Source organism: Aeromonas sp. Y318-3 (assembly GCF_027706185.1).
In the GTDB taxonomy this organism is placed as follows: Bacteria; Pseudomonadota; Gammaproteobacteria; order Enterobacterales; family Aeromonadaceae; genus Aeromonas; species Aeromonas veronii.
The window spans coordinates 1-109,722 of sequence record NZ_JAPDCN010000015.1 but is presented as its reverse complement, the minus strand read 5'-3'; the positions used below and the strand labels follow the sequence as shown (position 1 = coordinate 109,722).

Annotated in this window: 133 protein-coding genes; 112 read left to right on the top strand and 21 right to left on the bottom strand. The window is 54.9% G+C overall.

The window, feature by feature from the left end; all coding sequences use genetic code 11:
* Positions 1–321 precede the first annotated feature (321 nt).
* Positions 322–1,014, bottom strand: a complete 693-nt coding sequence (locus tag OKB77_RS18795) for an RES family NAD+ phosphorylase (protein ID WP_270818135.1) — start codon at positions 1,012–1,014, stop codon at positions 322–324.
* Positions 1,011–1,418, bottom strand: coding sequence for an antitoxin Xre-like helix-turn-helix domain-containing protein (locus OKB77_RS18790; protein ID WP_213390133.1), 408 nt, complete (start codon positions 1,416–1,418; stop codon positions 1,011–1,013). Before OKB77_RS18790 ends, OKB77_RS18795 begins: the two co-directional genes overlap by 4 nt.
* Positions 1,419–1,650: 232 nt before the next feature.
* On the opposite strand from OKB77_RS18790, the gene OKB77_RS18785 reads away from it, so the two are divergent.
* Positions 1,651–1,881: a hypothetical protein gene (locus tag OKB77_RS18785; protein WP_202211959.1), complete on the top strand. Its 231-nt coding sequence runs from the start codon at positions 1,651–1,653 to the stop codon at positions 1,879–1,881.
* Positions 1,882–2,356: 475 nt separating this feature from the next.
* Here the strand turns inward: OKB77_RS18785 and OKB77_RS18780 are convergent, their stop codons facing one another.
* Positions 2,357–3,145: a RepB family plasmid replication initiator protein gene (locus OKB77_RS18780; RefSeq protein ID WP_213390132.1), complete on the bottom strand. Its 789-nt coding sequence runs from the start codon at positions 3,143–3,145 to the stop codon at positions 2,357–2,359.
* Between the two features lie 842 nt (positions 3,146–3,987).
* On the opposite strand from OKB77_RS18780, the gene OKB77_RS18775 reads away from it, so the two are divergent.
* The 8 genes from OKB77_RS18775 (at position 3,988) to OKB77_RS18740 (ending at position 9,823) form a co-directional block, all read left to right on the top strand.
* The gene (locus tag OKB77_RS18775) at positions 3,988–4,770 is read left to right on the top strand and encodes a helix-turn-helix transcriptional regulator (RefSeq protein WP_107961230.1); all 783 of its coding nucleotides are present in this window, start codon (positions 3,988–3,990) and stop codon (positions 4,768–4,770) included.
* A complete protein-coding gene (locus tag OKB77_RS18770) occupies positions 4,770–5,147 on the top strand; it encodes a hypothetical protein (protein ID WP_270818134.1) in 378 nt (125 codons plus the stop codon). Before OKB77_RS18775 ends, OKB77_RS18770 begins: the two co-directional genes overlap by 1 nt.
* Positions 5,147–5,392: a hypothetical protein gene (locus OKB77_RS18765; protein ID WP_139495356.1), complete on the top strand. Its 246-nt coding sequence runs from the start codon at positions 5,147–5,149 to the stop codon at positions 5,390–5,392. Before OKB77_RS18770 ends, OKB77_RS18765 begins: the two co-directional genes overlap by 1 nt.
* Before the next feature lie 821 nt (positions 5,393–6,213).
* Entirely contained in the window at positions 6,214–6,651 is a 438-nt protein-coding gene (locus OKB77_RS18760; protein ID WP_139495355.1) for a hypothetical protein, read from the top strand.
* A gap of 379 nt (positions 6,652–7,030) precedes the next feature.
* Complete coding sequence (locus OKB77_RS18755) at positions 7,031–7,354, top strand: hypothetical protein (protein WP_139495354.1); 324 nt, start codon at positions 7,031–7,033, stop codon at positions 7,352–7,354.
* A gap of 21 nt (positions 7,355–7,375) precedes the next feature.
* Positions 7,376–7,687, top strand: coding sequence for a DUF5983 family protein (locus tag OKB77_RS18750; RefSeq protein ID WP_213390128.1), 312 nt, complete (start codon positions 7,376–7,378; stop codon positions 7,685–7,687).
* A gap of 1,159 nt (positions 7,688–8,846) precedes the next feature.
* Complete coding sequence (locus OKB77_RS18745; protein WP_107961238.1) at positions 8,847–9,545, top strand: hypothetical protein; 699 nt, start codon at positions 8,847–8,849, stop codon at positions 9,543–9,545.
* 56 nt (positions 9,546–9,601) lie between these two features.
* Positions 9,602–9,823: a hypothetical protein gene (locus OKB77_RS18740; RefSeq protein ID WP_139495352.1), complete on the top strand. Its 222-nt coding sequence runs from the start codon at positions 9,602–9,604 to the stop codon at positions 9,821–9,823.
* A gap of 226 nt (positions 9,824–10,049) precedes the next feature.
* Here the strand turns inward: OKB77_RS18740 and OKB77_RS18735 are convergent, their stop codons facing one another.
* Positions 10,050–10,346 carry a hypothetical protein gene (locus OKB77_RS18735; RefSeq protein WP_216949418.1) on the bottom strand — a complete coding sequence of 99 codons (297 nt, stop codon included), beginning with the start codon at positions 10,344–10,346 and terminating at the stop codon, positions 10,050–10,052.
* A gap of 96 nt (positions 10,347–10,442) precedes the next feature.
* Positions 10,443–11,249, bottom strand: a complete 807-nt coding sequence (locus OKB77_RS18730; RefSeq protein WP_270818133.1) for a hypothetical protein — start codon at positions 11,247–11,249, stop codon at positions 10,443–10,445.
* A gap of 178 nt (positions 11,250–11,427) precedes the next feature.
* Here OKB77_RS18730 and OKB77_RS18725 point away from each other — a divergent pair, with 178 nt between their 5' ends.
* The 3 genes from OKB77_RS18725 (at position 11,428) to OKB77_RS18715 (ending at position 12,997) form a co-directional block, all read left to right on the top strand.
* Positions 11,428–11,847: a hypothetical protein gene (locus OKB77_RS18725; RefSeq protein ID WP_270818132.1), complete on the top strand. Its 420-nt coding sequence runs from the start codon at positions 11,428–11,430 to the stop codon at positions 11,845–11,847.
* A gap of 23 nt (positions 11,848–11,870) precedes the next feature.
* Complete coding sequence (locus OKB77_RS18720; RefSeq protein WP_270818131.1) at positions 11,871–12,032, top strand: hypothetical protein; 162 nt, start codon at positions 11,871–11,873, stop codon at positions 12,030–12,032.
* Positions 12,033–12,184: 152 nt separating this feature from the next.
* Positions 12,185–12,997 (top strand): hypothetical protein, encoded by an 813-nt coding sequence (locus tag OKB77_RS18715; protein ID WP_270818130.1) that lies wholly within the window; start codon positions 12,185–12,187, stop codon positions 12,995–12,997.
* A 476-nt stretch (positions 12,998–13,473) separates the two neighbouring features.
* On the opposite strand, the gene OKB77_RS18710 is transcribed toward OKB77_RS18715, so the two are convergent.
* The 11 genes from OKB77_RS18710 to OKB77_RS18660 form a co-directional block, all read right to left on the bottom strand.
* The gene (locus OKB77_RS18710) at positions 13,474–14,100 is read right to left on the bottom strand and encodes a tyrosine-type recombinase/integrase (RefSeq protein WP_270818129.1); all 627 of its coding nucleotides are present in this window, start codon (positions 14,098–14,100) and stop codon (positions 13,474–13,476) included.
* Between the two features lie 272 nt (positions 14,101–14,372).
* The gene (locus OKB77_RS18705; protein WP_270818128.1) at positions 14,373–14,654 is read right to left on the bottom strand and encodes a hypothetical protein; all 282 of its coding nucleotides are present in this window, start codon (positions 14,652–14,654) and stop codon (positions 14,373–14,375) included.
* Positions 14,655–14,685: 31 nt separating this feature from the next.
* Positions 14,686–15,135 (bottom strand): hypothetical protein, encoded by a 450-nt coding sequence (locus tag OKB77_RS18700; RefSeq protein WP_270818127.1) that lies wholly within the window; start codon positions 15,133–15,135, stop codon positions 14,686–14,688.
* Positions 15,136–15,585: 450 nt separating this feature from the next.
* Complete coding sequence (locus tag OKB77_RS18695; protein WP_270818126.1) at positions 15,586–16,749, bottom strand: type VI secretion system PAAR protein; 1,164 nt, start codon at positions 16,747–16,749, stop codon at positions 15,586–15,588.
* 269 nt (positions 16,750–17,018) lie between these two features.
* A complete protein-coding gene (locus OKB77_RS18690) occupies positions 17,019–17,306 on the bottom strand; it encodes a hypothetical protein (RefSeq protein ID WP_216949412.1) in 288 nt (95 codons plus the stop codon).
* A 26-nt stretch (positions 17,307–17,332) separates the two neighbouring features.
* Positions 17,333–18,679 carry a hypothetical protein gene (locus tag OKB77_RS18685; RefSeq protein WP_270818125.1) on the bottom strand — a complete coding sequence of 449 codons (1,347 nt, stop codon included), beginning with the start codon at positions 18,677–18,679 and terminating at the stop codon, positions 17,333–17,335.
* Positions 18,680–19,157: 478 nt separating this feature from the next.
* Complete coding sequence (locus tag OKB77_RS18680) at positions 19,158–19,631, bottom strand: hypothetical protein (RefSeq protein ID WP_270818124.1); 474 nt, start codon at positions 19,629–19,631, stop codon at positions 19,158–19,160.
* 88 nt (positions 19,632–19,719) lie between these two features.
* Positions 19,720–20,169 carry a CHAP domain-containing protein gene (locus tag OKB77_RS18675; protein ID WP_270818123.1) on the bottom strand — a complete coding sequence of 150 codons (450 nt, stop codon included), beginning with the start codon at positions 20,167–20,169 and terminating at the stop codon, positions 19,720–19,722.
* A 30-nt stretch (positions 20,170–20,199) separates the two neighbouring features.
* A complete protein-coding gene (locus tag OKB77_RS18670; protein ID WP_270818121.1) occupies positions 20,200–20,682 on the bottom strand; it encodes a hypothetical protein in 483 nt (160 codons plus the stop codon).
* Positions 20,679–20,978 carry a hypothetical protein gene (locus OKB77_RS18665; RefSeq protein ID WP_107961251.1) on the bottom strand — a complete coding sequence of 100 codons (300 nt, stop codon included), beginning with the start codon at positions 20,976–20,978 and terminating at the stop codon, positions 20,679–20,681. The genes OKB77_RS18670 and OKB77_RS18665 overlap by 4 nt, the downstream gene beginning before the upstream one ends.
* Complete coding sequence (locus tag OKB77_RS18660; RefSeq protein ID WP_216949407.1) at positions 20,979–22,664, bottom strand: DEAD/DEAH box helicase; 1,686 nt, start codon at positions 22,662–22,664, stop codon at positions 20,979–20,981.
* A 101-nt stretch (positions 22,665–22,765) separates the two neighbouring features.
* Between OKB77_RS18660 and OKB77_RS18655 the strand changes: the two genes are divergently transcribed.
* From OKB77_RS18655 to OKB77_RS18260, 80 genes are all read left to right on the top strand, one after another.
* Positions 22,766–23,530, top strand: coding sequence for a ParB/RepB/Spo0J family partition protein (locus OKB77_RS18655; RefSeq protein WP_270818120.1), 765 nt, complete (start codon positions 22,766–22,768; stop codon positions 23,528–23,530).
* Positions 23,523–24,188, top strand: a complete 666-nt coding sequence (locus OKB77_RS18650) for a ParB/Srx family N-terminal domain-containing protein (protein ID WP_231721098.1) — start codon at positions 23,523–23,525, stop codon at positions 24,186–24,188. The genes OKB77_RS18655 and OKB77_RS18650 overlap by 8 nt, the downstream gene beginning before the upstream one ends.
* A gap of 88 nt (positions 24,189–24,276) precedes the next feature.
* Positions 24,277–24,678 carry a hypothetical protein gene (locus OKB77_RS18645; protein ID WP_231721097.1) on the top strand — a complete coding sequence of 134 codons (402 nt, stop codon included), beginning with the start codon at positions 24,277–24,279 and terminating at the stop codon, positions 24,676–24,678.
* Positions 24,647–25,321, top strand: coding sequence for an ATP-binding cassette domain-containing protein (locus OKB77_RS18640; RefSeq protein WP_204524150.1), 675 nt, complete (start codon positions 24,647–24,649; stop codon positions 25,319–25,321). The genes OKB77_RS18645 and OKB77_RS18640 overlap by 32 nt, the downstream gene beginning before the upstream one ends.
* Before the next feature lie 2 nt (positions 25,322–25,323).
* On the top strand, positions 25,324–25,773 hold the full coding sequence (locus tag OKB77_RS18635; protein WP_216949405.1) for a hypothetical protein: 450 nt from the start codon (positions 25,324–25,326) through the stop codon (positions 25,771–25,773).
* On the top strand, positions 25,773–26,231 hold the full coding sequence (locus OKB77_RS18630; protein ID WP_107961257.1) for a 3TM-type holin: 459 nt from the start codon (positions 25,773–25,775) through the stop codon (positions 26,229–26,231). Before OKB77_RS18635 ends, OKB77_RS18630 begins: the two co-directional genes overlap by 1 nt.
* Positions 26,228–27,097, top strand: coding sequence for a hypothetical protein (locus OKB77_RS18625; RefSeq protein ID WP_270818118.1), 870 nt, complete (start codon positions 26,228–26,230; stop codon positions 27,095–27,097). The genes OKB77_RS18630 and OKB77_RS18625 overlap by 4 nt, the downstream gene beginning before the upstream one ends.
* Positions 27,094–27,393, top strand: a complete 300-nt coding sequence (locus tag OKB77_RS18620) for a hypothetical protein (protein ID WP_231721095.1) — start codon at positions 27,094–27,096, stop codon at positions 27,391–27,393. The genes OKB77_RS18625 and OKB77_RS18620 overlap by 4 nt, the downstream gene beginning before the upstream one ends.
* Before the next feature lie 666 nt (positions 27,394–28,059).
* Complete coding sequence (locus OKB77_RS18615) at positions 28,060–28,656, top strand: hypothetical protein (RefSeq protein WP_231721094.1); 597 nt, start codon at positions 28,060–28,062, stop codon at positions 28,654–28,656.
* Between the two features lie 11 nt (positions 28,657–28,667).
* A complete protein-coding gene (locus tag OKB77_RS18610; RefSeq protein WP_107961356.1) occupies positions 28,668–29,894 on the top strand; it encodes a terminase large subunit domain-containing protein in 1,227 nt (408 codons plus the stop codon).
* A gap of 56 nt (positions 29,895–29,950) precedes the next feature.
* Positions 29,951–31,498 (top strand): hypothetical protein, encoded by a 1,548-nt coding sequence (locus tag OKB77_RS18605; RefSeq protein ID WP_270818117.1) that lies wholly within the window; start codon positions 29,951–29,953, stop codon positions 31,496–31,498.
* A 47-nt stretch (positions 31,499–31,545) separates the two neighbouring features.
* Entirely contained in the window at positions 31,546–32,400 is an 855-nt protein-coding gene (locus OKB77_RS18600) for a DUF6651 domain-containing protein (protein WP_231721092.1), read from the top strand.
* 67 nt (positions 32,401–32,467) lie between these two features.
* Positions 32,468–33,367, top strand: a complete 900-nt coding sequence (locus OKB77_RS18595) for a major capsid protein (RefSeq protein WP_139495338.1) — start codon at positions 32,468–32,470, stop codon at positions 33,365–33,367.
* Between the two features lie 50 nt (positions 33,368–33,417).
* Positions 33,418–33,891 carry a hypothetical protein gene (locus tag OKB77_RS18590; RefSeq protein ID WP_139495337.1) on the top strand — a complete coding sequence of 158 codons (474 nt, stop codon included), beginning with the start codon at positions 33,418–33,420 and terminating at the stop codon, positions 33,889–33,891.
* A gap of 4 nt (positions 33,892–33,895) precedes the next feature.
* Complete coding sequence (locus OKB77_RS18585) at positions 33,896–34,669, top strand: hypothetical protein (RefSeq protein WP_270818116.1); 774 nt, start codon at positions 33,896–33,898, stop codon at positions 34,667–34,669.
* Entirely contained in the window at positions 34,662–35,363 is a 702-nt protein-coding gene (locus OKB77_RS18580) for a hypothetical protein (RefSeq protein ID WP_139495335.1), read from the top strand. Before OKB77_RS18585 ends, OKB77_RS18580 begins: the two co-directional genes overlap by 8 nt.
* A 2-nt stretch (positions 35,364–35,365) precedes the next feature.
* On the top strand, positions 35,366–35,713 hold the full coding sequence (locus tag OKB77_RS18575; protein WP_139495334.1) for a hypothetical protein: 348 nt from the start codon (positions 35,366–35,368) through the stop codon (positions 35,711–35,713).
* Positions 35,703–36,230 (top strand): hypothetical protein, encoded by a 528-nt coding sequence (locus OKB77_RS18570; protein WP_107961268.1) that lies wholly within the window; start codon positions 35,703–35,705, stop codon positions 36,228–36,230. The genes OKB77_RS18575 and OKB77_RS18570 overlap by 11 nt, the downstream gene beginning before the upstream one ends.
* Positions 36,230–36,610, top strand: a complete 381-nt coding sequence (locus OKB77_RS18565; protein ID WP_139495333.1) for a minor capsid protein — start codon at positions 36,230–36,232, stop codon at positions 36,608–36,610. The genes OKB77_RS18570 and OKB77_RS18565 overlap by 1 nt, the downstream gene beginning before the upstream one ends.
* Before the next feature lie 10 nt (positions 36,611–36,620).
* Entirely contained in the window at positions 36,621–37,148 is a 528-nt protein-coding gene (locus OKB77_RS18560) for a hypothetical protein (RefSeq protein WP_107961270.1), read from the top strand.
* Positions 37,149–37,232: 84 nt separating this feature from the next.
* Positions 37,233–37,556, top strand: coding sequence for a hypothetical protein (locus OKB77_RS18555; RefSeq protein WP_139495332.1), 324 nt, complete (start codon positions 37,233–37,235; stop codon positions 37,554–37,556).
* Between the two features lie 324 nt (positions 37,557–37,880).
* Positions 37,881–41,513 (top strand): tape measure protein, encoded by a 3,633-nt coding sequence (locus OKB77_RS18550; protein ID WP_270818115.1) that lies wholly within the window; start codon positions 37,881–37,883, stop codon positions 41,511–41,513.
* Positions 41,513–41,881 carry a hypothetical protein gene (locus tag OKB77_RS18545; RefSeq protein WP_139495330.1) on the top strand — a complete coding sequence of 123 codons (369 nt, stop codon included), beginning with the start codon at positions 41,513–41,515 and terminating at the stop codon, positions 41,879–41,881. The genes OKB77_RS18550 and OKB77_RS18545 overlap by 1 nt, the downstream gene beginning before the upstream one ends.
* Before the next feature lie 30 nt (positions 41,882–41,911).
* Entirely contained in the window at positions 41,912–42,541 is a 630-nt protein-coding gene (locus OKB77_RS18540; protein WP_139495329.1) for a hypothetical protein, read from the top strand.
* Complete coding sequence (locus OKB77_RS18535) at positions 42,472–42,966, top strand: C40 family peptidase (protein WP_139495328.1); 495 nt, start codon at positions 42,472–42,474, stop codon at positions 42,964–42,966. Before OKB77_RS18540 ends, OKB77_RS18535 begins: the two co-directional genes overlap by 70 nt.
* Complete coding sequence (locus OKB77_RS18530; RefSeq protein WP_231721090.1) at positions 42,905–50,332, top strand: phage tail protein; 7,428 nt, start codon at positions 42,905–42,907, stop codon at positions 50,330–50,332. Before OKB77_RS18535 ends, OKB77_RS18530 begins: the two co-directional genes overlap by 62 nt.
* 9 nt (positions 50,333–50,341) lie before the next feature.
* Positions 50,342–50,812, top strand: a complete 471-nt coding sequence (locus tag OKB77_RS18525; protein WP_231721089.1) for a hypothetical protein — start codon at positions 50,342–50,344, stop codon at positions 50,810–50,812.
* Complete coding sequence (locus OKB77_RS18520) at positions 50,809–51,654, top strand: glycosyltransferase (RefSeq protein WP_139495325.1); 846 nt, start codon at positions 50,809–50,811, stop codon at positions 51,652–51,654. The genes OKB77_RS18525 and OKB77_RS18520 overlap by 4 nt, the downstream gene beginning before the upstream one ends.
* 78 nt (positions 51,655–51,732) lie before the next feature.
* Complete coding sequence (locus tag OKB77_RS18515; RefSeq protein WP_270818114.1) at positions 51,733–57,165, top strand: phage tail fiber protein; 5,433 nt, start codon at positions 51,733–51,735, stop codon at positions 57,163–57,165.
* Positions 57,166–57,648: 483 nt separating this feature from the next.
* Positions 57,649–57,894, top strand: a complete 246-nt coding sequence (locus OKB77_RS18510) for a hypothetical protein (RefSeq protein WP_139495323.1) — start codon at positions 57,649–57,651, stop codon at positions 57,892–57,894.
* 88 nt (positions 57,895–57,982) lie between these two features.
* On the top strand, positions 57,983–58,261 hold the full coding sequence (locus OKB77_RS18505) for a hypothetical protein (RefSeq protein WP_107961283.1): 279 nt from the start codon (positions 57,983–57,985) through the stop codon (positions 58,259–58,261).
* Positions 58,262–58,419: 158 nt separating this feature from the next.
* Entirely contained in the window at positions 58,420–59,175 is a 756-nt protein-coding gene (locus OKB77_RS18500; protein WP_270818113.1) for a hypothetical protein, read from the top strand.
* Positions 59,176–59,228: 53 nt separating this feature from the next.
* The gene (locus tag OKB77_RS18495; RefSeq protein WP_139495321.1) at positions 59,229–59,588 is read left to right on the top strand and encodes a hypothetical protein; all 360 of its coding nucleotides are present in this window, start codon (positions 59,229–59,231) and stop codon (positions 59,586–59,588) included.
* 123 nt (positions 59,589–59,711) lie between these two features.
* Complete coding sequence (locus OKB77_RS18490; RefSeq protein WP_139495320.1) at positions 59,712–60,029, top strand: RNA chaperone Hfq; 318 nt, start codon at positions 59,712–59,714, stop codon at positions 60,027–60,029.
* Positions 60,030–60,037: 8 nt separating this feature from the next.
* The gene (locus tag OKB77_RS18485) at positions 60,038–61,402 is read left to right on the top strand and encodes a DnaB-like helicase C-terminal domain-containing protein (protein ID WP_107961287.1); all 1,365 of its coding nucleotides are present in this window, start codon (positions 60,038–60,040) and stop codon (positions 61,400–61,402) included.
* Positions 61,403–61,412: 10 nt separating this feature from the next.
* Entirely contained in the window at positions 61,413–61,652 is a 240-nt protein-coding gene (locus OKB77_RS18480) for a hypothetical protein (RefSeq protein ID WP_139495318.1), read from the top strand.
* Positions 61,645–61,998, top strand: coding sequence for an Acb2/Tad1 domain-containing protein (locus OKB77_RS18475; protein ID WP_139495317.1), 354 nt, complete (start codon positions 61,645–61,647; stop codon positions 61,996–61,998). Before OKB77_RS18480 ends, OKB77_RS18475 begins: the two co-directional genes overlap by 8 nt.
* A gap of 158 nt (positions 61,999–62,156) precedes the next feature.
* Entirely contained in the window at positions 62,157–63,275 is a 1,119-nt protein-coding gene (locus OKB77_RS18470) for a toprim domain-containing protein (protein ID WP_231721081.1), read from the top strand.
* Between the two features lie 48 nt (positions 63,276–63,323).
* On the top strand, positions 63,324–63,944 hold the full coding sequence (locus OKB77_RS18465; protein ID WP_231721080.1) for a hypothetical protein: 621 nt from the start codon (positions 63,324–63,326) through the stop codon (positions 63,942–63,944).
* 11 nt (positions 63,945–63,955) lie between these two features.
* Positions 63,956–64,531: a hypothetical protein gene (locus OKB77_RS18460; RefSeq protein WP_231721079.1), complete on the top strand. Its 576-nt coding sequence runs from the start codon at positions 63,956–63,958 to the stop codon at positions 64,529–64,531.
* Between the two features lie 36 nt (positions 64,532–64,567).
* Complete coding sequence (locus tag OKB77_RS18455) at positions 64,568–65,293, top strand: hypothetical protein (protein ID WP_231721078.1); 726 nt, start codon at positions 64,568–64,570, stop codon at positions 65,291–65,293.
* Positions 65,290–66,690, top strand: coding sequence for an ATP-dependent DNA ligase (locus OKB77_RS18450; RefSeq protein ID WP_139495312.1), 1,401 nt, complete (start codon positions 65,290–65,292; stop codon positions 66,688–66,690). The genes OKB77_RS18455 and OKB77_RS18450 overlap by 4 nt, the downstream gene beginning before the upstream one ends.
* Positions 66,691–66,819: 129 nt before the next feature.
* Positions 66,820–67,458, top strand: coding sequence for a hypothetical protein (locus OKB77_RS18445; RefSeq protein ID WP_139495311.1), 639 nt, complete (start codon positions 66,820–66,822; stop codon positions 67,456–67,458).
* Entirely contained in the window at positions 67,455–68,216 is a 762-nt protein-coding gene (locus OKB77_RS18440; RefSeq protein WP_139495310.1) for a ParA family protein, read from the top strand. Before OKB77_RS18445 ends, OKB77_RS18440 begins: the two co-directional genes overlap by 4 nt.
* A complete protein-coding gene (locus OKB77_RS18435; protein ID WP_107961297.1) occupies positions 68,213–68,464 on the top strand; it encodes a hypothetical protein in 252 nt (83 codons plus the stop codon). Before OKB77_RS18440 ends, OKB77_RS18435 begins: the two co-directional genes overlap by 4 nt.
* A 152-nt stretch (positions 68,465–68,616) precedes the next feature.
* Positions 68,617–69,072, top strand: a complete 456-nt coding sequence (locus tag OKB77_RS18430) for a helix-turn-helix domain-containing protein (RefSeq protein WP_107961298.1) — start codon at positions 68,617–68,619, stop codon at positions 69,070–69,072.
* A gap of 80 nt (positions 69,073–69,152) precedes the next feature.
* Entirely contained in the window at positions 69,153–71,417 is a 2,265-nt protein-coding gene (locus OKB77_RS18425) for a cobaltochelatase CobT-related protein (RefSeq protein ID WP_270818112.1), read from the top strand.
* A gap of 124 nt (positions 71,418–71,541) precedes the next feature.
* Positions 71,542–72,738: an AAA family ATPase gene (locus OKB77_RS18420; RefSeq protein ID WP_139495308.1), complete on the top strand. Its 1,197-nt coding sequence runs from the start codon at positions 71,542–71,544 to the stop codon at positions 72,736–72,738.
* Between the two features lie 101 nt (positions 72,739–72,839).
* On the top strand, positions 72,840–73,337 hold the full coding sequence (locus tag OKB77_RS18415) for a hypothetical protein (protein ID WP_139495307.1): 498 nt from the start codon (positions 72,840–72,842) through the stop codon (positions 73,335–73,337).
* Positions 73,315–75,639: a DNA polymerase III subunit alpha gene (gene dnaE, locus OKB77_RS18410; protein WP_333563170.1), complete on the top strand. Its 2,325-nt coding sequence runs from the start codon at positions 73,315–73,317 to the stop codon at positions 75,637–75,639. Before OKB77_RS18415 ends, dnaE begins: the two co-directional genes overlap by 23 nt.
* Complete coding sequence (locus tag OKB77_RS18405) at positions 75,636–76,490, top strand: NUMOD3 domain-containing DNA-binding protein (RefSeq protein ID WP_107961303.1); 855 nt, start codon at positions 75,636–75,638, stop codon at positions 76,488–76,490. The genes dnaE and OKB77_RS18405 overlap by 4 nt, the downstream gene beginning before the upstream one ends.
* Positions 76,487–77,668 carry a helix-hairpin-helix domain-containing protein gene (locus tag OKB77_RS18400; RefSeq protein WP_270818110.1) on the top strand — a complete coding sequence of 394 codons (1,182 nt, stop codon included), beginning with the start codon at positions 76,487–76,489 and terminating at the stop codon, positions 77,666–77,668. Before OKB77_RS18405 ends, OKB77_RS18400 begins: the two co-directional genes overlap by 4 nt.
* Before the next feature lie 74 nt (positions 77,669–77,742).
* Positions 77,743–78,054 carry a hypothetical protein gene (locus OKB77_RS18395; protein ID WP_270818109.1) on the top strand — a complete coding sequence of 104 codons (312 nt, stop codon included), beginning with the start codon at positions 77,743–77,745 and terminating at the stop codon, positions 78,052–78,054.
* A 1-nt stretch (position 78,055) separates the two neighbouring features.
* Positions 78,056–78,466: a zinc-finger-containing protein gene (locus OKB77_RS18390; protein WP_107961306.1), complete on the top strand. Its 411-nt coding sequence runs from the start codon at positions 78,056–78,058 to the stop codon at positions 78,464–78,466.
* 8 nt (positions 78,467–78,474) lie between these two features.
* Positions 78,475–78,759, top strand: coding sequence for a hypothetical protein (locus OKB77_RS18385; RefSeq protein ID WP_107961307.1), 285 nt, complete (start codon positions 78,475–78,477; stop codon positions 78,757–78,759).
* A gap of 10 nt (positions 78,760–78,769) precedes the next feature.
* Entirely contained in the window at positions 78,770–79,330 is a 561-nt protein-coding gene (locus OKB77_RS18380; protein WP_107961308.1) for a hypothetical protein, read from the top strand.
* A 158-nt stretch (positions 79,331–79,488) separates the two neighbouring features.
* Positions 79,489–80,490 carry a hypothetical protein gene (locus OKB77_RS18375; RefSeq protein WP_270818108.1) on the top strand — a complete coding sequence of 334 codons (1,002 nt, stop codon included), beginning with the start codon at positions 79,489–79,491 and terminating at the stop codon, positions 80,488–80,490.
* Positions 80,491–80,545: 55 nt separating this feature from the next.
* Positions 80,546–81,478: a hypothetical protein gene (locus tag OKB77_RS18370; RefSeq protein ID WP_107961310.1), complete on the top strand. Its 933-nt coding sequence runs from the start codon at positions 80,546–80,548 to the stop codon at positions 81,476–81,478.
* Positions 81,479–81,480: 2 nt separating this feature from the next.
* The gene (locus OKB77_RS18365; RefSeq protein WP_213390104.1) at positions 81,481–82,080 is read left to right on the top strand and encodes a DNA methyltransferase; all 600 of its coding nucleotides are present in this window, start codon (positions 81,481–81,483) and stop codon (positions 82,078–82,080) included.
* Positions 82,081–82,096: 16 nt separating this feature from the next.
* Complete coding sequence (locus OKB77_RS18360) at positions 82,097–83,116, top strand: recombinase (RefSeq protein WP_107961311.1); 1,020 nt, start codon at positions 82,097–82,099, stop codon at positions 83,114–83,116.
* Positions 83,117–83,217: 101 nt separating this feature from the next.
* Complete coding sequence (locus tag OKB77_RS18355; protein WP_107961312.1) at positions 83,218–83,664, top strand: tellurite resistance TerB family protein; 447 nt, start codon at positions 83,218–83,220, stop codon at positions 83,662–83,664.
* Positions 83,661–83,822, top strand: a complete 162-nt coding sequence (locus tag OKB77_RS18350) for a DUF3927 family protein (protein WP_213390102.1) — start codon at positions 83,661–83,663, stop codon at positions 83,820–83,822. Before OKB77_RS18355 ends, OKB77_RS18350 begins: the two co-directional genes overlap by 4 nt.
* Before the next feature lie 113 nt (positions 83,823–83,935).
* Positions 83,936–84,388, top strand: a complete 453-nt coding sequence (locus tag OKB77_RS18345) for a hypothetical protein (RefSeq protein WP_270818107.1) — start codon at positions 83,936–83,938, stop codon at positions 84,386–84,388.
* A gap of 77 nt (positions 84,389–84,465) precedes the next feature.
* Positions 84,466–84,741, top strand: a complete 276-nt coding sequence (locus OKB77_RS18340) for an HU family DNA-binding protein (RefSeq protein ID WP_107961314.1) — start codon at positions 84,466–84,468, stop codon at positions 84,739–84,741.
* Positions 84,734–85,132 (top strand): hypothetical protein, encoded by a 399-nt coding sequence (locus OKB77_RS18335; protein ID WP_270818106.1) that lies wholly within the window; start codon positions 84,734–84,736, stop codon positions 85,130–85,132. Before OKB77_RS18340 ends, OKB77_RS18335 begins: the two co-directional genes overlap by 8 nt.
* A 51-nt stretch (positions 85,133–85,183) precedes the next feature.
* The gene (locus OKB77_RS18330; protein ID WP_107961316.1) at positions 85,184–85,432 is read left to right on the top strand and encodes a hypothetical protein; all 249 of its coding nucleotides are present in this window, start codon (positions 85,184–85,186) and stop codon (positions 85,430–85,432) included.
* 29 nt (positions 85,433–85,461) lie between these two features.
* Positions 85,462–85,692, top strand: coding sequence for a hypothetical protein (locus OKB77_RS18325; protein ID WP_270818105.1), 231 nt, complete (start codon positions 85,462–85,464; stop codon positions 85,690–85,692).
* Entirely contained in the window at positions 85,692–85,913 is a 222-nt protein-coding gene (locus OKB77_RS18320) for a hypothetical protein (RefSeq protein WP_107961318.1), read from the top strand. Before OKB77_RS18325 ends, OKB77_RS18320 begins: the two co-directional genes overlap by 1 nt.
* Positions 85,903–86,319, top strand: coding sequence for a hypothetical protein (locus OKB77_RS18315; protein ID WP_216949434.1), 417 nt, complete (start codon positions 85,903–85,905; stop codon positions 86,317–86,319). Before OKB77_RS18320 ends, OKB77_RS18315 begins: the two co-directional genes overlap by 11 nt.
* A gap of 262 nt (positions 86,320–86,581) precedes the next feature.
* Positions 86,582–86,842 carry a hypothetical protein gene (locus OKB77_RS18310; protein ID WP_216949433.1) on the top strand — a complete coding sequence of 87 codons (261 nt, stop codon included), beginning with the start codon at positions 86,582–86,584 and terminating at the stop codon, positions 86,840–86,842.
* Positions 86,835–87,077, top strand: a complete 243-nt coding sequence (locus tag OKB77_RS18305) for a hypothetical protein (RefSeq protein ID WP_139495290.1) — start codon at positions 86,835–86,837, stop codon at positions 87,075–87,077. Before OKB77_RS18310 ends, OKB77_RS18305 begins: the two co-directional genes overlap by 8 nt.
* Before the next feature lie 9 nt (positions 87,078–87,086).
* Entirely contained in the window at positions 87,087–87,437 is a 351-nt protein-coding gene (locus OKB77_RS18300) for a hypothetical protein (protein ID WP_270818103.1), read from the top strand.
* 109 nt (positions 87,438–87,546) lie between these two features.
* Positions 87,547–87,891, top strand: coding sequence for a hypothetical protein (locus tag OKB77_RS18295; RefSeq protein ID WP_139495288.1), 345 nt, complete (start codon positions 87,547–87,549; stop codon positions 87,889–87,891).
* On the top strand, positions 87,888–88,067 hold the full coding sequence (locus OKB77_RS18290) for a hypothetical protein (protein ID WP_139495287.1): 180 nt from the start codon (positions 87,888–87,890) through the stop codon (positions 88,065–88,067). The genes OKB77_RS18295 and OKB77_RS18290 overlap by 4 nt, the downstream gene beginning before the upstream one ends.
* 50 nt (positions 88,068–88,117) lie before the next feature.
* Positions 88,118–88,417 carry a hypothetical protein gene (locus OKB77_RS18285; RefSeq protein ID WP_139495286.1) on the top strand — a complete coding sequence of 100 codons (300 nt, stop codon included), beginning with the start codon at positions 88,118–88,120 and terminating at the stop codon, positions 88,415–88,417.
* An 8-nt stretch (positions 88,418–88,425) separates the two neighbouring features.
* Positions 88,426–88,647, top strand: a complete 222-nt coding sequence (locus OKB77_RS18280) for a hypothetical protein (RefSeq protein WP_139495285.1) — start codon at positions 88,426–88,428, stop codon at positions 88,645–88,647.
* Positions 88,644–88,856, top strand: coding sequence for a hypothetical protein (locus OKB77_RS18275; protein ID WP_139495284.1), 213 nt, complete (start codon positions 88,644–88,646; stop codon positions 88,854–88,856). Before OKB77_RS18280 ends, OKB77_RS18275 begins: the two co-directional genes overlap by 4 nt.
* A gap of 2 nt (positions 88,857–88,858) precedes the next feature.
* Positions 88,859–89,128, top strand: a complete 270-nt coding sequence (locus tag OKB77_RS18270) for a hypothetical protein (protein ID WP_216949431.1) — start codon at positions 88,859–88,861, stop codon at positions 89,126–89,128.
* Entirely contained in the window at positions 89,112–89,315 is a 204-nt protein-coding gene (locus OKB77_RS18265) for a hypothetical protein (protein ID WP_216949430.1), read from the top strand. Before OKB77_RS18270 ends, OKB77_RS18265 begins: the two co-directional genes overlap by 17 nt.
* An 84-nt stretch (positions 89,316–89,399) precedes the next feature.
* Entirely contained in the window at positions 89,400–89,894 is a 495-nt protein-coding gene (locus OKB77_RS18260; RefSeq protein WP_139495281.1) for a hypothetical protein, read from the top strand.
* A 28-nt stretch (positions 89,895–89,922) separates the two neighbouring features.
* On the opposite strand, the gene OKB77_RS18255 is transcribed toward OKB77_RS18260, so the two are convergent.
* Positions 89,923–90,090, bottom strand: coding sequence for a hypothetical protein (locus OKB77_RS18255; protein ID WP_270818102.1), 168 nt, complete (start codon positions 90,088–90,090; stop codon positions 89,923–89,925).
* A gap of 22 nt (positions 90,091–90,112) precedes the next feature.
* Positions 90,113–91,510, bottom strand: coding sequence for a type II toxin-antitoxin system HipA family toxin YjjJ (yjjJ, locus tag OKB77_RS18250; RefSeq protein WP_270818101.1), 1,398 nt, complete (start codon positions 91,508–91,510; stop codon positions 90,113–90,115).
* Between the two features lie 181 nt (positions 91,511–91,691).
* On the opposite strand from yjjJ, the gene OKB77_RS18245 reads away from it, so the two are divergent.
* The 11 genes from OKB77_RS18245 to OKB77_RS18195 all read left to right on the top strand — a co-directional run bounded on the left by OKB77_RS18245 (position 91,692) and on the right by OKB77_RS18195 (position 100,857).
* The gene (locus OKB77_RS18245) at positions 91,692–91,940 is read left to right on the top strand and encodes a hypothetical protein (protein ID WP_107961331.1); all 249 of its coding nucleotides are present in this window, start codon (positions 91,692–91,694) and stop codon (positions 91,938–91,940) included.
* Entirely contained in the window at positions 91,937–93,004 is a 1,068-nt protein-coding gene (locus tag OKB77_RS18240; protein ID WP_162504484.1) for a metallophosphoesterase, read from the top strand. Before OKB77_RS18245 ends, OKB77_RS18240 begins: the two co-directional genes overlap by 4 nt.
* Entirely contained in the window at positions 93,001–93,279 is a 279-nt protein-coding gene (locus OKB77_RS18235) for a hypothetical protein (RefSeq protein ID WP_216949428.1), read from the top strand. The genes OKB77_RS18240 and OKB77_RS18235 overlap by 4 nt, the downstream gene beginning before the upstream one ends.
* Entirely contained in the window at positions 93,276–93,527 is a 252-nt protein-coding gene (locus OKB77_RS18230) for a hypothetical protein (RefSeq protein ID WP_270818100.1), read from the top strand. The genes OKB77_RS18235 and OKB77_RS18230 overlap by 4 nt, the downstream gene beginning before the upstream one ends.
* Positions 93,524–95,485: an AAA family ATPase gene (locus OKB77_RS18225; RefSeq protein ID WP_270818099.1), complete on the top strand. Its 1,962-nt coding sequence runs from the start codon at positions 93,524–93,526 to the stop codon at positions 95,483–95,485. Before OKB77_RS18230 ends, OKB77_RS18225 begins: the two co-directional genes overlap by 4 nt.
* Before the next feature lie 38 nt (positions 95,486–95,523).
* The gene (locus OKB77_RS18220) at positions 95,524–96,024 is read left to right on the top strand and encodes a hypothetical protein (RefSeq protein ID WP_139495275.1); all 501 of its coding nucleotides are present in this window, start codon (positions 95,524–95,526) and stop codon (positions 96,022–96,024) included.
* Between the two features lie 18 nt (positions 96,025–96,042).
* Positions 96,043–96,627 (top strand): hypothetical protein, encoded by a 585-nt coding sequence (locus OKB77_RS18215; RefSeq protein ID WP_139495274.1) that lies wholly within the window; start codon positions 96,043–96,045, stop codon positions 96,625–96,627.
* 8 nt (positions 96,628–96,635) lie between these two features.
* Complete coding sequence (locus tag OKB77_RS18210) at positions 96,636–96,776, top strand: hypothetical protein (protein WP_162504483.1); 141 nt, start codon at positions 96,636–96,638, stop codon at positions 96,774–96,776.
* Positions 96,777–96,779: 3 nt separating this feature from the next.
* Positions 96,780–97,064, top strand: coding sequence for a hypothetical protein (locus OKB77_RS18205; RefSeq protein ID WP_231721751.1), 285 nt, complete (start codon positions 96,780–96,782; stop codon positions 97,062–97,064).
* A gap of 1,085 nt (positions 97,065–98,149) precedes the next feature.
* On the top strand, positions 98,150–99,877 hold the full coding sequence (locus OKB77_RS18200; protein ID WP_216949425.1) for a ribonucleoside-diphosphate reductase subunit alpha: 1,728 nt from the start codon (positions 98,150–98,152) through the stop codon (positions 99,875–99,877).
* Positions 99,878–99,888: 11 nt separating this feature from the next.
* A complete protein-coding gene (locus OKB77_RS18195) occupies positions 99,889–100,857 on the top strand; it encodes a ribonucleotide-diphosphate reductase subunit beta (RefSeq protein ID WP_270818098.1) in 969 nt (322 codons plus the stop codon).
* A 25-nt stretch (positions 100,858–100,882) separates the two neighbouring features.
* On the opposite strand, the gene OKB77_RS18190 is transcribed toward OKB77_RS18195, so the two are convergent.
* Both OKB77_RS18190 and OKB77_RS18185 read right to left on the bottom strand, forming a co-directional pair.
* A complete protein-coding gene (locus OKB77_RS18190) occupies positions 100,883–101,398 on the bottom strand; it encodes a GNAT family N-acetyltransferase (RefSeq protein ID WP_270818097.1) in 516 nt (171 codons plus the stop codon).
* The gene (locus OKB77_RS18185; RefSeq protein WP_270818096.1) at positions 101,346–101,708 is read right to left on the bottom strand and encodes a type II toxin-antitoxin system TacA family antitoxin; all 363 of its coding nucleotides are present in this window, start codon (positions 101,706–101,708) and stop codon (positions 101,346–101,348) included. The genes OKB77_RS18190 and OKB77_RS18185 overlap by 53 nt, the downstream gene beginning before the upstream one ends.
* A 374-nt stretch (positions 101,709–102,082) precedes the next feature.
* Here OKB77_RS18185 and OKB77_RS18180 point away from each other — a divergent pair, with 374 nt between their 5' ends.
* The 8 genes from OKB77_RS18180 to OKB77_RS18145 all read left to right on the top strand — a co-directional run bounded on the left by OKB77_RS18180 (position 102,083) and on the right by OKB77_RS18145 (position 107,028).
* Complete coding sequence (locus OKB77_RS18180; protein ID WP_236269302.1) at positions 102,083–102,919, top strand: thymidylate synthase; 837 nt, start codon at positions 102,083–102,085, stop codon at positions 102,917–102,919.
* The gene (locus OKB77_RS18175; RefSeq protein ID WP_236269301.1) at positions 102,916–103,404 is read left to right on the top strand and encodes a dihydrofolate reductase; all 489 of its coding nucleotides are present in this window, start codon (positions 102,916–102,918) and stop codon (positions 103,402–103,404) included. The genes OKB77_RS18180 and OKB77_RS18175 overlap by 4 nt, the downstream gene beginning before the upstream one ends.
* Positions 103,405–103,406: 2 nt before the next feature.
* Positions 103,407–104,090, top strand: coding sequence for a nucleoside triphosphate pyrophosphohydrolase family protein (locus tag OKB77_RS18170; protein ID WP_213390084.1), 684 nt, complete (start codon positions 103,407–103,409; stop codon positions 104,088–104,090).
* On the top strand, positions 104,087–104,659 hold the full coding sequence (locus tag OKB77_RS18165) for an AAA family ATPase (protein WP_107961346.1): 573 nt from the start codon (positions 104,087–104,089) through the stop codon (positions 104,657–104,659). Before OKB77_RS18170 ends, OKB77_RS18165 begins: the two co-directional genes overlap by 4 nt.
* A 91-nt stretch (positions 104,660–104,750) precedes the next feature.
* The gene (locus tag OKB77_RS18160) at positions 104,751–105,341 is read left to right on the top strand and encodes a hypothetical protein (RefSeq protein ID WP_202211963.1); all 591 of its coding nucleotides are present in this window, start codon (positions 104,751–104,753) and stop codon (positions 105,339–105,341) included.
* The gene (locus OKB77_RS18155) at positions 105,341–105,772 is read left to right on the top strand and encodes a hypothetical protein (protein ID WP_107961348.1); all 432 of its coding nucleotides are present in this window, start codon (positions 105,341–105,343) and stop codon (positions 105,770–105,772) included. Before OKB77_RS18160 ends, OKB77_RS18155 begins: the two co-directional genes overlap by 1 nt.
* A complete protein-coding gene (locus OKB77_RS18150) occupies positions 105,769–106,371 on the top strand; it encodes a 3'-5' exonuclease (protein ID WP_236269300.1) in 603 nt (200 codons plus the stop codon). Before OKB77_RS18155 ends, OKB77_RS18150 begins: the two co-directional genes overlap by 4 nt.
* Before the next feature lie 66 nt (positions 106,372–106,437).
* The gene (locus OKB77_RS18145) at positions 106,438–107,028 is read left to right on the top strand and encodes a hypothetical protein (protein ID WP_107961350.1); all 591 of its coding nucleotides are present in this window, start codon (positions 106,438–106,440) and stop codon (positions 107,026–107,028) included.
* A gap of 71 nt (positions 107,029–107,099) precedes the next feature.
* On the opposite strand, the gene OKB77_RS18140 is transcribed toward OKB77_RS18145, so the two are convergent.
* Positions 107,100–108,164: a ParA family protein gene (locus OKB77_RS18140; RefSeq protein ID WP_236269299.1), complete on the bottom strand. Its 1,065-nt coding sequence runs from the start codon at positions 108,162–108,164 to the stop codon at positions 107,100–107,102.
* Between the two features lie 249 nt (positions 108,165–108,413).
* Between OKB77_RS18140 and OKB77_RS18135 the strand changes: the two genes are divergently transcribed.
* On the top strand, positions 108,414–109,319 hold the full coding sequence (locus OKB77_RS18135; RefSeq protein ID WP_202211960.1) for a hypothetical protein: 906 nt from the start codon (positions 108,414–108,416) through the stop codon (positions 109,317–109,319).
* Positions 109,320–109,722 lie beyond the last annotated feature (403 nt).

The following is a 109,722-nucleotide window of genomic DNA, read 5'->3' as shown; positions in this document are numbered from 1 at the left end:
TTTGTCGTTTTTGGACGGAAAATCCCTAGAACCCCATATTGATTGTGCCGTCTATGCGTTGGCCGAAAGATACAGAGCGCCATGTGTCAGTGCTCGGGTGTCGGATGTCATTCTGGCGGAAGAGCAGGACATTTCACGTCATCCCTTCCCAGAGGGGATAGTAGATCCGGATTGCGCAGTGCTGCTTATCGAGTAAAGGCAGCCTGTATTGATGGCAGAAGTATGCCATCTTGCTTAAGTACAACGAGCGTCGTTGTTACCTCCAACCTCGAGATCGAGGTGTTCAGTACGGCCCATCAGTGATGGGCCTTTTTTCGTTTATCAGGATGCGGGGGTGACCTGGCTGACGGAGATTATGCCGCGGTCCCAGATGATTTGATGGAGAGAGGAAGGGATGATGCTGGTGATCAGTCGTGGCGTGAACAGGCCCCAACAGATCCCGCCCGGGTTCCGCACAGATCGATATGTCACACCAATCTCGTTACTCGCCCTAAGCTGAGCGCCGAACTCCTGCGCCGGCTGGTAATCTGTTGGGTGATAATACGGATGGCTATCTGGCAGGCCCGTAATATCAGCAAAGACTGCGCCGGCCATTTCGGTGGCCAAGCAGCGGTACTCGAAACGCTCGAACTTGAGTTCCGGCACGTTCCTCCAATAGCGCTCGCAGTGGTATTTGATTTCCGAGATGGCAGTGTCTTTGCTGTCGCCTATGTAGTAGACGCCATATTCCCCGTTTGAGAACCGACTCCCTTCGGGGTTTACATGAGTGAAGGCTGCCATCGCGTAGTTGGCCCCGGGGATCCCCAGCACCCATTCGCTACGCGGCAAAAGCCCAAGGTTGCCCACCTCATTTGCCAAACGTGGATTCGTTATCTCTTGAATTTCAAAGAGAATATCGAATTCATCCGGGCTGGCCACATCATCAAAGATGTCGATCGTGGGGTACTTGGTATGAATGAGGCGGTAGCCCTTGATTGGAACTACCGCCGTTCTCGGGATCCCGTCTTGAATCATCCAGCCATGCCCCCGCGCAAGACATCAACGCGCTTGGCCACTTCATGCAGACTCCCAAAGTCTCCGCTCTCGATGATGGAGAGGGGCGTTGCTCCATTGAAGAAGGCGTTGTTGTTCTTCATGGACATGAAGCCGTAAGTGTTCTCCGGGTTGCTGAACACGATGCGCAATGCGGAGTGCATGTTGAGCAGGTAGCTTATCCTGGTCAGCTGGTCTCGGCTCAGAGAGGCGCTTTTTGTTCCTTCGTCCCGATACCGGTAAAAGGTGGCCTTGGAGAGCTGCAGAATGTTCTGTTGCTGTTCGGGGGTGCATCCCCATTTGTCCAGGATCTTCATGGCAGCTCTGACTGCGACGAGGGCACGGTTCCCGCCGGTGCTTGCTGCAGGGCTCAGATGCTTGTTCATATGATTTCCTTGGTATTGCTGGCTTTTCACAGTCTCAGCGTAAACCAATTACTCATTTTTGTCTAACGTGAGACAAAAATAATAGAGCGGAAATTCGCTTCAATCGCTCTACAAACGCTCCTCCATCATTCTTTGCGTTCAGCTATTGCTTACTGAACAGGATCGTTTATATTCACGCTCGAAGCGATGCCCATCGCGACTAAAACTAACGTTACAGTTCAGAGTTGAACACATGGATATGTCATTCCCACGGCGCCAGAAGCAAGTAGCGCCCCAACCCAAAACCCGGGCTGATTGGCTCATTCACTTCCGTCGCGCCAAATGCGATGAAACCCTTCGACACATGGCCGAACGGCTTTGGGAATCTCTTTCGACCTCGCCGAACCGGCTGGACATGTGGCTTGCGTATGGCGATCGCCAGGATGAGATAGAGCAGAACCGCTTCGTCCGTCGCTACAGCTAAACACGACAATCTGATCTTTCCCAGGCTCTACAGGGGTATGCACAGACTTGTCCACGCTTTCTGTGGATAAAATCTGACCACACATACCCCTATGGCTTCGTGCATCCTGCGAAAGGTGGACAAACTGATCTCTACCTTGCCCAAAGGTGGACAAACTGATCTCTGTTTGAGAGATCGGGATCAAGGTTTGGCCCCTTTCAGGCGGGAGAGCCGCGCTTTTGTCTCGTCTTGGAGATCAGTTTGTCCACCTTTGATGTCGTCAGAAGCGGAAAATAAAACGGGCGCCTAAGCGCCCGCTGGATTTCTCCAATATTCTGGTACCAGCCAAGCCAGCACCCTATCCGGCCACCACTTTCGACCCGCCTTGCGCGAGTACAGCTTACGCCGCTGGGGAACGCTATCTCATCCGGTCATTCGTTCCGATGCCTCATTGTAAGGCCTAAAGCCTCATTATCCCAGAGATCAATTTGTCCACCTAAAGCTTAGGCTGTGCCGGCTCTTCTCCGGTCTCCGAGCTCTTCCCGATCGCCTTTTTCCTTTCGGTATCAGTGAACTTGAACTCTAGGTGAGTGATGCTTCGGCCGGTCTTCTTCTCAGTGACCGACACCCGAAGCGGGCTCTTGGTGTTGATCTCTTGGATGGCCACATCCAGGAAGCGCTTGCGGAAGTCAGGCATCCGGTTGTAGCTGGCCGGCAGCTGATACCGCTCTCTGATCCACTCCACAGCCAGGGTGATTGTGCCTTCGCTTCTGTTACCCCTGAACTGACAAAGCGTCTCGTACAGGCGCATAACCAGAGGGTTGGTGATCGAGTTGACCTCGATGATGTCGTAAACCGTAAAGTTCCGGCGCAAGCCGGCCATCAGAGGCATCAGCTCTTGGTTGATGCTGATCTCGTAAACCCCGATGCTCGGGCGAACGCTGCGCTTAACCAGCCACGGGTATGCGTCATAGCCCTTGTCGTCGCCGTCATCGAACTCCGGCCTGTAGATCGTCACCTCTTTGCCTCTGAACCGGCTCAGTGCAGCACGAATGTCCTGGCTGGCCGCGCTCGATGGGAGATCGTAAATCTCCGCATACTCGGCAACAGTGATAGAGAACTTGCCGTCATGAGTGATAGGCTCACCTTCCGGCACGTTCGGCATCTTTGACATGCAGAGGTAGAGGATCCGCTTCTGATCTCGGGTAAGAGAGTAGGCGGCCTCTGTCAGCTGGTTTGATTGTACGACCTTCCGGCCGCGTCTCTTGGTGATGGCTGTTTGCATGATGGTAGACAGATTTTACGGTTGACCACCATTATGCCCATATATCCGCGCCAAGCAACTGCTTAGCCTGTTAATAACCCTGTTTGAATGCTGTGGATAATTTGTTTATATCCTGTGTTTTCAAATTCTTGCCAGAGATCGGTTTGTCCACTATATGAGATCAGTTTGTCTACCGTGCGAGATCGATTTGTCCACTTCGCTCCTCTGGAGGCCGCGCCACGACTGGGCTGGCGGAGCCTAAAAAGATCTTTAAAAAGATCTCTAAAAAGATCTAAAGATAATTAAGAGCCACGATCATCACAGTAAGGATCCGCTCTCGGGTATTGATTTCAGGTTCCGAGGGTTGGCCCTATAATCACTTTTTGTCGCTTCTTCTATTAAATAGAACCAGTAAATAAAATATATATATTTAAAAAGAAGAGCAGCATCCTAAAGTGATGATGCGAACACCTCGGAACCTGTATACCTCCCCACCCCGGACATCATCATGGACAATCTGGCCTGACTGCGCAATGCGGCTTTTTATGTTAAATACCTCAAAGGGCAGTATGTTAATCAACCGCTTACGCAATGCTATGCTCTCAGCACAGTTTCACTGTCGAGCGTTTTAGCGTTTGTATGCGCCCCAGACTTCGCTAGAGCCCGCCGAACAGTGATCCCCTTTCAACGATATGCGTCTCTCGCAGGAGCACAAATTAACGCTCCAGCATTAGCTGTAAATACTTTGCACCGAATGAGGTCGAGGTGTAACTCGGTAATATCGTTGAACAAGTTGCCGAGTGTCATCAAGCTCGCTATCCTGACTGAAATTAATAAGCAGTTACTAAACGCTGGGAATAAACGTGGCTAAACAAGCAGCAAAAGACATCGATCCTGATGTGGCTATGGTTTTGAAGACCATGGGGAACTATCTCGCCGCCAAGCGCAAGAGCCTGGGCTTTCGCCAAGTTGACGTTGCGGAGTGCATGAACATGACCGAAACAACCGTCGTTCGCGTTGAGAAGGGCGGCGGACAAATCCGGCTCGTTACCTTCCTGACCTACCTGAAGGAGCTCGGCGAGCTTTCGGTCTTTGCTGACGTGTTTACCAAGATGGATGCCGGCACCCGCCAGCGCGTTCGTCCTGTCTCCAGCGAACCAACAGATCCAAGCATCCCGCTCAGCGCATCAGAGTTCTTGGCTCGCGTTCAGAGAGATCCGAATCTCGAGGCGATGGTTACGCCCCGGGCAGCGGTCAGTCTCGCTCGTGCAGGCTATGCGGTGCGCTATGGGCAGCATGAGTCGGTCGATGTGATCTATGCGACATCGATGGATGTGGCTCGTAACAGCGAGCATGTTTACCAGGGTAGCGACGGGGAACGGATAGGCGGTGTGGCCAAGCTTCGCCTTGTCCTGGCAGAGAGCAAATTGTCTGCCAAACAGCTGACCGTCGTTCGACTGGAGCATGCCAGCCTGCAGGGCAGACTCAACGCTCGGTTCCAGGCTGCTAAGACCCCCGTATTTATCGAGGAGATCTTGACCATTCCGGATGGCCAGCACGTACTGACCTTCCTCAAGGACGGTCGCGAGGTCTCTTCCCAGTTCCTATACGACGCCGTCCTCAATGAGTTGAGCGAGGGCGCGTAATGCTTAACGTGCTGCCCATGCCTTCTCGTCCACTCTGTTACCGGCTGGACGAGAAGAAGTTTCCCCGACCCATATCTCTTACCAGCGCTCTGGCGCTCTCAGTCGATGCAGGCGAGTCTTTGGCGACTTTGGTCAAGGCCACCTACGTCCTCGACCACCGAGCTCGCAGAATGCTGGTCAGCACGGTATTCCTTGGGGTCGATCATGCCGAAGAGGGCGAACCGGTGCTCTTTGAGACGATGATCCTGGGCGGCTCTCTGGATATGAGCACATGGCGGTATCACACCTATGAGCAATCAGTGGTCGGGCACGAAGAGGTGGTCAATTTGATCTCTCAACACTGCCTGCAGCTGCTTCTTCCCCATAAGGAGATGTAATGAAGATCTTGGTCAAAGGCAAAAGCGTGACCCAGCAGATTGAGAAGATGACGTCCGAGGATGAGGTCCAGAGCTTCTTCGAACAGCATCGAGACAAGCACCCGCTGGGCGAGGAGTCTCTCGAACAGTTTGAGGAGAGGAACCGCCGATTCCTTTCCGCTCTCTTGAGTGTGTACTTCGGCGAAGACGATGACCCGGTTGAAGATGAATCCGTGGTTGTTCCAAAGATTTTTCAATATAGCTAGGAGGCCTTGTCGCTGCGGCGACCAAAGTGATGACTTCTCAAATACGCAGTAAAAAATACGACACGGACGGGGGTGCGGTGAAGAGCTGCACCGAGGGTTGAACGTGAGAGTTAAGGGAACGGCCAGTCCTCAAAACAGAGCCGTCCCCAGAACTCTCACTAACTCGTTCGAGACCTTATCGGACGGGTTCTAATGATTCAACTCCCCATAGCGAGGATGTTGCGCAAGTCGATAGGTAATTAGCGCTGAGTCAACTTTTCTTGCTAAAGACCGAACACGAAACGCTCATCCTTTACTATGGAGACGATAGAACAGTGTTAAGCAAAACGGGAGCAAACAGTCACCCTTCTCACTGGAAGGGCTCCTTGAATCGAACTGCCAGAACGCACGAAAAGAAATGCGCGGCATTGAAAAGCAGTACGCGGTAGACGCAGATTCAGCAATGAACGGCAGGAGAACAACGCCCTCCGGTAACGAGCAAATTGCTCCTCTTTCGGAATGAGCTCAATAACAAAACCCCCTGCCGCCTATAGGGTTCAGGCAACCATCAAGGTAATGAGTCTCCGGTCAGGCTGGCCTACGCAAACCTCCCATTGTGTAGGTAACAGAGATAGGAAGGTGCTACGTGTTAACAGAGAGCGTGAGTGAAGACCTCTCTTTGCCCGAGCGGGGATAATCGGGTGTTAGTGTGCAAATGTAAGGTGTGTTCTAAACGCGAGACAATGTAATCGCCCGCTCCGTTTGTTCTTATATCGAATGTCGGGCGCGGTTGACCGGATGAAGGGTCTTCCTAACCCCGGCTGTGTAAGCAGGCGGAATTGATGATTAGCGTGTGTTTTACCCCGGAGACAGGGGCTTTGAATGTGTTAGTCCACTCCAAGACTGGTGTCCCAGTTTACATCATGACAGGGTGGGCAGATGACAAAGAGCCTGTGGTATCTCAAGTGAGCTCTCGTAGTGAATCTGACCAGATTTGGATGCCGACTGACATCCGGTTTGGTTGGTACCACATACTGGCTATGACGAGATCGGCTTTGTTCCAGGATGAGCAGTTTGGCCTTGAATGTGGCGTTCTGAAAATGGACACCATCAAGCTGCTTTCAGCCATGAACGAGCCAGTCTATATCACCTTCTCGCTGAGTGAGGTGAAGGCTCTTGAGAGCATTACGATGCTGGCTTATGGCCTGCATTCCGGGGTCGCAAGTAGTTCGATGCACAACGTTCCTCAGTTCGAGGCGTTGCCAGCTGACTATCACTGATTGAGCCGTTGGCTTGTGTAGCAAAGGGGCTTTGCGGCCCCTTACTTCACGCCACGGCTCTTTTGCTGTCCGATCACACGTACCATGGTCACCCGCGGCACATCTGCATGGGCTTACTGGGCGGGCCTATAAGGCTAGGATGCTTGCTACCCTGCACAAGGGGTTAGGCTCTCTGGGCGAGAGTTTGGCAAGGAGACGCCGGCCATCTCCATATCCTCCCAGTCTCTTCCATGGCGCCCCGTGGTGCGCCGCGCATCCATTTAGCAGGATTCACCCTTTGGGTACATAGGGTGTTAGCGAGTTTCACCTCTGTTTTGTGCTTAATCTAGCGTTGTCTGCTACGACAGACGCGGATTTAAGCAATAACGAGGTTATAATAATGGAAAAACGCATCGCTATCGTCGGTAATCAGGAAGTAGAAGTAACCGTGTACCCCTCAGCACTCTCACCCCGGGAGCGCAAGATGATGGGTCTCGGCCGCGCCGCCAAGCCCTATCGCACACAGAAAGAAAGAAGCGAGCGCCTGGCCAGAAAGGGGCTCACTCAATCCATGAAGCTGGACGCCTACGAGCTTGCCGTTCGCTTCGGTGTAGAGCAGCAGTCCATCACAGAGAGCGAGTTCCTGCATCAGAACGCTCGCACCCCAGAAAAGCGCGTTGCCTCCTTCAAACATGACACCGACCCGATGTGGTTCATCAAGTAAAACCTCTGACAGGAGACCAGCATGGAACTGGAGATTTACAAGACCCTGGTGTTGAGCACCGGCCACCTCACCCCTGAAACACTCCATCACCTGGAGTTCCTGACCGAAGGGGACGAGCGGAACAACTTTATCGCCCGAGATTATGGATACCTGGTCATCTGCCGGAGCTGCTGGTTTGAGGAGGGGGATGAGGGCTCTCGGGAGGACTTTCTCCAGCTGCCGGCAGATCTCCAGCATGTGCTGGCCGAAGCTAACGCCCTTGGCATCAAGGCCGTCGAATTTGACCAAGACGGGGAGCTGTACGACCGCTTCCCTATCTACGAACACGAGTGAGTGTGCCATGAGACTATAGGCAGGCTGTTCGCGCTTCGGGTTGATCACCTGGAGTCTCTGCCGGCGGAATAACCAACAACAGTTCCTATCACCATCTGGCCAGCGTAGGCAGTTTTATCGCTGGCCCTTTTTGACATGCCAGCGCCCCATGGTTCCCCGCGGGCGAGTGCCAGGCCGGAGGGTCTTCCTGCGTCAGGCTAGGGGTCTTTTCATTACCGGCTGTGGTGTGTGTGTGAGCTGCATACAGTTTTCAGGATCTCCAAGGAAGTCCCTGCAGAATTTTGACGCTCTTAAACGCGATTTAAGCGTTTGACCTGTCGAGTCGCTACGATGACTCATCTCATATGCTGGAAAGCGCAATTTAAGCGACTGAGAGCGCTTCCCTCGCGATTCCCATGACGAGCTCTGCTTGAAGTTAGACTTTTCGCTCGGGAAGCATGGTTTTGCTCTTGCTATACCGTGCCTCAGTTGTACGTCCAGCAAGACATCGATAAAGTAGCGTCATCAGCGTCACTGATAGGGACACTGACATTAGCGATTTGATAGCGGGCTCGTGTGTTGAGCCCGTTTTTTTTGCCCGTTGTCCGGCCCTCGGTTCCCCGCGGTACCAAACTACCGGCCGTCACTCTCCCCTCTTCTTTCTGTTCGCTCGCTCTTCAGCCCCAGCTGGCCAGCCTCCATGCCGCCCCATGGCTCCCCATGGTGTGACAAATTGATCTCTCCGTGTTCAGCCGTGGCAAACCGCGGGGCTCTCGCATATGGGGCTTACCGGTGTCGCCATGGGCTTACTGGTCGGCGCCTTTAGGACTAGGCGGCTTTCTCGATGGTACGGATGGTGGGTGGGAGCAGTTGGGGAGCTGTCGGGGCGCTGAGGGCGACGACGGGGAGCGGTGCGGACTCGCACGACACGCGATTATCACGAAAAGAACGGGCCTACAAGATGCGCAAAGCGCGGGAACGCACTCATAAGCGAAAAAATCATGAATTTGTGCTTAAGCTCGCAAATTTTCACGTTTTTCGTTTTTAAGCTATAAAAAAGAGAAGTTTTCTATTGTCATGTGATCAGTAAACACTTATTATCTACTCATCGAAACGCAATACAGCGTGACGATGAAAACTAAAAACTAACTCTAAATTATCGCTAATAAGGAATCCTATCATGACCAAAGAAATCACCACCGCCGCCGCCACTGTAGCCGCCGCCACCGAACAAAAAGCACCGACCACCAACGCCGAGATCCGTCAGTATATGACTGGCTCCGCAATGGATTTCCTCGCCATCAAAGAGGAATCCTTGAAAAACGCCCTTGTGAACAATCCAGATCTGGATCTGGAAAAGGCAAGCCGCCGCGCCAAGCTGGGCGCCGTAGGAATGGCCGCCGAAACCCATGCCCGTTGCAACGGCTTGATCTCCGGTATGACTGACAAAGAAATGAAAATCCTTAAGCAACTGGGCGTTGATGCGTCCCGACTGGCACGGGATCCCAAAGCTGGCGGGTTTAGCCGTGAGCACAAATTGCAGATTGCAACCTTGGTGGCTTGCATCGCACAGAACAAGCGTCCCGACTCGATCGATCTCACAAAAGCAAATGACGCACTGAAAACACTGGATCCGACAGCCGCCACCAAGCGGACAGGGCATAACACCATCGCCCACCTGATCGACACCATGAAAGTGAAAGAGCGTTTCACCGCCGGTTACTGGGCTGCCGAGTGCAACGGCCCGACACAAGCAAGCTATATCATCGGCCTGCTGGTTAAGCTGGGAATGGCCACCGAGCGCGGGAGTAAAGAAGCGCGGGAATGTCTGATTAAAGCAGATCACCCCGTCGTCATGGCCTTGAAAGCCATCGCCTAACTACTCACAAGGGGCGCCCAGTGCGCCCCCATATAAACGCTTTGGGAGCCTTTACCATGTTTGAATCAATCACCATTTCATTGATGAAAAATGATGGCGCTTTTGCCCTGTCTATCCGCTGCCACCTGACAGGCCGCCAGTTGAACCTCGCCACCTATAACGAAAGCGCCATGCGCCCAGTAGTAGAGCAAGCGCACACCATGCAAAAACAAGGTGCCCTGTTTGATGCAATACAGGGGGCGATCATCGCAGCAATCACACAACAAGCCGCCGCGTAAATCACGATCACAAAGGGGGCGATCATCGCCCCCTGCTTATGACTCAAAGACGACCGACACCAAGATCGAAAGTCCTAGAAAAAATCGAGTTGCCCCAATCCCCACCCTACAAAATCAGCCCTACCGTCCGGCACCCTTATACTAGCCCGCGCCGCGCACCTGATAACGACCCTTATATTAAGACGCCAGAAGGGTGAACGGGTCGAGGGGTCTGAGGGTGACTGGGTTAGTAGTCTGGGTCGCCGTAGGGATTAACGTCCGGTGCCCGCCCAGACTCGTCGAAGTCGCCTTCGCCGTATTCGTCAAAGACGAAGCTGTCCAGCTCCTCCTCTTCCGCCAGACGGTTCAGCTCGAACTCGTCATCCTCGTCGTCGTAGTCGTCATCATCGTCATCAAAGCCGCCGCCAACGCCGCCCGCGCCACTGCCCTCATCGAAGAGGCGAGGGTTGTTGGTCTCGAACATGAACCGATCGAACTCCTCCGCCTCTTGAGAACTCTGGTTATGGTTGTCGTGCTCACTCATGATGCCCTCTCCTGTTCAGGCCAGTGCCGATTGCACAGAAGGGTATTGAACACGACTAGGGAAGGAATTGTAAATCTAACACGATAACCTCCGCCTTCAGGCTTCGACAGAAGCCTTTTTTCGCTCCTTCTGCCGAAAGCTCTTGATGTATTCGGCCGTCACCAGAGAGCCCACATCGAGCTCAGTGATGCAGTTCAGTATGGTCGCCATGGCACTATCAGATAGCTTGAGTCTCCTGGGAAGTGAGCCGCCGAGAGCATAGTCGTCAAGCTTTGCCTGGAAGGCGCGTAGGGCATCGTACTGCGATGGTTTCCTAGATGAGGTGCCTGCCTCTGTTTCTGCGTCGTGAGCGTACACATCTGACTGTTCCGCGTCGATCGCAAGCTCCTCAAGAAGGTCCTCAATGCTTGGCCAGTATTTCGACTCATTCCTCTGTTTGAGCCTTACAAACTCGTCCTGCACGTACATGGAGTAAAGAGAGTGCTTTTCTCCTGCACGGTCAAGCAGTGAAGCCAAGCAAGTTTCCCTTTCACACCCGAACGCGCCGCGGTTGCAGATCTTCTCTCTCTCCCTCAGCAAACCTGCCATGCGAGATGCAAGATCGGAGATGTCTTCGTTTATCTTGATAAGTCTGTCTCTATCCTCTCTGGCCTTGCGCATATCGTCTTTATCCCAGAGGGTGAATGAGCTAATCAGCGCATCCAGAAAACTAGCCACAGTGCGCTCGGCAGGCAGCTTTTTGCAGAGCTCTTCGTATACGGGGGACATTGTTTGACTCTGTCTAAGCAGAACCCTTATTGTCTCGTTGATGGAACCCCAGATACCCCTTTTCTCGTTGTACTCGAGCTCACCCCTCAGAATGCGTTCGCACAGCTCTAGGGCCTCTTGTCTGCTCTTGTTCATTAGGCAAGTCTCCTTCATTCAGTTCACACCAATGGTACTTATTGCCGCGGCTGTGTCGGTATCTATAAGAAGAATATTCAGACGCCAATAGATACCAAGTGAAGACGAGGCGATGCTGCTCATTCTTGCCCTTCGGTGTATAGTGACGTATCTGTGAAAAGTGTCTGGAATCAATGATATGAAAATTAAACAACTGGCGGTTTTGGCTCTAGCGACCGGATTGGTGACAGCATGCGCTGTTGCTCCAAAGGGGAACTTTGTTACTGCATCTTCTGCGCCGGCTCCGGAAGGCAAGGCGGGAGTTTGGCTGTCATCTCAGGAGAGTGCGATAGGGGATGCTGTTTACAACTTATACCTAACGCCAGAAGGGCAGTACGCCGTATGTGGGGATTACCTAGGAGAGACCATCCAGGGAAGTTCGGGAAAGCTAACCATGAACAATGGAAAGCTCTCTACAATCCAGTCCAGCGGCTATATGTCTGAGGTCAATTTCATCGGCGACAAGATGGCCATCAAGGACTTTATGACCTTTTCAAAAGCCGACCATCCGACCGCAAATTGCCACAAGTTCTTCAAAGACCGTGGCATGATTGATTGAGCTGGCAGTTTTTTGGGGTTGGTATGAAGAAGAAAACTTTACTCTTGATGCTGACGATTGCCGTTTCTTCATTGGGGCCTTTCGTTGGAAAGTATGTCGATAACGCCAATTCTATATTGCTATACGCATACATGGCGCTGGCCCTTGCGGCGATCTTCGTCATTCTCACTCTCGAGGAGCGATAGGGCTGAAAATCGCCCTTACTCCAGATTTAAAAGTAAATACTAACTGAATGTCGTTGATATGCCACATCAGCGAAAATAGAATCTGCTCAACGAATAGATGCACATGCAAAGGCCCTTGTGGCTTTGAGTTTTAGTAGTTGAGCAGGAACCCTATGAACGAGCCAAAACACCCACTGAATACCCTTCGTGAAGCACTCGATCTGGTCATCGAGGCCCACAACCAGGACACGGCTGATTTCAACCGCCTTGTTGCGGATAACGAGGCGTTAGAGGCAGAGCTGGCAAGGCTTAGAGCTGAGTTGGCCGAGAAAGAGAGCCTTCTTATGCACGTTCACAACGACCGAAAAGCGCTTCTGGAAAAGCACAACGAGTCGGTCAAAATCGCGAATGCGGAAATCGTTCGGCTGACTGAAATTTCTGATCGCGTTGCCCGGGGGTACGACGAGCTGGCATCCCGCCATCGCAAGCTGGAGACCGAGCACGGCTCCATTCTTGTCGAGGTGAAGCAGTTGCGAGAGCTCGACCCCAAAGGCATGAAGAAGCGACTGGACGGCGTCAGAGAGCGAAACGAAGAGCTCAAGAAGGAGAACACAAGGCTGACCGAGAACAACAGGCTCCTGAACCACCGGAATGAGGAGCTGCGCAAGAAGATGGCCAGCGCCAACAATCCGATCTGGTCGCTTGGTTCCGAGAAGATCGTCCCCTATCACGATCAGGTGGTGGTTGCGTCAGAGGGCGGCAACCGGATGGCTCTGGTCAGCCCGATGTGGTGGGAACACGAGCGCGGCATGAGACTTCTGTGCGCCTACGATCCGGAGCGTGACACCATCCTGCTGTGCGACCCGCGGGACGAGAACTCCAACATGTTCACCCCGAGCAAGGCGGCCGAGAACGCTCTGCTAAACCTGATGCGCAAGTCAAAAGAGGAGCAGCTCAAGGCGCTCGAAAAGCGCAAAGCAGCCTGATATTGAGATAAAGGTCGGCTCTCGCCGGCCTTTTGTTTCAATTTTCCCCAAATTTGAGACTAAAACAGTCTCTCACCCCATCCAAGAGCACCTCCCTCACAGCCTCCTTGAAAAGGCAAAAAAAGAGCGCCCCAGGATGAGCGCTCGCCATGTCGTAGATAGTGCCAGTCGTCGTTGCCGTAAAACGAACCAGGGTGCCTCTGTGACCCTAAAAATGACCCGGATAACCGGGTCTCAGCTTTACGGGTAGTCACAGAAGCGACTGAGGCTAGGGTATTTCAGTGAATGCTGATAGTCAATGCTGGTAGGCGGTAAATTTATTGTGCTTAGGCGGTTGTCAGGCAAAAAAAAGCCCGCCGTGGGGATGACAGAGGCGGGCATCGCTGGAATCCCTATCGGTGGAAAATGATAGGATGCTTTTTTTAAGCTGAGGCGATGATATGTAAGTAATTACTGAAAATCAACAGTTGGCAGCATTAAAGGATGCCCTTTGTCGCATCGGCCATCATGACCGGATCGCTCTCGATGTAAATCTGTGTGGTGGCCAGGGAGGAATGCCCCATCAAGCGTTGTATCGTCCGCAGATCGACCCTGTTACGCACCAAGGTGGTCGCAAAGAAGCGCCTTCCCGAGTAGGTACAGGCCTTGCTGATGTTCGCTCTCACCTGCAGCAGCTCGTTGGCCAGATTGCCGAGGCTATTTGAGCTGAACGGCCCTCCCCTTTGGGACAAGATCAGCGGCGCCTCCGGCCGGAAGTGGCGGGGGGTCTGCTTCCTGAAATGGATGTAGTTCATCATGTGCTCGGTGACGAGGTCGTTGTTGAGCGGCAGCATCCGAACCTTCCCCCGCTTCGTGTAGGCCTTCAGCAGGGTAATCTCCGGCAGCAGACAGTCAGCCTTGAAGTCGTAGACGTCCCCCAGGGTGAGGCTTGATGCCTCTTTCGGGCGCAGGCCAAGACCGAACAGGATGGAGAGAAGCGCTTTGTTCCTCAGCGTGTGCGGATAACCCTCGCACCGCTGCAGCGCGACATTGAACTGCTTGCGAGTGGGCACCGGCGCCCTGCCCTGTTTACCAGGGGTGCCCGGCTTGCGGCCTACCGACATAATGACTCCAGCAATAAAGAAAGCTTCCTTGGAAGCAAGTTTAGTATTTTCACAGAAAGCGATTAGAGCGATTCCCTGAGCTGAGACATATCTTCACAGCAGTCAAAGCTTTCGGCGAGCTCTGTAGTCGATTCAGAGCGCTGATTTTCGCATCCCCATAGCGAGTATCAGCTTCGCTTTGTTGAGATGAAAATACGACATATGGAGAGCCAAGGTCGAGAAGTTTCCGCCTCATCGGTGAGGCAATAAAAAAGGGGCCATGGCCCCCTCACTCATTCCTTCAGCGGTTTCCTGTCCCAATCCAGGCCCTTTTCGAAGCTGTCGATTGCATCTTTGCTAAGAGTCGCCTCGCCTTTCCTGATCCGGGCTGCAGCTGTGCCACAGATCTCTCGTTGAGTCTGGTCGAGCCGGTCATGCGCTTTGGCTTCGTTGATACAGGTGGTGAATAGCCAGTCCCCTCGCGCTATAAGCTCTTCCTTGCTTGGCCTCATTGCGTTGCCGATGATAAGCAGCGCGATGATCCCAATTGCGATGTAACCCAGTATTTTCATCATTCCCCCGAAACGGTCACAGACAAAGCAATTCTCACAGTTTTGGCGCCTTTACGCATAGCTCTGGCTCTCGGACATAGGTCACATATTTGCCACTCGGCGTCGTCTTCGATAGCACCCTGCAGTACGTGTACCCCTGATCAGCGAGCTGGCTTTTGAGTTTTTGGTACCCAATAAAGCCTGACACCGCCCCGACAGCCAGGAAGCTGAGCATCAGTATGTTGGCTGCTTTCAATCTTCGGCCGGTCAGTACATCGCTCATCAGCAGGCCTTTCAGCAGACAGACAGGTGAGGTGACGAGCAGCACCAGTAAAACGCCAACAAGGCCTAATGGTGCCCATAGCGTGTGAAGTCCAATCTTCACCACCCCCTCGCCTGCTTGCAGAGCGAAGTACGGATTGAGTGCGGCTGAGGAGATGAATAGCCATGCGCCAATGGCGATCAAATTCAGAGCCACAAATGCCATGTATTGCTTAAGCTTCATTTTGTGTGCTTCTTGACGCACAAATCAGGCTTAATCGTATACACCTCATGCCTCCCCAAGGCGCTAATTCGCGACAGAGGTTTGCAATATGAATACCCTGAATGATCCAATCGACCAGTAAGCCACTGGTACGAAAAGACTGCCGCGACAATTCCCATAGCCGCGAACCCGCCGATCAAATATTCACTAAACTTAGCCCCTCTGCGACCCCAAACAAAGTGAGCTTTGACACCCGTAGAAACAGAGACGAAAAAGCCTGCCAATGTGAACGCGCAGAAACCCAAAACACCAATTGGCGCCCATAACGCAACAACATTTACCTCAACTAGATCCGTCATGTTGCTAACGTCTAAATAGGACTGATATGCCTCTTTAGAAAATAGGATTAATGCTCCAAATGAGAATGCGTTCAAAAGCCCTCCCAGTAGGAAGGCTTTACCTCTATGTATGTTAGTTGATTGCATTTTTCAGCCCAGAAACAACCTTGTCAGAGACCTTCCATTCATCAAAAACATAGTCAACAAGCAAACTCGCAATAATAATGGCCACTGCGCCAGCTATGATGCCTGTCGCGCCGAATGTTGCGGCCAATGCCAGAAGCACGACCTCGCCAGCGGCCATTGATGCCATAGCTTGAAACATGTCAGCGCCCACGTTCCCGAACCAGTCAACCAAGTGGTAATCATCATTGAATACCAGTTCGTTCGTGTTGATAGTCGCGGAGATAATGAACGTAACAACTCCAGCTCCTTTGTACCCGCTCATCCGACTCTGTGGCGTGAGACCAAGCTGCATGACCTTGTAATTGTTGGTGCGGTATTTATGGCCGTTCAATTTAACCCGGACACCGTTAACCAACACATGTCGCAATACCTTGTCACTGTTATTTTTGGTGGTAATGGCAATATACTCTTTACCCTTAGAGGTAAATACTTCCGCCTTGACGCCATAATCGCCAAACTGTTTTGCCAAGTCGTAGGCCTTATAAACAGCAGCTCCATAACCTCCCCAATCATTCGCCGTATTGGCGGCTTCAAGCGTGTTGGTGCCATCCTTTTCCCAAGAAAAGTTTTCCGCCTTATCCTTGAGCCCGGCGGCCAGCTCCTCGGCAATGTCTTTTAAGGTTGCCGCGGCATCCTCCAGCGTCAAAATGATCGCCTTCTTGTGGTTCGCCTCCAAAGCAGCGCGCAGCTTATCTGTTAGATCTTCGCCAGTGATCGGGTTGTACGGTGGCCAGAATGCGCCCCTGGTGCCCTCAGCAATGGTCTGGGCCTGCTCGGGTGTGAGTGATGCCGGTGCCGCACGGGAGGCAGCCGCAGGCGCTTGGTCGCCGATGATCACAGAGCCTCCGCCGATGATGACCCCGCCGCAGTCTATGCCACTGCCGGTCAACGCTGCAGGCTTTCCATTGAAGAAAACAGTGCTTGAACCGGTTGAGATGGTTCTCGGGTGCGGCGAACTGCCGGGCTTGGAGTGTGGCGCCAGAGAGTCGCCTACGCGGGCAGCTGGCTTGTTGTCGATGATGATGTCCGGCGAACCGGTGATGATAGGGGTTGGCGGGAAACCGTCGTGGTCTGTGCCGATGTCGCCAATGGTGGCTGCTTTCTTACTCATTGAGGCTCTTCCGTTCAGCTTTAAGATGCGCCAACAGAAGCAAAGAGGCTCCCGTCGGCACGACATAATGGGAGCCTCTAGTGTCTCACACCGAGGATTCGTTCGCTAACTGAGCAGTTTGAGGAGTTTTCCCACGTTTTGCCTTCTCCAGGCAGATCCAGTCACCTGCACATGAAGACAAGACCTCCGGTTTGCGACAGGTTTTGCCTTCATCAAAGAAGTCCATTTCCTGGCCGGTCTTGCCGCAAGTGGGACAAACTGATCTCTGCTTAGTCATCAACTTGAACCTTGGTCACGAGTTTATGCTTGATCGGCCAAGCCTCCCCTTTCTCTGCTGCCTCGAGAACCTCTTTTTGAGTCAGCGTCCGGATCATGCCGCTCGCCTCGTAAATGCGGTCCTCATCCGAGAGTTCGCTGTCAGGAGCATCTTTATACATCTCCTCTGCCAGCACCTCTTTGGCCTCATCAAAAGAGGTGGCGTGGACAATCTGATCCCAATCGGGGTTGTAGAAGACGACGTTCGGGCAATTATCAACGGCATAAACAGTTTTCGACATGGCTTCTCCAAAGGGCCTGAGCCCCGCTATTTGACGGTGTAGGGTTTGATCTGCGGGGAATCGACCCCAACAGCGTCCGCATTCACGAAGATCGGGTGGATGAACACCGGCTTGACCTGTGCTCGCCCCTCCCCGTATCGCTGCATTCGGATATGGCCTCGCCTGAAATGAGGACGAGTAGTGCGATGATACCCTTCTTGTGATGGGCTTGAGAACGAAGTCGGACGGATTGCGTCAATTACGATGCGGTCGTATACCTCAAGCATCTTCCTGGCCTGCTTTGCGGCCTTCTTTGGGCCCAGAGACGCGAGCTTCGACGCCATATCGGTTCGATCGTTCTTCACTTCACGCCTGAAGTCCGCGATGTTGAGGTAGAGCAGCACTTTGGACAACCACCGTAGATAACCGGCGTATCTCTCGAGATCGTCCGCGCTTGGGGCGCTCCTGAACCCCGGGGCCACAATGGCGTTGTACTCCAGGAGCTCCTTGTTCGAGTAGAACCTGGCATGGCGCTCAATTAGCTCCTGCACCGACATCGCGTCATCCTGCATGTAGATCGACATGTGGAAGACCCCGTCGTCCAGCAGAGAGGTTTTCGCCCTGCCAACGAACATCAGATCCATGATCCTGGCCGGCTGATTCATCTCCATGCCAAGCACTCTGGCCGCCTCTCTGTAACCCGACATCTGAGTTACTTCCCTCTCCACGATGTAGACACCCTGCAACTGGTGATCACCCGTCTCGTTATTGCGAACACTGAGCGGCATATCGACGTTCCGGTCTCCAAACTCGATATAGCATGAGGGCATTGGCGAGCGCATGAACTGGCACGGAACGTCCCCGCTCACGTCCGTGCTAAGCAGTGACTCCACGACGTTGTTGGAGATCTCAAACATGCCGCCACCGCTGAAGGAGTGAAATATGGGGTGAATGATCGCGCTGAGTGCCCCGTCATTCACGGTCGAGCGATCTACGCTTTGAGCATCCAGAAAGCGCTGGACGTCTGGGCTGTCGTGGGTCTCTATGAAGTAGAGAACCTCGTTCATGTTGCACCCCACCTGAGCCATGCCAAAGATGTCGGCAACCAAGTCTGGGCCCAAGAGTAGAGCTGCATTCACCTCCACCCTGCCCAGCTGCATCGTCCGAACCGGATGCGGCAGCGCCATCAGCTTCGGGTCTGTCGAGTCGCAAATGCTCACGTAATCCGGCAGTCGAGCATTCGGATCCTTAAGGGTTCGGTACAGCGCTTGTGCGTCCTTCGTCAGCTGGATCAGCTTTTGCCCGTACCCGGGTGTCTTCCTCCCCGCCTCCACCTTGATAGCTGTCAGCGCCATCGCTGTCATGGTCAATTGTTCTTTTTCTGACCCGTTCATCAAATCACCTCCATGGCCGAAGCTCGGCCGGAACAGTTTTTAAATTTCGAGCACGAACACCAAGCTCGGCTCAAAAATTTCGCGAGGTGTAACTTCGTTGAAAGTTACATGTTTTTGTATCATGACGAGCGAGGAGGCTCTGTTTTTAGCCTTGAAAAACAGATAGTTACCTCAATTCATGTAACAATATAAAATTGTTACATGAATTAGTTTCAGGGTGTTGATGAAGGGAGGGGGTGGTGTGATATGATATCCGTCAGTAAGTGCTTACTGTCTGCAATGACTGCGGGGGAGGTTTGCAATATTGCGAGTCAGCCTCACACATATCACCTTGGTAGAGAGAGCGCACATTGAGCTTTCTTCCCCCGCAGTGTCCAGAATGCTGGCATTTTACGACGGCTGCCACTGCTGATTTTCTTGCCATTACTACCGTGATTTTACGGAACAAAAAAGGCCGCATTTTGCGGCCTTTTCTTTATCACTTTTCCATGTCTTTTTTCATTTTTTCTAGGCTGTTTTGTATCGCTTTATGTGCGTCATTTTGCCGTTTTTCTTCAATCTTTATCTGCTTTCCAAATGCGTTTTCAAGTCCAACAAAGTGAGTTGCAATTACTGTTGTTTTTCCTGAATTTTCTGTGACTGTGAAGTCGATAATGTCCCGCTTGGAAGCTGAGGAATTAACGCCTTGAAGCGTTAGGCTCATGATTCGTTCCAGATCGGTGATCGGCTTGGAAAAGGAGAGTTTGAACTGCCCCTCATCCTCGAGATTGAAGCCTGCTTTGGTCAGTCGCCCTACCAGCTCTGACTTGACTCGGTCGGACGGGGCATTGATGTGGATCTCCGGCCTGGACACAACCTGAGCCTGCTCTTGACCGCCCTGTTGGTTGTTAGCTGCACATCCTGTCACGCCGAGCGCTACCGCCACGGCCAAGAACAATACTCGGACTTTCATTTTCGTTTGGGACTCCACTTATGAGATGGAGCAGAATCTACAACAAGAAAAGAGGGCGATCTATATCGCCCTCCTCTCTTACCTCAAATTACCAAAATCTCAAGAACCCCAAGCACTTCGCCTTGCTTCGCACCCTTCTGGCCACCTCGTAGCCTTCCCTTGATCCCTCGCTGTTCGTGTTGCCTTCGATGGTGTAGAGCTTGTCGCCCTCAACCTTCTCAATGATGCCGGTGTGCCCCAGGCCCTTCCCGTAATCCATGATGAAGACGTCCCCGGGTTGAGGGTCGGCAACTCGGCACGATACCGGCGCATCTCGCCACATCTTCAACACGCCGCCGGTCTTTGGGATCTTCCCGATCAGTCCGGCCTGCTTGAATACCCAGTAGACAAACGCCGCGCACCAGGCCGCTGGGAACCCGATGCCTACGGCTGCTAGATACCCCTGAACGTGAGGACCCCAGTTTGAACCTTTGGGGATTTCTTGCTTTCCAACTTCCTTGGATGCTACCTGCAAAACAACGTTCTTAACTTCGTTCATTTGAACCTCCATTGGTTTTAATGAAGGCAGCTACCTACGAATCAATGAAACCAACTCTGAAAGTTGTTTTCTGTCTGCGATGTTATACAATTTCAAACCAAGCTTTAAAGCAATGAAGCAAGGAAACTTTTTATCAAGCTCCGTTGCTTCCATTGTTATCCCGAAGGATGCTTTGAACGAACCTGATCCATCCAGGCCGATCACCGATGCGGCCACAGACTGGGCCAGGCTCTTCTCATGGCCAGAGGCTTTGGCAAACCCTGGGACGCTCCTGATTAGCGTTTTGGTGAGGTCCGTATTGCGCGGATCGACATGCACGATGGCTCCAGTCTGTTCAAAGCCGGGCCAGAACGAGAATTTGCCGCCCTGGAAGTGCTCCATGGCCAAGTTACCAATGTCACCTTTATGGGTTCGCATCGACATCCCTTTGGCGCTAAGAGCACCCAGAACCTTCACCAGAACCGGCTCCAGCCCGGGAGGCACAGATTCCCCTACAACAGCGAACCAACTCATAGCTTCGACAGATCCGCCTCACCAGACAGCAGTTTTGCCAGCACCTCCGGCGGGAGAGAAGAAACCAGCTGCTTCGCCTTGTCTTCGTTCTGACGCTGACGCTCCTCCTCAATTTTCCGCTTGCGGACCATCGACTCAACGGCTGTCTTGACCACATCGGTATTGGAGAGGGTGATGTCTATGAGGTATCCCAAAAGCTCCGCCTGTGTGGTGTCGAACTTACGGCAGGCGTCGCGCAACTTCCGGTGCTGAGCCGGGCTGACCTCAAGCGTGACTCGTTTGATCTCTGTACTCACTTACCCTCCTACTCGTTGAAAGCCGTAATCGGCGATATTCCAGTCCTGATCCATCGGGAGCAGGTTCTCTTTAAAGCCCTCGGTGCCGGTGATGATGGCCCTTCTCTGCAGGGCATGTTCTTGAAGGTGCTGGTTATGCTCGTCCATAAAATCGAGCACGAAACAGATGTTGGGGCCGGTCTTTTTGGCTCGGAGTCCTCGCCCTATGCGCTGCCGGTTTGCCACCTCTGCCTTCCCTCCGCCGGCCAGCACAATGCACCCAACAGATGGCACATCGACGCCAACATCGAGAATGTTCGTCCCAATGAGGACCTGAATCTCGCCAGTTCCGAGCTTGGACAGAGCTCTCTTGCGGCCCTCCGCATCGTCGTCGCCGTTGATGAACTCCGCTCTCATACCGACCTTACCCAGCAGCTCATTGATCCGGTCGCCGTGGTTTCTTCTCTGAACAAGAACCATCGAGGTCAGGCCGTATCTGCTCATCCGGATGCACTCCGCGACGATGCGCTTGTTTCGCCAGTCGTGATTGACGATCCCGACGTCATAGGCTCTTTGATAGGCAGTGCTGCGGAATAGCTTCGGAGGCTTCTGTGTGCGGCTGATCTGGAAGATTGGAGTGGCCAGGATCCCCAGATCGATAAGCTGCTTCTCGCTCACTCGGATACCGACACCGCCTGATACCGCCATCAGTCTCATGTTTGACTCAGCATCGTCCCTCATAAACGGGGTGGCGGTCAGGGCGAGCCGGTAGTTGGCGTTCGTGCAGGACTGCATCAGATCGAAGTAGCTGTTGCCGCCGGCCTCGTGAGCCTCCTCTGCAATCACGAACTCAAAGCTCTTCAAGAGCTCCAGAGTCTCAGCCCTGTTCTTGGCCTGCGTTTCGAGCTTGCGCTCGATATGAACGGCCAGATCAGCGTCAGACATGCGCTTCTTGGCCAGATCTCGCTTGAGCTGTGCTATGGCCTTGGTTCGCTCGTCATTGGGCGCTTTCTTGCGAGCAAGTCTGGCCGTGAGATTCTGGATCTCCTTCTTCTCTCGCTCGGCCTGCGCGACCAGGTGCCTCTCTATGAGCTCGTCAGCGGTGTAGTTGGCCAGCCTGCTTGCGAGCGTCTGCACCATGCCGCAGACGAGCGGGCGATCTGCTTGCCAGATCGAATCCCCAACTATCCCGACCTCTTGATCTCCAAATGACTCGCGGCAGGCGTCGGCGAACTGGTACATCAGAGCTGATCGAGTGGTCAGGAACAGGGTCTTTCTCTTGATGCGAGCATAAGCGAGCCTCGCAACACGCGACTTTCCGGCGCCGGTCGCCAGCTGGGCGGTCATCATCCCGAACTTTTCCAGTTTCCGGACTGTCTCCATCTGGTATGCGTACCGTGGATCAAAGCCAAATGCGTCAACGACCGGAGTCTCCGGCCCCAGCGGCTCAGGCAAAGGACGAGTCACATGCTGAACGAGGTAGCCGGCCTCTCTCAGCTTCCGTCTGACGACATAGCAAAAGCCCGCTGGGAAGCTGTTTGTCTTGAATGAGAAGAACGTAGAGCGGCCATCCCACCCTGGGCGCTTCGTCATGTGCTCAAACCCCTCCACCGAGTAACTCAGGATGTCCGAGACGAGCAGCCTCAGCTCCTTCGGAGGGTCGATCAGTTTCGCGTTAACCGCATTGGACACCATTTTTACGATCATCGGATTGCCTAGCTCTTATACTTTGCTTAACCTATCAGTAAGTGTTTGCTGACCGATAAGGTCGGATAAATGTTCATTAAACACGCACTGAGATTATCACAATGAGCAAGGAAAAACTGAAGTTTACCTTCGAAGACCCACGGCATCTCGTTAAGAACAAATGGAACCCGAACAAGATGTCCCCCGAGGAGGAGGCCAAGCTCCGCAACAGTCTGCAGAAACATGGCCATGTCCGTCCGATTCTGGTTCGGACCCTGGAGGACGGGACTCTGGAAATTGTTGGCGGCGAGCACCGCGTCGAGGTTTCCATCGATCTTGGCATGACCGAGGTGCCGGTTATCAACCTTGGCCAGATCAGCGACGAAGACGCCAAGCGGGCGCTGATGATCGACAACTCCCGCTACGGGCACGACGATGCCGGCCTGCTGAGCGAACTGCTGACCGGGCTTGGTTCGGCAGACGAACTGGCCGAGTGGATGAACATGGGCGTTGACGAGCTTGGCGCACTGCTTGGCGCATCGGAGTCGCCCGAAGAGGCAGATCTGTTGGGCGCCCTGGATGATCTGGACGCCATGGACGAAGAGCCGCTGGCCGCGCCGGTTCGTGAGATCCAGACCCATCAGGCGATGAAGTACAAGGTGCCTGTGGAGGACTCAGAGTTCGTGAAGGACACGATCGAGCGGATCATCAAGGAGCAAGGCATCACTGACTCGGACTCCGCTATTCGAGCGGGAGAGGCGTTGCTTTGGCTATGCCGCAACTACGAAGAGAGCTTTGGCGGTAAAGAGCCGGCCCGCACCGAGATGCTGACCGACGCTGAGCTGGATCTGCTGGCCGATTTTGGCATGGAGGATCTAAATGGCTGATAAGAAGACCAAGGAGCTTGAGGAGTGGGACATCTCCAGGCTCATCCCCTATGAGAAGAACGCCAAAAAGCACCCGAAAGAGCAGATTGCCAAAATCGCCCGCTCTATCGAGAAGCACGGCCTGATCAACCCGCCTAACGTCGAGCCGGACGGCACTTTGATCACCGGCCACGGCCGAACGCTTGCCTTGATCGAGCTGGGCTGGAAAAAACTGCCTGTTTTCGTGCGTTACGACCTGACAAAGGCCGAGGCCGCCGCCGCTCGTCTGGCCGACAACAAGGTTAGCGAGGGCGACTTCGATACCAACATCCTGCAGGAAGAGCTCCGTTGGCTCGCTGAAGAGTCGATCGACCTCTGTGACCTGGGTTTTGACGACCGCGAGCTCAATTTCCTGATGGAAGACCTTGGCGAGATGAGCTCCGATCTGCTTGTCGAATACCCGGGCATTTCCGAAGAGATGCCGGATGTTTCCGGCGAGGACGAGCATGTTGAGGATCTCACAGAGTCTCGTGTTCCGCTGGCCAAGGTATTTGGAGTGAAGGATGTCTCTGCATCACAAGCTCGGGTCTTGACCCGATTCCTGGCTCTGGTCTCTCACGGAGAGCCCGGCGTTAATGGACTCGTCCGTCATGCAGAGGAGACCCTGTTCAATGCCTAGATGCCTCCATCGAGAGAGAGGCCTTGATTTCCAACATGTTGTCGCTCTGGGCGCCTCCCCCGACTATTTCCAACTCGGGGATATGCGGGTGATGAACGTGTCCAGAGTGGACAACAAGACAGGCCGGCAGCCAGCTGTCGGCGATGTCTTTATCGATGGCCAGCTGATAACCCAAGAGGCGTTTGCAGAGCGCTTCGAGGTCATAGACCCCCTCTCCCACATCGAGGAGGTCGAAGACCTGATCGAGAATGTTGAGTTCGCCAAGGCGGGCCCAACCACTATCTGCATCCTGAATCTTAAAGATGGAATCCATATCGTCGGACACATTAACCCACCGGTCGGTGACTTTTTGACGAGCGAGGAAGGGGAGCAGCTGGCCTATGCCGATGCTGTGAAGAACCTCGCCGGTTTGGAAAGCCACCGTATCGCGAGGCGGTTCGCCGCCCAGGAGTTCGACAGTGACCCAGAAGATCTACAACCACACCGTTGATGTCCGCTTCCAGACGAGCGTAAAGCGGTCAAAGCGAGTTCTTGAGGTAGCTGAGGCCTTCGGCCTTGGCGTTTCAGAGCAAGAGTTCGTGGTCTACGACAACCTCAAGTTCCAGACCAGACAAGGCGACTGCATCTACATCACCGGTCAGTCAGGTTCCGGCAAGTCGATCATGCTGCGCGAGCTCGCCCGCCAGTATCGCGATGACTACGGGCTCAAGGTGGCAACCCTGAATGATGTCGAGTTGGAGGATGTCCCTCTGATCGACCAGATCGGCAAGTCTACCGAGGAGGCCTGCAAGATCCTGTCAAAAGCAGGGCTCAACGACGCCTATCTGTTCATTCGCCGCCCGTCAGAGCTCTCTGATGGCCAGCGATACCGTCTGATCATCGCCAAGCTGCTCGATGCCGGCGTTGATGTCATCGCAGCAGATGAGTTCGGGGCGATCCTCGACCGGACTACCGCTCGGGTGGTGGCCTATTCGGTTCGTGCGATGTGCGAGAAGGCCGGTATCACTCTCATCGTTGCGACCACTCACAAGGATCTCATGTGGGATCTCCGGCCGACCATGACCATCGACAAGCGGTTCGCCGACGAAATCTCAATCCGGGTTGCTGACCGAGAAACCATGGCGAGGTACTGACTGTGAAACTCCCCTATTACCCAATCGAGATGTTCCGCTCGGGATTCTATTTCTTCACCGGTCCGTATCAGCGCGTCCTGGACTTTCTGGCCCCAAGGCTGAAAGAGAGGGACTGGGAGATCACAAGAGACGACCTGGAGGACTGCGGTGGCTACTGCATGAGTTTCACGACTGCCAACGGCGTTGCGAACCTGATCTGGGTGCCAGACGTCGAGGATGAGTTCGTTCTGTTCCATGAGGCTCTGCATTGCTCATTCAACATCCTGAGACGAGTAGGCATTCCTGCCGACGCTGACAGTCAGGAGGCGATCGCCTATCTGCAGGAAGAGGTCGTGAAGGGGTGCCGAAAGGTGGCCAAGACCTTCAAGTACAAAGACCCGGTCAAGGCAGAACGAGGCGATGGACAGAGCGTTGTTGCGAGCGCTCACCGTATCAGTAAAGGAGGTTTGTGATGATCCCATTGGTATCCAGTGTTCTTGAGACGGTGAGCAACGTGGTCTCTGGGACTGTCGGCAAGTTCATCGAGGACAAAGACAAGGCGAAGGAGCTGGAGACTGCTCTGACTGCTCAGCTAACCACATCGGTCGTAGAGCTGCTTGGCCGTGAGGTTGATGCTCAGAAGTCTGTGATTGTGGCGGAAGCCCAAGGCGAGTCATGGCTGCAGCGAAACTGGCGCCCGATCATCATGATGGCCCTTTCAACAATGGTCTGCATCTACTGGATGGGATGGACCCATCAGGACATGGATCAGGAGGTCGTGCTCAAGATCCTGGACATCGTCCAAATCGGTTTAGGCGGCTACATCGGTGGCCGAACCGCAGAGAAACTGGCCGACAAAGGGGTCGAGATTTTCCGCGCCCGGGCTGCAGCTATTTCTGCCGGCTCCTATCAAGAGGGCGGCAAGCGATGAGTGAGACCATTATCACCCGCCACCCTGAGTGTGAGAGCAGGCTTTTCAGCCTGCTTGAGCACATGGTTGTCGAGGTTGGCTCGAAGGAGGATTGGGACAAGCTCCATCACCTGCACTACAAGGCCGAGAACTTGCCTCCCGCGCCTCGATTCTGGCGATGCCGTCTGACCACGACCAACGACATTGTCGCCGTTGTGGTCACCTCTTCCGTCGCCCTGTTGCTTGGCCCGCGCCACGACATGCTGCCGAAGCTCAAGCCTGGCGCCGATACAACTTTGATCAATAAACATCGTCCTGCCTGGCTGAATGCAAATATGCGTCGGATCGGGCGCATCGTGACATCGACAATGTACCGCGGGACCGGCGTTTCCTACCGGATGATGAACCTTGTTTGCCGGATGGAGGGTAAGCGCTACATCGAGATCGTGAGCTCGATGGCCAAATACAACCCGTTCGATACAAAGGCCGGGTTTGTCAGAGCGCCTTTGCGTAGGGCTGCGGCCTACGAGGTTGGCCTGAAGTTTATGGCTGAAACATTCGAATGCCATCCGGCCGATCGCGAAGCGGTTTACCAGGAGCTCATTTCACAGCCGAAGCCAGTCTACCAAGCGCTGCGGAAGCAGATGATCGACTTCTACTACCGACACAGCTCTCGCGAAAAGACCGGCCAGAACCTCGGCAAGACAGCTGACGACCTGATGACGATGAGCGATCACGACCTTGTGCGGGAGCTGCAGCAGCTCATCTTCGGGTACACCGTTTACGCCCTCTATGAGAACCCTGATTGGGGTAGGCCTGTGCCCGCCTCGCTCCCTCTCCTGGCGTTTGACCGACAACCTGTAAATCAACCACTGGAGCTCTCATGATCCTCACCATGCGAATGTTCCTCCTGATCGAGGTAATCAAAAAACGAAACCCTGATGGATCGCTTGTCGATCTTGACCAGCTCATCGAGCGAGCCGGCTATGAGGTGACTAAGCAAGCGATCCAGCACACCCTCCGGTTCATGATCGAGAAGGGGGTTATCGAAAAGGCTGGCAGAGAGTGTCGGCGCGGAAGAAGCCGGGTTGTTTATCGGATAACCAAGCTTGGCTATCAGATGACAACAGTCACCGGAGAGGGAGGGGCGAAGCTCGCGGGAAGCTGCGCAGAATCGATTTAGAGCGTTTTAGACGCTCTGGGGCGTCTGACACTAGCAGAAAGACTCTGGATTCGCTGTAAATCGATTCTATTGCGTCTGGTGATGTGTCGATGTGAGACATTCAAGATAGAAATCAGGGCCAGCGAAAGCTGGTCTTGTTTTTTGCTTCCCACTAAAGCCAAATCAGTAAATATTGACTTTCCGAGCGTTTTGATGTATTCGCGCGCGCACGCGCGTCTATGTTTTTATTTTTTTAAGAAAAAAGTTCTTATAAATAGTAGAAGCAACAAAAAGTGATGATAGTTCAGTATAGCTTATCCGGAATTTTGAAAACCAAAAACTGCAAGTTAGTATAGCTTATCTCACAAGTCGCGGAACCTACGCGCTCGCTTCGCTCGCGCAAGGCCTGCGCCTTCGGCTTGGCCCGCGGAAAAGAAATCACTCCGGGTTGATTTTCACCCACCTGCGGAACCTCTTCTGCCTCTCCTGCCGGCTCTGTCCTTCAAAAACTCAAAAGTGATTAGACCTCGGTAATGCTTGCTCGTCCGATCAGCAAGTGTTTACTTATTATGGAGGTTCGATCTAAACTGGCGCCGGAGATCTTAGGACTCCCTGTTCAGCTCGGGGCGAGCCCCTCTTTTGAGGACTCCTCGCTCGCCCCAATTTTTCCTATTCAGGATGGAGCAAATGGCCGATCCCAAGCGCAGGCTCACTCCCGGGGAGTGGGCGAAAGCAGAATCACTCTATGAGTCCGGCGAGTTTAACCTTGAGCAGATCGCCGAGGAGTTTGGCGTTCACCCGATCACCGTTCAGCGTCACATGAAGGCCAACGGCATCGAGAAGGGCTCCAAAGCCGCCGAAATCAAAGAAAAAGTCACCGAGAAGATGAAGGACGCGGCTGAAGAAGACGCTTCTATCATTGCCCAGCGGATCCGCGAGACCAAAGAGGAGCACTACCGGCTTAACCAGGCGATCGATAAGCGGATCGTTCGAGAGATGGTGGGTGTTGAGTCTGAGGGTCGATCTATCGCAACGTCCCTCGGCGTCTTCAAGGCGCTGAAGACCGCTGCGGAAACTCTGAAGCTGACCCGAGAAAACCGATACACGGTGCTTGGCATTATCGACAACGACACCCTGGACGACGAGCTGCCGACCCTCGAGGTTAGAGACATGCTCGAGGAGGAGATCGAGTCGATCCGCGAGCAGCAGCGCCTCCAGGCTGAAGAGATGGGGCTCACCACGGACGAAAGTTTCGATGACGACGCCCTGGAGGGTGCCGAGTAGTGAGCTTCTCGATGGCCTTTCATCCGGCTCAGGGCAAGGTGGCCCGTTCGAGGGCTCGCTTTCGCGTGGTTGTAGCCGGTCGCCGGTTTGGAAAGACACACCTTTGCCGCGGCCTCATGATCAGGGAGGCCGCTCGCAAGCCCAAGCAGCGTATTTGGTATATCGCGCCGTCCTTCCGCATGGCGAAACAGATCATGTGGCGGGATCTTGTTGCGGTCATTCCAAAGTCCTGGCTGGCCAGAAAGCCCAACGAGACGGAGCTTACGCTGTTCCTGCGGAACGGCACCGAGATCAGCTGCAAAGGTGCGGATAACCCCGACTCACTGCGCGGCGTTGGTCTGGATTTCGTCGTTCTGGATGAGTACCAGGATATGCGGCCGGAGGTGTGGGAGGAGTGTATCCGACCAACATTGGCAAGCACCAACGGGCGAGCCGTTTTTATCGGTACGCCAAAATCCTTCAACCTCCTCTATGACGCCTATATCAAGGGGCAGGATGAAACCTTGCCGATGTGGGAGAGCTGGCAGTTCCCAACTATCACCTCCCCCTTCATCCCTGCATACGAGATCGACCAGGCTCGCAAAGACATGGATCCTCGAACCTTCCGGCAGGAGTTCGAGGCTTCCTTCGAGAGTGTATCCGGGCGTGTCTACTATCCATTCGACCGGCGCACTCATGTTCGCAACGACGTCAAGTTCGACCCGAAACTGCCAATTTGGGTCGGCATGGACTTCAACATTGACCCGATGTCCATGGTTGTCATGCAGCCGCAGACCAATGGGCAGATCTGGATCGTGGATGAGATCGTGCAGTTCTCTTCCAACGTTGATGAGGCTGCAAGCGAGCTGGCCCGCCGATATTGGAGACACATGGACCAGATCACTATCTATCCCGACCCTGCTGGCAAGGCCAGACAACACGCTCGGGGCGAGTCCTCTCTGGATATTCTGAGGGATCACGGATTTAAGAGGATCAAGTTCAGACGCAAACACCCGGCTATCGACGACCGGGTTAACGCCGTCAACAGGAAGCTGCTCAGTGCGGAGGGCCATATCGGTATGTTCGTCGCCCCGCATTGCCACCAGACGATTATCTCCTTTGAACAGACCATGTATCAGGAGGGATCGCGTGAGATCAACAAGGCCATGTCCGTTGAACACGTTACCGACGCGCTTGGCTACTGCATCGAGATGGAGTTCCCTGTGCGGAAAATCTTCATTGCTGGGGTTTCATTGTGATTGCATGGTCAGTAAATACTTACTAAAATGGCGCCGTAATGTAGGAGAAGGTACAGTTGGACAAGAAAATTCTCTTCGAAATGCTTCAACGCCGGCACCCTGAATATTCTGGGATGCTTGAGCATTGGGATTTTTTGAAGGCTACCTATGAGGGTGGCAGGGATTGGTTTGCCAAAAACATCTTCCCCTACATGAAAGAAGGCCAGGGCGAGTTTCAGGATCGCGTGAAGCGGGCTTACCGTTTCAACCACTCTCGAGAAGTGGTCGATCTTGTGAACAAGTACACCTTCAAGGGTGAGATCCGCAGGCGAGAACAGGATGCACCGGAGTGCATCCGTAAGTTCTGGGGTGCCTCCACTCGAAAACGCGCCAGTATCGACACCTACATGCGATACATCTCCAAGTTGGCCAGCGTATACGGCCGGATTTGGGTGGTGGTCGATAGTGTGGTCGAGAGACAGGGTGAGTCACTCGCTGAGACCAAGTCTCAGGTTTATTCATACGAAGTGCCTCCCCAGGATGTACTGGATCTCGCAGTGGATGAAGACGGCGATCTTCGCTGGATTCTGATCCGCGAGCGTGTGCGTGACGATTCTGACCCGTTCGCCAGTTCGGGCGAGGTCAGCTATCGCTATCGACTGTGGACAAGAGAGGAATGGTTCCTTTTCTCCGTTCATTTCAAGGACAAGGGGAAAGGGTTCGAGCTCAGTAACGTCGAGTTCACCATCCAGACTGACGTTCACGAGCTTGGCATTGTGCCGGTTATCTGGGTTGACCATATGATCAGCGAGGGCATTTACACAGCCCCTAGCCTGATCGGTGATATTGCCTACCTAGACCGAGCCTGTGCCAACTACTTGAGCAACCTGGATGCGATTATCCAGGATCAGACCTTCTCCCAGCTGGCTATTCCCGCGCAGAGCCTTCTGCCCGGGGACGACGGCCACAGCAAGGTTCTGGAAGCCGGCACCAAGCGCATCTTCACCTTTGATGGAGCGGAAGGCGGCAAGCCTTTCTTCCTGTCGCCCGATCCGAAGCAGGCGGAGCTGATCATCACCAGCATCAAGCAGATCATCAACGAGATCTACCACTCGGTAGGTGTCGCTGGCGAGCGCACGAAGCAGGACAACAGCTCCGGGATCGATAACAGCTCAGGCGTGGCCAAGGCCTATGACTTTGAGCGTGTTAACTCTCTGCTTGTGAACAAAGCCGCATCACTTGAGCTTGCAGAATTGCAGATGCTCAAGCTGGTCTGTAAATGGTCTGGCGAACAGCATGAAGTAGTCATGTCAGGGCCGGATCGGCTTGTTCATTACCCGCGCAATTTCGACACCAGAACCCTCTATGACGAACTGGATATTTCAGGTCGCATCGAGATGTTAACCGCCCCCATTGAATTGAAGCGCTACCAGCTTAAGCAGGTGGTCTCCAAGCTGTATCCATACATCTCTGATGAGGATCGCAAAGAGATTGAGTCCGCTATCGATGAGATGGACGACGCGGTTGCTTCAATGTTGTCTGGATTTGACGCAACCAACAAACCAACCAAGGAAGATAACAACCAAGGCGACGAGGAAGTTATCAACCAAGGTTCCAAGCAATAAAGATCGGCCGAGAGACTGGCCAAAGATAGCCAAGAGAGAGGCTTACCATGAAATTTCGTAACCAATTCCTGAAGTACATGACTCCGGCCGGCGAAGACGGCTCCGCATCCGGTGGCTCTACCGGTGCGGACGGCGCAGATGCCAACGTTGACCCGAACAAGGGCAACGATGGTAACGGCAAGCCCTCTGATCGCGAGGCGCAGTTGCTCAAGGAGTCCATGAGCCGCAAGGAGAAGATTGGTCAGTTGGAGGCTCGACTGGCGGAGTTCGAGGGTATCGACCCGAAGGTTTTCCGCGAGATGCAGGAGCGCCTGCAAAAACTGGATCAGCAGGAGCGTGAGCAAGCCAATGCTCGACTGATCGAGCAGGGTCGTTTCGATGAAGCCCTTAAGGCTATGCGCGATGAGCACGAAGGTGTCCTGGCGCAGGTTCGCACCCAGTCCAGTGCGGAGCTGCAGGCAGTGGCAAAGGAGCGCGATGAGCTCTTCAACCAAGTCGCATCGTTCCAGAAGCAGATCGAAGACCTGACCATCGGTGCGGCCTTTAGCAACTCCTCTTTCATCCGTGAGGAGCTTGTCCAGGCCATGAATCCCGAGCGCAGTCGTCGCCTCTATGGCGATCACTTCGACATCGTGGATGGCAAGGTTGTTGGTTACGACAAGCCGCGTGGCCAAGAGGGTCGAACCCCTCTGGTCGGTAAGGACGGCCAACCCGTCTCGTTCGATGAGGCGTTCAAGCGTGTTTTGTCCGCTCAGAGCGACTATGAAAGCCTGATCCGTTCCAACGTTAAGTCTGGAGCCGGTTCCGGTACTCGCACCGACAAGGCTGCTGATCCCACCAAGGCTATCGGCCAGGGTGTCAGCCGCATTGAGGCTGCTCTGAATAAGCAAAGCGCCAAGTAACGCTTTTTATCGGCGAGGCATGATCAGTAAATGTTTACTGTTGTTCACTCGTAAGGAGAAATGAAACATGCCATTGCTGCGTGAAGAGGCCGCGAAGCTGTCCCAAGAAGACATGCTGCGCGGTGTGATTGAAGAGTTCATCAACAAGGATGACCTGTTCGGCATTCTGCCGTTCGCCCCTACCACCGGTAAGGCGCTTGTCTACCATCGCGAGAAAACTCTGGCGAACGGTGACTGGCTTGATCCGAACGATGAAGTGAAGGAAAGCGCGTCTACCTTCGACGAAGTGACCACCCAGCTCCGCATTCTGATCGGCGACGTCGATGTGGATAAATTCCTGGATGGCACCATGTCGAACGTGAACAGCCAGAAGGCTATTCAGATCGCTTCCAAGCTGAAGGGTATGCGGACTCAGTTCCAGGACGCCCTGATCAACGGCACTCAGGCCAAGAAGCAGTTCGATGGTCTGAACACTCTGGTGAACGCCAAGCAGATCATCGATGCGAAAGGCTACGACATGGGCTTCTCCATGTTCGACGAGCTGACCGATGCCGTGAAGCTGGGCGCCGACTGCCTGATGATGCGCTCCGAGCACGTTCGTGCTTACAAGGCCATGCTGCGCCTGATGGGTGGCAACAACGGCGGCATGATCCAGTTGCCGAACTTTGATCGCCCGATCCTGGCCCACGACGGTGTGCCGATTCTGGTGAACGACTTCATCCAGAAGAAGGACGGCAAAGCCGACATCTTCGCCTTCCATCTGGATGAGAACAGCGGCCTGCACGGCCTGTTCGCGTCCAACCATCCGGCTGGTTTCGCCATCGAAGATCTGGGCACCGTCCAGAACAAAGATGCGACTCGCACCCGTATCAAGATGTACGTGGGCATGGCGCTGAAGGCTACTCACGCACTGGCCAAACTGTCCAACGTCAAGCTGCCTGGCGCTGCTCCGACAGTTGGCGGTTGATAGCGATAAACAGGGGGCTTCGGCCCCCTGAGCCATGCAGGAGATTCACCATGAAGACCCATTTCAAAGTCAAGCTGACCGGACCCTACGCTGGGTTCTCCGGCCTGTTGTTCGGGCGGTTTGCATTCGAAAACGGCGTTTCTGTTGCCAAGCTCCACTTCCTTGAGGCTCAGCTTCTCGCTTCGGAGGCTCGTGGTCTGTCGATGCTCGATGAAAGCGGCAAAGAAGAGGGCCCTGTCTACCCGGGCGCCATGCCTCTTGCGGAGTTGGAACCTGGAGAGATGGTCGTGACGTTGCGCGACGAGACCGAGAACGCGGAGCAGATCGAAGTGACTGTTGTGACAGCCATCGGGGAAGAGCAGCGGGAGGTCATCGATCTTTCCGACATTCCTGATCGTGCTGGTCTCGAGGCCATCGCAGACAAAGAGGGTATGTCCGGCCTTCGCGTGATTGCAGATCGCCTTGGTGTCCGCGCCAAGAGCATTCCTGTGCTGATCGACAAAATCCTTGAGAAGCGAGGCTGAGCACATGTTCAAGACGATTCAGGCAAATACCGAGCTGAAGCTGGCTATTCCGTTCGAGATCGACGGCGAGCCTGTTGCTGACGTTCATTCTGTCGAGTGGAGCGTCTTCAACGAGTTCGGTCAAGTGTCGGAGACCGGCGTGGCTACTCCGGAGGCTGGGGCCAACTCGGTCTCTGTGGTGATCCCTGCAGAGGTGAATACTGCCCACCCCGGGCGGCCTTACACCACGTATGAGCTGGCCTACTTCTTCGTTACCAAGTCAGGTCGTCTCGAATCAAGCCTTGTTTTTCAGGTCGAGAGCGCTGATGCGTTTGCCGAGCCGAACAACACCCTTGTCTCTCCGCTTCGCGCCCTGTCGATTCTGCGCGAGATCCCCAATCTCGCCAGCTTTGCGGCAGCAACAAGAGAGGATCAGAAGGTGGCCCTGCTTTGTGCTCACAACGCCATGACCTCCTTGCCTCTGAATCCGAATGCGTTCCCGTTTGTAAGAGAGAAAGAGCCGTTTACATCGATCTCCCAGCTGACAAAGGAAATGTGGGAACAGCTCGACCGGCGAGTCGTTTCGGACTTCCAGGCTGCACAGGTCATCGAAGCGAACAATCTCTTGGGTACCACCGAGTTCAAGACCTTGCGAGAGGCTGGGGTGCTCTCTTACACGGTTGGGGAGGTTAAGCAGTTCCTCAGCTCCAATCGCCCTCTCGAGCTCGGTTTGTGTCGGGAAGCGATGCGCCGTATCGGGCGGTATTTGGATACTGCGAGGAGACTGGGTCGTGCTTGATCAGAAGGCGGCTGCCCAGCTTGTCATTCAGCCTGTTGTGTCGGCTTGTCACGAGATCGTTGGCATGGTCTCAAGCGAGATGAGCAGCGGTTCTTCTCTCACCAAGGCCGCGGTTTCCAGGCTGCAGGTTCGCATCGTGCCGGTCGCTTCAAGAGCGGCTAGAGAGTTTGCGGGGTTGCTTGATGACCAGCTGCAGAGCGCGATCAAGTCTGAGAGTCAGCGAGCAGAGCAAGAGCTTTCTGTGGCGCAGTCAGAATCGATGCTAGAGCGCTCCCCGTCTGTCTCTGCGATGCAAGAGCGAGTCGAAGCTGAGTTGAGAGCTTATGGCGCCGAGGGTGTCAGGATCCTGAACGCTATGGGCTCTCAGGCGATGGTAAACGCATCAGCTGGGCTCCGCGCTCAGGCTGCAATGTCTCTGGCAAGAGCCAGCGTAAACGGCCGGTTCTCGCGCTGGGCGGGCGGAAAGATGGGGAATGGCCACTCTATCGCGCATCGTCTTTACCTCTGCACCGCAGAGTTGCTGATGATGGCCGGCGTGTCCGCTTATCTGGCCAAGGCCTCCAGTCTTGGCGTGATCCGTTTTCGGATCGATAACCCGGGCAAGCCTGGTGACGGGGTGTCCTTCTCACCCTCTTCCGTCCCATATCGGTATTTGCACCCGCAAAGCGGGGCGAAAGTGATTGCGGCGAGGTGAGTATGTTCATCCCAGTCAGAAAAGACGGCCTTCTGTTCAAGAGAGCCGGGCAGAACGCATATAACGAGCCTGTTTATCGTGCCAAAGGTCTGAAGTTCGGGTGGGGGCCTATCTATATGCGCCAAGCCCTCGAGCGGACGGAAGTCCGAGCTGACAAGTCTGCGTCAAAGAGCAGAGCGGAAACCGACACTATCGATTACCGGATGGTCATCGAAAAGACGGTAACTCCCGAGCGAGGCGACCTGATCACCCTGAGCACTGGCGAGCGAATGAAGGTCATCCTGGTCCACCGGAGAGTGGACATCATGGGCAGACTCCATCACTGGGAGGTGGACTGCGTTGCAGAGTAACAGCCGCTCGCTTCTGCAGGTCCGCAGGGACATAGCCAGGGTAAAGGTAAACCTGAAGAACACGGCGGAGCGGTCGAGCCATGCTGCGCTTCGTGTCCTTCGTTCTGAATCCCGCAAGATCGCGCATTTGGCGGCAATGTATGCGCCGTTCAAGACCGGCCTTTTGGACGGGTCTACAGGGGCAACGCCGTCATTCGAGATCATTGAACGGGCCGGCGCCCGCGGCCGGAAGGAGATAGCTGTCGAACTCAACCTGCGGAAATGGAAGCTGGTAGGCACCCGTCGGGTGTCACTGGCGAGGTATGCGGAGGTTATCCACTCCGGCATCACCAGGAACGGAAGCCAATGGAAGCTCGGAAAGAAGTCGATCGAGAAGGCGGTAAGGCTGGGCCTGTCGCCAAATCCGACAACAAGTGGCAAGTACGTGGGCCGCTTGTTCCTGTCTCGCGCTGCAAACCAGAGGCGAGGGGCTATCGAGTTTCACCTGAAGAGGGCAATTAGAGAGGCGCTTACCTGATGGATGTACTCACCGCACTTGCTGGTTACTTGGAGCAAAAGGGCGTGGGCAAAGTTGGGGATTCCATCTTTGTCAGCGAGATGCCAAGCGGAAAAAAGGGCGTTCTGCTCTTCACCACTGGCGAGGGGTTGATGCGCCACACCGACATCAGCCGCTACTTCCGAGGAACGGTGTTTGTCGCCGCTCGGAGCTCCAGTTATCTCGATGCTGGCGAGTTGGCCAGAAAGGTCTTCGACGTCATGGATTTTGAAGGGCTGGAGCTTGAAGGCATGAGAGTGCTCGTCTGCCAGCCGGAGGCGCTTCCTATGCCGTTCGGCAGGGACGAGAGTGGTTTTACCGAGTGGCTGTCGAGCTACGAATTGGCATTAACCATAGATTGAGGAGGATTCAATGCCAGATACCAAAAACATTCGCCTTGGCACTTGCAAGGTGTTTTACGACAACGTGGATCTCGGCCTGACCATCGGCGGCGTGGAGATGGAGGTAACTACCTCTACCCACGAGACCAAGGTTGACCAGTTCGGCGACTCCGTCGTTGAGGAGATCATCACCGGTCGCAACGTCAAAGTCACCGTCCCTATGGCGGAGACCAACCTGGACAACATGGTTCGCATCATGCCTGGCGCCAAGCTTGTAACTGACAAGACTGTGCCGACCAAGAAGCGAGTCGATGTAACCGTCCCTTCCGGCATGAGCCTGTATTCAGCCGCAAAAGAGCTGCGCCTGCACCCTGTCGCATTGCCTGACACCGATAAGTCAGAGGATGTGATCATCAAGCGAGCCGGCACCTCTGGCGCCTTGAAGTTCGCCTACAAAAACGACCAAGAGCGCATCTACAACGTTGAGTTCAAGGGATATCCGGATCCCGAAACTCGCTTGCTGGTGAGCTTTGGCGACCCGGATGCGAGCGCGAAATAGTTCGCTGATAATGATCAGTAAACATTGACTGATGTGTGGTAGTATGGCCCTGTTTTGTTACAGGGCCTTTTTATAGGAGATGCCATGAAGCTACTGAACCTGGACGACCTGATCCCGACCGAGCGCTTTGTGCGAATCAAAGGGGTTGATTACTCCATTGCCGAACAGTCCCTCGGCAACCTGATCGATGCGATCAAGCGTGAAAAGAGCGTTGACCGCCAAGATCAGGCAGCCTTCTTCGAGCACATGCTGGACTCTGCCGCAGCGCTGATCCCGGACGCTCCTCGAGAGATTGTTCGCACCCTCAGCCCCCGCCAGCTGACGGCTGTTGTTGAGTTCGCGTCCGCGCGTGACGAGATGCTACCGGATGCCGATGAGGCTGCTCAGGCCTCCGAAGAGGGAAAGTAACTACCCGCGAACTGGAGGGGGTCGATTTCCCCTTTTTGTTCTCTCGTTTTTGTCATTTTTACTCGCTAACCCCCGACTACGTGCTGGCCATGCCGGCACGGATGTTCTTCACGATGGAGCGCCAGATCGTTCGAATCATGGCGGAGGGGGACTTGAGAGCCCTGGCAGTCGGCGCCTCGTCAGTGAGCGGGGAGACGGCTCAGAGAGTTCATCAGGTGCTTATCGCTGAACAAGGAGAAGTGTACGTCCTAGCTCGTTCCTCGCTGGTAGCGGCAGAGGAAGGGGCTATCGACAAGCTCAAGGCTTTGTTTTAGCGGAGGACTGATGTCTGTAGCCGGAGATGTAAGGGTCGGCCTCGTTCTTGAAGGGGCCGATGAGTTTAAGGTCCAGGTGGTTCGCGCTGCGGACTCCCTGGACCGCATTGCCAACAAGATGGATGACTATGCTCGCTCGACCGAGAAGGCCAGACGAGCAAACTCGGTTGTCTCGACCAGTATTCGGGAGATGGCTCTCAACATGGAGCTGGCCCGACTCACCATTGCCAACCTGTCTGCAGGGTTGACCGCCCTCCCCCGAGCCCTGCTTGAACAGGCCTCCTTTTTCGATAAGACGACTCTGCTTCTGGCTGGCCTCAATGTAGAGACCGCCACTTTTGCCGAGGCGCAGAAACAAGCTGCGGTCGAGGTTAAGAACCTGATGAGTGCGGCTGCGTCATCTCCATACAAGATGAACGCCTTGGTTGACGCCTATACCAAGCTCAAGGCTGCAGACCTGGCCAGCCCAGACGGCTTCCTTGCGGGCCTGATGAACACCGCAGGTAAGTTCGGTAAGAGTTCAGAAGAGCTGAAGCGGGCGTCTGTCGCTATCCAACAGATGGCCGGTAAGGGCGTCATCTCGATGGAAGAGCTGCGCCAGCAATTCGGCGAGGCGGTGCCGGATGCGATGGGCATGATGGCTCGCGCTGCCAGCGTGTCTATGGGTGATCTGGTAAAGCAGGTATCCACGGGCACCGTAGAGGCCAAGCAGGCGCTTGAGCTGCTTTCCCGAGAGATGTACCTGTCATCTGCTGGCGCTGCAGTAGAGATGACAAAAACATGGGACGGTGCTCTTAACCGAATTTCCACCTCTCTGACAGAGCTGGCCGTGATCACCGGAGATACCGGCTTCTATGACAACGCCGTTGGTTTGGCCAACGCATTCAACTCGTTCCTCAAATCCGACGAGGTGGTTGCTGACGCAAACCGGCTGGGACTGGTGCTTACCGACCTGTCGAACATGATGGCCGCTGTCGCCACGTTCATTTATGACCACGCGAAAGAGCTGACGATGATCATCGGCGCCATGTTTGGCGCGTCCTGGGCAAACAAGATCATCTCCGGGGTCGGGGCTCTTACCGAGGCCTACAAGGCTGAGTCAGCGAAGTGGCCTGAGTCCACAAGAGTGGTGCAAAACCAAATGCTGGAGCTCCAGCGTGACTTCCAGCGCCGCGGCCTTGCCCTGGAAGCCGACTACCTTGCATCACGTTCAGCAGCTCAAGACCGAGCAATCCTGAACGCCATGGACGCGAATAAGCGTCAGTACGATCTCGATCGTGCCGCCCTGCAGGAGCGACTCCAGACATTGCAAGCCGGCCAGTCTCGACTGTCCGCAATGACCAACTCCGTGGCCAATATGTTCGGGGGCTGGACGAACGTAATCGTTGCGGCTATCGGTGTGGCCCTCTACGCCCTTGATGAGTTCTACCTGAAGCAGCGCCGCATCGCTGATCAGGTTATCGAAACCGGCGGCCTCGTCGCCTCATTTGAAGATCTGCAGTACGCCAGCAAGCAAATGGCCGAGGACAAGACTCGGCTCCAGGAGCGCAAAAAAGGGCTCGAGGAGTCGAAACAGGCCGTGTCCGCGCTGACCGAGGCTTACAAGCTGACAAACGAGCAGGTGCGGATCCTGAACAGCGGCACAAGCGCTGAAAAAATGGGGCTGGCTCAAAAGCTGGGGCTGAACTCCGTACAGTCCGGCAAGCTCTTCAGCGCCTTTGACGATGTGAAGCGAGCTGACTCAGAGATCAAGGCGATGGAGAGCCGGATCAAGAGAGCAAACGAGGCCATCTCTTCCGCCAAGGAGCATGTCAGCGAGACCTTCCGCAACCAGGGATCTGGTGTTGTCGCGAACATCATGGCCGCCCCGCTCCGCCAGGTATCCATGGAGTATGAGAAGGCGGCGAAGAAGGCGGAAGCAGCGGCAAAGCAGGAGTCGGCGAAGTACAAGGACGATGCCAAAGCGGCAAATGATGCCTATCAGAAGGTGCTCACTGAGAAGCTTGCCCCGGCTCGTCAGAAGGCAATCGCCTCGATGAACAGCATCTTCGAGGGCGAATCGAAGGCCATCGCCGCTCAGATGGAAAAGCTCAAGTCAGAGAAGCCGGCCGACGGCAAGAACGAGAGTCTTGTCCTTGAGAGAGATAAGCAGCTTGCCATTCTGGAAGGCCGCCTTGAGCGCGTGAACAAGGACTGGGACACCTTCAAAGAGGCCATTTCGGTCTCCCATGAGGGGCTGGATAGGCTTGCAAGCCAGATGGCCAAGACCGGCAAGATCGATCCGTCAGTCTCTTACATGCAGTCATCCAAGATCTTCACTGCTGGCAAGCAGGAAGAGATCAAGATGCAGAAGGTCGCCCTCGGATTGCTGGACGAGCAGGCTGTAAAAGGCAAGGAGTTGGCCAAGCTGGAGGCTGCAATCGCGGCCGGCAAATACAAGTCTCTGAAGAGCGCGACCATCGAGCAGATGAAGATCGACGCCATGGCAAGGGACATGGCCAACGCCGAGTTTCAGGAGATCAAGGAAAGGGCTCGCTTGCGCCGGACGACCGTCGATCGCCTGGATGACCTGTCCATCTCGATCTCGAAGAAGATGGGCTCTGCAAAAGGGCGTAGCGACAACCCCCTCCTGGAATGGCAGCGAGCAGCTGAGCAGACCAACGAGGCGATCAAGGAGATCGAGGCGAACCTCAAAAAGGCCTCCGGCGTTCTGCCGGATGACGCGGCAAAGATCGCCGAGATCATGCAAAAGCAGCGCATGGCTGATCAGTACAACATCGCTGCCAAGATGAACGAGTCAATCCGCGAGACCAACGAGGCAATGATGCCGAACATGGCCAGAACAAGAGCGGAGTTCGATCGGCAGATTGCCCAGCTGGATGAATTGCTCGACCTGGAGGTGGAGAGACTGAACGCCGCCAAGGCCCGGGGCTCCGCCAGCAAGGAGGAGGCCGACCTGATCCAGAAGAATATCGACCTCATCAAGAAGCAGCGTGAGCTGACCGAGCAGCAGAAATCGCAACAGACAACCATCTATGGCGTATGGAAGCGAAGCCTCGAGGACATGAAGGACGGTATCAACGAGAAGCTCGGGGCGACATTCGAGGGCGTGTTTGACGCATTCGCGGCCGGCATTGTGGAGGGCAAAGACAGCTTCAAGGACATGATGGATTCGCTTACCAAAGACTTGGAAAAGTTCTTGGTCAAGATGGCGATGATGCAGATGTTCGAGTCCACCCTGGGCGGCTTTTTCGGCGGCGGTAAGGGTGGAAAAGGCGGTGGTGGCGGCGTGTTTAGCTTTGCCAATGGCGGGATCATGTCCGAGTTCGGCAGCCTCCCATTGCGTAAGTATGCGAAAGGCGGTGTAGCAACAAGCCCACAACTGGCTCTGTTTGGCGAAGGCTCTATGAACGAGGCTTACGTGCCCCTGCCGGACGGCAGAACAATCCCTGTGACGATGACAGGGCCGCAGGCTGGTGCCTCCCCAACCGTCCATTTCAACCTGATCAACCAAAGCGGCATGCCTGTAGAGGCCGAGAGCAGAGGGCAGAAGTTCGACGGCGAGAAGTACATCATCGATGTCGTGCTGAACGCCATGTCCCGCCCGGGCAGGCTCAGAACAGCAATGCAAGGAGTTAAGTGATGCCTGTTTCATCAATCTTCCCGCCAGAGGGGGTCCGAGAGGACTCCCGCTTCTTCAAGAAGAGCCTCAAGGACAATACCGTCGAGAACAAGACGGAGGGCGGGTACGCCTACACTCGCCCGCGAAGCGCCAGACCTCCAAGAAGGGTGTTCAAAACGGGCTTCTCCAACCTCGACCCTGCTCAGGAAAACGCCTTGATGCGCTTCTTCTCCGAAGTCGGCCGGCACACGATTTTTACCTATCGGGTCCCGACCTCGGGCGAAATGGTTTCGGTCAGGCTGACCGGCTCACTCCCCTCATCGAATTACGTCGGCGTTGGCGGGACACATCGTTACGACATTACTGACGTGGAAATGACAGAGGTGTAAAATCAGTCAATATTTACTTATGGGGGCGCAATGAACAACCTGAGTATCGCAAGTGTCCTTGAGAAGAACCGGATCAGCTCTGAAAACGCCATGACGATGGCCCTCGACATCGAGCTGATCGATCCGGTGTCTGGAAACTACGTGATGACGCTTCGAATCGCCAACTACGACACCGATTTGACCATCGACGGGAACCTTTACACCAAGATCGGGTTCGACCTGTCCCTGCAGGACGACACGAATGAGCTCCAGAACGTCACCCTGACCATCCAGGATCAGGTCGGTCTTATCCGTCCCTATCTCCAGACTTACAGAGGGGCCGTGGGCAGTCGAGTCACCATGATGATCGTCACTGTTGACCCCACAGATAAAACAACCCTGATCGACTTCTCTGAGATGTTCGAGATCGTCAGCAGTTCGTCCCCTGACTACGCCGTCAGCATCGAGCTGGGTGCAGAGAACCCCCTGATGAGGATGTTCCCTGGAAGAACGCAGATGCGCGACAGATGCAGCTTCCGGTACAAGTCAGCCTGCTGCGGATATTCAGGAGACCTGCCGTCTTGCGACCTGACTCTCACTGGTGATAACGGGTGTCGAGCTCATCAGAACGAAAGTCGATTTGGCGGCGCCCCGTCTATCACGGTCGCGGTGCTGTCGTGATCTATTGTGGAGACCTGATCGGGGTTCCTTTCAGGTATGGCGGCCGAGACCCCAAAGAGGCTCTCGACTGCTATGGATTGCTGATGGAGCTCTATCGCCGCGCTTACCGGATAGAGCTCCCCGATTACACCTCCCCGACAAGCGCGGCCGAGATCTCCGCGCTTATGCGGGGCCAACTTCATCTTTGGCAACCGGTAGACGATGTCGAGCCGGGGGTCGTTTTGTTTATGCGCCTTGGGCGCTTTACTCACGTCGCCATGTACCTCGGCGACGATGAGTTTATTCATACCAGCGAAATTACGGGTGGGGTCTGCAGAGAGCGCCTTTCGAATTGGATCAATCGCATCGAGGGGCTGTATCGCTATGCCGCACAATACTCCACAGACCATTCGGTTTGTGATCATCAGGAACCCGCTCGTCCCTGATGTAAAACACATTGAAGAGCGAGTGCTGAGCCCCGGCAAGCCGCTTTCCGAATACATCGGAGAGCTGTCCGGGGTTTACGCATTTTCCGTGAACGGGCGAGTCGTTCCCCAGAGCGACCTATGCCTCGAAGTCCCCCAAGCCGGTGATGTCATTGCTATCGCCCCCGTTCCGATGGGTGGTGGCGGTGGCGGCGGAAAGAGCATCGTGCGGCTGGTCGCCGTTGTTGCGCTTACCTATTTCACCATGGGGACTGGCGCGTATACGCTCGGCGGGCTGACGGGTCTTACCGCCGGTTCGGCTGGTATGGTGGCAGCAAGTGCAGCCGTAATGATCGGCGGCACCATGATGATCAATGCCCTGCTGCCTTACTCAAAGATGAATGCGCGTGGTTCACGAGACAGCGGCAGCGACTCTCGGACATACGGCGTTGATGGCGCAAAAAACACATCGGAAGAAGGCTTGCCGATCCCTGTTGTCTACGGCCGCCATCGCCAGGCCGGCAACATCATCGGTAACTACACCACCCTGTCAGGCCAGACCCAGTATCTTCACCTGCTGATCAACGCGGGCGAAGGTGTTACCGCTGGCGTCGCGCCTGGCAGTATCCAGCTGAACGATCAGCCGATCGACTCCCTCACCGATGTGGAGTACCGCTTCTTCCACGGCAACGATGGCCAGGAGACGACCGGTGTGTTTGATCGGCAAATCACCCCCAATCAGGTGACGATCAACCGCGAGATGAAGAAGTCCAATGTTTGGACTGAGTTCACTACGAGCGTCAACAAAGAGGTTGAAGGTGTCCGCCTGGACTTTCTCGCCAGCCTCTACCGGATGGACGACAACGGTAATGAGCAGCCTCATAGCGTTGACGTCATTGCCGAGATCAAGCCTTTCGGGGCGCCGGATACCGAGTTTCGCCCTCTAACTACCGGCGTTTCTCGCGCTCACTCAGCGCGTGGTTGGCAAATCGACATGGCTGGCGCTCGACTCATCAACGGTGAGATCAAGGAGGTCAAGAAGGGCTCCCAGTTCATCGATAAGACCCGGCCCAACATCTTCGACAAGGCCTCCGGTCTCTACCGCAACTACTACGTCAAATCGGGTACCAAATTCGTGCTGGTAGGTGAAGCGGTAACGCCCAACGGCGCAAAGAACACCACCTACTACGGCCGGCCATATGGTCACAGTCGCCCAGAGAACACCGTTGCCCCTAGAGAGCTGCCAAGCGCCTCTGGGCTGACAGAGTACGATTACGGCGAGCTGGTGAGTAACGGCAAGGTCGTCGGCACCTATCACAAGTTCCATGCCGCCAACATCATGGTCAGCGGATACAACGCCGACTCAGTGACTACCTACACCCAAAACGACGCCACGCTGCGCCTTACCGGTCGCGACGCGAGCGCCACTATGCGCTTCTCTTTCGAGTCTCCAAGACTGCCGGAAGGGCGTTATGTTGTGCGAGCGAGAAGAACCACTGATGACTCGACAGACGAGAAGATCGGCGACACCGTCGTGCTCAACGAGGTGTCCGAGATCGTCTATTCGGACATCGCCTATAACCACACCGCGCTGCTGTATGTGAAGGTCAAGATCAGCGATCAGATCAGCTCTATCCCGAAAGTCACCTTCGAGAACCTTGGCCGTGTGATTCGTGTGTGGGATGAGGCCCAGCGTAAGTGGGTGGCCAGTGCCGATTCGGGCTACTTCAAATTCCCGATCAGCAGCAAAGAGGCCGCTGATTTCCCGCCTCTCACCGCAGAGCAGCACAAGGAAACATTGAAGCGACTGGGCACCATCACCCCCAACGTCCGCGCTCTCTCAATGCCCGCTCACATGCTGCCAAAGGCCTCTGCCGGCAAGTACGTTGGCGGCGTCTACGACCATGACAACCCGGCTTGGATCGCCTGGGACATGTTCACTGACACCCGATTCGGCGGCGGCATCGACCCCAGTCGCCTCGACTTCTGGGCGTTTAAGAAGTGGGCCGACTACTGCCGAGCCAAGGGGCTTCACTTCCGAGCGGTCATCGATGGTAAGGAAACCCTATGGGATGCGTTGGCGTCGGTATTCCGAGTTGGCCGCGCTGTGCCTGTTCGTACCGGCACCAGGTACACCGTATCTATCGAGATGCCAAAGGAAAAGGTTATGTCCTTTGGCGTGGACAATATCGTTGAGGGATCCTTCTCCATCAACTGGATGGGGGTGAATGACCGGGCCAACGAGATTGAGCTCACCTATTACGATGAGGAGTACGACTACAAGCAGCGCGTCATCAAGGTATACGACAAGCAGGCTGCCGCGAGAGGCGCCAAGCCGGTCTCGACATCGACCAAGCTGGTTGGCGTAGTCACCAACGAGCAGGCGGTTCGTGAGGCCAACTTCATGCTGAACACGAACAAGCTGGTCGAGACAGTGACTTTTACCGCACCGGTAGAGGCGCTCGCATGCACGATCGGCAGCGTCATCGAGGTCCAGCACAACATGATGACCTGGGGCGAAGCCGGCAAGCTGGCTGGCGTCAGCAAGGTCGCGGCTGGCGTATACGACCTCGTGCTTGACCATGAGATCAGTTTCGAGAAGGGCAAGGCGTGGAAGATCAACCTTCAGACCAGCGTTGTCGATCGAGGAACGTTCAAGGTCGAATCCGTTCTCGGCGGCTATGTGATCCTGACCGGCTTTGACCCTGACAAGGTGGGGCGCGTCTCAAGGGCTAAGGTTGCCAACGTCGAGACTCCCGTTTTCGATACCTTTGTCGATTCGAACGGCAAGAAAGGTATCGTGGTTCGCGACTTCGACGCATTTGCCACTGGCGCATCGGTAAGACTTTTCGATACCGATGTCATCGTCTCCGCCGCTGTCACGCCGCCTGTTTACGGATCTCCTGTAGACCGAGTTCGTGTCTCCGGCCTGACCGTTGAGCCTCAGAAGTTCGATCACTTCATGGTTGGCTTCCCTGAGTTCCAGGCTCGGCTTTTCACCGTTCGCAGCATTGGCCTGACCGGTGATGACATGACTCGCCAAATCACCGCGCTGGAATATGACGAGCGTGTGTTTGATGACAGCGACACGGACTTCATCGTCACCGATAACGCCTACGAGCGGGCGCTGACGGCTGTTGAGAACGTGGAGATCACCGAGAGCGCGGTGTTCGATGGTGCCGGCATGAGTGTCCGGGCAACCATCACCTGGACTCATCCATCGACTAACTACAAAAACGCAGAGGTGTCTGTCACCGTCAACAACGGCCAGATCCAGCGACTTGGCCGTCAGACCACTCACGCATCCGTCTTGGTCAAGCCGGGCGACCGCATCGATGTAACCATCATCCCTTATGCGATCAGCGGTAAGGCTGGCGCGGTGCTCAAGACGGGTGTCGTCCTCACCGGTATCCCGCAAAACTCCAACGATATGCCTGTCACCGGAGGCGCGGTCGCCGCAACAAACGGCGGGCTGGTCTTGTCTGGCCTCCAGTTTGACCCCTACAGGGTCAAGCAGGTTGAGATCTGGGCAATTCGTCAGGGCACGGTAATCGGCGCAGGCTATGGCCAGGGCATTGTCGGCGACAAGACAAAGATCGAGGACTTGAAGGACCCTACTGTCGTGACGGCGGAGGGTATCGAGCTATTCGGCAAGCAGATCGGGTATGCCGATCAGTTCGGCCGGTTCAGTCACATCATCACTGACCGCAACGATGAGAAGATTCGGTTCTTCTATTGGGCCAGAACGATCGACATGGTTGATGCCAAAGGCCCAATGGGGTTCGTCGGCAGCGGCAGGGCTATTCGCTCCGCCGCCTTCAACGATGTGTCTGTCTACACCTACGCGGTCAAGGCGCCGGCTCGGCCGACTGGCGGCAGTTATGACTCCCCTCGCCCTGTGGAGTCGATCTGGAAGCAAACACCGGATCGAACCGGAGTCACCAACAAAGACGCCGCGCTGTTCATCTCTTCTCGCCGCTTCTGCAGCGTAGACGAGCTCAGCGACCCATCATGGTCTATGCCGGCCGCCATCTACGACCCGAAAGAGGCGGAGGCGGTTGAGCCGTCCATCAAGCCGACCGGCGTGAATGTCACCGCTGCTTTTGGCGCAATCCGCGTCTCTTGGGACAAGCCGGTCTATGAGGGGCATGGCAAGACTCAGGTCTTCGTCCAGCGCGTCCTTGTGAACGCCTCCGGCACCCCGTTGTCTGCTGCCAAGCTCGACATGAAGACGATGCTCGCCGCCGAGGAAACCTCCACGATGGTCAGCATCGCGGCGGCCGCCGGCTACGGGTACTACGTCTGGGTTCGCCACATCAACAAGGCTGGTATTGAGGGCCCAGTCCATACGGACGGCGGCGCTTTCGTTCTTGTGCGCCTGACCCCGGAGGAGATGAGCAATCTGCTGGACAAGCAGATCAAGTTCGACTTCCTCGATACCGATGTTGCCGACACCCTGAAAAAGGCCGGTGAGGACGCCAAGAAGGCGTTCGACTCTCTTACCACCATCGACAAGAAGGCATCGGAGTCTCTGGCGCTTTCTCAAACCACGGCAGAGGTTGGCCTGCGCCTGTTGATGCAGCAAGAGACCAACGAGACTGAGCGCCGGATCGAGTGGTACGGCCCAGACGGTGTAAGGGGGATGGTCGATAAGCTGCGAGAGAACGTGCTCGGCAAGGGCGGCGCAATCGAAAAGGTTGAGCAGATGATCGGCGTTGTCCAAGGCGGCGCTGCTTCAGGCTTGAAAGAGCTGAGCGAGTCGGTCGCATCTCTCGACTCCAGCATGGCCAACAAGATCAGTGAGATCTACGCCAAGTTCCGCGATGTCGATGTCTCCTCCATGGCGAACATCAACGAGGTGAAGACCTCTATCGCTGACGCGAAAAAGGCGATTTCTGACCTGACTACGACCGTAGCCGCGAACAAGAAGACCGCCTCTGATCAGCTGACCTCAGAGATTAACGCACGCAAACAGGCCATCACCGACGAGTCTGGCGCCCGGGCTGCCGACATCAACGGGGTGAAAGCCTCTCTGGATACGGTTGGTCAAAAGATTGCTGCAGAGACCCTGGAGCGCTCGAACGCCATCACGACCCTCAACAAGTCGATGGCCACCCTGGAGACAAAGCTTAGCGCCACAATCTCCACCTTGGACAAGGCTGTATCGACCGAGATCGCCGAGAGAAAGGCGTCGGTTGCCGACGTCAACAAGGCTCTGTCAGAAACGGAAAGCCGTCTGTCCGGCGCGGTGTCTGGCGTGGATGGAAAGGTCGAAACCGAGATCACAGAGCGAAAATCGGCTGTTACCGCCCTAAACACCTCCATTACGGAGATGAACAGCAGACTGACCGGATCGCTCAACACGCTGACCGGCAAGATCAACACAGAGATCTCGGAGAGGAAGGCCGCGACCACTGCTATCGACAAGGCTGTTGCAGAACAGTCCAGCGCTCTGCAGGCGAATATCGACGGCGTTGATGCAAAGGTTGCGACCGAAGTTGCCGACCGGAAAACCGCTGTCTCGACTGTGGCCAGCTCTGTCACGGCTCTGGATACCAAGCTGTCAGGATCCATCTCCAGCGTGGATAAGAAGGTCGCTACCGAGATTGCCGACCGGAAGGCCGCTGTTACTGGTGTCAACGAGTCCATCGCGGCGCTCGATACCAAGCTGTCCGGCTCAATCACTGGGGTGGATAAGAAAGTCACGACGGAGATCGCTGACCGGAAGACTGCAATCACCAGCGTCAACGAGTCAATTGCAGCGATTGACACCAAACTGTCAGGCGCCGTTGATGGCGTAAGCGGGAAGCTCAATGCAGAGATTGCGGAGAGGAAAGCGGCTGATGTCACTCTGACCAACTCAGTTACCGCTGTTGAAACTCGCCTTAGCGGCAGCATCGACTCGGTGGACAAGAAGGTCGCGACAGAGATTTCCGACCGTAAATCTGCCATCACCTCTGTCAATTCCGCATTGACCAGCCTTGAGTCGAGCCTGAAGTCGCTGATCTCCACAGAGGCTGGGAAGATCGCCACCGAAATCAGCGATCGCAAGGCTGCAATCGCCACCGAACAGAAGGCAAGGGCTGACCTGCAGACCTCCCTCACATCCTCAATCAACGGCGTTTCTGCCAGCGTATCGACCCTCAGCTCGACTGTTGCGGGCATCGACGGCAAGTACAACTCCCAGTGGGGTGTAAAGACCAAGGTTGGCGATTTGCAGGGCGGCATTGGCTTCTTCAATGACGGGAAAGAGACCAGCTTCCTCATCGAGGCTGACGCCCTGGCACTCATCTCTCGCAATGCAGCCGGCACAGTGCTTCGCACCTCACCATTCAAGGTGGTAAACGGGAAGGCGTTCTTATCCGACGCCTACATCGACAACGCCGTGATCGAAAATATCGTGGCAAAGAAGATCACCGCGGATTACATCAACGCCCTGAGCGTTGTGGCCAGCTCAATCGTGGCAGGAGCATCGCTCAGCGCTCCGGTGATCAGCGGTGGTCGCATCTCGATTGGCTCACGGTTCAGCGTTGATGAAGGCGGGAACATGGTCGCAAACAACGCGAACATCAACGGCATCTTCAACGCATCGACATTCCGCGGCGGCAATATCGAAGGTGCGGTTATTCGAGGCGGCGCTATCCGAGGCACAAACATCCAAGCTTCTCGGTTCGTGGTTGATGCCGGCCTCCAGGTGCTCTCGTGGGCCAACCAGGAGACATATGGAACAATGGACCTGCCAACCATCGTTGGGGTTCACGGTCAGAATGCTCCGTTCGTTTGTAACCTGGACGGGGTGGTCGCAGATGTCTCCTCAAAAGTCTCTTTGGGATGGGATCAGTTCTACCGTGGCGGCACCTACAGGGCGAACCTTTCATACCCGATCGTGAGCTACAACCACTCTGATCGCTCAAGGGCGTTCCGCTACTCAAGGAAGCTCATCTCCCCGAAGGTGACGGTAAGAGTGTGGGCCGACGGCAGTCAAAGAGCTATCGACGCCAACATGGCGCTGACCTTCATCATGTACGCTGGCGGCACCGCTATTTGGTCTTGGCAAGCCCCTGCAGTGTCACAAGACGGATCTGACGGTCAGCGCCCGGGCGGCGGTATCTCTTGGGCAATGCCGAACGGGACATGCACCTGCTCCTTCTCGGCTTATGACCCGCCAAACCCTAACCATTACTCTTGGGTGCCCGGGTCGTTCGGGTTCTATGAGTTTGTCCTGCAATTCAACGATCTGCCCTACTGGTCGGATGGCACTCTCGATGTAGGAATCACCGTTCGAGATCTGCACGACAGGTTCAACGACGGCACCAACGAGTTGACCTTCCGAATCGAAGATACGGCCAACAACGCAACCCAACCCAACGGCCCAGGCCCGGGCTAAGGAGAAGAAATGGCGAAAATCGTAGAGGTGCCCCTGGCGGGCGCCTCAATCACTGGAGACGTGGCTGTGGTCAGCTTGGATGACTTTGTCGGCTCGACTGACATGGCTTACTCGATTGCCCTGTCAGTGAGAAAGGCTGGTAAAAGGGTCGCTCTGCTGACGGAGGTGGACATCTCATATCTGCTCGACTGGCAGGACGACCCGGATCCGGAGGTTCGGGTCTATGACAACGCGACCAGTGTTTACGACAACATGACCGTGATCGTCATCAATAGCGGCCCTATCACGAGGGAAATGCTGAATATCCCGTCCGCGCAGGCCGTCATCGGAGTAACAGCCGAGAGCCTCAAGCTGACTCTTGATGCCTTTCGTCTGGAGCAGAGCGACAGGATGTTGCTCGACGAGCTGGAGAAGCTGCTGCCGCCGGACTCGCAGGTAAGAAAGCTACGGGATGAACTACGCAGGAGGATCTACAAATGAAGCCAGTGGTTTTCTACTTTTCGGACGGTAACGACCAGGACTACCTCATCGCCTCCATTCGTTCGCTTCTTGAGAACGGAGAGGCCGGAGAACCTGTCGTTTTCGGCTATGAGCCTCTCGATCTGCCAGTACCTCATCGCATGATCACCTTGCCTCCCCTGGAGCTCTGTGAGTTTCAGCTTGGCAAGTACCGTCGGGATGTGTGCATCTCTATGTGCATGAGGGTCGCCGCGATTGACTGGCTGGCTCAAGAAGGGGTTGAGAAGGCTATTTACCTGGATACCGACACCGTGGTTTTGCGACCCCTCACCGAGATCGTCAGGTTTTTGGACGGCGGAGGAGTTTTCGGCGGTGTTCTCGACGTCGATGAGGAAGACACCGGCCAAAGCTCTGGCTGGGCTGGCCGTGCAGCACCGGTCGTTGACGTTAACCCCTATGTGAACAGCGGAGTGCTCGCGCTCAACGTTCTGGCCCTGTGCAAGAGCGGCCCGCTGACTCCCAAGCTGCAGACGTTCTTCGAGCGTCATCGGCGGGCTGTTTACCCAGACCAAGACTTTCTCAACTTCATCGCACACGACTTGGGCGTCATGAGTGTTCTTCCCAAGAAGTTCAATGCGATGATGAGTAGGCTGGCGACTATGACTGACACTGTGACCTATGCGAGGAGGATCGATTTTATTCTCAACGAGGCGGTTGTTGCTCATTACGCATGGTTGAAACCAGCAATGCGGCAAACTAAGTCGGCTCTTTTCTACCGGCTTATTCTGCCCTATCTGCCAGAGGGTGACCTGAAAAACAGCGTCCTGAAGAACCTAGATTTTCTCCACCCCCTAGCAAAATAGCGGCATAGATGATCAGTAAACGCTTACCGATCATCTATGGTTTAAATATAATGCCTCCAATGTTGAATTGGAGGCTTTATGACCACACCGACCATTACTGAGCTATATGCCCAGATCGGCGACATGATGGCGAATTGGCAGCGGTTCCTTGACCAGCAAATGAACTGGCAAGCTGGGCCTTCAGCTGCGAATGACCTTGCCCCGCCGGATAACAACCCTGAGAAAAAAGGCTATCGGGTCATGACCGATGCTGCTGGCAACAAGCGGCAAATCATGACTCCGGCGCAGATGGAGAAAATCGTTTCTGACGCCGTGCAGCAGATTACCGACCTGAAGCCTGCAGAGCTCGCGCCTCAAATGGCTGACGTTCGTCGCCAGCTGAATGAGGTTTCAGCCAAGATGACTTCTACCCGAGCCGAGCTGGTCGGGTTCAGAGACGCCGCCGCCTCGTCTCAGTCAGCTGCCGCCTCCTCTGCCTCGGCTGCAGATACCTCCAAAAAGAACGCCGCTACTAGCGAAGCCAACGCGCTGGCCAGCAAGAACGCTGCCGCCAGTAGCGCCTCTGACGCTCAAAAATGGGCATCCAACCCGGAGAACTCCGCCGTAACACCTGGAAAGTTCTCCTCGATGCACCATGCGATCAAGGCAGAGCAGTCAGCGTCCGTCTCATCGGCAAAATCCCAAGCCGCGACCGAATCCGCAGCGCTTGCATCAGCCAAAGCAGCTGACGCGAGTGCCGCCTCCGGCGTGGCCGCTGCGAAAGCCGGCGAGGCTTCAGCTTCCGCAAACATCTCTCAGACAAAGGCTGAAGAGGCTGCATCCAGCGCGAGCGTGGCTGTTGAGATGTCAAAGTCGGCAAAAGCCAGCTCTGACGCTGCATCTGCAAGTGCAGCCTCCGCCAAGACCAGCGAGACTACTGCAACCACGAGAGCGAATGCGGCATCCCAAAGCGCCACTACCGCCCAGAAGTGGGCAGCTAACCCAGTAGACACCGCTGTCTCTCCTGGGCAATTCTCCGCGTTGCACCACGCGACAAAGGCCGATGCCTCCGCTTCTGCGGCAGCTGCAAGCGCGGCGACCGCTACACAGAAAGCCGACGAGGCAGGCAACAGCGCCACCGTCGCTTCTGACAAGGCCACCCTGGCCACAACGAAAGCTACCGAGGCCGCTGCAAGCGCCAAGTCTGCACTGGACAACAAGAATGCAGCAGGGACCTCTGCTTCATCAGCGAGCGCCTCCGCCACAACGGCTACCCAAAAGGCTGGTGAGGCTGGCCAATCGGCGTCTGCCGCCGCCAAGTCGGCTTCTGATTCGGCTGCCTCCGCTGCTGCCTCAAAGACACAGGCCGATGCCGCTGCTGCTTCAGCAAAAATCGCCCAAGATGCGGCTGCGGTTGCAACCGGTGGGCTTGTTGAAGCTGGCGAAGTCAGCATGGCGTCCGGCGACTACCCTCCCCCGCTCAAGAGCAAATCCGGCTCCAACATCGCTTGCTTCTGGAAGGTAACGACCGCTGGCGTTTCTAAAGTCGGCGGTATCGACTATGAGGTTGGCGACACGCTCGTTTATTCCAGCTCGACGGATAGCTACTACAAGATCGACAACACCGACGCTGTCGTCAGCGTGAACAACAAGAAAGGCGCAGTTGTGCTCACTGCTGCTGATGTTGGGGCGCTTGCCGCGACTGCTGCCGCTGTTGCAGCTGCAAAGCTCTCCACCGGTCGGTCTATCTCGATCTCAGGCCACGGGTCCGGCTCCGTCACATTCGACGGCTCCGCCAACGTGGCCATCCCGTTGGTTGTGAAGGACGACAGCCACAAGCACACCTTCTCCAATCTCAAGGATCTGCCTTCGACCCTGGCCGGCTACGGCATCATTGATGCAGCCCCGCTGACCCACACTCACGCCGACTTGTTCTCAAGCTCCGGCGGCTCCATTACCGGTCAGACGCTCATTAACATCGCGAACGGGCCAACCATCGGCGGCGCAACGTTCGGCAACGGTTGGCTTCGGATCGGCAGCGCCAATGGAGGGATCGCTTTTGATCCGAACGAGATTGCCGCTGTAGGAAACGACCTTTCGTTCGGGACACTCTCCAACCACATCGTCAGCTTGGTGGTGAACAAAAATCGCATTGGCGAGATGAGAGCAGATGGCCTCTATTCCATGGGCTCCAAAGTGCTGACCGCTGCGGCCGGCGTCGCCGTGTCTGCCTCCAAGCTCGAATCTGCCCGCACTCTGTCCCTATCCGGTGACGCAACAGGCTCGATGTCTTTTGACGGCTCAACCAACACATCGATGGCGGTGACATTGTCTAACAGCGGCGTCGCTGCAGGCACCTACACCAAAGTCACTGTGGACGCCAAAGGCCGTGTGACCGCCGCATCCGGCCAGACAGCTGCGGACATCCCTAACCTGGATTGGGCGAAGATCACCTCTGGCAAGCCAACCAATCTGGCCGGCTATGGGGTTTCCAGTGCAACGCTTCGCGCCATCGAGAGCTTGGCCATGGCGGCCGACAGCGTCCCCTATTTCACTGCAGCGAATGCGGCTGCTTCGATGAAAGTGACGGCAGCTGCTAGAGCCCTCCTTGATGACGCGGACGTAGCTGCAATGCGGGCGACCCTGGGTGTCCCAGATACGAGCGCCGTTTCTGCATCGCAGGATGGCCTCATGTCCGCCGCTGACAAAGTGAAGCTCGACTCCATCTCGGCGGGCGCCAACAAGTACGAGCACCCAACCGGCGACGGCAATCTCCATGTCCCGGCGACCGGCACCTCAAACGCAGGTAAGGTTCTGAAAGCTGGCGCAACTGCAGGGGCGATCATGTGGGCGTCTTTGGCCGCTGCCGACGTTGGGCTGGATAACCTGAACAACTGGGAGGCGTCAGCCTCGATTACGGACCCTTCCGATCAGAAGTACGCCACAGCCGGAGCTGTAAAGCGGGCCGCCGACATTGCCAATGCGGCGCTGGCCAGGTCTGGCGGTAATCTCACTGGCAACGTCACCTTCACCAACGACTCGGTGATCCAGTGGAGCCGCAACACCGACTTCGCGGCCATTGGTTTCAAAAATGACGCTGATTCCGACACCGACTCGTTCATGTGGTTTAAGACCGGTGATAACGGCAATGAGTATTTCAAGTGGCAGGTTGTCAGTGGCTCAACAGTCACCGACGTCATGACCTTGAAGGCCGACAACCTCCGGGTGAAGGGGTTCCAGGTTTTCCACCAAGGATTTAAACCGACCAAGGCAGATCTGGGCTTGGAGTTGCTGAACAACTGGGCCGCGACATCCTCTATCACTGATGGTAGCGAGACCAAGTATGCTTCCGCCGCAGCAGTGAAACAGGCCGCGACCCTGCTGAAAGGCACAAGGAAAGAGTTTACTGTTGGTGGCGACCCCAATACCTACTACATGGTTGTCGTTGCGCCGATGACCTCGGACTTCGGTGACATGCGGGTGATGCTCAGCCGAGCTTATAACTGGCCCGCCCCAAACACCTGGAACACTGCGACCCATAAAGGCGGCTTGACGCTCTCGATCCGGTGGAGCGGCGACGGCGCTTGGGGCGGCAACTCCAAGAACTGGGTCGTGGATCACTTCTCCGAGACCTACTCAACCATGGTCGCCCGGGTCTCCCTCCTCAAGAACGGAATGGCCTTCTGGCTCAGAGGCGGTGGAGCGAAGTATTGTCTCCAGAGTGACTATGGCGTCGATACGACCTTTTCCGTGATTGAGGGCGACTACACAGACGCGGATAAAGCTGTCTACTCCCCGATGACGACTATCGACCGAGGCGAGCTTAATAGACGCTACAGCCTTCGTGATGGCCAAGTTTTCGACCTAGATGCTCGCGTCTACAGTCCATCAAACAAGCCCACTGCCTACGAAATCGGCGCTCTGGCTCTGGACGACCCCTACAAGAGTGCCGCTGATGTCGCCACTACTGGGAACCTTGCTGCCACATATGCCAACGGCTCAGCAGGGGTTGGCGCAACACTAACAGCTACCGCAAACGGGGCGCTGTCTATCGATGGCGTTGCCTGCCAGGCCGGTTATCGGGTCTTGGTGAAGAACCAAACCAGCTCTGCTCAGAACGGCATTTATGCGGTAACGAATCCTGGGTCAGCCACAACGCCATGGGTATTGACCCGTGTCGCCGATGCGGACACTACCTCCCGATTGGCCGGCGCCGTGGTGACGGTAGATCAGGGGACCGCCAACGGCTCGCTGCTCTTTACCAATGACTGGAAGAAAACCAGCACTGTCGGGACGAATGGCATGAACTGGCGGGTCGTGGTGGATAGCGGGAACATCTCGTCCTATCACCACGGATCGGGTGTACCGGCCGGCACATATCGGTCTGTCACTGTTAACAGCCAAGGGCATGTGACCGGCGGTTCCAACCCTACGACTCTTGCAGGCTATGGCATCACCGATGCGGCGCCAAGCGGTCACGTCGGATCAGGAGGTGACGCTCATGCGAATGCTACCGGAACCGCCGATGGCTTTATGAGTGCCGCTGACAAGAAGAAGCTGGACGGTATCGCGGCTGGGGCAAACAGCTATTCGCACCCGGGTGGCGATGGGAATTTGCATGTGCCCGCCACAGGCACCGGCAATAACGGCAAGTTCCTGATGGCCGGGGCCACTGCCGGTTCTCTCCAGTGGAAGGACATCGGCCCTGCTGACGTCGGCGCGTTGCCGATCGGCGGCGGCACCATCACTGGGGCATTGACGGTCAATGGGGAACTTCGCTCGTTGTCTGCCAACTCCATGAGAATCGTGCAGGGCAACTACGGGACGTTCTGGCGAAATGACGGGTCCAACTTGTACCTGATGTTTACCAACGCCAGCGATCAATACGGCAGCTACAACGGCCTTCGTCCGATGTACGCGAACCTCGCCACTGGCAACGTGAACTTCGGGCACAACGTCGATATTAACGGTCAGGCGTACATCAACACCGGCAGCACCTCCTGGATCGATATGCGGTCGTCCAACGCGATTCAAGGGCGCTCAGCCGTCTCTAACGCTGCCGCTTCCGCAATTGTCCGTCAGGAGCATGCTGACCGTCACTTTATCCTTGGCGGCCTCGGTAATTCGCAGTTCGGCATCTACATGATCAACAAGAGCCGGACCGCGAACGGCACAGATGCAGCGGCTTACCTCAGCGCTGACGGCACCTGGTACTGCAACGGCAACGCCTCGGTGAACGATGTCCAGATCCGTTCTGACATCCGGCTCAAGTCCGACTTCAAGGAGATCGCCGACCCTTGGGACTTCTGGAAGCTGCTGCGCATCTCCGAATACACCAAGGCGGGCGCCCGCGAGCTTGGTTTTGTGGCACAGGACTTTGTCGAGAGGTTCTCGGCGGTAGTAACCGAGTCGCCAGATGACAAGCACCTGAGTCTTCGCCCGATGGGTGTGCTGGCGCTGGCCGGCAAGGTGATTCAGGAAATGCAGAAGCGCATCGAGCAACTGGAGGCCGCAAATGCCGGTACCAAATAAGCCGTTCTGGCTCTCTCAGGCAAACACGGAGTTTGGAGGCAATGGATGGGCCTCCAACATCTTGTCCAAGGCCGGCTTAGCTCTCCCCCGCATGGCGGGGGATCTCGCTGGCATGAGTGCTTTCGCCATCTTGAATGACCCTGGCTCGCCCTACGGAAACCCAGGGGACGGGGTGCTCCAATTCTGGAGGTCTGGGAATGACATCTGGAGCGGAGGGACGAACATCTCCGACGTTCAACTAACCAAAGGCATGTGCCAGATCAGGATCCGACACACGGGAGGGGACGGCTCGGTCTATTTCTCAGGCGCCAGCAACAACGTCGCCTTTACCCCGGACGGGACCAGGAGAGGTGTGGCCTGCAGCTCCCCTGGCTTCCCAGGATACGAAACCATCACGGCAGCCATTGACTTCATTCTGAACGGAGCGGTCGTGAAGACCGTAAACGTCAGCTGTGAAGGCTCTACATTCCGATAGGAGAAACTATGAGTAATGCAGTAACCAGATACTTTTTCCGTGTGGCCATCTCTATCGACCAGCTGGGTAACACCCTGCTCGGCGGTCGTCCTGACGAGACTATCTCCGGCAATGTTGGGTACAACGCTCTGCAGGGTAAGCGGTGGGCGCTGAGGCTGGAGAAGATCATCAACTTCATCATGATGAGCCCGACCCACTGCAGGGACAGCATTGAGTATGACGAGCGGAAAAAGCCACTCCGTAACTCCTGGTAAAAGGGGCCTTCGGGCCTCTTGTTGTTCAGTGGATACTGAAAAAGAGGGCGGTTATAATCCTGAAAATTTCACATTATAGGATAAGGATATGCCCAACTGGCTTAACGACGTCAACAAGGTGGTGACCGGATTGCTGACAACCTCAATTGTCGCTCTGGCCAGCTTTGTCTTTGATGCAAACACCCGTATCGCAGTCCTCGAGTCACACGCCGCTTCTCAGAACGCTGTTGCAAACGAGAACCGCGAAAACTTCCGCAAGCTGAACGAGTCCATTGCTCGCCTCAACACCGTTTTGACGGTGCTCAATGACCGGCTGGCCAGAGATGGCAAATCGGTCGCAATGCCAAGCTCGGTGGTTTCCGAGTAAGGCTCCGGCCCTGAGCGATCAGGTGTACCGGTCAGGGCCTTTCCTTCCGAAGCAAAATTCAAATTCCGCGGTGTTCCTATAATCACTTTTGATCGCTTCTTCTAATATAAGTAAACTCAAAAACAAGTAATTATTTATTGAAAAGCGAGCCTAAAGTTATGATGCTGGATGATTTCGTCGGTTCCTCGCTGTCCGATCTTGAATATGAGCTCATCGCCCTGGAGAGGATCAGCCTCTCGCTCTTAAAAGAGGAGTGCGAGCTCTACAAGACGGCATGGTTTGACTACCGAGGTATGCACCCTACCAAGCGCACATATCTGTTCGCGCATTACTACGAAGAGGCCTTTCGTCACATGATTCGGCTTCATGTCGATTATGAGCAGGTAGAGGGTCCCTCCCCGAGATCTTATCTGCCAAGAAAAGACCCTCTCGGCAAGCCAAGCAGTGTCATTGCCAAAGAAGCGAAGACCGGCAAGTCATCCCCATTCAGAAACACGACCTGTATCTGGAAGGCGCGTCAGAAGGCTGACCTGCTCGGTATTCCCTACGATGTGTTCTGCATGTCAGGGATGAAAGCAGCGATAGGGCGAATCTGGCAGCGTATACCAACGCCAGGGCAGCTCTATAGTGTCAACATACTTGAGCAGATCATCGATCGCTGGGAAGCGCTTCTGAGCGAGCGTATTTATGCTGCCGAGTCTGACTTCTACACCCTCCCGAAGTGGCAAGGCCATCCTTCTCAGCTGGAGCACTCGGCATGGCTCTGTCGATTGATTGCGTCAAGAGCCCGGCCGGAGTTCTCGCTGATGGAGTACGGCTTCAAGCGCCACATGATCCACCCGCAAGATATGCGAGTGCATTTCTCTCCGGAGGTGATTTCTGCTGCTCGCTCAATAAGTAAGAGCTTACTGTAGATGGCTTTTGAGCGTCTGTGTATGATTGCTCGGTCAACTGTCTTGGAGGCATTATGAAGAAGCATTTCACCGTCAAATTCACTGATGCTTATGGCATCCCTCACCCTGCAGCTGTGTTTGAGCTCAGCTATGCGCAAAAGACCGTCAACCGCGTTGAGCTGTTCGGTGCTGAACAGCCTCAAGAGATGTCCGTCTCCGTCATCTACCAGTTCAAATACTGGCACGATCGCGAAGCGTTGGAAGCCGGCAAGCCTCCTCTTCTGCTGTCCAACAACGAAGGCGCAACTATGTTCTCTCGGGTCAAACATGGTGAGGCAGAAGTGACCGACCTTGAGAGCTTCTGCATTGAGCACCTCTTCAGCGAGGTTATGCCGGCCATCGATCCCGGCTTTGAGGCTGTCAAAAAAGCCTGATCTTAGTCTGGGGCTGGTAGTAGTGCTGGCCCCATTATTAAGTAAATGTTTACTGTAGAAAGTCCGTTAGATAGCAAGTAAGATGCTTACATTAGCGAATTGCTGAACAACATGGAGTAGCAAATGCACGAACAACACAACCAATCCCATCGTCGTTTCTCTTCCGACGCCGGTCGCCCGTCTCTTCGCCCTCGCCCGCGCCCCGAGACCCAAAACAAGAAGCCTGCCCGCCGTCAGTTGGACGCTCACGAGCATGTGCTGCTTAACAGCAAACGTAATGCGTCCTCTGTGGCTGTGACCCTGATGTCAGGAAAAGAGGTAGAGGGGGTCGTCATCGACTTCGACCGCTACTCCTTCTCGATCAAGCAGAGCGATGGCGTAGACCTGCACCTCTTCAAGCATGCCGTCGCGATGTTTAGCCCTGTCGCAAACCGCGCTTGAGGTGAGCCATGACAGTCGTTGCTGAAATGGAAGTTGAGACTCCGGAAATCAAGTTCGTTGATTTTGACGAGTCGTTTCAGGAAAGACTGGTCGCCTTGCAGGTAAGGGATGAGACCTTCGCCAGAAGAACCGAGGGTCTTATCAAGCCTGAATACTTTGAGAGCCGCGCAGATGCGGCTCTCGTCAGTTTGGCGATCAGCTATTACGACCGCTACAAGAGGCCGCCAAAAGATGTGGCCAACGTAGTTGCCCTGCTGAAAGACGCCATTCGCAGAGGCGTTATTCGCTCGGACATGGTCGAGGAGATTAAAGACAAGATCCGGGTCATCTTCGATGCCGGCATGGATATCGTTTCCTGCCGTGATTTCGCTGTTGATCAGGTCGGCGAGTTTGCCCGTCACCAGGCCATTACTTCCGCGATGCTTGTCGCTTTTGACCAGCTGGAGAAGCACAACACCGTCAAGGTACAGGAGATCTTGGAGAAGGCCTTCAAGGTGGGCCCGCGCCCGAACTCCACCCCATACAGCTATTGGAAAGAGGCTGAAACCAGAACAGAGGTTCGCCGCGCAATGAAGATGGGAGAGATCAAGCCGCGAGGCATCAGCACCGGTATCCCTGGCATCGACAAGCTGCTCTTTCACAAAGGCTTCGGCATCAAAGAGCTTACGGTCTTCATGGCCGGCGCCAAGAAGGGTAAGTCGTTCACGATCTGGGACTTTGCAAAGCTGATTTCGCTGCAGGGTTACAACGTGCTTGGCATCACCCTCGAGGTGAGCACAGAGGTGCTTTCCACTCGTCTCGACGCATCCGTATCAGACACCCCGATTGACGAGATTGAGGGGTCCATCTTTGCCGTGATGGAGGCTATTCGCGCCACTCGAGACCGCAAGTTACCAGGCGAACTCATTCTTCACGAATACCCGTCCGGCTCATTCAGGCCGATGGACTTGCAGGACCTGATCGACAGGTACAAAGCCGACGGCATCAAGTTCGACGCCATCGTCATCGACTACCTGGACATCATGGCTCCTAACCGCTGGGTGCAAAGCGAGACGGAGAACAGTCGGACCATATGGGTTGATTGTCGAGGCATCGCGCAGACGGAGGAGGTCGCCATGATTTCCGCTACCCAGACCAACCGTGAAGGTCATAAATCGGTGACGGCCAAGGCCGAGCATGCCGCAGAGGACTTCAACAAGATTCGGACCGCTGACTTGGTTATCTCTATCAACGCGACAGAGGAGGAGATGGCCAAGGGCGAGGCTCGAATGTTCTTTGCCGCGTCTCGTAACCAGAAGGGTGAGTTTGCGATCCGGATTAAGCGCGATCTGTCACGGGGTCACGCAATCAAAGAAGTTATTGGCTTCGAGTAAGGAGGTGGGTATGCCCACAAATAAAGACCGCGCCGCCTGGGCTGAGACCGCCCTAGAGGCTTTCATGAGTCAGGTTTATATCGGCCCGGAGAAGAGCCTTGCTCGTCTCCACCCGGGCGATCATCGAGACATGATTGGGGATTTGATTACCGACCTGCTCCATTACGCGACCGAGCAAGGCTTCGACCCGCAAGAAATCCTGGCCGGAGCCCAATCTCTCTACGAGCAGGAGCGCTTGGAAGATGAATAACCAGCACAAGATGATCCGTGGGTACCGCGATTTGACCCAGTTCGAGGTTGACCTGATGAACGAGATCAAGGCGATGGAGGTTCAGGTCATCCGGCTTCATCGCAAGGTCTTGGCCCACATAGAGACTCAAGACCATCTCGAAGCCGCTGCAGCAGCAGCGAGAAAGAATGCCCTTGGAGGCGCGTTCCATATCGCTCCTGAGCCCTCTGGTGACGTTATTGCGCGTCATCGGGTAGCAGAGCCTCGTCGATGGGCTGCAATCGCGAAAACCGACCTGGAGACAGCCTTTATGGCTATGACCAGAGCGGTAGCGCAGCCGGTCCATCCCGAGCTTTTAGAGGGTTAGCTAGTGATGCTGGGTGACACTTTCAAGATCGTCAGCCAGCTGCTCTTAGTCCTGGCAGGGTTCGCCCTGCTAGGTCTATGGAAGATGATCGAGCTGATCATCTGGCTGATAGACATTGTTTGACGGGGTACTCCCCTAGTTTGCTGAACTGACACGCCATGAGACACAAGCCAGATACCGACCTGTCTGAAATTCTGGAGCATATCGACCCAGAGCTGTTCCTTGATTACGAAGGTGTCCGCTTCAAGAGGACGTTTGGTTCGTCTGGGCAGCAGTTGAACATCAAGACCTGCCCAAGATGCGGGGGAAATGGATGGAAAGTCTATCTCAACGCCTCGAGCGGTCTTGGCAACTGCTTCCACGGTGATTGCGCCGGAGAGCCGGGGTTCAACCTATTCTCTTTCTCTCGCCATCTCTGGGGCACTGATTCGTCAGAGACTATCCGCAGGCTCAAGGATTATGCCCGTGATCAGGGGTGGGTAGCTAAGCGCTCGACCTCTGCCGAGGTTGAAGAGGTGACCGACTTTGACATGCCGGAGAGCATCGAGCTCCCGCACGGCGGCCGCAATCTTCGATATCTTGAGCAGCGCGGTATAGACCGCGATCTCGCCCGATACTTTCACCTCCGATTCTGTCACAAAGGGCAGTACATCTACATCGACGGCGAAGGCCGCAGGATGTGGCAGAACTACGATAACAGGGTCTTGATACCCATTTACGACCTTGATGGTGTGCTTGTGACCTTCCAGGGTCGCCACATCAGTAACGACGCCCCTCGCAAGTACCTCTTCCCGCCCGGACTCCCGGGTTCTGGCCGCTTTCTTTATAACGGCCACAACGTCATTGGCTGCGAAGAGATTGTCATTTGCGAAGGTGCTTTTGACGTCATGGCCACCAAGATCGCGATGGATTCAAAAGTCCATCTCCGCTCCGTCGGTCAGATTGGCACCTTCGGCAAGCACCTCAGCCATGGCGATCATAACGGGCAAGATCAGCTCGGCGCGTTGATCCGGTTAAAGCAGCATGGCTTGAAGTCAGTCGTCTTTATGTGGGACGGCGAGGTGGATGCAATCAAGGCCGCCATCGAGTCGGCCAAGCTTGTTCGCTCAGTCGGGTTGTCCGCCAAGGTTGCTCTCTTGCCCGAGGGTAAAGATCCGAACGAGGTGCCGCCCTCTGTCGTTGTTGATGCTTATGAAAGGGCAATGCCCTGCTCGGACGTGCGACTGCTCCGCGAGTTAATGCGCAGAGCTCGGCTAAGAGAGTCAAAGCCCGAGTGAGAGTATTTATCATGCTGATGTTGAATTTAGAGCTGAACGGAGAACGCTGTGAACCGCCTGCTGAAGGTCTATTACCTACCGAACTATGACGAAACCAGTCACAACATCGCCCTAGTGGTGGGGGCCGACTGCGATGGCCATCAGCGCTGGCTCTGTATGTCAGCGAATGAGTCAACCTCGATCTCTGGTCGGGAGCCCGACTATCTGTTCGCCAAAGAGGTTGTTGGCAGCCAAGAGGAGGCCGAAGCATGGCTTGAGCACTGGCGAAACCGGATTGCCGATATTTCTCGCCTCTACGTCCTGCAGTGTGAAACCACCTTCTCAGTGGTGAAGGATGCGCAGGATTGGTTGGCATCAAGGACCAAGTTCTTCGGCTCTGTCGGCCTGTCCAAGCATATCGCCATGTTTTGCGTTTCCGCCTGTGCTGGCGATGCCCCTATTTCTGAGCTTGCAGAGGAGGTTGTCGCTCGATCCTTCTTTCAAGAGGGGCGGCTCGAGCGTCCCTTAGCTAGGGTTGCCCCCGCCGTGCCGGTGACTCAAGAGGTTAATGACAGTCTTGCCGAGATGCTGGCCATGATCGAGCGGGAGGAGGATGAGGAAGAGCTTGAGCGAATTGTGGATGAAGAGTGTCGCCGCCTGGCTAATCCAGGATGGGGAATGTTTGAGTAAGGGGGTGTGTTGTGAAGAAAACGGTCCATGTGGTCGGCTCCATTCTGCGTGATGCCGACAACGAGCGGAAAAGAAACTATGTGAACCTGATTTTGACGCTAAAGGCCGATGGTGAGCCGGTTCGTCATTATCACCTGATCAACTACGCGGCCAATGCCAATAGCGTCAAGCACCTGTTGAAAATCAGCAGTTCGGAAAGCCGCGAAGAGATGGAGAAGCTCTACTCCGAAAAGAACGAGTCCAAGCTGGCCAGAAACCGGATCACCTATCAGACCATCGACAAGGAGTTCGACCTGGATAGCGACAAGGAATTTGTGGACACCCTGTCCGGAGCCGAAATGAAGGTCTCGATCGCCAAAGCCAAGTCATTCGCAGGAGGACTTCGCTCTCGTGTGGATGAGGTACTGGCCGAACGAGAGGCTCGCAAGTTTGACGAGCGAAAAGAGGACGAGCTCTTTGGCCACCGAGAGGCCGGAGCTGATGAGGAGTCTGCTCGCATATCTGACGACGAACTTCTCGCCAAAGAGGCCTCAACCACATTCGGGAAGGCCACGTCAGAGACGAACAAAAACTGGGGCATGTTTTAAAGCCCGTCACGTCAGTAAATACTAACTGAGGCAATCATGAAACCTGTAACTGTTGAGGTGCTGCCTGTCGATGCCAGTCGTTCCGGCCGTAACACCGTTTATCACCACTGCGATCAGATTGAGCGCAGAACGTCCTATGCCGTCTGCCTCTTCACCATTGACGCGCATGAGAAAGGGAAGCTTCGTCCCGATTCGGAGTGCTATCAGCATATCCAGCGTGGCGAGTGCAGAGCCGTAGGCTTCCGTCAGCAAGAGATCGAAGCGGGCCGAGCTCTCTTCTACCAAGAGCGTCAGATCTCCGTCGTCAAGGTCGAGGACGCGCCCCGGGTTGAGATCACAGGCCCGACAAAGCCGGAGTCCGAGAGCTACATGCGCGGCTGGAACGCCGCAGGTCGTCTTCTCTCCGGAGGCACCGGCAAACCCTCTCTCCGCTCTGCGCCTAAACCAGCTCCCAAACCTGCCCCGGTGAGCGCGTCAGAGCGCCTGTTTGGCGTGAAGGAAAGCACCCTGGCGGAAGCCGTCTCTGACGCCGCAGTCGAGGCTGTGATCGGCAAGAAAGAGCCGACTCCTCTTGTTCAGTACGTGGCGAAGCTTATCCGCGGCAGAGATCGCGATCTCTGGCGGCAGGAGATGAGCAAGATCATCAGCAAATTTCGTCTCGACAAAGACGCTCAGACCCGTCTTGTGACCGCCGCAAAGACCCTCGCAGCAACAGCGCATCCCCTAGACAAAGCATCAATTCCCAACATGGAGCCAGCATGAAACACATCTATGAGTCATTCGAGCGTATCGCGGCCGTCAGCGGCAATGCCAAAAACGACCTGCTGACGGAGGAGCTTAAAAACGCCGACGTTCTTTGGGCGATGAAGCGAGCCCTGGATCCGATGCTGACATACGGCATCGGCAAGAAAACAATCAAGGCCGCCATCAAAAAGCTGTCTGGCTTTGGTGACAAGCACATGTCCGTCCAAGAGGCTGAGCTGATCCTCGCCCAGTTGCAGGACAGAACCTTGAAGGGCGGTGCAGCCAAGGCCGAGTTGGCCAGACTCTACTCAACCTATTCAGAGGAGTCATGGCATGTTCTTACCAGGATCATCACAAAAGATGTCCGAGCCGGCATGTCAGGGAAATCGGTAAACCGAGCCCTTGGCAGAGAAGAGATCATCATTTTTGAGGTCAATCTTGCCCACCCCTATGCTGCCAAGCGGGTCAAGAAGTGGCCGGTCAAGATCGAGATCAAACACGATGGCGTTCGGACAATTTGTATCGCTGATCTCTCGGCCAAGACAGCCGTGTTCCTTTCCCGAACCGGCAAGGAGTTCCACGCATTTCGATCCCTGTCGTCGGATGTAATCACCTTCCTGACAGCCGGCCTGAATGTCTCCAGCGGCCTTGTTGTGCTTGATGGGGAGGTCATCACCGGAGACTTCCTGAAAACTGTCAGTGAGGTCAGACGCAAGACTTTCGACGCCAAAGATGCCGAGTACCACGTATTCGAATTTATGACCGAGCGCGAGTTCGTGAAAGGGTGCTCGCTACCTGAAGAGCGCCGTCGAGGTCGGCTTGAGCTGCTGTTCCGTCGTGCTGCCGAAACGCTGGGTGAAGCTGAGATGGACAACCTGGCTGTTAAGCTGATCGAGCAGGAGATCGCCAGCAATGACGAAGAGGTTCGCGCCAAATTCAGAGAGAAATTCTCTATGGGGTTTGAAGGGATCATTGTTAAGCAAACCCACACCTTCTACGAGCGGAGCCGGAACAATGGATACCTCAAACTCAAGGACGAGGTTGAGACTGCGGGCGAGGTCGATCTTAAGGTCATCGGGGTCTACGAAGGTGAGGGCAAATACGAGGGAATGGCCGGCGGCATTATTGTCGATTTTAACGGTGTGGAGGTCCGCATCGGTGGTGGTTTTACCGATAAGCAGAGGGCTGAAATCTGGGCTGACTATACTGGCCGAGTCGTCACCTATACCAGTGTGTCATGGGAGGAAGAACTGGATGAAATGATCACTGTGACCCACACGGTAAAACCCTCCGGGCAAAGCATAATTGGGCGCCTTGTTGAGGTTAAATATCATGAAATAACCAACTACGGCTCCATGCGCCACGGCCGATTCCACAGGTTCAGAGACATCTTGGAAAAAGGAAAATTGGTTTGATAGTTTCCAAGGAAAAAAGATTGCTTCCTTGGTAGTTGCGTAGCGATAAAGGAAGGCACTATTTTCGGTGCCTTCCTTTTTTCATTCATTTGGTTCATTCTATGCGTGTTCATCGCTGGAATTTGCCTAATGATTACGCTTGAAAATCTCTGCGGGAAGCGGAACTTCCCAGAGGAGCTGCATCAGTTCGCCATATGGGATATGGACGCTGACAACGTTGCTCCAATCCATCTCAGTGGGTTCTTTTACAGAGCCAAGTTTTTGGTTTCTCGCGAAGCCGCCAAGGCCGCCGCTGAGGCCATCGCCCGTGACATCTCCAACGCCAATCATCAAGGATTCGTCCACAACGACCGGTTCGAAAACTACCGGATCGCCTCTACGCCAATGCTGTTGGGCGATCTCAGACAGGGGCTTCAAAAGCTGGAGCTCGCTGACCGCCGCTGTGTCTTCTTTTCCCTCATCATGGGGTGGAGCCTTGAGCGCGTGTCCGAGCTTACCTGGCCAGAGGTGAAATCTATCTCCAGTATCATCAGCGATGCCGCGTGGGACGTTCTTGAGAGCCTGCCGCGTCATCTCCGATCAGATCTTGTCTTTTGGCGCGACACCGGTAACGGCGTTGCTCAACTGGCCGACATTCGTTTTAGGGTCGAAATGGCCTTTGGGTGCGACTACGACAAGCTGAGAAGCAAGTTCGCCAGCATGGTCTTTATAGACCCAGAGCTGGCGGCCCAAGAGGTTAGACAGCACTTTGGAGTTCAAGAGATATGAGAAAAGGGAAGATAGTGACGCTGGCCACGCAGAAGGGCGGAACCGGCAAATCTACGATAGCGCTAAACATCGGCCACGCGCTCCATTGCAAGGGCGTTCGCGTCGCCATCGTTGATTCTGACGAGCAAGCCTCTGCGGTCAGTTTCTACGGCCAGAGAAGAATTACTGCCAACGAGTCAGAGCTGGTTGACTTCGATATGGGGTTCCCGGAGGTAGCGAAAATCTCCTCTAACGCTCCGTACCGGAAGCAGCTCGAGCGTATTACCGAGTTTTACGATGTGGTCATCGTGGATACCAAGGGTGAGTTTGACCAGTTCCAGCACGACCTTCTTCGGATGTCAGACTACGTTATTTCGCCTGTTCAGGCTTCCGAGTTTGACCTGGAGCCGACCAAGCTGGTTCGCGATGCGGTGTCTCACGAGAACACCCAGAGAGAGGCTGACGAGCAGCTGGGGCTTTCCTACGTGTTGAGTAAGGTAAACCCCTCTGCCAACTCCACGAAGCATGTGGCTCGACTCATTGGGGACATGGGGTGTCACCTTATGTCGCGTAGCATTCGAACTGCGGACGTCATATCTGCCGTCTCCGCGCTGGGGTTCACCATCCTGGATGCTGCCAAGAATACCTCGATGATTAATCAGGTGATAAACAAGCGACGCCATCCCAGTGAGAGAGCGTCCTTCGACAAAGACCAAGTTTTAGATATTGCTGAAAGCGTGAACCAGATCGCTGATGAACTGATGGAGAGATTGAAATGAACAACGAAGGCCGCACCCTTGATGACCTTTTGAAGAACGATGAGGTTGAGGTCGAACTCAACGCACCGCAGGTCAGCTCTGAAAAAATGGTGTCCTTAAATGCTCAAATCCCAGAGTCGATAATGCGCGATCTGCGAATGATCTCTGCCTACACCGACACCAACATCAAGGATTTGATCGCGAAGGAAATTGGCAGATTCACAAAGCGAGCTAAAAAGAAAATGCTTGAGCAGATGGCAAATAATTAGAGATTTAGCTCTAGTTTCGACTGATAAAAATTACCTCAACAATCAAATGAGTCTTTAACTGATCCGATCTTGATTCAGTCAATCTTTACTGTATTCTCTTAATAGATTGTTGATTTTATTTTGCCACTGATGGTTTTCGCTGGAGTCTAAAAATGCACGATGTTCAAGCACAAGGGGGCCGAATCCCTGCTGATATTCCTTCCGTTCGAGAGTTGATTGAATTAGGTGTGGACCGCAATAATCCTGGCAAGAGTCAGTCAGAGCTGGCTCGGGAAATCGGATTTGCTGCCAATCAAACCTCAATGTTGTCCATGATCAAAAAAGGCACCTCAAGATTAAAACTTGGCCGTGTCGCCAGAACTGCAAAAGCACTAAAACTTGACCCGGTGATCCTGCTGGCTTCTGTTTTGAAGGAGCGCACCGAAGATGAGCCGGAGGCTTGGGAACTGATTCACAAAGTCATCAACGGGACTCACGATGAATCTGAGGAAAAGATCCTGCAGGTTTTTCGAGCGGTGGAGCAAGAGCGAGGCGAGCGTGTTGTTATGACGCCGGAGAAGGAAGCTCGGTTGATGGAGTTCGTCCGCACCCAACTTTTCGTAGATTAATCGCGGAATGTCGCTTTTAGCCCCTCACAGTGTTCGCTATCATTCAGTGAAAGCTGAACACTTTGAGGGGTTAAACATTAATGACTGCTTACACTGGACTGTTGACGCCTGTCTCGGTCATCCGAAATTCGATCTCCGCTATCACGCAAATTCTCGCTGGCCGCAATATCGCGGTTTATCAGCGTGGGCTTGTAGCCTGTGTTTCCTATAGCGAAGCAACCGGCGAGCCCGTATCTGTCACCCTCCCCTATCTTCCTGATGACGCCAGTGACGATCTGATCTTGGCGGTACAGGGCTTCCTCGATCACGAGGTTGGCCATCTTCTGTTTACCGACAACAAGGCTGTGCTTGAGATTGGCCATGACGCCGACTGGCTTCACATGCAGAACGTCCTGGAGGACCCGTTCGTTGAGAAGAATATGCAGAAGGCCTTCCCAGGGTCGAAAGCCACTATCACTCGGCTCCATACCTTCTTTATCGACCGTATTGTCAACGCAAACTACCAAAAGCTGCTCGACAGAGGATCCGTAAACCCTCTCGAATACTTTGGCGTTCTGCTGCCGTGTATCTCCCGTGCCTGGCACCAGTTCGTCACCTTCGACGAGTACATGAAGGACAAGTGGCACCATGTAGAGCCAATCATCAAGAAGCTGCCGGCCGACATATCTGAGAGGGTTTGCGCTGCCAATAGCACCAGCGACAACATCGCCCTCGCTCGCTTCCTCATCGATGCCATCATGCGGGTGCCGGATGATGACGAGCATGATGACACCGGTATGGCCGACAGTGAGTCGTCCGAGCCGGGCTCCGAGCCATCTGGCAAGTCCAGCCCAGGAAGGGGTAAATCGCCCAAGCGCGATGTTCTGATCGACGAGGAGGGTGATTACGAAGAGCCGGAACATGAGCCCTCCACTGACGGCATGGATGAGACAGCAGAAGAGGCGCCAGGCGACGAAGATAGCTCTCCTTCATCTGAACCTGCCCCTGCCGGTTTCTCAGAAGACGACGCGGGCGAAACTGATGATTCTGGCGATGATGAAACCGAGGCTGACTTGGAAGAAGACGCCACTGTAGAGACCGACGAGGACGACTCGGAAGAAGGGGCCACTTTTGGCTCTGACGAGTTCGACGACGAGGTTGATGAAACTGCAGAAGGCGACGGCCCGGACGAAGATCTCGATTTGGATGCCAAGATGTCCTCAGCTGGCCGAGAATCTGACGATGTGGATGAGGTTTCTCTCTCCGGTAAGGGCGGCCCTAAAAAGGCAAAGGGCGAAGAGCCCGAAGCGGAGCCTGAGTCGGAAGAGGACAAGGAACCGGTCTGGACTCCGGGCGAGGGCGAGTCTCTCATGGACTACTCGGTAGGCGACATGGAGACGGCGCTCGAGGGGTCAATAGCGTCCATGGCCTCGGATGCCGCCAAGAAGTCTTCCTATGTCATCTACTCAACGGACAACGACACGATTGAGCCGTTCAAGGTTCACTCGATGGCAGCCCTTGCGGCTAAAGCACTGCCCAAGATTGAGGCGTTGACCAAGCATCAGGTCGGCGTCATGCAGAACAGCCTACAGCGAGCGCTGGTGTCGAAGAACAAGTCGCACTGGCGAACGGCTCAAGAGAGCGGGCGGATAAACACAGCGGCGCTCTCGCGCTTGTTTGTGGGGGATACCAGGGTGTTCCGTCGCAAAGTAGAGCACCGAAGTAAAAGCTTCGATGTCTCCCTGCTGATCGACTGCTCCGGCTCGATGGCTCACGGTTCCGGTACTTTGACGCGCTTCCAGACGGCAATGGTGGCCGCCTACGCAATGGCTGACACCCTTCACCGGATCGGCGTGAACTTCGAGATCTTGGGGTTCACTACAAAATCTCACACCTCCGAATGGAGCGAATCCTGTCACAGGGAGATGCACAAGCATGGGGTCAAATTCGGCCGGATAGATTGGCTCTACATGCCGATCTTCAAATCGTTCGAAGAGCGGTGGGGCCCGAAAGCGATGGAGCGAATAGGTGCTGCGTTCTCGACCGACAACTTCCTGCGAGAAAACGTTGATGGCGAGTGCGTCCAGATTGCCGCTCAAAGGCTTATAGCTCAGCGGTCAGAGGGGAAGATGTTGATAGTCCTCTCGGACGGTGTCCCGGCTTGTCACACCTACGATCACTCCTCTTTGTCTCGCCACTTGTCCAAATCGGTCAAGTCAGCCGAGAAGGCCGGCATCAAGGTGATAGGGGTGGGGATCGATACCGACTCGGTGTCGAGATTCTACGACGACCATATCGTCCTGCGGGATGTGACGAAGCTGCCGACAGAACTTGTTGAGCAGGTGCAGAGAGTGCTGCTCCGGTAATCATCGCAATCAGGGCGATTCGGTCGCCTCCGTTGGTCAGTAAATATTGACTGTTTATCGCCCTGAGATTCGCGTTTAGAATGACAGCGTTGTTTAAGCTAACACTTACTGAACAGAGGGAAACATGACTGATCTCACCGCTATTGCCAATCCAGATGAAAAAATCTCCTGCGCTATCTGTCACGCAAAGGTTCACGCGATCCAGCTCCATCTTCGCGACCACCACCCCGACGTGACCGTTGAGCAATACAAGGCGAACTACCCAGATGCGCCTCTGTTGAGCGAGGCAGCTATCGCTCGCATCAACGCCCGCAACAAGACAAAAGAGGAGCTGACGGCTTCAGCGGAGCTCAGCGCGGCCAGCATGAAGATGGTCGAGACGAAGAACCTGCCTCTCTACGATGTGTTCGAGCTTGGCAAGAAGTGTAAAGGGGCAATGAGAGCGGACGGATCTCCGATCATGGTCGAGGTCGCCGGCTCAACAGAGTGGGATATGCAGATCCCGGATGTGGATGACCGCTATGTCTTCGATGTGGACGTTTTGAAGACGTTGCTGATGGGCATGGTAATGAAGATCCCGACTTATCTCTGGGGCCACGCCGGCACCGGTAAATCGACCATATTCGAGCAGATGTACGCCAGGCTTCATCGACCGATTATTCGGATCCAGCACACCGGCTCAACCGAAGAGGCTCATATTCTCGGCCAGATGGCTGCAGACCCAGAGCGAGGCACCTTCTTCTCGCCCGGGCCCTTGCCGCTTGCGATGAAGTACGGCTGGGGATACCTCGCCGATGAGTACGACTTCTCTTTCCCCCAGGTGCTTGCCGTTTATCAGGCCGTGCTTGAGGGTAAGCCGCTAATCATCAAGGACGCGCCGGCCGACTCTGAGTGGCGGGTTGTTCACCCTCATCCGAACTTCCACTTCATGGCGACTGGGAACACTAATGGATCTGGCGATGACAGCGGCCTGTACCTGGGCACCAACATCCAGAACGCGGCGAACTTCGAGCGCTTTGGCATTGTTCTCCAGATGAAGTACATGCCGGCCAAGCAAGAGGCGGCCGTCGTCTCGTCTCAGGGCAATATTGCGATGCCGGATGCGGAGCGACTCGTCCGCTTTGCCAACCTTGTTCGCGAGGCCTTCGATGCCAAGAAGATTGGCGCCACTCTCGGCCCTCGCGTGTTGATTAATGCCGCCCGAATCGGTGTGGCCAGAGCATCCTTCATGACCGGCCTGCAGCTGTCATTCTTGAACCGACTGACACCTGTTGATAAGGAGACCTGCGCCCAAATCGCAGCGCGGGTTGTCGAAGGATGATCCCCTCCCCTCAGCCCTGGCATCACTGCCAGGGCCAAATTGTCTGCTTCTCTGCCAGCGCCAAGAGCTGCAAGGAGTGCCCTCAAAACAAGGAGTGTGCGTTGGAGGTGCGTTCTCGCCTCCACTCACTTCAAGAGCGGATTGATGTCTCCAAGCTTTTGCATGGCGTCCAGGCGTTCCTTGATCGCAAGGGCGTGTCACGCGGCGACATCAAGGTCGAGCTTGTCTCCGGGGCCAAGCCGCTGATTGGCAAAAGCAGAGAGAGATTTGAGAGTCGCCGCGACTTGTCGTCCCTCTCCGTTCACGCAAGGCGTATTGCCACTGCCATTGAGAAGTCAGGCATCGATATGGTTGCCGACTCCAAGCAAGGCGTGAACTCGTTCAAGACGATGAAGATGCGGCCCGGCTACCTCGCTGAAATCCAAGAACTGCTGAACAAGAGACGCCCGTTCTCCAGGCTCGAATTGAAACTCGCCATTGGGCGAGCGGTGACGCTCTCTCCGTCCAGCATGAACAACACATCCTCCTTCGTTATCTCCGCACTGGAGGCGTTGGAGGTGATTACCCAAGTCGGAGATGGCTTATATGCACCTAACTAACGCTCGCTCCCACTTCTCGATGGGTCGAGCCGTGTCCTCGGTTGACGCGATCGTCAAGAAGGCTTTGGAGATGGGTTATCAAAGCGTCATCCTCGCCGATGACGCGACAATATCCGGGATGACTGACCTGTTTAAGGCCATGCCCGAAGACTGCGGCGCCAAGGCGATTATAGGGACCTCCATCAAGGTGTTTGATGACCCTACTTATCGCCCGCCATCGAAGAAGAGCGGCCTTGAGATAAAGCCGAATCACTTCTGGGAGGCAAAGCTTCTGGTCAAGAATGAGGAGGGGCTGAAGGCTCTGTTTTCTCTTCTGACCAAGGCCAGGTCTGAGGAGTATTTCTACTATGAGCCTCGCATCGGGGTTCTCGATCTGGTCAAAGCCTTGAGAAGTGACGGGCTGATCCTGACGACCGGTGATTTCTTTTCGCTGTTTGCCCACTGCAAAGCAGACAAGATCTACTCTGCTCTGGTCAAGCATGTCCCAGCGCATCAGCGCGTCATAGAGCTCGTCCCGCTCAAGAGCGCATACTTTGATCGCGTCAATTCGATAGCGTCTCAGAAAGCGATTGAGAGCGATTCCCGCGTGATGCTTTCAAGGCCGATTCTCTACGTCGAGAAGGGGCAGGATGACGCCCGCGATGTAATGAGTTACATCATTGGCCAAGGTAGCGCCGTCCACCCACTGCGGAACATCCCGTACAACCGCGACTTGCACATGCTGTCCCCGTCGGAGATGGAGGCGGAGATATTGGAGTGGAGAAAGCGGACAGGCATTACTGTTCCCGACGACACTCAGGCCATCGTCGATGACTGCCAGTATCGCTGGCAGAAGCAAGGCATGTGTCTCCCGCAGATGGCGGAGGATGAGTTTGCAGAGCTTACCAAGCTGTGCCTGGAGGGCTTCAAAAATCGCCTGACCAAGAAGGTGTTTGGCTACCAGCCTTCGCCCGAGAAGTTGCCCGAGTACCGCGCCCGCCTCAAGTATGAGCTTGGCGTGTTGCGCGACATGAAGTTCGACCGGTACTTCCTGTTGATCAGGGACATCATTATGTGGTCGAAGAGCAACGGCATTATGGTTGGCCCTGCCCGGGGTTCCGCGGGCGGCTCACTGGTGGCGTTTTTGATTGGCGTTACCGATGTTGACCCTATCCGCTTTGGCCTGATCTTCGAGCGCTTCCTTAACCCAGATCGTCTGGACTATCCCGACGTCGATACCGACTTTATGAGTAGCCGGCGCCATGAGGTGCTTGAGTACATCACGAATCGGTTCGGGCAGGATCATGTGGCTGGGATTAGTAACTACTCCACCCTGGCGGCCGCTTCTGCTATTCGGGATGTTGCACGTATCCATGACCTCCCGCAGCAGGACTACAGCTGCACCAAGGTGATCGATCAGGGCATGAGTCTGTCTGAGGCCAAGGAGCTGCCGGAGATCAGCCGGTACGCCTCCGCTCACCCGAGAGAGTTTGCCATTTCTGAGACGCTCGAAGGCGCTATGCGCAGCCTAAGCCGTCACGCCGCGGGCGTTGTGGTTGCCGGTGAACCTCTCACCCGCCGTAGCGCGGTAGAGGTGCGGAATGGCGAGCAGACGGTCAACTGGGACAAGCAGGTCGTTGAGGACTTTGGGTTGATAAAGCTCGATATTCTGGGCCTGTCCACCCTGGACACACTCAACCTGGCCAGACAGAAAATCCAAGACCGCCATAAGGTTCAGCTCGATTTCACATCCATCCCTCTCGATGACGAGAAGGTGCTTAAGGCCTTCGCGGCAGGGGATACGGCCGGTGTATTCCAGTTCGTCTCCCACGGTATGCGGCAGCTGCTTAAAGACCTGTCCGAGGGTGGCAGGGACCTCTCGTTCGAGGACATCTATGCGGCAACGGCTTTGTTCCGCCCAGGCCCTCTCCAGTCGGGCATGACGGAAGAGTACGTCCGCATCAAGCAAGGCATGGTGAAGCCTCACTATCCACATCCTCGCGCAGAAGACGCGCTCCGTAAAACCCGTGGCGTCATGGTTTTTCAGGAGCAGACCATGCAGCTATCGCGTGACCTAGCCGGCTTCTCGATGGCCGAGTCAGACAAGATCCGTAAGGCGATTGGTAAGAAGGATGCGGCCTTGATGGAGTCCATTGGTAGCAAGTTCATCGAGCAGACTCAAGCCGGATGGATCACTGTCGAGCTGAAAGATGGTACTCGCAGGGAAGTACACGCTGCCGCCCGATTCCCAGTTAAAGGGGACGCATCATTGAAGCTCACTGTTGATGAAGCAATCGAGAGGGGGGTTGAGCTGATTTTATGATTACGAAGGAACAGTTGAAGGCTGTCTATATCGATCAGGGGAGAACTCTGATCGAGACAGCAAAGATACTTGGTTGCTCTCAAAGCCACGTTAATTACCTGGCAAAGAGATACGGCCTAAGAAAGAGAAAGCCGTATGTATTCGTCACCCCGGAGCGAGACGAGCTAAAGGCGCTGTATATCGATCAAATGATGACTAGATGGGAACTCGCGGCCCACTACGGCGTTTCTGTGGCTTGCGTAGACAACTGGATTTCAAAGTTTGACCTGACAGCTAAAGCGCTGGGACTTGGAGAAAAGAAAACTCAGAAGTCATGGACGGAGGGGTTAAGTAAAGAATCTGACGAGCGCATAGCGAGAGCCGCGGAAAAGAAAAGTGGCAGTTTGAATCCCATGTATGGCAAGCGCTCGTGGAACTCAGGGGCCACCAAGGAAACTGACGAGAGAGTCGCTGGCGTATCGAAATCTCTAACAGGTAGGCCAAAGTCGCCTGAACACAGAGAGAAGTTGGCTGCAGCAAAGAGAGGGAAGTTTGGCCCAGCATCTAACAGATGGAAGGGTGGCGAGTTTACCCCGTATCCAACTGTCACTACGAAAGGTGGGAAGAAGTACGCACATAGAGCGCTAGCCGAGAAGCTGCTACGCCGGCCACTAGCAACAGAGGAGCACGTTCACCATGCAGACAGGGATAAGTTCAACTGTTCGCCGGAGAACCTGATCGTCCTTAATACCTCTGTCCATACGGCTCTGCATAGCAAGTGCAAATCGAGGGATGTTAACGAGCAGATTGCATGGCTAACAAGCAACGGCTTTGAGTTTATTTGGCTTAAAAGTTTCGAGGAGACTGCATGAAGGTAATTAGCAGAGAGCCGGGCCTGGGCGAAGAGCTGGCGAGAGAAATTTGGCACAACATAGAGGTCAACGGTGGTTATCAATTTAACGCGAGCCACTCAGTCGCCTATACGCTGATCTCCTATCTGTGCATGTGGGTCAAGGTCCACTACCCCGCGGAGTTTTTTGCCGCCGCACTGTCGATTGCGAAAGAGGACGAGTTGCCCTCAATCGTCAAAGATGCCGAGAAGTCGGGGATCTATGTGGTCCCGCCCTGCATCAACACATCCACCGACGCCTTCGAGATAGGGTACGACATGCTGCGGGAGCAGCACATTCTCTATGCCCCGCTCCAAGCGGTTAAACAGGTGTCGGACAATGGCGTGAAGGCGATCCTCAAGGCGAGAGAGGCCCATGGCGGCCGCTTCAAATCGAAGGCTCACTTTATCGAGTCGGTGGAGCGTCGATTGGTCAACAAGCGGGTTCAGGAGAACCTGGAGCTGGTAGGCGCCTTTTACGCGATAGAGCCTGGCAGTCTGGATCCGAGACACCCAGATCGTCTCCGTGATCAAAAGTCCCTGCTGCCAAACCTCATGCTGAGAAGTGTGAAGGCGAACCGTCCCATCCTGATCGATGCGTTTGTGGAGAGTCAGCTTGAGGTTCTGTTCGATGACATGCGGAAGATGGGACTGGACGATGAGGGCCTGACGGTAGGGCCTCAGCCGGTCATTCCAACTCACGGCAAGAAGCCGAAATTCATGTTCGTGACGGACTCTCCGGCCTACTCCGAGTGCGAGTCAAAGCGGTTTGCCGAGGGGAAGAGCTTCAACTACACGCTGAGCGCCCTCAAAGAGGCAGAGCTCAAAAAGTCAGACGGTTATTACACCGCCCTGGTGAAGACCAAGAAGGCGGATAAGCAGCTGACGACAGCGGAGATAAACACTTGGTCGCACTTCCTCGATGCGGAGATCGAGCTCCTCAAGCCTCCCGTGATCATCGCTGCAGGGGGCGCAGTGGCTAGACACCTGTGCCCGGATGTCAAAGGCGGCTGGGAGGCGATTGCGGGGACTTCCGTTTACGACGTAAAGCGGGACTGCACCATCATCTTCGCCCCCAACCCGCAGATGGTTTACGCCAAGCCTGACGTCCAGACGGTGCTGGACAACATCATGTGCGATGTTGCCGAAATGATGCGATAAGCCCGTGGGGGCGATGTAGAGCCCCCACTCTCATTACGCGAAAATAAGCGTGAACTGAACAGAGAGAGGTCGCTATGACACCCTACAAATTGCTCAATGCCGAAAAGAAAGCGGCTAAATCACCCGACACATTCAAGCTCCCAGATGCGGAGGCTCGAGCCTCTCTTGGGCCAGGTATCTATGCCAAGCTTGGCTTCGACCCTTGCATTGAAAATTGCCCGTCCGAGCGGATGTGGGTGCTTGTTCTGAACAAGCTAGAGGGCCAGCCATATCTGTACGAGGGGATACTGAAGAACAATCCGGAGTTCATCCCGCCGGAGATCTTGTCGTGTTATGACCTCGTTCATTTCTCGCCAGAGCACATTTTCGAAATTCTGAGGCCGTAGGATGAAGAGAAATACCCCTATATGCCCGTATTGCGGCGAGAGATCGGTTTTCACATCAAGTAGAGAGGTCTACAGCGGTCGAGACTTTGGCCCTATCTACCTCTGCAAATGCCTCCCTGGATGGGCCTATGTCGGCTGCCACCCGGGGACTGTTAAGCCTCTTGGCCGGCTCGCGGACAAAGAGTTGCGGTTTTGGAAGAAGCAGGCTCACGCCGCTTTCGACCCTCTATGGAAGGGAAAGCACATGAAGCGTGGACAGGCTTATGGCTGGTTGGCCGAGCAGCTCGGGATCGACAAGAGCGACTGCCATATCGGCATGTTCGACGTCAAAACCTGCGAGCGGGTGAAGTTTATTTGCCTTGCCAAGCAAAATGAAATTGCTTTGCGTGGTCAGCAAATGTTTACTGTTTAGGTGTTACAATGGCAAAAAATATTGAACAGGCTGTGGAACTGGCCCAGCAGGTTTCCTCTCCTTCTTTTCTGATGCCGGTCGTTGGCGCGTTGTGCGCTCACATGACCTATTCGTCCAATTGCAAGAATGACCGGTACGACGTTGGCAATGTGCCATGCGACATGGCCATTCATCAGCTTCTTAGCGACCTGCGCAAGGCTTGCAACGAGCTGGGTGTGAACTTCGAGGAGATGGTCAAGATTGCGGCCAGCGACAGCCCGTCATTCCATTTATTCCCCTCATTGCTGCATTAAGGAGTTGATCATGACCGCACTGCCTCTCGATGAAACAGATCTCCCTGTCGAGGAGACGAAGAAGACGGAGGCTTCACGCGAGCGCTTCTCTGCCGAGACATTGCGGCGTGACCTGGCGATCAATGATGCCGATCTGGACTCGGCTATGACTGAGCAGGCTGGCCTGTATGGGTTCTATTCCATGCAGTACGCAAAGGCGCAGTTTGAAGCGGATCAGGCAAAAATTCGTGCGGAAGTTGCCAAGGCCCGGGCCTATAAGGACGTCCGGTCACGACTGATTAGCAAGGGTGCCAAGTTCTCCGAGGCCCTGCTAGAGGCGGAGGTGACTCTTCACCCCGAATATCAGGACGCCCTGGAACTGTCGGCCAAATACCGGATGCGAGCTGAAATGCTCCGTCAGTCCCTTGAGGCTTTGAAGCAGAGAAGGGACATGTTGGTTCAGAAGGGCAAGTCACGGCTTGAGGAGCTTCGTGGGGAAGTTTATCTGCGTGGCGAACTCTCTCTGGCTGACAAAAAAGCGCATGCCAAGCGCAAGATCGCAGAAGCTCAGGGCGCCATGGGCGACGAATAGGCAATGCGTTTTTGTGTGTTGTTGGTTCAGTAAACACTTACTATAATGCGCTAGAAGTTAAGAAAAACAGCTGCCAACAGTGTTGTTGTCAGCATATCGCTGAACCCCTTACCGCTGCGGCTCAGAGGGGTAGGCACCATAAACACAAGGAAAAAGTTATGAGTACAGCAGTCTCCACCGGTCTTTCCACCTCCCTGCGCGACCGCATTCTGGCCAAGAAGAAGGACATCAAGGCCAAGTCAGGTCTTCGCGCTGATGTTTTGAAGATCCCTGTTGGTAAGCACAAGTTCCGCATCCTGCCGGCTCACCCTGAGTTGGGCGCGGAAGCTGACTTCTGGGCCGACTTTGGTCAGCACTACATCAAGGACTTGGAGGACAAGACCAAGGCTGTATATGTGTGTACTGACAAGACTTTTGGCCGTCCCTGTGGCGTTTGCCAAGCTCTCGAGGCTGCCGGCCGTGGTGTTACTGACGATCAGGAGCTCAAGGCGATTACCGATAGTCAGTGCAAACGCGCTGAAATTCTGGTGAACGTTCTACACCTGAACTCCAGCGACAAAGCCGGTATCCCGCAGATCTTGCAGATGACCCCGACCACCTTTGCGAAGGTTCTGGACCTGGTTGACGAGTACGGCGACATCACCAGCCTGACAGAGGGCACTGACTTGATCATCACTCGCGAAGGGGTCGGCCTGAATACTGAGTATTCCGTTCAGCCGGCTCGTACCTCTGCGAAGGTCGATCCGTCCGTTCTGAATGGCATGGTCAACCTGCAGGAGTTCATCAAGCAGGAGTCTGAGGAGGGCGCTCGCAAGGCTATCTCCCAGGTGAACGCCATCGTCGGCATCATCGAGCCTGCTGATTTCGCTCCCCGCGCCATCGAGCGCAAGCCTGCCGCTAAGGCGCTGGCTGCCGCGACTATCGACATGGACGTTGCTCCGGCGAAGTCTGCTGTGGTCATGGACGAGGACGACGTTCCGTTCACTCCGTCCTCCCCCAAGAGCGCCGCGCTGTCTGACACCGAGCTCGATGAACTGATGTCCATCGACGAGGAGTTGGCCGCGACCGGTACTGACGGTGCGGCAGCGCCGAGCAAGACCTCTTCCTCTGCGAGTGTCGATGACCTCGATGCTCTGCTGGGTGAACTGGACAGCATCTAATTCGCGCTGAACAAAGGGCGGGCAAGTGCTCGCCCTTTTCTATTGGGGAACAACTATGCCATCCATCATCTTGATCGACGCCAACTCCGTCGGTTATGCAGGTCAACACGCCGCCGACCTTAAAACTGGCGACCAGCCTACCCAGGCGATTTACAACTCCCTCGTGGCGCTGCGGAATCAAAGAGCTCTCGATCCGACCGCTCGCATCTTCTATCTGTGGGACAGCCGGGCCCAATTCCGCTTCGACATTCTGCCTTCGTACAAGGGCAAGCGCAGCGACACTCCCGAGAAGGTGAAGGCCAAGGAGGAGTACCACTCCCAACAGCCGTTCATTGAGAAGATGGTCGGGCTGCTCGGTATCGATCAAATCCGGATAGACGGGTTTGAGGCGGACGACGTGGCCTATCAGATGACCAAGCGCTTTGTGGCCAAGGGGTACAAGGTGAAGCTGGTCAGCTCTGACAAAGACTGGCTGCAAATGCTGTTGTCGCCAGATGTCTCCTGGTACGACCCTCGCCTCGACCGCTCCTGCAACCTGAACTTCTTCGACGACTTCACCGGCTACGACCGGATCGACCACTTCGTTGCGGCCAAGTGCATAGAGGGTGACACCTCTGACAACATCGATGGGGTCCCCGGGCTTGGCGAGAAGGCATGCAAGCTGATCTTCTCTCGCTGGGACAGTATCTCGGAGATGGTGAAGGAGTATCGCGCCACAGGTGGGTTCACAAAGGAGCTGCTCGGCCCTGACTTCAGTCGCCACCTCAAGAAGCTCAATGCCTTCTGTGCGAACGAAGGCGGCGCGATGGAGATTTACATCCGAAATCAGCGCCTCATCAATCTGGCCCGTGCGCCGGAGATCCCCAACATCCAATTCATCCAGGGAAAGCCAGACGAGCTCGGCTTCTTCGATGCTTGCGGGGAGCTCGCCTTCCTGTCGATTACTGGCAAGCCAGCCCCTTGGATTAACGCATTTTTCGCGAGGTAACAATGAGCTCTGCAGGCAGATCAAAACGTCGTGAAAACGACTTTTACCCGAGTCCTGAATGGACTGTAAAGGTGCTGCTGAAACGCCTAAAGCTGAGGCCAGACGATGTGTTTCTGGAGCCGGCTAGAGGTGATTCAGCAATATACGATCTGGTTGCGCTGGAATCGAAAAAGTGGGCCGAGTTGTCGATGGGGGTGGACTATCTAAACAATGACCTCGACCTCTCTGCTGACGTCATCATCACCAACCCTCCCTACCTGTTGTTGGAGGAGTTCATCAAGACCGCTATAGACCGAGACCTCAAGCCTCGTGGGACGGTTGCGATGCTGTTGCGGTTGAATGCCCTTGGCGCCCACATCCGTTATGAATTTTGGAGCCTGTACCCTCCAACCCACACGCTGACGCTGACCCCAAGACCGACATTTACCGGCGGAGGCACCGACTCCTCTGAATATGCCTGGTTTATCTGGGACTACGGCGGCAGATACCTCGACCGACCGATTGCCGTCGCCTCGAGAACAGAAGTGGATCCAACCTACAAACCAAGGAAAGTTGTAAAAAAGGTTCCAACCTTTAAAGCAACCTCCGAAGCAGTCGTTTAAAAAAGGAATCAAGGTAATGAGCAAAACAGCAAGCATTGCATCTGCCATCGAAGAAATCTTCGGAGGTGAGCCTGATACCGTTGGTGTTCGTCATTGGCTCGATACCGGCTACGCTCCGCTCAACATGGCCCTGACCGGTCGCCCGCTCGAGGGGCTGCCGTCCGGCCGTATCGTCCAGATGTACGGAGACAGCTCTTCCGGCAAGACGGTCATTTCCGTTGATCTGATGATTGCGGCACAGAAGGCGGGCGGTCTGGCGCTCTTTATGGACCACGAGCGTACCTTCATGAAAGACCTTGCCGAGGCGCGAGGCCTGAATATGGAGCGTGGCCGCTTCTCGCTGCAGTACCCGCGCACCTTCGAAGAGAGCATCACAAAGGCGGTGAAGTGGGCTCGATACATTCGTGACAACGAGCTGGTGCCTGAGTCCGCCCCCTTGATTGTCGTGTTCGACTCCCTGAACTCCATGGTGCCGCAGAGCAAGATGGAGAAGGAGCTGGACGAGCTCAAGATGAATGACAAGTTGGCCCTAGCGGCATCGTGCAGCTCGGTGTTCCCCGCGCTCACTGTGCTGGCCGAAGAGACCGACTGCCTGATGTTATTCCTCGACCAGATCCGACAAGACCCAGGCGTCATGTTCGGCGACAACACCAAGACATCCGGCGGCAAAGCGCCCGGCTTCTACTCGACCATCCGCATCGCTCTCAGTCGCAAGGTGATCAAGAAAGACGGGGCAGAGCTGGGTCAGTCCATCGTGGCCAAGATCGTCAAGAACAAGGTCGGTCGGCCGTTCCTTACCGCAGAGTGGGACTTCCTGTTCGATGAGGACGGCTCCGGCTTCCTCGACCGCATCGGCGGCATGGTCGATTACCTGGTCAATCGGGGCATCATCGCCAAAGCCGGTGCGTACCTGGAGTTCAAGGGCAAGAAAGTGCATCGCGGCCCGCTGGTTGAGGCTCTGCGCAAGGCCGACGCCTACACCGAGTTGCTGCAAATGCTGATCGACTTCGAGAAGGCTAACGCAGAGGTCGAATAGCGAAAATCGAGGAATTGCAGGGGCGTGTATAGACGCGCCTCTGCAGTCACTTTAATATGTAAGCGTTTACTGAAAACAATCAATCAACTGAGGATATAGTAATGTTTGGACTGAAAAGACTGCTGGGCGGGAAAGCTAACGAACTGAAAGTTGTCTCCAAGAAGATCGAGAACCGCAATCTGATGGAAGCGATTGTAGGTGGCCAGCTGCTCATTGCCTACTCCGAAGACCGCAACCTGGACGACAGCGAGCGCACCAAGATCGAAGGTCTTCTGCGCACCAACCCTAACCTGAGCTCCTTCGGTAACGAGCTGACCGATTACTTCAACCAGACCAACAATGCCTTGAAGGCCGGCTATATCACCGCCCGCCTGCGCATTCTGCGCGAGATCGAGGAGATCAAGAACAACCCCAATGAGGCCCAGGACGTCATGGGCAACCTGCTGGAGGTGGCGCTGGCCGACGGCAACATCAGCGAAGCGGAAGAGAAAGAGCTGAAGGCTATCGCAAGCAAGCTCAACCAGAACTTGGATGACTTCCTGCAGTGAGAGCCTGGTTCTACAAGAACGGCGCCTACGCCTTCATGGGTCTGAGCGTGTTTGTGGATTTCGCCAATCAGCTGATGTCCACCCTTGCCGATGGCCTGTTAATCGCTGCTGCAGCCTGTTTGATGCGGGCCTCGGCCCTGAAGAAAACCGAGTCTTAACGAGTGGCCCTGCGGGGCCACAACTGAAAAACGGCCTCCCCTCGATGTTTGTGCGTGAGGGTGATTGGGCAATCACGAGGCCGTTTTTCAGTTGTTAAACCGTGGAGATAGAAATGCGTAAGTTGCTATGGGCGTTGCTGCCAGTGAGTCTGATGCTGGCCGGATGTGGTGATGACCCGGAGGAGAAGGCCCAAGAGATCGCTCAGTCCAAGATTGAGCTGATGCAGAAGGAGCTGGAGCTCAAGCAGAAGGAGCTGGAGCTCAAGGAGAGATCGCTGTCGGAGGTTAGTGCCCCGGCCGCCCCGGCCTCGCCAGTTGTCGTGAACTCCGGTTCCGATAGTGGTCTGTCCGATGTGATCCTGGGAGCTGCCGTGGGCGGTCTTGTCGCCAACGCAATCAACTCCCCCTCTCACAGCGCCAGCCACGCCCCCGTCATTGTCCACAAGACGGTCGTGAAGAAGACGGTCTACAAAAAGCCAAAGCCCTACAAGGCATATAAGCCCTACAAGCCGAAACCCTACAAGCTCCCCCAGAGCTCCACTTTCAGCAAGCCAAAGCGCTACTGATCGTACCGCATGAGGCTCTTCCCGAGCCTCATTCAGTGCGACCAGCACGACAACAGCAACAAACTCTGGAGGTAACGATGAACAAGAACGATCTGATCCGCGCTATCGCAGAAGACACCGGTTTTACCGTGGCCGCATCCGAGAAGTTTCTGAATGCCTTGGTTTCACGCATTCAGATCGCCGCGAAGAACAGCGAGGAGGTCGCCATTCACGGGTTTGGCAAGTTTGCCCCCGTCACTCGCGCCGCTCGTACCGGCCGCAACCCGCAAACCGGTCAAGAGATTCAGATCCCCGCTCGCACCGACCTGACCTTCAAGTCCGGTAAACAGCTGAAGGATTTGCTGAATGGCTAAACCGTTCAATCTGCGCGACCTGCTGCGGAAAGTCTTCTCTCGCCGCAAGCGAGCGACATTTGTCCGTGCAGAGCGTCCAGTGAAGAAGCCGCGCTTCCATAGCTCAATTGCTGCGGAGAAGGCAGTCATGGAGCATCAGCGCAAAGCGAATGGTGGCATTCAAGGCCGCTCAATGCCTTACGTAATCTTCGATGAGGCGGAAAGGTCCCCCTCTGTCCGTTGTGAGGATGAGCGGGATGAGCGTCGCTCGCATCGAGACACGGATAGTCAGGCGGCGGTCTTCGCCAGCAGCTGTTATGACCATGGAAGTCGAGATACTGGGTACAGCAGTGGTGACAGCTATAGCAGCGGTGACACCTGCAGCGGAAGCAGCAGCGCAGGCTGCGACTAACTCAAGGCCGGTTTCCGGCCTTTTTCAATTCTGGGTTTTGACGGGGGACGTATGACTGCCGCAATCGCACTGTCGATGGAAGACCGGAAGGCGCTTGTTCTGCAGAGGGCAATCGCTCAATACGAGGCGCTGCGAGAGAAATGGCTGAGCGAGAGGACGCCGGAACAGCTTGCCCTCATTGAGGAGAACCTGCGAAAGCCTCGACCTCTTCATCACGCATTGTCCATCGAGAAGGAGAGGAGCGGAGTTGTCACGCGCAGTTTGTACCCGTATCCGGGGTTGAAGGTTTTGAAGTGGTAATTGTCAGTTTGAACAAGCAAGGAGTCTCTATGCACGATTATTTCAGCCCGAGCGGTTCCCCGATTGTCGGCACCAAAGAGCTGCTCACCGGCACCGCTTATTTGCTCTCCATATCTGACGAAGGCGTCCCCGAATACGAGGGCTCTACCGATGTTAACTGGAACGAGCAGAAGACCGCCCGCAACGACAAAGGCGAGATGATTTTCGTGGCTGAGGATGGTTCTGAGTGGGCGTTTGGCGATCTGGTCAGGGGGCGTTAATGAGCGAGACGGTTGAGGCTTTGGCCGAGCTGCAGGCTCGCTTGGCAGATGCCGAGCTTGCGCTGAGAAAGATGGTGTCGGCTCACGATTCGATTTTCTCCCAGTGCTGCTCCAACCCCATCTACAACGCCTGGGGCCGACAGGTTGATGTTTCCGAGTTCAATGAGGCCTATCTGATGGCCAGCCATTTCTTGAAAGGAGAGGACGCCCATGACCTTTGACCCATCTGTAAAGATCCCCACTGACGAGCGCATCACCGCGACTGTTTCGCCGGCCACGCTGAAAACGCATCCGGACGGTCGGATCACCTTTAAAAACAAGGCGAGACTCCGCCTGTGCCTGGACAGGTTCCTTCTGCAATCGGCCGGATACCCAGAGGACACTCGCCTCTCGCTGTTGGGAGCCGTCAGGACTGGCGAATCCATCTTTGTTCGGTTCAAGCTTGGCAAGGAAGGCAAGGCGCTTTCAAACATCAAGGTTCGGTCCGGCAAGTCAGAGCTTGCCATCCACGGGTCAGTCATTGGCGACAAGCTGCCGGCCGTTCGCCGAGCCAAGTGCAGTTTCTGGATCAACAAGGACGAGGATTCGATCACGATCTCAATCCCTACTGGTGTCAAGGCGCGTTGATTGAGTGATCAGTGTGTGTTTACTATTCTTGTTCTGTAGCAGCAACTAAATGGAGCTGATTATGAGCACTCTTTTCCAGGCTATGAGTACCGACAACTTGAGGAAATTAAGAGCAAGGCTTCAGCAGGCTATCAGCCTCTCCCGTTCCTGCTCAATAGACCTTCTGGAGCGGTTCGAAGCAGTAGAAAAGGCGCTGGCCGCAAGGAAGTGATTTTTTTTGATGTTGTTATTGAGTAAATATTGACTGAATGCCGAGGTTTTGATGAACGCACAGATTTCGACTTTTACCGTGATAGGCGTTTACGAGAGCAACGGGCAGCTGTTTGCTACTCACTCACACGGGGCAAGCGGCGAGCATGCGATGCAGTTGGTCGCCAGAAAACTGGACGATGAGGGCATTGTTGCTGACTTCGTGGTTGCCATCAAAGGGGCGCACTTCGAAGGGCAAAGCTTGTTCTTCCCAGGTGAGGGCTTGGTAAGTGGCGATGCTCTTCTTGAGCTGCAGGAGGCAGGTGATGAGTGACCCGATTTTAGAAAGTGGACACTGGTTCACTGATGGCACCAGACTGTTCATCGTTCCGCCCGGGGTTGAGGAGATAATCGGGCCTGATGCGCCAGTCGTTGAGGAGCTGAACAGCATTTACCGCAACGGCCAGTTCGAACAGATCAGCCCGGAACAGGTTGCCGCTCAGTGCGGTTTGGAAATCATCCCCTCAATGCTGCGTCGTAAGTTTGGCCAGCGCTACTTCTCAGCTTAAGGTGAGCTTATGGCGTACACACTGATAGATAAAATGGCCATTGGGATGGCTATGGGTTGCATCTTTTGCGGCCTGGAGGACTTCAACGATGCCTTTGATGCCTATCTCAAACTCAAAGACTCGGATGGTGAGTTCTTTGACGAGCTGACCCTGTGGGAGCCGGTAGAGGGTAAGAGCTTTGAGCAGGTCATCGACATCGTTGAGGACATGGCCTTCTCCAACAATCAAACACTCCGCCAGCTGGCCGACGCAATCAAAGCCGGCCTGATCGCCAAAGCGATCGACTGCACCCTGGATTCGGATTTCAACAATCTGGACATGGTAGCCATTGCAGAGGAGGGGTATCGGACTGAGTCTTAACCTCCACACAGGTCAAAACCCGCGCTGTTGCTCACTTTTTTGAGGTTTTGATGTTCAGTGCCCGCTGACTGTATGCAAAAATCAGTTATCGCTTAACAGAGAGCTAACCATGAAACATGACGAGGTTATTACCCGGGCGATTGCTCAGGCCAGCAGTAACGGAGAGCCGAACAAGGGCATCGGCGCAGTTGGCGCCACGAATCGCATGGCGAAGAACTACTGGGACCGCAGACTCGGCCTGAAAGAGGTCTGCGCCTTGCTGAATGTCACAGTGAGCGCTCTCAAGGTTGGCATTGCTACCGGCACCTTGCCAGATGGTCGCCCCTGTCCGAAGGTGGTCGCTGTGACCGGCAGTCGAGCGATATTCTTCGATGGGATTGAGGTTAAAGCCGCGATGCACGGGATGCGGGTCGAAGATCTGGTAGAGGACATGAAGCTGGACGGGCTTCTATGAAGAAAGAAGTGACTCTGGTCGTTGATGTCGGCCTGAAGGAAGCGAGCAGAGCGCTTGAGCGCTTCTCTGACGCTGCCGAGCGAATCGAGCAAGCTGAGGGCCTGCCGGCACAAAAGGCTCGCACATTGACGCTTGGAGAGTTGATTGTCATCGCCCTTAACGGGCGTAAAGAGTAGTTCTTTTTTTTACCTCGACACCAAAGTAAACACTTACTGATGGAGCGAGTATGGCAAGTAAAATCGAAAAAATGGCTCACCGTTATGCCGATGAAGTGATCGACGGAAACCCCGCGTTGTTCGACTGCATTGAGATCCAGGGGGTCGCTAATGTGGATGGCGAAGGCCCGAGCGGTATCTGCGAAGTGGATAATGATAACCCTGACTTCTTCAGTGTTTACCTGCATCTGGTAGAGGGTCGCGTTGCATGTGTCGGCGACTTCTCCGAGCTCGTTGATGCAGAGGCTTATGCCGACGAGCTCAGTGCCAAGTACGGTTGGGACATCCAGAACTTCGCAGCCAAGAAATAGAGGTTGGCATGAGCACTCACGACATTCGAATCGACTACGAAGGGGAAACCGGCGAGGATTGCACAAAGGTGCTGGTTTCTGCGGTGTCTCATGCAGATGCGCTGGCCATGCTTGGCCAGCGCTGGGATGAAAACAGTTTGGTATCGGCGCTCTACGACTTCATCTGCGATGAGGTTGGCCAGGCTGACATCTACATCTGCGAAACCAGCGAGCCTATGGAGGCAGCATGATGAAACTTAGCACCGGCCAAGACTCGACTCTTGGCAACTATCGCAAGATGACCGCTGCGATTTTCGGAGAGGACTCCAAGGCGGTTGAGTTCCTGGACAAAAAGATTGCCGAGTCTCCGAACGGCGAGAATGAAGAGGTGATTGTGGAAGAGAGCCAGGCTGTTCTTATGCTCTCGACCATTCACAATCGTGGTGTTAAAGGGGTTTGAGCATGTTGAAGGATTACACCAGCTCGAAAGCGACGATCGATTTGAACAATAACTCGAAGCCGCTGCCGTACATCCTGATTAACTCCGCGAGCAGCCACTCGGCTACGTTTACCGAAGCCATGGGGCATGCCCCGGTCACTGTCCAGCAGGCCATCTCAACCGTCATGGTTATGAATGCGTCCATCGGCAAGATGACAGAGGCTCGTGACAACCTGCTCTTGCTCATCGAAGAGGCGGTCAAAGAGGAGAAGGGTGATGGCCATAGTCTTTGATCCGATGGCCCAAGCCGGAATCAACCGCGCAGCTGCTCAGATGCGAGACAAGGCTAGGGAGCGCTTCATGGAGGAACTGAACGAGCTGATCGTCGCCCACATGCGCCGCTACGGAGCCGATGATGAAGTGACATGGTTCGGCATGACCGAGCGCCCTGTCTTCCGCTACGAAGAGCCTACGATTTGACACTACCGCTCAACTGCCTCACTCGCTGACTGACCCCACTGAAAAGTCTCCTGTAATCTGTCTCAAACAGAACAGGAGACTTCAATGCAAACCTTCCTCACCATCAAGACAAACGCGCTCAGACGCTACCCCGACAATCACTTCACGCTGACATGCGCAAGCAACGGGAACGCGCTCTGTGACGCTTGTGCTGCGTCTAGCGAGTGCCCCATGCGCTATCAGAAGAAGCGTTGCGATCAGTTTGTACCGGTGCTCCGGTTCGCTGTGAACGCAAATCTCGATCTGCCCCTCTACAACACCATTCGGATCGGGAAGGCTTGGAGCGATCGCCTGCCGGTTGGTTCCCGGGTCGGCGTGTGGGATGACGTAAAACGAGAACTCTCGTTTGCAGAGGTGAAGGGGAACTTCTGGGGCAAGGAAAAGGACTTGGTGCTTGCCGAACACGCCGGCCGTAACCACATCGGCATGACGCTGGCATCTCCCGCTGTCGAGCTGGCCGGAGTGCTGGCCAACTGCTATGGCAAGGGTTTCTACGCCAAGTCCTTTGGGCTATCAGTGCTCTACCTGAGCCCAATCTGATAGGCTCAAACCAGCGTTAGGGGATCCCCTAACGCTTTTCTTCCCGCTCGCACATGTCGCAGATCTCTTGATCCAGCCAAATCGTCTTAACCTCCCCTCCCTGCTCGTAAACCTTCTCCTCCTCCTCAGTGAGGTGGTGATGGTCAATTCGAACGGTGCAGTAGCACTTCCGGCACTGATGATGGTGTATTGGCATTCTTATTCTTCCTGCAGGCTGATTACTCAATTTTTATTTCGGCATTTTCAGCCGCAAGCAGTTCTGCCGTTTCTTTCGGCCTCGGCAGCGTTGGCAAGCCTGCTTTGTCTAGGCCAATATTGATCGACTCACGAGCCACGACGAGATTGGTCTGAATTGTGATTAGACAATTCCTAATGTTCTTCGAGAACCTCTTATCTTCAAAAGATAAATCGAGAAATTCCTGAGCCAGTCGCCAGGCATCTGCCCATACATCGATCCCCACTTCATCCGCTATCATTGTTAAAGGCATTTGATTAGAGATCTCCCCGCTCGTCTTTGGCGAGAAGGCCATGGGCAGCATGTCGTAGGCTGGGGCAAGATGGTAGGGGCGGCCTTTACCGTCCTCGGCGATGAACGAAATGTTGCCATTGTGCATGTCGGTATTGCCAATCAACCGGCCAAATGCCCAGAGTAGAGCCGTCCCTTTGACTGCATCAGCAGTCACACAGCCTTCATCAAGAAGCTTCTTCGCCAAGGAGGGCCATCTCACCTGCGGCCTTGCACCAACGAACTCCGCATCCAGGGCCCTAAGCGAGAACATGCCGATACGCCCTCTTTCCCCGACACGATCGAAGCGTGGGATCTCTAAGAACCTTTGCCCCCCAAAGTCATGGATATAAGTGCGCACCCCGAGTACGCCAAGCGCAATGTGCTCGGTCAGCAACAAGTCAGCCCATCGCTCGCTAATCGGATTGTCTGCTGCGATGGTGAACTTCACTATCACATGGCCGTTGTCGGTATATGTGCAGAACTTTGGCTGCTCACCGCCCGCCGAAGAGCCTGGGATTTCCCCTTGCGCGGCAGCTCTAGCCAACAATGGGAAATCGACGGCTCGGTCAACTGGTGTCGGATCCGGCATTTCGAGGAAGCTGCGCATAGATCCCTCGCCAATTAGCAAGTTGCCAACCGGATCGTTTCCGTGAGCCAGGAAGGCGCCGATGATTTCCGCGTCTGACCACTCCTCTGGGTTGTGCGACAGGTGAAGTTCTTCTGCAAAAGCCGATGCGTATGCTCTCCCCAGATACCCTTGAGGTCTCATATCGAACAACCACCATGGCAGGCTCTCGAAGTATCTCTCCTCACCTCTCGAGCCTTTCCAGACGAAGCCCTCCGGCAGGACAGGGATCAGTGTCCCCAACAGTGTCACTTGCCCGGCCGCATCTGCTCGGTAGACTGGCACTTCGGGTATGCCAATTTGGGTGTCTCGAAGCGCGTACTGAATAGATCTTCCACTTCCGACTGTGACAAGACGTTCTCCGATAGACTGGAGGTCTCTATAAAGGGTTGATTGGCTAACCTCTGTAATATCAATCAGTTCCCTCGGCCTTGCTACATTGTTCGAGAGGTATCGCAACAGTATTTCGCGCCGATTTTGCATATGCCTCGCCTGCTTCATGAATAGAATCCAACTAGCAAGATACCATATCCCATCACAGTTCATCCCTCATAATCGCTTTATATCAGCGTAGGCCGACCCTCAACGTGTAGGTTTAACTGTTCATTGTTCAGTAAATGCTTACTATAATGCGCTTGTAATTGAGCTGAACTATGGAGCAGTTATGACGACCAACAACGTGATTCAAGATCAAGGCACTTGCGAGTGCATTCTTGAGCCTAGCGGTAAAGGCGGCCTCGAGGGTTATGTCAGCGGCGAGAAGTATCGCTACATGCACATGTCCCACGACAAGCACGGCAAGCCCTACTATCGGGTGTTCCCGTCCGATCTCTGGCCCGACTATTACGAGACCTGCGACGAGTCTCTCTTCCGCGCTCATTTCACCATCACAGAGAAGGAGATGGCGAAGTGAGCATCGAAGGGATCATTTCTGACACCCACAACCACAACTGGTCCGTCTTTTCTCACCAGTTGCCAAATGGCGTGAATAGCCGGCTGCAGCACATCCTTGACGAGACATGGCGAGCGGCTGAGATGGTCAAGGAAAAGGGCGGTGACACGCTCATTCATACCGGTGACATTTTCCATGTTCGCGGCAGTGTGGCGCCATCCGTTCTTAACCCGACAGTTGAGCTCTACAGCCGGATCTACAACGACCTCGGTCTGAATGTGTACCTTCTGGCCGGCAACCACGACCTAGAGGGTAACAACTCGTCCACACTCGGCAACGCGGGTGAGGCTCTGACCGGTGCCGGCGTTTGGGTTATCTCCAACGTCTTTGCCGACGAGAAGAACAAGCGCCTCTTCATCCCCTACTTCGACAGCTGCGACAAGGTGCGCGAGCACATCGAAAAGTTCATCCGTGACAAGGGCAGCGATGCCGGAGAGATCGCTCAGTGGTGTCTCTACATGCACGCTCCCCTCAATGGCGTCCTGTCTGGCATCCCAGATCACGGCTTCTCGCCTGACGAGTTGCAGGCCTACGGCTTCAAGCGAGTGTTCTGCGGCCACTACCACAACCACAAGGACTTCGGCGTTGTCGTGTCAGTCGGCGCCCTGACTCACCAGACATTCAGTGATGTCGGTAGTAAGGCTGGCTTTGTACTGCACGAGCTCGAAACCGGCCTGCTTACCCACTACACCTCCAACGCCCCGCGATTTGTGGATTTCGACCCGGAGTGGGACGAGATGGAGACCTTCGAGCAGGTCAATGGCCATTTCGTTCGTGTTCGTCTGGAGTCGGCCACCAATGAGGAGGTCGAGGAGGTCCGCAAATTCCTGAACGAACAGGGCGCTGCGTCTGTCCAGGTGATCCATGTTCCGAAGGTGGAGGTCTCCCGCGAGGGCGGAAGCAGCATCGAAGCCGGCGCCTCTATTCGCGTCAGCCTGCATGACTGGTGCCGTGCGCGTGGGTTCGACGAAGTGGTTGGTATCGAGTCACAGAAAATCATGGATGAAGTGGAGGCGAAGGTATGAGGCTGAGCGATCTTCCCGAGTCCTGCTATCGGCTCGGACGAGAGTACAAGGCGCTGATCAATGGGGGTTCGCACTTTGTCATCGGCACTGTGTTCCGCCTGCATGAGCGTGAGGATTATGCGGCCGTGGTACGAGCGGTCGTGAAGAGCTCGACGGTCCCAAATCACTACGTCCTGCAGGGGCTCGGCGACACGCCAGAGCTCCGAGAGCTGGTTGAGCAGCACCATGCCTTTACAGCACACGAAGTCCGATTTTCTGAGGGAGCGAAGGTATGAAGATCACCGAGCTACCGCCTGGCGTCATCAAAGCCGGCTCTCTCTACCAGCTTCTCGTCAGCCGACCGGCTTCCAAGGATGAGATCGTGCGAATCTCTGGGGTTTACGACCTGTTCGGTGTTGTCGTTACTCCCGCTCTCGACGGAGCCTCAGCCGCCCTCATTCGCGGCATCGGTAAGTCCACTGCCCTTATCAGAGCTATCGGTTCGGCTGATTTGCCCGGCTGCATAGCGGAGCCTATCAAATGAAGATTAACCGCTTAGAAATCGACGCCTTCATGGCCATTGGCCAAATCACCGTTGACTTGGACAGCAAGGGGCTTGTCCTGATTCAGGGCGAGAACGACGACGACACCTCTCAAAACAGCAACGGCGCGGGTAAATCCACTGTAGCGGAGGCGCTGTGCTGGGCTCTCTACAACGAGACCGCCCGCGGCGATTCTGGAGACGAGATCGTCAACCGCAAGCTCAAGAAAGGCACCCGGGTGATGGTTCAGCTGGTAGACGGGCCTCGCACGTACAACGTCATCCGTCATCGCAAGCATCCCGTCCACAAGAACCGAGTGCTGCTGATCGATGTTACCGACCCTGCAGATCCGATCGACCTGACCCAGGGCACCGACAAGGCCACTCAAGAGGTGATCACCAAACTTGTCGGCTGCACAAGCGACGTGTTCCGCGCTGCCATCTACTCCGGGCAGGAGGCTCATATTGATCTGCCTAGCCTCACCGACAAGAACCTGAAGATGATCGTGGAGGAGGCGGCCGGCATCGACAAGATGCAGGAGGCTCACGTTATCGCCAAGAACCGGATGGTGGAGAAGAAATCCGCCGTCACCTCCTTGGAGAACTCTGTAAATACCCACCAGGCGGCTCTGGACGCCTGTCTGAGCGGCATAAAAGAGCTCATTGAAGGGCGAGACAATTATGAGGTCAGTCGCTCTTCCAAGGCCTCTGCAGAGCGAGCGGCAATGGCTGAATCGGTCGCCAAGGCCAAGGTTATTCAGGCAGAGATAAGCAGTCTGGATGAGGCCGGTATTGTCTCTGAACGCGCCGCTGTCTCAGCCAGGATCGCCGCGGTAGATGGAGAGCGTGTCGAACTCGGCCGGCTTATCTCGGCTCATGGCGAGGCAAAGCTTCGGGTTTCGACAGTCCAAAAACGCCTGAATGATGAAAAGGCACAGGCCACCCGCTGCAAAGAGATCATGGCCAACGTAGAAGCCGAGATCGGGACCAAGTGCGAGAGCTGCGGGCATGTTCTGGAAGCGTCCGATGTAGCCGGCAGGATGGATAGCGTAAAGAGCAAGGCCGTAAGCCATGTTCATAGCGCGAAGAACGCCGCGGCCGAGCTTGCCGAAGCCGAGGCTGCCTTTACTGCGGCCACCTCCGAGCTTGAAGCCTTCAAGTCATCCATGACCGACCTGACTGCGGAGACCGAGCGCCTGGCTGAGCTTGATGCTCTTCAGGTCAAACTGAACAACCTCAAGATGTCCATGCAGTCGCTTGTCGATTCTGCAAAGGGCAATCGGGCCAGAGCGGAAAGCATCGAGTCCGAGGTCAACCCGTACATCAGCAGCATCGAGAAGGCGGAGCTGAAGGCCCAAGAGATCGAGGAGTCGATCGTTGCGCTGAAAGCCTCTCTGGAGACGGCCCGTGAAGAGCTTTCTGTCGCCGAGAAGGTTGTAGAGGTGTTCAGCCCTGCCGGTATCCGCGCTCACATCCTCGATACGGTCACGCCGTTCCTCAACGATCGCACCTCTCGCTACCTGGGCATCCTGTCCGACGGCAACATCCGGGCGACCTGGAACACCATCAGCACTACAGCAAAAGGTGAGCTGCGCGAGAAGTTCGAGATCAGTGTCACCAGCGCAACGGGCGGCTCCAACTATCGCTCTCTGTCAGGCGGTGAGAAGCGAAAGGTGCGTCTTGCAACCGCGCTGGCTCTGCAGGACTTGGTGAGCTCCCGGGCTGCCAAGCCAATTCGGCTGTGGATTGGTGACGAGATTGACGACGCGGTCGATGACGCCGGCCTTGAGCGGTTGATGACCGTTCTCGAGGAGAAGGCGAAGGAGAAAGGGACTGTGCTGATCATCAGTCACAACCCCATTCGTGATTGGGTTCGTCAGCACGTAATCGTCCGCAAGCGCGGCGGGCTTTCCGAGATGGAAGGCGTTCTTTGTGTCGAGCGAGACACAGTAGGCGAGTAATAAACCGGCCCCTTCGGGGGCTTTCTATGGAGACATCTATGGCTGTAACAACAACGAGGGGCGGGGGCGGAAGAAAAACCCCTGCAGCTAGTTCAGTAAAGATCGGACATGACGTTCTGCAAATCCTCGCCGAGCGCATCAGCTCCCACGATGCTTTTGCGAGTTTCCAGAGGGAGGTCTGCACCATATCCGCCAGCGGCATGTATGTCGTGAAGGGGCGATTCAAGGGTGGCGAGTTCCGAAATATGGCCTTCATTGGCGGCGAACAGTTCCATGTCTACAGCGTCTACGCCGGAAAGTCCGATCTCATTTTCGTGATGAAGCCGAAATCACCCAGCGGCGAGTTCCAGTTCCTCGAGCTCCCAGGCAAGTCAGTAGCCAAGATGGCGAACCTGGATAATGCCTTCAAGAAGGCTTTTGGTAGTTCTGTTGCAGAGTTTCTGGAGCGGAGCGGTGGTGAGCTGGCTGAAGAGGAGGCCCGCATCGAGGAAGAGCGGGTTGCTGACAGCTATGGCAGTCGCTGGGGCGCATTCGCCTGATTAATGAAAGAGGTAACAATGTCTAATCTGTTGAAAATCGCGGCGATAGACCCTTCTCTCCGCAACTTTGGCCTTGCCCGCGGCACCATCGATATGTCTGATGAAACCCTGCCGGTAGTGGTCGAGCATATCACCCTGGTAAGTACCGAGACCGACAAGTCAGCTCGCAAGGTTGTGCGTCGCAACAGCGAGGATCTGGCCCGGGCCCGCAAGTTGTTCCGTGGCGCACGAGAGTACATCAAGGACGCATCGATCGTGTTTGTAGAGGTGCCGGTCGGTTCTCAAAGCGCCCGCGCAATGGCCTCTTACGGTGTCTGCATCGGCTTGTTGGCCGCGCTCTCCGACAAGCCTCTAATCGAGGTCACTCCGACAGAGGTCAAGCTGGCGGCCGTTGGCTCTAAGACAGCCTCCAAGCAGGAGATGATCAGCTGGGCTTCCGATCTATATCCACACCTCAACTGGATAAAGAGCAGAGGCAAGTCGGAGCTGGCCGACAAGAACGAGCACATCGCCGATGCGATCGGCGCCATACACGCCGGCATCCTGACTGATGAATTTGCCCGTCTGGTTGCCGCCGTTCGTCTTCGCCAGTCAGCTGCTTAGGAGGATTCATGATTTGTCCCGTTTGCAGTGAGCGTCTTGAAGGTGATGGCTACACAACCCCGCTTCACTGCCCCAATACAGACCCGGAAGGCCTGGAGCCTGATGCCAACCCGCTCTATTGCAAAGAAGAGTTCCTGCAGGAGGAGTAAAACATGCGAACCCTTAAAAAGTTACTTGTGGCCTCTCTTCTGCTCGTCTCTTCTTTGGCGCATGGAGCTGTTGTTATCGCTCGTCCGGTCATCATTTCACGGCCGCCGGTCATCTCTCGACCTGCTGTGGTTAGTGCGCCAAAACCTGCTGCTGTAGCGAAGCCTGTTACCCTGCCGGCCAGCTCAAAGCAAAAATCGATCAGCGTCCCCGTCCTGACCCCGCCTGTTGTTATCCCCCGCTCCCCGCCGAGTCTTGATGACTGCGAGAAAAAGGCTGTTTGGTGTTGATCAAGTGAGGGCTCCTGAGAGGGCCCTCACTTTTCCGTATGAGGCTTTATAAATAATGACTCGTTGACCGATTCGACACATTGCGCAATAATTTACCAAATGGCGCGCGCCATATATGGTCCATTGACCTCCCCTTGCGAGCCATATACCTATCATCCATTAAGGATTCGCCCTAAATGAAAGCTGCTGTTAAAGCAAAAGGCCGCCATGTCAGGCAAACTCCGCCTCCTCATTTCGACTTCGACCTCGAGACTATGAAGTCCCGAGTTGAGAGCGCGAAGACCAATTTTGTCTGTGTCCCCGGATCAGTAAAAAGCGCTGATGACTTTGTCCAGTGGTTGAATGCACAATAGGTGTCATTCAACAACTGGAGGCACCCTAAACGAATAGATACTCTTACCCCGCTGGCCCGATTACGGTCTCCATAGAGACCAGTACAATTGCAGATTTGCAAGCAGAAAGCCTCGCCGTTCAGCAAGCGGTCGGTGCTTTCCGAGCTACGCTCATCACTCATGGGTTTTCATCTCTGCAAGGTAGAAACAAGCCGTCTTGGATATTGCCTCGTCGTATCAAGGACAAACAGGCTAAGAAGCAGTTTGCGAAGGCCTTCAATCTGCATCACTACCATATTGGCGTTCCCAGTTACTCACCATCAAATGACGGGCTCGTGTCAGATTACTATCTGCACTACCAATTGCTCACCACCTCTCAGGGGGTTGAAGTAAGGATCGTTGGCATAGGCACCCACACGCCCTTTACTCCAGCTCAGCAGTCGAGATTGGTGACGCCGTAACATCAGATCTCCCTGGTGGGTTAATCCAGGGAGACCTTTCCCAGCTTGCAGAGCGTCTTATCGACTCGTCATGTCTGTGCTTCGATATTCAGCTTCCCTGCACTCAATTTGCGCTTCCCGAACTTTTCGCTTGTCATCGCATACGTAGCGCTCCCCGAGCTCTCAAAACGCATTTAAACGCGCTATAGAGAACCCCCTATCTAGTGAAAAAATGATGCCTTCGGGATTCAACTTTCACTGAATATTGGCTAACCTTTTACGCCTTAAGTAAACACTTACTGAAAGGTGATTCATGGGAGTCAAAATTAACCTAGAGCGTGACGCTCTATTCTCCGATCAAGCTCTTGCTCTTGCCCGTTATTACATTCGTAACGGCGAGACCTCTCCTCAGCAGGCTTTCGCTCGTGCCGCCGAGTGTTACAGCAAGGGTGATGAGGCTTTTGCGCAGCGCATTTATGACTATGTGAGCCGGCAGTGGTTCATGTTCGCCTCCCCTGTGCTCAGCAACTCCTTTGTGCCTGGCCAGAAGCCGGACTCTTTGCCGATCAGCTGCTTCTTGACCTATGTCCCCGACACTCGCGCTGGTCTGGTCGAGCATCAGAGCGAGCTTGCGTGGCTCACTCTCATGGGCGGTGGTGTTGGTGGCCACTGGAGCGACGTTCGTGCTGTATCCAAGAAAGCGCCAGGCCCCCTCCCCTTTGTTGGCGTAGCAGATCGGGCGATGTTGGCTTACAAGCAGGGTGAAACGCGCAAGGGCGCCTATGCTGCCTATCTGGACATCTCTCATCCAGATGTGGCCGAGTTCATCAACGTTCGTGTTCCGACCGGCGGGGACATCAACCGGAAGTTCCTGAATATTCACAATGCGCTGAATATCACCGATGACTTTATGAAGGCAGTCATGGCCGGCGCCAGCTGGGATCTGGTCTGCCCTAAGACGAAAGAGGTTCGGGATACCGTTCCTGCCCGTCATTTGTGGGAGCGCATTCTGGAGATCCGCGGCCGGACCGGCGAGCCGTACTTGAACTTCATCGACACCGCCAACCGCTTCCTGCATCCCCAGCTTGCCGCCAAGGGTCTCAAGATCCGCGGCTCCAACCTCTGCAACGAGATCCATCTGCCGACCGATGAGAAGCGAACCGCAGTGTGTTGTCTTTCCTCTCTGAACCTCGAGAAATGGGACGAGTTCAAGGACGACCCGTTGTTTATCGAAGACCTGGTGCGCCTGCTGGATAACGTTCTGGATGTCTTCATCGAGCATGCGCCGGACGAGCTGTCTCGCGCTCGCTATAGCGCAGAGCGCAGCCGTGATATTGGTTTGGGCGCGATGGGCTTCCACGGCTTGCTGATGCAGAAGGGCATCCCGTTCGAATCAAGCCTTGCTGTCTCTCTGAACCGCCGAGTGTTCGCACACATCTGGACTAAAGCCAAAGAGGCGACTCGCAAGCTGGCAGTAGAGCGCGGCCCCGCCCCGGATCTGACTTCCGAGCGGAACGCTCATGTGCTGGCCATCGCCCCCAATGCGAACAGCTCTATCATCTGCGGCTGCACCCCTTCTATCGAGCCGATCAACAGCAACGCCTTTATGCACCGCACCCGTGCCGGCGCTCACATGATTCGAAACCCCTATCTGGAGCCGGTGCTGGAGAAGCTTGGCCGCAACACAGATGAGGTGTGGAGCAGCATCGTGGCCAACAACGGCTCTGTTGCACATCTGGACTTCCTGGACGATTACACCCGAGACACCTTCAAAACCGCCTTCGAGATTGACCAGCACTGGGTCGTCCAGCATGCCGCCGATCGCCAGATCTACATCTGTCAGGGCCAGAGCGTGAACCTTTTCTTCCCAGCAAAAGCTGACCGCGCCTATGTGAACTCGGTTCACCTCCGCGCCTGGACTTCCGGCCTGAAGGGTCTTTATTACCTGCGCACTAAATCAGCGGGCAATGCCGACAAGGTTGGCGTCCGTATTTCCCGAGTAGAACTGAACACCGAAGAATGCCTGGCTTGCCACGCATAAGGAGCCTATAGATGTCTGTAATTACCCCGAGCCGCACCTACAAGCCGTTTCAGTATCCCTGGGCAATGCAGGCTGCCAACCGTCACGAGCTGATCCACTGGCACGAGGATGAGCTCGACCTGCAGGCTGACGTTAACCAGTGGCAGGACGGCACTCTGCTGCCCCATCACAAGAACCACATCACCCAGATCTTGCGTCTGTTCACCCAGACAGACGCCAACGTTGCGGGCAACTACTGCGACTACTTCATTCCGATTTTCAAGAACAATGAGATCCGGTGCATGCTGCTGGCCTTTGCCGCTCGCGAAGGCATCCATCAGCGGGCGTATGCCTTGCTGAACGACACCCTGGGGCTGCCGGAGAGTGAGTTCACCGCGTTCCTCGAGTACGAGGAGATGGCCGCCAAATCAACGTTTATGACCGACAACCGAGCTGACACTCCTCACGACATTGCTCTGGCTCTGGCCAAGTCGGTCGTGAATGAGGGGGTTGCTTTGTTCTCCGCATTCATCATGCTGCTGACCTACTGCCGGTTCGGCATGATGATGGGCATGACTACGGTCGTTGAGTGGTCAATTCGCGATGAAACCGAACATGTGGATGGGATTTCGAACCTGTTCCGCGAGTACATTCGGGAAAACCCGGAGGTCTTGACCGATGAGTTCAAGTTCTTGGTTTACCAGATGTTCCGTGATGCGGTTGAGCTTGAGGATAAGTTCATCGACCTGGCCTTCTCTCAAGGCGACGCCCCGGGGCTGACTGCTGCTGAGACAAAGGAGTACGTTCGCTATATCGCCAACCGCCGCCTGCTCGGGATCGGGTTCAAGGAGAACTGGATGGAAGTGCAGGACAACCCGTTGCCATGGGTGGCTGAGGTTCTGGGAGACCAGATGTCCAACTTCTTCGAGAAGCGAGTGACGGACTACAGCGTTGTGCCGTTCTCTGGCGATTGGGGCTGGTCAGTGCTCGCCCCGGCTTGATAAGAAAGAGGGGGCCGAAGCCCCCTCACCTATTACGCGGGAAAGGAAGGAACATCGGCGTTGTCGCCCTTTCCTCTTTTTCTTCCGCTTCGCACTTAACAAAGCCAAGTTTTTCGTAAAAACCAATGGCGCTGGGGACTGCATCCACAAAAATCCCCAAAGACCCAACTTGCTCTGCAACATCTCTGGCCTTTGCGATAAGGTAGGCCATAAAGGCTTTTCCTATGCCCAGCCCGCCAAAGTCGATGTCAACTGCGAAGCGCCCTATCAGAGTGAACGGAACCTTCTGGTAGGGGAGTTTTTCACCGAAAATTCCAAGGGCATTTCTATCCACCGAACATCCAGACATTGTGGCATAAGCTACCACTTCGCCTCGGTTGTTTACGGCCTCATAAGCGGCGAACAGTTTCAACTTAGCCTGCTTCTTCAACCGCTTATGGTAATGCTCGTTTAATGAGTTTTCCTGGCAGAGAAAATCCTTGTCTGTTTTACCGCTGAATACTCTGAACTGCACTTCTTGGTTTTCGCTTTCGGTTTTCAATTGTTATTCTCCCGGAATGAGAGCTCTCGATTGCGGCAGTCAGGCGATCGTTAAACTCAGGCGGGTTTGACAGAAGATCGACCATTTTGGCGTAGGAGTCAGAGGTAAGTCTTAGGGTCCTTTCGCTTTCAATGATTTCTTCCGCAACCTTGCGTCCGGCCATTTTTAGAAATGCGGACACAGATACGCCATTAATACTCGCTGCTTGCTCAAAAAGCTCTCTTACGTCTTGTGTCACCCGAAACTCGAATCTTTCTTGCTTCTGGGGTTTGGGTGCCGAAATCACGCTTGCGCTTGCGGCATTTTTCATGTGTGTACCTCAGTAACGACTTACTCGTCATACGAACGATGCGTGGACAGTCGACTTATACGTCTCTTGGACGATGCGTGAACAAATTTTTGTATGCGGTTCTCCTTTTATCTATTCATCGGGAACTCTTCGGCGTCGGTGGTTACGGGCATAATCATTTCCTTTGTTTTTAATTATATTGTCTTCGGTCGGGGAGTTTTCATTGTCCGTACATTTACCGGACAAGCTGTAGGCAACACTGATGCTACACCCAGAACAAAATTCAGTCAAACGATCGGTTGGCTACCACATCCAACGGGCCATTAGAACCATCTTCTGTTGCCTGAAATTCAGTAAATACTTACTATAAGGACTTCATCACAAGGAGTCCTTTCATGCTGCAATATCTTGAGCTGGGATCTCAGATTTTGGGGTCTGGCCAGCTACGTGACAACCGGACCGACGTTCGCTCCATCGCCATGTTTGGCTCTCGGATGCGCTTCGATCTCTCCGACAACAAGCTCGCTCTGATCACCACCAAAAAGCTGCACCTGAAGAGCGTTATCCATGAGCTTATCTGGATGCTCTCCGGCGACACCAACATTCGCTACCTGAATGATAACGGCGTGACGATATGGGACGAGTGGGCCGACGAGAAAGGTGAGCTTGGGCCTGTCTATGGAGCTCAATGGAGAGCCTGGCGCGTTATTGAAGAGACCCCAAACGGTCTCGCTGTCCGAGTCATCGACCAGATCGCAAACCTGATCGATACCTTGCGAAACAACCCTCACGATCGCCGCATGATCGTCACTGCCTGGAACGTTGGCCGCCTGCATGAAATGCGCCTGGCGCCGTGCCACATGATGTTTCAGTGCTTCTCGGAATTAGATCAGGAGACTGGCGAGCGGCTGCTCTCTATGCAGGTTTACCAACGGTCAGTTGACTACTTCTTGGGCCTTCCCTTCAACCTCATTTTCTACAGCATCTTGGCCCATATGCTGGCCGAACAAACTGGCCACAAGGCTCACGAGCTGATCCATATTGGCGGGGATGTTCACATCTATGAGAACCACATTGATCAGGTCAAGCTCCAGCTCTCAAGAGACCCTAAAGATGCCGAAGCAAGACTTGTTCTGACGCCAAGATCCAGTATCGATGAATACACATTCGCTGACGTAAATGTGACTGGGTATGACGCTCACCCGCACATCAAAGGAGCCGTCGCGGTATGACCGTTCGTCTGATCGCAGCGATGTCGTCGGAAGGGATCATCGGTATCGGCAATGACCTGCCGTGGTCTCTTAAGGACGACCTCAAGCACTTCAAGGCCCTGACAATGGGGCGGGCTGTTGTTATGGGCTCAAAGACCTTTGACAGCATTGGCCATCCCCTCCCCGGGCGCCACAACATCGTCATCACCCGCACCCCGCGGGCCAATAGCGAAAACCTCACCTTCGTGAAAGAACCTCCGCGCCTTGCGGATGCCGACATCATCGGCGGGGCGCAAATCTACCAACATTACCTGCAAAGTGGCTTGGTAGATGAATTGGTGATTACCTTCGTTGATGCTTGCGTAGCTTCGAAGGGAGGGAAAAAGGTTCATTTTTTCCCAGTTAACTTTTTTTCTTGTTTTGTTCCTTGCTTCATTGAAAGCAAGTTTGAAAGAAACCAAGGAAACGAGCATTCATTCAAGATAGTTAGATACATTCGGAGATAAGTATGAACAAGCTTACCAACTTTCAAATGACCACCCACTTCAACTCCGTACTTGGCCAAGGCGTGGCTCAGGCTCCGATCGTCCCGTCTCTGGGTCAGTGCCGTCTTCGCTTGGCGATGATCAAAGAAGAGTCACAGACCGAGCTGTCAAAGGCTTTTGACTCCCGAGACCTCCTGCAGATCGCCGACGCCATCGGCGACAGCCTTGTTACTGTCTACGGCGCGGCCAACGACTGCGGCCTGGATGCTGACGCAATCATGGAGCAGGTCTACCTGTCCAATATGAGCAAGCTCTGCGATACCGAGCAGGATGCTGTATTTGCGGTTGAGCAGTACCGACTGGGCAACGGCTTCCACGGCAAAACTACCCCGATCAACGCCATGTACCGCGAGTCTTCCATCCCGGGCAAGTACGTTGTGTTCGACGGCGAGACAGGCAAAACCTTGAAGGGCCCATCCTTCTTTGAGCCGAAGCTGGAGCAGGTTGTTTTCCCTGAAGGTCGTCCGGAGGATCCGTTTGCTCAGCTGCGCACTGTCGCCGAAACCATTGGTGTTCGGGGCGAGACCTTGTGGCAGTTCCAGTCTGTTCTCGACCAGATCGCCGTTGCTATGGCCGCCTCTGATCAAGCCGTGCCGATGCAGCCGAAAGAGGCCGAGGCGGTTGAAGAAGTTGAGGTTGTGGAATGATGCGAGTCGGAATCTGCGGCGCCCACCGTGTTGGCAAGAGCACTCTTGCCAGGCTGTTGGCCGATCGAATGGCTCTGACCATGATCGATGCCGGCGTCTCTAAGGTTTTCGCCGAGATGGGCCTGTCCCCAAGTTCCACGCTCGACGCCAGCTCTCGGCTCTCCGTTCAGGAACGGATCCTGAGAAAGTTCGAGCAGGTTATGTCCGGCGGTGAAAGGGTGATTATCGACCGAACTCCTATCGACATGGTCGCTTATCTACTGGCTGACATGAACCAACAGCACTACCAGGAAGCCCGCGTCAGTGAGCGAGTTATGGATTACATCAAGGAGTGCTTTGAGACGGCTCGTAAGACCCTTGATTTCGTTATCTACGTGCCGCCAGGCATCCCGCTGGAGCATGCTGAAGGGAAGGGTCTCATCGACCAAGGGTACATTCAAGCGACCCACTGGTTGATGAAGAGCGCCTTGGCCGACAGCGGCGTCAGGTACGGTACTATGCCGACCGGCATGATCGACCTTGAAACGCGATGCCAGTGGGCCGAATCCGCTATCTGTTTCCACCTATAATTTCGCGCCTAATGATCAGCGGGTATTTACTGAATGCCCGCTATATCTTCTCTAAAATAGAGTTGTAAAAAGCAACACTCGGAGAATCGCTATGTCTTTAGCCCGTCAGCTGAACCAGTCATCACCGTCATCATCTTCGGTAGGTGCGTCCGTTCGAGAGCACTTTATCGGGGAGGTTTCCAAGGTACTTTCACAACTTAGCCACGAGCGGAGCGTTGTCCTGGAGAACATGCTCGCCTCCGAGATCTACTGTGCTCAGTTCACAAAGGGGCAGGTGGAGTCTCTGGCAAAGAGTTCGGCATTTTTGATGAGCTCCAGCATCAAGGTCTGGCTCACCGATTCAGATCTCCCCTGCAGTGTGTTTGGGCGTTACTGCGCCATTTTGCGCCTTCGCACCCCTCTGCCGTTCCCCATCTCGTTTGAGAGTCTGGAACTGTCCGCCTCGAGCCATTACGGCGCCGCAATCCAGAGCCTTGTCAGAGACCGGAGCAATCACATGTTGCCGGCAGACTTCTCGGCAGAGATCAAGGCGCTGACCAATTGCGACATGCGCGGTCTGAACACATTTACAGAATGCCTGGCTCGCTTGGCCAAGTGCGGCCCCGTCTCTAACCAGGTGGCTTTCGATCTGTCCAAAGCCGCAGATCGATTTGTCTCAAATCCGACACAGGTGGATGTCTGATGGTGATTGATCTGCAGGACGAGATAGACCGGAAGGCGCTTGAGACGCTTGAGCTTGTCCTCGACCTCATATCAGAGGGTGGACTGACTAGGGCGCAGGCTGATGCGCTTCTACACGCAGTTCAGACAGGGTTTGGAGGGGTGACGAGCTCCTCCGTAGACATCAACTCCCTGCTTACCGAGGCGAGTCTCTTCGTGGCCGGATCCCCGGATTGGCAGTGTGTCTACGCTCGCCATTACCGCTGCAGAGATGGCCACCTCTATCGCATGACCATATCCGACTGCACCCTCAAATTCAGCAGAACCGATGCTCCGTCCAGCATGGACTTCGTCCTTGAGTTCGGCTCTCAGCAAGACGCTTTCCGCATGGCCAACGTCAAGCATGAGCAGCTCCGCGAGGCTGGGTTCCGCATCGGCAGGAGAAAGAAATGAAGCCCATTGTTATTACCGGCGTCGATATTGAAACCACTGGATTCCGGCCGGAAGACGGGCACCGGATCACCGAGGTCGGTGCCATCGTTTACAAGGTTGACCCCGCGTCCATGTCTTTTGAGAAGGTGCTTACCTACAGCAAGCTGGTCAACCCTCATCGAACAATCCCTGAAGAGGTTCAGCGCATCACCGGCATCACCCCCGAACTGGTGAGGAAGGCGCCTGGCTGGGAAGAGGTGGCCATCGATGTCGGCAAGATCTTCAAGGCGACCGACATCATGATCGCCCACAACGCCGACTTCGATGCCCCCTTTATCGCTTATGAGCTGCTCCGAGTTGGCCAACCGGTTAACCAGGACATGGAGGTCTTCTGCACCATGCAGTCTGGCCGCTTTGCTACGCCTCTGGGCAAGCCTCCTCGCCTTTCCGAGCTGTGTTGGGCACTGGGAGTCCCGTTCAACTCGGAAGATGCTCACCGAGCCATCTATGACGTCGATCGGATGATGGAAGCACTCATGGTCGGTATCCAGGCCGGCTACTTCGACCTCAGCGCATCTGTAGAGAAGGCCGCCCGCGCCAAAGGGCTTCTCGCCGCTTAAGAGATCAAATTGTCACATCCCGCGGCTCAATGCCGCGGTTTTATCCCATCTGCAAGGAGAACCTCCATGTACTTTGTCTTCTGCGACCTGGACGGTTGCATTACCGATAACAGGGCCCGTGCCGACAAGCTTCCTCCTTTGGGTAGCGAGACGGTCGAGGACTGGGAGCCTTTCAACCAGGCATGCGGGCAGGACTTGCCGGTCCCGTTCATGATCGATCTGATCAATATGCTCAGTTCGATCCCCGCAGTGCGAATGTTCTATCTCACCGCCCGGCCGGAGACTGTCCGCGCTCAAACCGTCAACTGGCTTAACCGTCACGACGCCCCGCTTTTGGTACCGCTTCTGATGCGTGATGTTTCTGACCTTCGCCAAAACCATCTCTACAAGGCTGAGGCCATCATGCGTCAGCTGTCTGTTGCCCACGATAACCCTCTGGAGGCCGAGTTCACCATGATCGATGACGACCCGGCTATCTGCGCCTACATCAAGGGGGTGTTCCGTAACGCTCGGATCCTGAAGCCTCAGACGTTCTGCGCGGCCGTTCTGCGCCGAGCAGATGTAACCGGAGAGATCACCCCTCCATCTTTGTTAAGCTTTGCGGATTTACTGACAAGTAAAGATGTCTGGAATCAGACGAAAGAGTTTGCGTCTTAACCGCTACAGGGCGTCACTATGACGCCCTTCAATAATTAAACTTTAAAAGATTATTATGGTCTCGTAAGTTTTTAAATCAAATTCTTAATTATGTAATCAGCCAGTAAATCATGTTGTTGGGACATTTTATTCATTAGCTGTTTTTGCGGTTTAGACCAAGCACCTCTAGCTAATACCCCTCTAGTCGGCGATACTGTATCGAGATAACGAAGTGGTACGCCTTGTAGGATACTATCTGGAGCCATAACATTAAGATCCTCAATCTTAGCGATTGGTGTGTCAGGGGTAAATGCAGGTATAGGCGGATACGTTGTGATTGCTGACAATTTTGAGCGAAGTTCGTTTTTTACAGCGTCAATTATTTTATCCCTATGAGCAGCGTCCGCAGCAATCTCCCCCGAAACCGCCTGGCCATTCTGCCTTCTTGTATCAAACCCATTAAAAATCCAGCCCCCAAACTTGGGAGCACCCTTATGGTTTATTAAAGGGTTGCTGAGAGAAGAGTTCCTTTTAATCCCTTGCTCCCAGTCATCTCTGAATTTCGGCAATGTCTCGCCAATAAGGCCAATGCAATAAGATGAAAACACATCAGCCGTACATGGGACCAAGTAGTAGTCAGAGCAGTACAGGGCTGATCTAACTATTGTATTAAACGAAGGAGGCACGTCGATAAGAACGTAATCATACTCACAATCGTTTGTTTCTTGAGCTTTAATGGCAATCAGGCTAGGAATCAGAAATCTAGTTATAGCATTACCAGCAATTAAGTCTGTACCTACGCTTATTATATCTGACAGGTTATTCAACCAAAAATCACCAGGTACAATATCTAATCTTCCTGCCCCATTCTCCATTTTGTGATATGGTTGAAATGTATGCACAACAGGAGTTATATCCTGTTGGATAAATGGCTGACAGAATGCTCTTATTGTTTGGCCATAAGGGTTAGCTTTATCCTTATTCAAGAGGCTTGAAAATTTATTTTCTCCAAGCAATGCTATTGATAGGTTACACTGTGGATCAAAATCTATCAATAGAACCGACTTTCCTTTAGCCGACAAAGATACACTTAAATTCCAAGTCAAGGTTGTTTTACCAACCCCTCCTTTGTTATTAAATAATGATATAGTTTTCATTTCATCCTTTCGTATACGTTACATGAGTGGGTTCCAGCTTATATCATATAGGAGGTATTTCCTAGGATTTGAGATCTGTAAGCGACGGTAACAGATTGGCCACATTACGAAGCTGTTAACCTGATCTATTATCCCGAATCTGCTGTCGCGGTCATGAAGGGCGAATGCGATTAACTCCGATTCAGTTCAGCGAAAATGCACTCAGTCGAACGAGACTGCTTAACGCTAACACTGAACAAGGAGTAAACCATGAACGCACTTGATAAGGCTCTCGCCTCTCTTGAACTTGACGATGTTGTGCCCGCTACTGGTGTGACATCTGCTGATGCAGATCTGGACGCTCTGGAAGCGCTGCTTGAAGCCCCTGAAGCGACCGCTGACGCTGTTGATGCTTCCCCTGTAGAAGTCGCTGAGGCGGTCACAGAAGCGCTCTCAGAAGATGTCGCTGCTGACGCCCAAATCGACGCTCTCGGTGCAGATCTCGATGACCTAGACGCGCTGCTGGGTTCCGACGTTGCATTCCCAACCTCAACTATCGAAGAGGTCGCTCAAGAGCTGGCCATGGTTGAGACGCGCGAAGAGCTTTATGCCGAAACCGACGCTGACGCTGCCGGCGCTGCAGACCTAGTTGTCGAGACTGAGGCAGCCCCGGCCGAAAGTGAGAAGCCGGCCAAGATAAAGGCCCGCGCTCATGGCGCATCCAAGCCCTCCGCAGCGCTCATTGCTCGACTCGGCAGCGTGGAGGCGGTAGAGGCTCACCTGCACATCGATGCCAGCGACGGAACACTGTCTCGCGCTGACCTGTCCACGCTGATCAAGTCCCGAATGGAAGACCTCGACAGTCTGCCGAAGAAGGTAGGCGAGAAAGCGGTGAACCTCATTGCTCACATTGCCGGAGGCGCCGGTCTGTCCTGCTACACCCGCATCGCCCTGGAGATGCTTCTGGAGTCCGGCGAGCTCACTAGCAAGGCCCTGTATGAGCGTTATAAGGCCCGCCCGTACAGCGAAGGGACCAGTCGCTCTCAATGTGGCCAGCTGATGCAGCTCTTGCCTGCGATGGGTATAGCAGAGCGCCCTGTTCCTGGCTCCCTTGTGCTTATCAAGGACAGCCCGATCGCCGAGTCTCTTCGCTCTCTGATAGGCAAGGCCGCGTAACCAGACGAATAGCCCTGCAGGGCAGGGCTATGTAGACAATTTGATATGAGGGATGGCGCTTGAAATATCTCATTCGCGCAGGCTACAGGCTTTACCAGGGGCACCTCTACATCGATGGGCGGCTTTGCATCTGCATATGGGCTGTGGCCAGAGATATTGGGGTTCTAGGGATTTTCCGTCCAAATGCGACATTCAGACTGCTAAGTGATTGATTTATTGTGACTGGCTATGTGAAGCGCCAAAAAAGTAATACCCCTCTGGAGGCCGCGGACGGCGTGGCCTCCAGAGCACTTTGTCGTTTTTGGACGGAAAATCCCTAGAACCCCAAGGCACGAACCCAGTGGACATAAGCCTGTTCGGTTCGTAAGCTGTAATGCAAGTAGCGTATGCGCTCACGCAACTG

What these genes read in the sequence shown, in the direction of transcription:
- OKB77_RS18795 (WP_270818135.1), bottom strand. Translation starts at nt 1,014, where the DNA reads ATGATTCAAGACGGGATCCCGAGAACGGCGGTAGTTCCAATCAAGGGC.
- OKB77_RS18790 (WP_213390133.1), bottom strand. Translation starts at nt 1,418, where the DNA reads ATGAACAAGCATCTGAGCCCTGCAGCAAGCACCGGCGGGAACCGTGCC.
- OKB77_RS18785 (WP_202211959.1), top strand. Translation starts at nt 1,651, where the DNA reads ATGGATATGTCATTCCCACGGCGCCAGAAGCAAGTAGCGCCCCAACCC.
- OKB77_RS18780 (WP_213390132.1), bottom strand. Translation starts at nt 3,145, where the DNA reads ATGCAAACAGCCATCACCAAGAGACGCGGCCGGAAGGTCGTACAATCA.
- OKB77_RS18770 (WP_270818134.1), top strand. Translation starts at nt 4,770, where the DNA reads ATGCTTAACGTGCTGCCCATGCCTTCTCGTCCACTCTGTTACCGGCTG.
- OKB77_RS18765 (WP_139495356.1), top strand. Translation starts at nt 5,147, where the DNA reads ATGAAGATCTTGGTCAAAGGCAAAAGCGTGACCCAGCAGATTGAGAAG.
- OKB77_RS18760 (WP_139495355.1), top strand. Translation starts at nt 6,214, where the DNA reads ATGATTAGCGTGTGTTTTACCCCGGAGACAGGGGCTTTGAATGTGTTA.
- OKB77_RS18755 (WP_139495354.1), top strand. Translation starts at nt 7,031, where the DNA reads ATGGAAAAACGCATCGCTATCGTCGGTAATCAGGAAGTAGAAGTAACC.
- OKB77_RS18750 (WP_213390128.1), top strand. Translation starts at nt 7,376, where the DNA reads ATGGAACTGGAGATTTACAAGACCCTGGTGTTGAGCACCGGCCACCTC.
- OKB77_RS18745 (WP_107961238.1), top strand. Translation starts at nt 8,847, where the DNA reads ATGACCAAAGAAATCACCACCGCCGCCGCCACTGTAGCCGCCGCCACC.
- OKB77_RS18740 (WP_139495352.1), top strand. Translation starts at nt 9,602, where the DNA reads ATGTTTGAATCAATCACCATTTCATTGATGAAAAATGATGGCGCTTTT.
- OKB77_RS18735 (WP_216949418.1), bottom strand. Translation starts at nt 10,346, where the DNA reads ATGAGTGAGCACGACAACCATAACCAGAGTTCTCAAGAGGCGGAGGAG.
- OKB77_RS18730 (WP_270818133.1), bottom strand. Translation starts at nt 11,249, where the DNA reads ATGAACAAGAGCAGACAAGAGGCCCTAGAGCTGTGCGAACGCATTCTG.
- OKB77_RS18725 (WP_270818132.1), top strand. Translation starts at nt 11,428, where the DNA reads ATGAAAATTAAACAACTGGCGGTTTTGGCTCTAGCGACCGGATTGGTG.
- OKB77_RS18720 (WP_270818131.1), top strand. Translation starts at nt 11,871, where the DNA reads ATGAAGAAGAAAACTTTACTCTTGATGCTGACGATTGCCGTTTCTTCA.
- OKB77_RS18715 (WP_270818130.1), top strand. Translation starts at nt 12,185, where the DNA reads ATGAACGAGCCAAAACACCCACTGAATACCCTTCGTGAAGCACTCGAT.
- OKB77_RS18710 (WP_270818129.1), bottom strand. Translation starts at nt 14,100, where the DNA reads ATGTCGGTAGGCCGCAAGCCGGGCACCCCTGGTAAACAGGGCAGGGCG.
- OKB77_RS18705 (WP_270818128.1), bottom strand. Translation starts at nt 14,654, where the DNA reads ATGATGAAAATACTGGGTTACATCGCAATTGGGATCATCGCGCTGCTT.
- OKB77_RS18700 (WP_270818127.1), bottom strand. Translation starts at nt 15,135, where the DNA reads ATGAAGCTTAAGCAATACATGGCATTTGTGGCTCTGAATTTGATCGCC.
- OKB77_RS18695 (WP_270818126.1), bottom strand. Translation starts at nt 16,749, where the DNA reads ATGAGTAAGAAAGCAGCCACCATTGGCGACATCGGCACAGACCACGAC.
- OKB77_RS18690 (WP_216949412.1), bottom strand. Translation starts at nt 17,306, where the DNA reads ATGTCGAAAACTGTTTATGCCGTTGATAATTGCCCGAACGTCGTCTTC.
- OKB77_RS18685 (WP_270818125.1), bottom strand. Translation starts at nt 18,679, where the DNA reads ATGAACGGGTCAGAAAAAGAACAATTGACCATGACAGCGATGGCGCTG.
- OKB77_RS18680 (WP_270818124.1), bottom strand. Translation starts at nt 19,631, where the DNA reads ATGAAAGTCCGAGTATTGTTCTTGGCCGTGGCGGTAGCGCTCGGCGTG.
- OKB77_RS18675 (WP_270818123.1), bottom strand. Translation starts at nt 20,169, where the DNA reads ATGAACGAAGTTAAGAACGTTGTTTTGCAGGTAGCATCCAAGGAAGTT.
- OKB77_RS18670 (WP_270818121.1), bottom strand. Translation starts at nt 20,682, where the DNA reads ATGAGTTGGTTCGCTGTTGTAGGGGAATCTGTGCCTCCCGGGCTGGAG.
- OKB77_RS18660 (WP_216949407.1), bottom strand. Translation starts at nt 22,664, where the DNA reads ATGATCGTAAAAATGGTGTCCAATGCGGTTAACGCGAAACTGATCGAC.
- OKB77_RS18655 (WP_270818120.1), top strand. Translation starts at nt 22,766, where the DNA reads ATGAGCAAGGAAAAACTGAAGTTTACCTTCGAAGACCCACGGCATCTC.
- OKB77_RS18650 (WP_231721098.1), top strand. Translation starts at nt 23,523, where the DNA reads ATGGCTGATAAGAAGACCAAGGAGCTTGAGGAGTGGGACATCTCCAGG.
- OKB77_RS18630 (WP_107961257.1), top strand. Translation starts at nt 25,773, where the DNA reads ATGATCCCATTGGTATCCAGTGTTCTTGAGACGGTGAGCAACGTGGTC.
- OKB77_RS18625 (WP_270818118.1), top strand. Translation starts at nt 26,228, where the DNA reads ATGAGTGAGACCATTATCACCCGCCACCCTGAGTGTGAGAGCAGGCTT.
- OKB77_RS18620 (WP_231721095.1), top strand. Translation starts at nt 27,094, where the DNA reads ATGATCCTCACCATGCGAATGTTCCTCCTGATCGAGGTAATCAAAAAA.
- OKB77_RS18615 (WP_231721094.1), top strand. Translation starts at nt 28,060, where the DNA reads ATGGCCGATCCCAAGCGCAGGCTCACTCCCGGGGAGTGGGCGAAAGCA.
- OKB77_RS18610 (WP_107961356.1), top strand. Translation starts at nt 28,668, where the DNA reads ATGGCCTTTCATCCGGCTCAGGGCAAGGTGGCCCGTTCGAGGGCTCGC.
- OKB77_RS18600 (WP_231721092.1), top strand. Translation starts at nt 31,546, where the DNA reads ATGAAATTTCGTAACCAATTCCTGAAGTACATGACTCCGGCCGGCGAA.
- OKB77_RS18595 (WP_139495338.1), top strand. Translation starts at nt 32,468, where the DNA reads ATGCCATTGCTGCGTGAAGAGGCCGCGAAGCTGTCCCAAGAAGACATG.
- OKB77_RS18590 (WP_139495337.1), top strand. Translation starts at nt 33,418, where the DNA reads ATGAAGACCCATTTCAAAGTCAAGCTGACCGGACCCTACGCTGGGTTC.
- OKB77_RS18585 (WP_270818116.1), top strand. Translation starts at nt 33,896, where the DNA reads ATGTTCAAGACGATTCAGGCAAATACCGAGCTGAAGCTGGCTATTCCG.
- OKB77_RS18575 (WP_139495334.1), top strand. Translation starts at nt 35,366, where the DNA reads ATGTTCATCCCAGTCAGAAAAGACGGCCTTCTGTTCAAGAGAGCCGGG.
- OKB77_RS18565 (WP_139495333.1), top strand. Translation starts at nt 36,230, where the DNA reads ATGGATGTACTCACCGCACTTGCTGGTTACTTGGAGCAAAAGGGCGTG.
- OKB77_RS18560 (WP_107961270.1), top strand. Translation starts at nt 36,621, where the DNA reads ATGCCAGATACCAAAAACATTCGCCTTGGCACTTGCAAGGTGTTTTAC.
- OKB77_RS18555 (WP_139495332.1), top strand. Translation starts at nt 37,233, where the DNA reads ATGAAGCTACTGAACCTGGACGACCTGATCCCGACCGAGCGCTTTGTG.
- OKB77_RS18550 (WP_270818115.1), top strand. Translation starts at nt 37,881, where the DNA reads ATGTCTGTAGCCGGAGATGTAAGGGTCGGCCTCGTTCTTGAAGGGGCC.
- OKB77_RS18545 (WP_139495330.1), top strand. Translation starts at nt 41,513, where the DNA reads ATGCCTGTTTCATCAATCTTCCCGCCAGAGGGGGTCCGAGAGGACTCC.
- OKB77_RS18540 (WP_139495329.1), top strand. Translation starts at nt 41,912, where the DNA reads ATGAACAACCTGAGTATCGCAAGTGTCCTTGAGAAGAACCGGATCAGC.
- OKB77_RS18530 (WP_231721090.1), top strand. Translation starts at nt 42,905, where the DNA reads ATGCCGCACAATACTCCACAGACCATTCGGTTTGTGATCATCAGGAAC.
- OKB77_RS18525 (WP_231721089.1), top strand. Translation starts at nt 50,342, where the DNA reads ATGGCGAAAATCGTAGAGGTGCCCCTGGCGGGCGCCTCAATCACTGGA.
- OKB77_RS18520 (WP_139495325.1), top strand. Translation starts at nt 50,809, where the DNA reads ATGAAGCCAGTGGTTTTCTACTTTTCGGACGGTAACGACCAGGACTAC.
- OKB77_RS18515 (WP_270818114.1), top strand. Translation starts at nt 51,733, where the DNA reads ATGACCACACCGACCATTACTGAGCTATATGCCCAGATCGGCGACATG.
- OKB77_RS18510 (WP_139495323.1), top strand. Translation starts at nt 57,649, where the DNA reads ATGAGTAATGCAGTAACCAGATACTTTTTCCGTGTGGCCATCTCTATC.
- OKB77_RS18505 (WP_107961283.1), top strand. Translation starts at nt 57,983, where the DNA reads ATGCCCAACTGGCTTAACGACGTCAACAAGGTGGTGACCGGATTGCTG.
- OKB77_RS18500 (WP_270818113.1), top strand. Translation starts at nt 58,420, where the DNA reads ATGATGCTGGATGATTTCGTCGGTTCCTCGCTGTCCGATCTTGAATAT.
- OKB77_RS18495 (WP_139495321.1), top strand. Translation starts at nt 59,229, where the DNA reads ATGAAGAAGCATTTCACCGTCAAATTCACTGATGCTTATGGCATCCCT.
- OKB77_RS18490 (WP_139495320.1), top strand. Translation starts at nt 59,712, where the DNA reads ATGCACGAACAACACAACCAATCCCATCGTCGTTTCTCTTCCGACGCC.
- OKB77_RS18485 (WP_107961287.1), top strand. Translation starts at nt 60,038, where the DNA reads ATGACAGTCGTTGCTGAAATGGAAGTTGAGACTCCGGAAATCAAGTTC.
- OKB77_RS18480 (WP_139495318.1), top strand. Translation starts at nt 61,413, where the DNA reads ATGCCCACAAATAAAGACCGCGCCGCCTGGGCTGAGACCGCCCTAGAG.
- OKB77_RS18475 (WP_139495317.1), top strand. Translation starts at nt 61,645, where the DNA reads ATGAATAACCAGCACAAGATGATCCGTGGGTACCGCGATTTGACCCAG.
- OKB77_RS18470 (WP_231721081.1), top strand. Translation starts at nt 62,157, where the DNA reads ATGAGACACAAGCCAGATACCGACCTGTCTGAAATTCTGGAGCATATC.
- OKB77_RS18455 (WP_231721078.1), top strand. Translation starts at nt 64,568, where the DNA reads ATGAAACCTGTAACTGTTGAGGTGCTGCCTGTCGATGCCAGTCGTTCC.
- OKB77_RS18450 (WP_139495312.1), top strand. Translation starts at nt 65,290, where the DNA reads ATGAAACACATCTATGAGTCATTCGAGCGTATCGCGGCCGTCAGCGGC.
- OKB77_RS18445 (WP_139495311.1), top strand. Translation starts at nt 66,820, where the DNA reads ATGATTACGCTTGAAAATCTCTGCGGGAAGCGGAACTTCCCAGAGGAG.
- OKB77_RS18440 (WP_139495310.1), top strand. Translation starts at nt 67,455, where the DNA reads ATGAGAAAAGGGAAGATAGTGACGCTGGCCACGCAGAAGGGCGGAACC.
- OKB77_RS18435 (WP_107961297.1), top strand. Translation starts at nt 68,213, where the DNA reads ATGAACAACGAAGGCCGCACCCTTGATGACCTTTTGAAGAACGATGAG.
- OKB77_RS18430 (WP_107961298.1), top strand. Translation starts at nt 68,617, where the DNA reads ATGCACGATGTTCAAGCACAAGGGGGCCGAATCCCTGCTGATATTCCT.
- OKB77_RS18425 (WP_270818112.1), top strand. Translation starts at nt 69,153, where the DNA reads ATGACTGCTTACACTGGACTGTTGACGCCTGTCTCGGTCATCCGAAAT.
- OKB77_RS18420 (WP_139495308.1), top strand. Translation starts at nt 71,542, where the DNA reads ATGACTGATCTCACCGCTATTGCCAATCCAGATGAAAAAATCTCCTGC.
- dnaE (WP_333563170.1), top strand. Translation starts at nt 73,315, where the DNA reads ATGGCTTATATGCACCTAACTAACGCTCGCTCCCACTTCTCGATGGGT.
- OKB77_RS18405 (WP_107961303.1), top strand. Translation starts at nt 75,636, where the DNA reads ATGATTACGAAGGAACAGTTGAAGGCTGTCTATATCGATCAGGGGAGA.
- OKB77_RS18400 (WP_270818110.1), top strand. Translation starts at nt 76,487, where the DNA reads ATGAAGGTAATTAGCAGAGAGCCGGGCCTGGGCGAAGAGCTGGCGAGA.
- OKB77_RS18395 (WP_270818109.1), top strand. Translation starts at nt 77,743, where the DNA reads ATGACACCCTACAAATTGCTCAATGCCGAAAAGAAAGCGGCTAAATCA.
- OKB77_RS18390 (WP_107961306.1), top strand. Translation starts at nt 78,056, where the DNA reads ATGAAGAGAAATACCCCTATATGCCCGTATTGCGGCGAGAGATCGGTT.
- OKB77_RS18385 (WP_107961307.1), top strand. Translation starts at nt 78,475, where the DNA reads ATGGCAAAAAATATTGAACAGGCTGTGGAACTGGCCCAGCAGGTTTCC.
- OKB77_RS18380 (WP_107961308.1), top strand. Translation starts at nt 78,770, where the DNA reads ATGACCGCACTGCCTCTCGATGAAACAGATCTCCCTGTCGAGGAGACG.
- OKB77_RS18375 (WP_270818108.1), top strand. Translation starts at nt 79,489, where the DNA reads ATGAGTACAGCAGTCTCCACCGGTCTTTCCACCTCCCTGCGCGACCGC.
- OKB77_RS18370 (WP_107961310.1), top strand. Translation starts at nt 80,546, where the DNA reads ATGCCATCCATCATCTTGATCGACGCCAACTCCGTCGGTTATGCAGGT.
- OKB77_RS18365 (WP_213390104.1), top strand. Translation starts at nt 81,481, where the DNA reads ATGAGCTCTGCAGGCAGATCAAAACGTCGTGAAAACGACTTTTACCCG.
- OKB77_RS18360 (WP_107961311.1), top strand. Translation starts at nt 82,097, where the DNA reads ATGAGCAAAACAGCAAGCATTGCATCTGCCATCGAAGAAATCTTCGGA.
- OKB77_RS18355 (WP_107961312.1), top strand. Translation starts at nt 83,218, where the DNA reads ATGTTTGGACTGAAAAGACTGCTGGGCGGGAAAGCTAACGAACTGAAA.
- OKB77_RS18345 (WP_270818107.1), top strand. Translation starts at nt 83,936, where the DNA reads ATGCGTAAGTTGCTATGGGCGTTGCTGCCAGTGAGTCTGATGCTGGCC.
- OKB77_RS18340 (WP_107961314.1), top strand. Translation starts at nt 84,466, where the DNA reads ATGAACAAGAACGATCTGATCCGCGCTATCGCAGAAGACACCGGTTTT.
- OKB77_RS18335 (WP_270818106.1), top strand. Translation starts at nt 84,734, where the DNA reads ATGGCTAAACCGTTCAATCTGCGCGACCTGCTGCGGAAAGTCTTCTCT.
- OKB77_RS18330 (WP_107961316.1), top strand. Translation starts at nt 85,184, where the DNA reads ATGACTGCCGCAATCGCACTGTCGATGGAAGACCGGAAGGCGCTTGTT.
- OKB77_RS18325 (WP_270818105.1), top strand. Translation starts at nt 85,462, where the DNA reads ATGCACGATTATTTCAGCCCGAGCGGTTCCCCGATTGTCGGCACCAAA.
- OKB77_RS18320 (WP_107961318.1), top strand. Translation starts at nt 85,692, where the DNA reads ATGAGCGAGACGGTTGAGGCTTTGGCCGAGCTGCAGGCTCGCTTGGCA.
- OKB77_RS18315 (WP_216949434.1), top strand. Translation starts at nt 85,903, where the DNA reads ATGACCTTTGACCCATCTGTAAAGATCCCCACTGACGAGCGCATCACC.
- OKB77_RS18310 (WP_216949433.1), top strand. Translation starts at nt 86,582, where the DNA reads ATGAACGCACAGATTTCGACTTTTACCGTGATAGGCGTTTACGAGAGC.
- OKB77_RS18305 (WP_139495290.1), top strand. Translation starts at nt 86,835, where the DNA reads ATGAGTGACCCGATTTTAGAAAGTGGACACTGGTTCACTGATGGCACC.
- OKB77_RS18300 (WP_270818103.1), top strand. Translation starts at nt 87,087, where the DNA reads ATGGCGTACACACTGATAGATAAAATGGCCATTGGGATGGCTATGGGT.
- OKB77_RS18295 (WP_139495288.1), top strand. Translation starts at nt 87,547, where the DNA reads ATGAAACATGACGAGGTTATTACCCGGGCGATTGCTCAGGCCAGCAGT.
- OKB77_RS18290 (WP_139495287.1), top strand. Translation starts at nt 87,888, where the DNA reads ATGAAGAAAGAAGTGACTCTGGTCGTTGATGTCGGCCTGAAGGAAGCG.
- OKB77_RS18285 (WP_139495286.1), top strand. Translation starts at nt 88,118, where the DNA reads ATGGCAAGTAAAATCGAAAAAATGGCTCACCGTTATGCCGATGAAGTG.
- OKB77_RS18280 (WP_139495285.1), top strand. Translation starts at nt 88,426, where the DNA reads ATGAGCACTCACGACATTCGAATCGACTACGAAGGGGAAACCGGCGAG.
- OKB77_RS18275 (WP_139495284.1), top strand. Translation starts at nt 88,644, where the DNA reads ATGATGAAACTTAGCACCGGCCAAGACTCGACTCTTGGCAACTATCGC.
- OKB77_RS18270 (WP_216949431.1), top strand. Translation starts at nt 88,859, where the DNA reads ATGTTGAAGGATTACACCAGCTCGAAAGCGACGATCGATTTGAACAAT.
- OKB77_RS18265 (WP_216949430.1), top strand. Translation starts at nt 89,112, where the DNA reads ATGGCCATAGTCTTTGATCCGATGGCCCAAGCCGGAATCAACCGCGCA.
- OKB77_RS18260 (WP_139495281.1), top strand. Translation starts at nt 89,400, where the DNA reads ATGCAAACCTTCCTCACCATCAAGACAAACGCGCTCAGACGCTACCCC.
- OKB77_RS18255 (WP_270818102.1), bottom strand. Translation starts at nt 90,090, where the DNA reads ATGCCAATACACCATCATCAGTGCCGGAAGTGCTACTGCACCGTTCGA.
- yjjJ (WP_270818101.1), bottom strand. Translation starts at nt 91,510, where the DNA reads ATGCAAAATCGGCGCGAAATACTGTTGCGATACCTCTCGAACAATGTA.
- OKB77_RS18245 (WP_107961331.1), top strand. Translation starts at nt 91,692, where the DNA reads ATGACGACCAACAACGTGATTCAAGATCAAGGCACTTGCGAGTGCATT.
- OKB77_RS18235 (WP_216949428.1), top strand. Translation starts at nt 93,001, where the DNA reads ATGAGGCTGAGCGATCTTCCCGAGTCCTGCTATCGGCTCGGACGAGAG.
- OKB77_RS18230 (WP_270818100.1), top strand. Translation starts at nt 93,276, where the DNA reads ATGAAGATCACCGAGCTACCGCCTGGCGTCATCAAAGCCGGCTCTCTC.
- OKB77_RS18225 (WP_270818099.1), top strand. Translation starts at nt 93,524, where the DNA reads ATGAAGATTAACCGCTTAGAAATCGACGCCTTCATGGCCATTGGCCAA.
- OKB77_RS18220 (WP_139495275.1), top strand. Translation starts at nt 95,524, where the DNA reads ATGGCTGTAACAACAACGAGGGGCGGGGGCGGAAGAAAAACCCCTGCA.
- OKB77_RS18215 (WP_139495274.1), top strand. Translation starts at nt 96,043, where the DNA reads ATGTCTAATCTGTTGAAAATCGCGGCGATAGACCCTTCTCTCCGCAAC.
- OKB77_RS18210 (WP_162504483.1), top strand. Translation starts at nt 96,636, where the DNA reads ATGATTTGTCCCGTTTGCAGTGAGCGTCTTGAAGGTGATGGCTACACA.
- OKB77_RS18205 (WP_231721751.1), top strand. Translation starts at nt 96,780, where the DNA reads ATGCGAACCCTTAAAAAGTTACTTGTGGCCTCTCTTCTGCTCGTCTCT.
- OKB77_RS18200 (WP_216949425.1), top strand. Translation starts at nt 98,150, where the DNA reads ATGGGAGTCAAAATTAACCTAGAGCGTGACGCTCTATTCTCCGATCAA.
- OKB77_RS18195 (WP_270818098.1), top strand. Translation starts at nt 99,889, where the DNA reads ATGTCTGTAATTACCCCGAGCCGCACCTACAAGCCGTTTCAGTATCCC.
- OKB77_RS18185 (WP_270818096.1), bottom strand. Translation starts at nt 101,708, where the DNA reads ATGAAAAATGCCGCAAGCGCAAGCGTGATTTCGGCACCCAAACCCCAG.
- OKB77_RS18180 (WP_236269302.1), top strand. Translation starts at nt 102,083, where the DNA reads ATGCTGCAATATCTTGAGCTGGGATCTCAGATTTTGGGGTCTGGCCAG.
- OKB77_RS18175 (WP_236269301.1), top strand. Translation starts at nt 102,916, where the DNA reads ATGACCGTTCGTCTGATCGCAGCGATGTCGTCGGAAGGGATCATCGGT.
- OKB77_RS18170 (WP_213390084.1), top strand. Translation starts at nt 103,407, where the DNA reads ATGAACAAGCTTACCAACTTTCAAATGACCACCCACTTCAACTCCGTA.
- OKB77_RS18165 (WP_107961346.1), top strand. Translation starts at nt 104,087, where the DNA reads ATGATGCGAGTCGGAATCTGCGGCGCCCACCGTGTTGGCAAGAGCACT.
- OKB77_RS18160 (WP_202211963.1), top strand. Translation starts at nt 104,751, where the DNA reads ATGTCTTTAGCCCGTCAGCTGAACCAGTCATCACCGTCATCATCTTCG.
- OKB77_RS18155 (WP_107961348.1), top strand. Translation starts at nt 105,341, where the DNA reads ATGGTGATTGATCTGCAGGACGAGATAGACCGGAAGGCGCTTGAGACG.
- OKB77_RS18150 (WP_236269300.1), top strand. Translation starts at nt 105,769, where the DNA reads ATGAAGCCCATTGTTATTACCGGCGTCGATATTGAAACCACTGGATTC.
- OKB77_RS18145 (WP_107961350.1), top strand. Translation starts at nt 106,438, where the DNA reads ATGTACTTTGTCTTCTGCGACCTGGACGGTTGCATTACCGATAACAGG.
- OKB77_RS18140 (WP_236269299.1), bottom strand. Translation starts at nt 108,164, where the DNA reads ATGAAAACTATATCATTATTTAATAACAAAGGAGGGGTTGGTAAAACA.
- OKB77_RS18135 (WP_202211960.1), top strand. Translation starts at nt 108,414, where the DNA reads ATGAACGCACTTGATAAGGCTCTCGCCTCTCTTGAACTTGACGATGTT.